Origin of the sequence: Janthinobacterium sp. BJB426 (assembly GCF_002735705.1) — a bacterium.
In the GTDB taxonomy this organism is placed as follows: domain Bacteria; phylum Pseudomonadota; class Gammaproteobacteria; order Burkholderiales; family Burkholderiaceae_D; genus Janthinobacterium.
Map to the genome: position 1 here is coordinate 227,866 of NZ_PDZL01000005.1, position 115,343 is coordinate 343,208.

Annotated in this window: 88 protein-coding genes, 1 tRNA gene and 3 pseudogenes (2 of these 92 only partly in view); 50 read left to right on the forward strand and 42 right to left on the reverse strand. The window is 64.0% G+C overall.

The features are described from left to right. A protein-coding gene (locus CSQ93_RS10985) for a putative bifunctional diguanylate cyclase/phosphodiesterase (RefSeq protein ID WP_199534350.1) crosses the window boundary here: on the reverse strand, nt 1-202 show its beginning. The gene continues 1,613 nt to the left of window position 1, outside the view; only the first 202 of its 1,815 coding nucleotides appear in the window; the start codon lies at nt 200-202; its stop codon lies off the left edge, out of view. A gap of 406 nt (nt 203-608) precedes the next feature. Between CSQ93_RS10985 and CSQ93_RS10990 the strand changes: the two genes are divergently transcribed. After that, nucleotides 609-2,774, forward strand: a complete 2,166-nt coding sequence (locus tag CSQ93_RS10990; protein WP_099378065.1) for a TonB-dependent siderophore receptor — start codon at nt 609-611, stop codon at nt 2,772-2,774. On the opposite strand, the gene CSQ93_RS10995 is transcribed toward CSQ93_RS10990, so the two are convergent. From CSQ93_RS10995 to CSQ93_RS11045, 11 genes and pseudogenes are all read right to left on the reverse strand, one after another. Then, nucleotides 2,771-4,396 carry a methyl-accepting chemotaxis protein gene (locus CSQ93_RS10995; protein ID WP_099378066.1) on the reverse strand — a complete coding sequence of 542 codons (1,626 nt, stop codon included), beginning with the start codon at nt 4,394-4,396 and terminating at the stop codon, nt 2,771-2,773. The genes CSQ93_RS10990 and CSQ93_RS10995 overlap by 4 nt on opposite strands. A 170-nt stretch (nt 4,397-4,566) precedes the next feature. Further along, on the reverse strand, nt 4,567-6,045 hold the full coding sequence (gene xylB / locus CSQ93_RS11000) for a xylulokinase (RefSeq protein WP_099378067.1): 1,479 nt from the start codon (nt 6,043-6,045) through the stop codon (nt 4,567-4,569). A gap of 17 nt (nt 6,046-6,062) precedes the next feature. Then, entirely contained in the window at nt 6,063-6,953 is an 891-nt protein-coding gene (locus CSQ93_RS11005) for an AraC family transcriptional regulator (protein WP_099378068.1), read from the reverse strand. Between the two features lie 69 nt (nt 6,954-7,022). Beyond that, nucleotides 7,023-8,111, reverse strand: a pseudogene (locus tag CSQ93_RS11010) (ABC transporter ATP-binding protein); the annotation flags it as partial. A 2-nt stretch (nt 8,112-8,113) separates the two neighbouring features. After that, nucleotides 8,114-9,154: an NAD(P)-dependent alcohol dehydrogenase gene (locus tag CSQ93_RS11015; protein WP_099378070.1), complete on the reverse strand. Its 1,041-nt coding sequence runs from the start codon at nt 9,152-9,154 to the stop codon at nt 8,114-8,116. A gap of 12 nt (nt 9,155-9,166) precedes the next feature. Beyond that, nucleotides 9,167-9,985: a carbohydrate ABC transporter permease gene (locus tag CSQ93_RS11020; RefSeq protein WP_416208725.1), complete on the reverse strand. Its 819-nt coding sequence runs from the start codon at nt 9,983-9,985 to the stop codon at nt 9,167-9,169. Nucleotides 9,986-10,119: 134 nt separating this feature from the next. Continuing rightward, nucleotides 10,120-11,010, reverse strand: coding sequence for a carbohydrate ABC transporter permease (locus CSQ93_RS11025; protein ID WP_099378189.1), 891 nt, complete (start codon nt 11,008-11,010; stop codon nt 10,120-10,122). Between the two features lie 120 nt (nt 11,011-11,130). After that, the gene (locus tag CSQ93_RS11030) at nt 11,131-12,402 is read right to left on the reverse strand and encodes an ABC transporter substrate-binding protein (protein ID WP_099378072.1); all 1,272 of its coding nucleotides are present in this window, start codon (nt 12,400-12,402) and stop codon (nt 11,131-11,133) included. A 136-nt stretch (nt 12,403-12,538) separates the two neighbouring features. Beyond that, nucleotides 12,539-13,081: a GNAT family N-acetyltransferase gene (locus CSQ93_RS11035; RefSeq protein ID WP_099378073.1), complete on the reverse strand. Its 543-nt coding sequence runs from the start codon at nt 13,079-13,081 to the stop codon at nt 12,539-12,541. Beyond that, the gene (locus CSQ93_RS11040) at nt 13,078-13,596 is read right to left on the reverse strand and encodes a GNAT family N-acetyltransferase (protein WP_099378074.1); all 519 of its coding nucleotides are present in this window, start codon (nt 13,594-13,596) and stop codon (nt 13,078-13,080) included. Before CSQ93_RS11040 ends, CSQ93_RS11035 begins: the two co-directional genes overlap by 4 nt. A 36-nt stretch (nt 13,597-13,632) precedes the next feature. Beyond that, nucleotides 13,633-14,907, reverse strand: a complete 1,275-nt coding sequence (locus CSQ93_RS11045) for an amidohydrolase family protein (protein WP_099378075.1) — start codon at nt 14,905-14,907, stop codon at nt 13,633-13,635. A gap of 391 nt (nt 14,908-15,298) precedes the next feature. On the opposite strand from CSQ93_RS11045, the gene CSQ93_RS11050 reads away from it, so the two are divergent. The 4 genes from CSQ93_RS11050 (at nt 15,299) to CSQ93_RS11065 (ending at nt 22,094) form a co-directional block, all read left to right on the forward strand. Then, nucleotides 15,299-16,156 (forward strand): phasin family protein, encoded by an 858-nt coding sequence (locus CSQ93_RS11050; RefSeq protein ID WP_099378076.1) that lies wholly within the window; start codon nt 15,299-15,301, stop codon nt 16,154-16,156. A 165-nt stretch (nt 16,157-16,321) separates the two neighbouring features. Beyond that, the gene (locus tag CSQ93_RS11055) at nt 16,322-18,073 is read left to right on the forward strand and encodes an ABC transporter ATP-binding protein (RefSeq protein ID WP_099378077.1); all 1,752 of its coding nucleotides are present in this window, start codon (nt 16,322-16,324) and stop codon (nt 18,071-18,073) included. After that, entirely contained in the window at nt 18,063-19,868 is a 1,806-nt protein-coding gene (locus CSQ93_RS11060) for an ABC transporter ATP-binding protein (protein WP_099378078.1), read from the forward strand. Before CSQ93_RS11055 ends, CSQ93_RS11060 begins: the two co-directional genes overlap by 11 nt. Nucleotides 19,869-20,051: 183 nt before the next feature. Further along, nucleotides 20,052-22,094: a tetratricopeptide repeat-containing diguanylate cyclase gene (locus tag CSQ93_RS11065; protein ID WP_324847118.1), complete on the forward strand. Its 2,043-nt coding sequence runs from the start codon at nt 20,052-20,054 to the stop codon at nt 22,092-22,094. A 45-nt stretch (nt 22,095-22,139) separates the two neighbouring features. On the opposite strand, the gene CSQ93_RS11070 is transcribed toward CSQ93_RS11065, so the two are convergent. After that, the gene (locus tag CSQ93_RS11070; protein WP_035821678.1) at nt 22,140-22,469 is read right to left on the reverse strand and encodes a hypothetical protein; all 330 of its coding nucleotides are present in this window, start codon (nt 22,467-22,469) and stop codon (nt 22,140-22,142) included. Between the two features lie 137 nt (nt 22,470-22,606). Then, the gene (locus tag CSQ93_RS11075; protein WP_099378191.1) at nt 22,607-23,881 is read right to left on the reverse strand and encodes a cytochrome-c peroxidase; all 1,275 of its coding nucleotides are present in this window, start codon (nt 23,879-23,881) and stop codon (nt 22,607-22,609) included. 166 nt (nt 23,882-24,047) lie between these two features. Between CSQ93_RS11075 and acpA the strand changes: the two genes are divergently transcribed. Next, entirely contained in the window at nt 24,048-26,168 is a 2,121-nt protein-coding gene (gene acpA, locus CSQ93_RS11080; RefSeq protein ID WP_233516135.1) for an acid phosphatase, read from the forward strand. Nucleotides 26,169-26,225: 57 nt separating this feature from the next. On the opposite strand, the gene CSQ93_RS11085 is transcribed toward acpA, so the two are convergent. After that, complete coding sequence (locus CSQ93_RS11085) at nt 26,226-27,140, reverse strand: hypothetical protein (RefSeq protein WP_158301195.1); 915 nt, start codon at nt 27,138-27,140, stop codon at nt 26,226-26,228. A 168-nt stretch (nt 27,141-27,308) separates the two neighbouring features. On the opposite strand from CSQ93_RS11085, the gene CSQ93_RS11090 reads away from it, so the two are divergent. After that, the gene (locus tag CSQ93_RS11090; protein WP_099378081.1) at nt 27,309-28,196 is read left to right on the forward strand and encodes a hypothetical protein; all 888 of its coding nucleotides are present in this window, start codon (nt 27,309-27,311) and stop codon (nt 28,194-28,196) included. Then, nucleotides 28,193-29,695: a hypothetical protein gene (locus CSQ93_RS11095; RefSeq protein WP_099378082.1), complete on the forward strand. Its 1,503-nt coding sequence runs from the start codon at nt 28,193-28,195 to the stop codon at nt 29,693-29,695. Before CSQ93_RS11090 ends, CSQ93_RS11095 begins: the two co-directional genes overlap by 4 nt. Nucleotides 29,696-29,922: 227 nt before the next feature. On the opposite strand, the gene CSQ93_RS11100 is transcribed toward CSQ93_RS11095, so the two are convergent. Then, nucleotides 29,923-30,342, reverse strand: a complete 420-nt coding sequence (locus CSQ93_RS11100) for a hypothetical protein (protein ID WP_099378083.1) — start codon at nt 30,340-30,342, stop codon at nt 29,923-29,925. 306 nt (nt 30,343-30,648) lie between these two features. On the opposite strand from CSQ93_RS11100, the gene CSQ93_RS11105 reads away from it, so the two are divergent. Continuing rightward, on the forward strand, nt 30,649-31,719 hold the full coding sequence (locus CSQ93_RS11105) for a hypothetical protein (RefSeq protein ID WP_099378084.1): 1,071 nt from the start codon (nt 30,649-30,651) through the stop codon (nt 31,717-31,719). On the opposite strand, the gene CSQ93_RS11110 is transcribed toward CSQ93_RS11105, so the two are convergent. Next, a complete protein-coding gene (locus tag CSQ93_RS11110) occupies nt 31,712-32,671 on the reverse strand; it encodes a LysR family transcriptional regulator (protein WP_233516136.1) in 960 nt (319 codons plus the stop codon). The genes CSQ93_RS11105 and CSQ93_RS11110 overlap by 8 nt on opposite strands. A gap of 109 nt (nt 32,672-32,780) precedes the next feature. Between CSQ93_RS11110 and CSQ93_RS11115 the strand changes: the two genes are divergently transcribed. The 13 genes from CSQ93_RS11115 (at nt 32,781) to CSQ93_RS11175 (ending at nt 50,184) form a co-directional block, all read left to right on the forward strand. Next, nucleotides 32,781-33,620, forward strand: a complete 840-nt coding sequence (locus tag CSQ93_RS11115) for a phytanoyl-CoA dioxygenase family protein (RefSeq protein ID WP_099378086.1) — start codon at nt 32,781-32,783, stop codon at nt 33,618-33,620. Continuing rightward, complete coding sequence (locus CSQ93_RS11120) at nt 33,620-34,438, forward strand: sugar phosphate isomerase/epimerase family protein (protein ID WP_099378087.1); 819 nt, start codon at nt 33,620-33,622, stop codon at nt 34,436-34,438. Before CSQ93_RS11115 ends, CSQ93_RS11120 begins: the two co-directional genes overlap by 1 nt. A 48-nt stretch (nt 34,439-34,486) precedes the next feature. After that, nucleotides 34,487-34,948, forward strand: coding sequence for a MarR family winged helix-turn-helix transcriptional regulator (locus CSQ93_RS11125; protein ID WP_099378088.1), 462 nt, complete (start codon nt 34,487-34,489; stop codon nt 34,946-34,948). A gap of 165 nt (nt 34,949-35,113) precedes the next feature. Beyond that, nucleotides 35,114-37,489, forward strand: coding sequence for a M1 family metallopeptidase (locus CSQ93_RS11130; protein ID WP_099378089.1), 2,376 nt, complete (start codon nt 35,114-35,116; stop codon nt 37,487-37,489). After that, nucleotides 37,486-37,974, forward strand: a complete 489-nt coding sequence (locus tag CSQ93_RS11135) for a DUF6702 family protein (RefSeq protein ID WP_099378090.1) — start codon at nt 37,486-37,488, stop codon at nt 37,972-37,974. Before CSQ93_RS11130 ends, CSQ93_RS11135 begins: the two co-directional genes overlap by 4 nt. Before the next feature lie 22 nt (nt 37,975-37,996). Continuing rightward, nucleotides 37,997-40,033: a TonB-dependent receptor gene (locus tag CSQ93_RS11140; protein ID WP_099378091.1), complete on the forward strand. Its 2,037-nt coding sequence runs from the start codon at nt 37,997-37,999 to the stop codon at nt 40,031-40,033. 103 nt (nt 40,034-40,136) lie between these two features. After that, nucleotides 40,137-40,871: a 2OG-Fe dioxygenase family protein gene (locus CSQ93_RS11145; RefSeq protein WP_099378092.1), complete on the forward strand. Its 735-nt coding sequence runs from the start codon at nt 40,137-40,139 to the stop codon at nt 40,869-40,871. Between the two features lie 142 nt (nt 40,872-41,013). Further along, nucleotides 41,014-42,375, forward strand: a complete 1,362-nt coding sequence (locus CSQ93_RS11150; RefSeq protein ID WP_099378093.1) for a hybrid sensor histidine kinase/response regulator — start codon at nt 41,014-41,016, stop codon at nt 42,373-42,375. Between the two features lie 265 nt (nt 42,376-42,640). Continuing rightward, the gene (locus CSQ93_RS11155) at nt 42,641-43,369 is read left to right on the forward strand and encodes a CerR family C-terminal domain-containing protein (protein ID WP_099378094.1); all 729 of its coding nucleotides are present in this window, start codon (nt 42,641-42,643) and stop codon (nt 43,367-43,369) included. Next, nucleotides 43,366-44,778 (forward strand): efflux transporter outer membrane subunit, encoded by a 1,413-nt coding sequence (locus CSQ93_RS11160; protein ID WP_233516137.1) that lies wholly within the window; start codon nt 43,366-43,368, stop codon nt 44,776-44,778. Before CSQ93_RS11155 ends, CSQ93_RS11160 begins: the two co-directional genes overlap by 4 nt. A 13-nt stretch (nt 44,779-44,791) precedes the next feature. Continuing rightward, nucleotides 44,792-45,955 (forward strand): efflux RND transporter periplasmic adaptor subunit, encoded by a 1,164-nt coding sequence (locus CSQ93_RS11165; RefSeq protein WP_099378095.1) that lies wholly within the window; start codon nt 44,792-44,794, stop codon nt 45,953-45,955. Nucleotides 45,956-45,964: 9 nt separating this feature from the next. Continuing rightward, the gene (locus CSQ93_RS11170) at nt 45,965-49,081 is read left to right on the forward strand and encodes an efflux RND transporter permease subunit (RefSeq protein ID WP_099378096.1); all 3,117 of its coding nucleotides are present in this window, start codon (nt 45,965-45,967) and stop codon (nt 49,079-49,081) included. A gap of 131 nt (nt 49,082-49,212) precedes the next feature. Further along, the gene (locus CSQ93_RS11175) at nt 49,213-50,184 is read left to right on the forward strand and encodes a hypothetical protein (RefSeq protein WP_099378097.1); all 972 of its coding nucleotides are present in this window, start codon (nt 49,213-49,215) and stop codon (nt 50,182-50,184) included. Nucleotides 50,185-50,203: 19 nt separating this feature from the next. On the opposite strand, the gene CSQ93_RS11180 is transcribed toward CSQ93_RS11175, so the two are convergent. The 3 genes from CSQ93_RS11180 to CSQ93_RS11190 form a co-directional block, all read right to left on the reverse strand. Beyond that, the gene (locus CSQ93_RS11180) at nt 50,204-50,944 is read right to left on the reverse strand and encodes a tetratricopeptide repeat protein (RefSeq protein WP_199534352.1); all 741 of its coding nucleotides are present in this window, start codon (nt 50,942-50,944) and stop codon (nt 50,204-50,206) included. Between the two features lie 170 nt (nt 50,945-51,114). After that, nucleotides 51,115-55,563 (reverse strand): OmpA family protein, encoded by a 4,449-nt coding sequence (locus CSQ93_RS11185; protein ID WP_158301196.1) that lies wholly within the window; start codon nt 55,561-55,563, stop codon nt 51,115-51,117. 14 nt (nt 55,564-55,577) lie between these two features. Beyond that, on the reverse strand, nt 55,578-64,217 hold the full coding sequence (locus CSQ93_RS11190; RefSeq protein WP_158301197.1) for an SdrD B-like domain-containing protein: 8,640 nt from the start codon (nt 64,215-64,217) through the stop codon (nt 55,578-55,580). 580 nt (nt 64,218-64,797) lie between these two features. Between CSQ93_RS11190 and CSQ93_RS11195 the strand changes: the two genes are divergently transcribed. After that, the gene (locus CSQ93_RS11195; protein WP_099378101.1) at nt 64,798-65,046 is read left to right on the forward strand and encodes a hypothetical protein; all 249 of its coding nucleotides are present in this window, start codon (nt 64,798-64,800) and stop codon (nt 65,044-65,046) included. 33 nt (nt 65,047-65,079) lie between these two features. Here CSQ93_RS11195 and CSQ93_RS11200 read toward each other — a convergent pair whose 3' ends face one another. The 5 genes from CSQ93_RS11200 to CSQ93_RS11220 form a co-directional block, all read right to left on the reverse strand. Beyond that, nucleotides 65,080-66,477 carry an efflux transporter outer membrane subunit gene (locus CSQ93_RS11200; protein ID WP_099378102.1) on the reverse strand — a complete coding sequence of 466 codons (1,398 nt, stop codon included), beginning with the start codon at nt 66,475-66,477 and terminating at the stop codon, nt 65,080-65,082. Next, on the reverse strand, nt 66,474-67,643 hold the full coding sequence (locus tag CSQ93_RS11205) for an HlyD family secretion protein (RefSeq protein ID WP_233516138.1): 1,170 nt from the start codon (nt 67,641-67,643) through the stop codon (nt 66,474-66,476). Before CSQ93_RS11205 ends, CSQ93_RS11200 begins: the two co-directional genes overlap by 4 nt. Continuing rightward, nucleotides 67,630-69,324 carry an MFS transporter gene (locus CSQ93_RS11210; RefSeq protein ID WP_199534354.1) on the reverse strand — a complete coding sequence of 565 codons (1,695 nt, stop codon included), beginning with the start codon at nt 69,322-69,324 and terminating at the stop codon, nt 67,630-67,632. Before CSQ93_RS11210 ends, CSQ93_RS11205 begins: the two co-directional genes overlap by 14 nt. A gap of 197 nt (nt 69,325-69,521) precedes the next feature. Beyond that, nucleotides 69,522-71,933: a catalase gene (locus tag CSQ93_RS11215; protein ID WP_099378104.1), complete on the reverse strand. Its 2,412-nt coding sequence runs from the start codon at nt 71,931-71,933 to the stop codon at nt 69,522-69,524. 240 nt (nt 71,934-72,173) lie between these two features. Next, the gene (locus tag CSQ93_RS11220) at nt 72,174-72,527 is read right to left on the reverse strand and encodes a DUF883 family protein (RefSeq protein ID WP_099378105.1); all 354 of its coding nucleotides are present in this window, start codon (nt 72,525-72,527) and stop codon (nt 72,174-72,176) included. Nucleotides 72,528-72,904: 377 nt separating this feature from the next. On the opposite strand from CSQ93_RS11220, the gene CSQ93_RS11225 reads away from it, so the two are divergent. Next, on the forward strand, nt 72,905-74,305 hold the full coding sequence (locus tag CSQ93_RS11225) for an aminotransferase-like domain-containing protein (RefSeq protein WP_099378106.1): 1,401 nt from the start codon (nt 72,905-72,907) through the stop codon (nt 74,303-74,305). Here the strand turns inward: CSQ93_RS11225 and CSQ93_RS11230 are convergent. Then, nucleotides 74,302-74,715, reverse strand: a complete 414-nt coding sequence (locus CSQ93_RS11230) for a DoxX family protein (protein WP_199534355.1) — start codon at nt 74,713-74,715, stop codon at nt 74,302-74,304. The genes CSQ93_RS11225 and CSQ93_RS11230 overlap by 4 nt on opposite strands. A gap of 169 nt (nt 74,716-74,884) precedes the next feature. Here CSQ93_RS11230 and CSQ93_RS11235 point away from each other — a divergent pair, with 169 nt between their 5' ends. The 3 genes from CSQ93_RS11235 to CSQ93_RS11245 all read left to right on the forward strand — a co-directional run bounded on the left by CSQ93_RS11235 (nt 74,885) and on the right by CSQ93_RS11245 (nt 77,426). Then, nucleotides 74,885-75,862 (forward strand): alpha/beta fold hydrolase, encoded by a 978-nt coding sequence (locus CSQ93_RS11235; protein WP_099378107.1) that lies wholly within the window; start codon nt 74,885-74,887, stop codon nt 75,860-75,862. 173 nt (nt 75,863-76,035) lie between these two features. Next, nucleotides 76,036-76,770: a sensor histidine kinase gene (locus CSQ93_RS11240; RefSeq protein WP_158301198.1), complete on the forward strand. Its 735-nt coding sequence runs from the start codon at nt 76,036-76,038 to the stop codon at nt 76,768-76,770. An 8-nt stretch (nt 76,771-76,778) separates the two neighbouring features. Then, the gene (locus CSQ93_RS11245; protein ID WP_099378195.1) at nt 76,779-77,426 is read left to right on the forward strand and encodes a response regulator; all 648 of its coding nucleotides are present in this window, start codon (nt 76,779-76,781) and stop codon (nt 77,424-77,426) included. Nucleotides 77,427-77,436: 10 nt separating this feature from the next. On the opposite strand, the gene CSQ93_RS11250 is transcribed toward CSQ93_RS11245, so the two are convergent. After that, nucleotides 77,437-77,718 (reverse strand): XapX domain-containing protein, encoded by a 282-nt coding sequence (locus CSQ93_RS11250; RefSeq protein ID WP_099378109.1) that lies wholly within the window; start codon nt 77,716-77,718, stop codon nt 77,437-77,439. A gap of 72 nt (nt 77,719-77,790) precedes the next feature. Further along, complete coding sequence (locus CSQ93_RS11255; protein WP_099378196.1) at nt 77,791-78,477, reverse strand: hydrolase; 687 nt, start codon at nt 78,475-78,477, stop codon at nt 77,791-77,793. A 209-nt stretch (nt 78,478-78,686) separates the two neighbouring features. Between CSQ93_RS11255 and CSQ93_RS11260 the strand changes: the two genes are divergently transcribed. Beyond that, on the forward strand, nt 78,687-79,319 hold the full coding sequence (locus tag CSQ93_RS11260) for a response regulator (protein WP_099378110.1): 633 nt from the start codon (nt 78,687-78,689) through the stop codon (nt 79,317-79,319). 15 nt (nt 79,320-79,334) lie between these two features. Here the strand turns inward: CSQ93_RS11260 and CSQ93_RS11265 are convergent, their stop codons facing one another. After that, nucleotides 79,335-80,033, reverse strand: a complete 699-nt coding sequence (locus CSQ93_RS11265) for a YoaK family protein (RefSeq protein ID WP_099378111.1) — start codon at nt 80,031-80,033, stop codon at nt 79,335-79,337. Between the two features lie 239 nt (nt 80,034-80,272). Between CSQ93_RS11265 and CSQ93_RS11270 the strand changes: the two genes are divergently transcribed. From CSQ93_RS11270 to CSQ93_RS11285, 4 genes are all read left to right on the forward strand, one after another. Then, complete coding sequence (locus CSQ93_RS11270) at nt 80,273-82,147, forward strand: amidohydrolase (RefSeq protein ID WP_099378112.1); 1,875 nt, start codon at nt 80,273-80,275, stop codon at nt 82,145-82,147. 4 nt (nt 82,148-82,151) lie between these two features. Beyond that, nucleotides 82,152-83,246 (forward strand): porin, encoded by a 1,095-nt coding sequence (locus CSQ93_RS11275; RefSeq protein WP_099378113.1) that lies wholly within the window; start codon nt 82,152-82,154, stop codon nt 83,244-83,246. A gap of 83 nt (nt 83,247-83,329) precedes the next feature. After that, nucleotides 83,330-84,157: an AraC family transcriptional regulator gene (locus CSQ93_RS11280; RefSeq protein ID WP_099378114.1), complete on the forward strand. Its 828-nt coding sequence runs from the start codon at nt 83,330-83,332 to the stop codon at nt 84,155-84,157. A gap of 77 nt (nt 84,158-84,234) precedes the next feature. Next, on the forward strand, nt 84,235-84,645 hold the full coding sequence (locus tag CSQ93_RS11285; protein WP_099378115.1) for a cupin domain-containing protein: 411 nt from the start codon (nt 84,235-84,237) through the stop codon (nt 84,643-84,645). Nucleotides 84,646-84,715: 70 nt separating this feature from the next. On the opposite strand, the gene CSQ93_RS11290 is transcribed toward CSQ93_RS11285, so the two are convergent. From CSQ93_RS11290 to pepN, 3 genes are all read right to left on the reverse strand, one after another. Beyond that, a tRNA-Thr gene (locus tag CSQ93_RS11290) sits at nt 84,716-84,791 on the reverse strand. A 115-nt stretch (nt 84,792-84,906) separates the two neighbouring features. Continuing rightward, entirely contained in the window at nt 84,907-85,908 is a 1,002-nt protein-coding gene (locus CSQ93_RS11295; RefSeq protein ID WP_034747152.1) for a class 1 fructose-bisphosphatase, read from the reverse strand. A gap of 34 nt (nt 85,909-85,942) precedes the next feature. After that, nucleotides 85,943-88,597, reverse strand: a complete 2,655-nt coding sequence (pepN, locus tag CSQ93_RS11300; RefSeq protein ID WP_099378116.1) for an aminopeptidase N — start codon at nt 88,595-88,597, stop codon at nt 85,943-85,945. Between the two features lie 197 nt (nt 88,598-88,794). Here pepN and CSQ93_RS11305 point away from each other — a divergent pair, with 197 nt between their 5' ends. Next, nucleotides 88,795-89,424 carry a DUF4136 domain-containing protein gene (locus CSQ93_RS11305; RefSeq protein ID WP_099378117.1) on the forward strand — a complete coding sequence of 210 codons (630 nt, stop codon included), beginning with the start codon at nt 88,795-88,797 and terminating at the stop codon, nt 89,422-89,424. 170 nt (nt 89,425-89,594) lie between these two features. On the opposite strand, the gene CSQ93_RS11310 is transcribed toward CSQ93_RS11305, so the two are convergent. From CSQ93_RS11310 to CSQ93_RS11325, 4 genes are all read right to left on the reverse strand, one after another. Beyond that, a complete protein-coding gene (locus CSQ93_RS11310; RefSeq protein WP_099378118.1) occupies nt 89,595-90,584 on the reverse strand; it encodes a quinone oxidoreductase family protein in 990 nt (329 codons plus the stop codon). Nucleotides 90,585-90,607: 23 nt separating this feature from the next. Then, nucleotides 90,608-90,997, reverse strand: coding sequence for a methylglyoxal synthase (locus CSQ93_RS11315; RefSeq protein ID WP_099378119.1), 390 nt, complete (start codon nt 90,995-90,997; stop codon nt 90,608-90,610). Between the two features lie 29 nt (nt 90,998-91,026). Beyond that, nucleotides 91,027-91,947, reverse strand: a complete 921-nt coding sequence (locus CSQ93_RS11320) for a DMT family transporter (RefSeq protein WP_099378120.1) — start codon at nt 91,945-91,947, stop codon at nt 91,027-91,029. 83 nt (nt 91,948-92,030) lie between these two features. Then, a complete protein-coding gene (locus CSQ93_RS11325) occupies nt 92,031-94,502 on the reverse strand; it encodes an alkaline phosphatase D family protein (protein ID WP_099378121.1) in 2,472 nt (823 codons plus the stop codon). A gap of 155 nt (nt 94,503-94,657) precedes the next feature. Between CSQ93_RS11325 and CSQ93_RS11330 the strand changes: the two genes are divergently transcribed. From CSQ93_RS11330 to CSQ93_RS11385, 12 genes are all read left to right on the forward strand, one after another. Beyond that, nucleotides 94,658-95,383, forward strand: coding sequence for a YebC/PmpR family DNA-binding transcriptional regulator (locus CSQ93_RS11330; protein ID WP_099378122.1), 726 nt, complete (start codon nt 94,658-94,660; stop codon nt 95,381-95,383). 164 nt (nt 95,384-95,547) lie between these two features. Then, nucleotides 95,548-96,816, forward strand: a complete 1,269-nt coding sequence (gene purD / locus CSQ93_RS11335) for a phosphoribosylamine--glycine ligase (RefSeq protein ID WP_099378123.1) — start codon at nt 95,548-95,550, stop codon at nt 96,814-96,816. 127 nt (nt 96,817-96,943) lie between these two features. Beyond that, complete coding sequence (locus CSQ93_RS11340) at nt 96,944-97,738, forward strand: hypothetical protein (protein WP_099378124.1); 795 nt, start codon at nt 96,944-96,946, stop codon at nt 97,736-97,738. 103 nt (nt 97,739-97,841) lie between these two features. Further along, a complete protein-coding gene (gene hemF, locus CSQ93_RS11345) occupies nt 97,842-98,756 on the forward strand; it encodes an oxygen-dependent coproporphyrinogen oxidase (RefSeq protein WP_099378125.1) in 915 nt (304 codons plus the stop codon). Then, nucleotides 98,753-99,424, forward strand: a complete 672-nt coding sequence (gene nadD / locus CSQ93_RS11350) for a nicotinate (nicotinamide) nucleotide adenylyltransferase (RefSeq protein ID WP_267891647.1) — start codon at nt 98,753-98,755, stop codon at nt 99,422-99,424. The genes hemF and nadD overlap by 4 nt, the downstream gene beginning before the upstream one ends. Beyond that, nucleotides 99,425-100,114, forward strand: coding sequence for a ribosome silencing factor (rsfS, locus tag CSQ93_RS11355; RefSeq protein WP_099378127.1), 690 nt, complete (start codon nt 99,425-99,427; stop codon nt 100,112-100,114). 6 nt (nt 100,115-100,120) lie between these two features. Then, nucleotides 100,121-100,591, forward strand: a complete 471-nt coding sequence (gene rlmH / locus CSQ93_RS11360; protein ID WP_099378128.1) for a 23S rRNA (pseudouridine(1915)-N(3))-methyltransferase RlmH — start codon at nt 100,121-100,123, stop codon at nt 100,589-100,591. An 8-nt stretch (nt 100,592-100,599) separates the two neighbouring features. Then, nucleotides 100,600-101,220 carry a Maf family protein gene (locus CSQ93_RS11365; protein ID WP_099378129.1) on the forward strand — a complete coding sequence of 207 codons (621 nt, stop codon included), beginning with the start codon at nt 100,600-100,602 and terminating at the stop codon, nt 101,218-101,220. 43 nt (nt 101,221-101,263) lie between these two features. Then, nucleotides 101,264-102,727, forward strand: coding sequence for a ribonuclease G (rng, locus tag CSQ93_RS11370; protein ID WP_034747098.1), 1,464 nt, complete (start codon nt 101,264-101,266; stop codon nt 102,725-102,727). 19 nt (nt 102,728-102,746) lie between these two features. Next, nucleotides 102,747-103,598 (forward strand): retropepsin-like aspartic protease, encoded by an 852-nt coding sequence (locus CSQ93_RS11375; RefSeq protein WP_158301199.1) that lies wholly within the window; start codon nt 102,747-102,749, stop codon nt 103,596-103,598. A 5-nt stretch (nt 103,599-103,603) separates the two neighbouring features. After that, nucleotides 103,604-104,389 carry an AraC family transcriptional regulator gene (locus tag CSQ93_RS11380; protein ID WP_099378131.1) on the forward strand — a complete coding sequence of 262 codons (786 nt, stop codon included), beginning with the start codon at nt 103,604-103,606 and terminating at the stop codon, nt 104,387-104,389. 73 nt (nt 104,390-104,462) lie between these two features. Next, nucleotides 104,463-105,086 carry a LysE family translocator gene (locus CSQ93_RS11385; protein WP_099378132.1) on the forward strand — a complete coding sequence of 208 codons (624 nt, stop codon included), beginning with the start codon at nt 104,463-104,465 and terminating at the stop codon, nt 105,084-105,086. Nucleotides 105,087-105,107: 21 nt separating this feature from the next. On the opposite strand, the gene CSQ93_RS11390 is transcribed toward CSQ93_RS11385, so the two are convergent. Both CSQ93_RS11390 and CSQ93_RS29435 read right to left on the reverse strand, forming a co-directional pair. Continuing rightward, entirely contained in the window at nt 105,108-105,440 is a 333-nt protein-coding gene (locus tag CSQ93_RS11390; RefSeq protein ID WP_099378133.1) for a DMT family transporter, read from the reverse strand. Between the two features lie 188 nt (nt 105,441-105,628). Then, nucleotides 105,629-105,796, reverse strand: a pseudogene (locus CSQ93_RS29435) (SDR family oxidoreductase); the annotation flags it as partial. Between the two features lie 198 nt (nt 105,797-105,994). Here CSQ93_RS29435 and CSQ93_RS11400 point away from each other — a divergent pair. Continuing rightward, complete coding sequence (locus tag CSQ93_RS11400) at nt 105,995-106,588, forward strand: TetR/AcrR family transcriptional regulator (protein WP_233516139.1); 594 nt, start codon at nt 105,995-105,997, stop codon at nt 106,586-106,588. A 73-nt stretch (nt 106,589-106,661) separates the two neighbouring features. Here CSQ93_RS11400 and CSQ93_RS11405 read toward each other — a convergent pair whose 3' ends face one another. Continuing rightward, complete coding sequence (locus CSQ93_RS11405; protein WP_099378134.1) at nt 106,662-107,201, reverse strand: hypothetical protein; 540 nt, start codon at nt 107,199-107,201, stop codon at nt 106,662-106,664. 73 nt (nt 107,202-107,274) lie between these two features. Then, nucleotides 107,275-108,300: a LacI family DNA-binding transcriptional regulator gene (locus tag CSQ93_RS11410; protein ID WP_099378135.1), complete on the reverse strand. Its 1,026-nt coding sequence runs from the start codon at nt 108,298-108,300 to the stop codon at nt 107,275-107,277. A 206-nt stretch (nt 108,301-108,506) separates the two neighbouring features. Here CSQ93_RS11410 and CSQ93_RS11415 point away from each other — a divergent pair. The 4 genes and pseudogenes from CSQ93_RS11415 to CSQ93_RS11430 form a co-directional block, all read left to right on the forward strand. After that, a pseudogene (locus CSQ93_RS11415) lies at nt 108,507-109,745 on the forward strand (malic enzyme-like NAD(P)-binding protein); the annotation flags it as partial. Nucleotides 109,746-109,996: 251 nt separating this feature from the next. After that, complete coding sequence (locus tag CSQ93_RS11420) at nt 109,997-111,208, forward strand: O-antigen ligase family protein (protein ID WP_099378137.1); 1,212 nt, start codon at nt 109,997-109,999, stop codon at nt 111,206-111,208. Nucleotides 111,209-111,258: 50 nt separating this feature from the next. Then, nucleotides 111,259-112,992: a lipid A export permease/ATP-binding protein MsbA gene (gene msbA, locus CSQ93_RS11425; protein WP_099378138.1), complete on the forward strand. Its 1,734-nt coding sequence runs from the start codon at nt 111,259-111,261 to the stop codon at nt 112,990-112,992. A gap of 35 nt (nt 112,993-113,027) precedes the next feature. Continuing rightward, complete coding sequence (locus CSQ93_RS11430; RefSeq protein ID WP_099378139.1) at nt 113,028-114,128, forward strand: glycosyltransferase family 9 protein; 1,101 nt, start codon at nt 113,028-113,030, stop codon at nt 114,126-114,128. Nucleotides 114,129-114,143: 15 nt separating this feature from the next. On the opposite strand, the gene CSQ93_RS11435 is transcribed toward CSQ93_RS11430, so the two are convergent. Both CSQ93_RS11435 and CSQ93_RS11440 read right to left on the reverse strand, forming a co-directional pair. Further along, entirely contained in the window at nt 114,144-114,755 is a 612-nt protein-coding gene (locus CSQ93_RS11435; protein WP_099378140.1) for a response regulator transcription factor, read from the reverse strand. Beyond that, nucleotides 114,742-115,343 carry the end of an ATP-binding protein gene (locus CSQ93_RS11440; protein ID WP_099378198.1) on the reverse strand. The gene runs 994 nt beyond the window's last position, so only the last 602 of its 1,596 coding nucleotides appear in the window; its start codon lies beyond the right edge, outside the window; it ends in the stop codon at nt 114,742-114,744. Before CSQ93_RS11440 ends, CSQ93_RS11435 begins: the two co-directional genes overlap by 14 nt.

Here is a 115,343-nt window from a genome sequence, read left to right on the forward strand (position 1 = left end):
CGTGGTCGGTGCCGACGACGGCCGCCGGCAATGCGTGCAGCAGCGCCAGCGCCTCTGCCATGCGCTGCGCCTGCGCCGCCTGCAGCACCACGCCCGTCGTATGGCGCAAGCGCCACGTGCGCGCCGCCTGCCACTGGCAGGCCAGCAGCACGCTCAGCATCACGGCGAGGGTCAGGCACAGCGCCAGCAGCAGCGCCATCATGCGTCACCCGTCAGGCAAGAGATGGAAGACATGCTTTTCCTTTGCAACGCGCGCCATGCGGCCGGGCGCAGAACCATGCGGAAAGGAAATAGTATAAGAATTTCGGCGCGATATTTGCCTGATCGGGCGCCGCTTGACTGGTGTCAATCACGGCGAGGCGTGATCACTGTTGCAATCCTCCCACAGACAATCTCACCAATTATTGCAACAATTGCTGCGTCGCACTAAAATGAGAATGATTCTCATTATTGAGATTCACTCCATTCATCTGAGTCCCTGCGCCCAGGCCAGGACAGCAGCGGCATGGCCAGGCAAGCCAGGCGCAACACTCCCCCAGCGACGCATATTGTGAAACAGGCATCCGCCTGCTTCATCCACCACATCATCGCGACACCGGGAGCAGTCAATGACAAACCACAGCGCACAGCGAAAGGCCGCCGCATTGGCGCCGACCCTCACGGCCGCGGCCATTCTCGGCACCTTGGGTGCACCGGCCCACGGCCAGGCGCAGCAGCAGGAACAGAATCTGCCCGAGGTGCGCGTCAACGCGCAGGCCGCCTCCGCCACCACCGAAGGCAGCGGCTCCTACACCAGCGGCAGCATGACCGCGGCCACACGCCTGAACCTGTCCGTGCGCGAGACGCCGCAATCGGTCAGCGTCGTCACACGCCAGCAAATGGACGACATGAATATCCGCTCGGTCGAGGACATCGCCAATATCACGCCGGGTCTGAGCCTGAACAAGGGCGCCACCGAGCGCGCCAGCTTTTATTCGCGCGGTTTCTCGATCAGCAATTTCACGGAAGACGGTCTGACCATGTCGGCCGACGGCGACACCCTGGGTTTCGCCACCCTGGCCATGTACGACCGGGTCGAAATCCTGCGCGGCGCCGCCGGCATGATGAATGGCGTGGGCAACCCGTCGGGCACGATGAATTTCGTGCGCAAGCGCCCTACGGCGGAGAACGAAGTGTCGCTCACGGGCAGCATCGGCCGCTACCACGACTACCGCGGCGAAGTCGATGCGCGCGGCGCGCTGAACCAGGCGGGCAGCCTGCGCGGGCGCGCCGTGGCCGCCTACCAGGATACCGACACGTTCATCTCGAACTACCGCCACAAGCGCGCCCTGCTCTACGCCACCGCCGATGCCGACCTGTCGCGCGACACGACCCTGAGCGTGGGCTTCCACGTCAACGACGAGCGTAATCCCGGCTCCACGTGGTACGGTTTGCCGACGGCGCTCGATGGCAGTTTCCTGCCGCTCGACCGCTCGGCCAGCAACGCGCCCGACTGGACCTTCTGGAACAAGAAAAACACGCGCCTGTTCGCCGAACTCGAACACCGGTTGGGCAACGGCTGGAAGGTCAAACTGGCGGCGCAGGCACTGCAGGACGAACTCGACTCCGTCGTCACGGGCATCGCCCGCGTACCGAAAACAAATCTGTTCCGCCTCAGCGCGGCCAACGCCTTTGTCTACGACCGCCAGCAACGCATTGTCGATGCGCAGGCAGCCGGTCCTTTCAGCCTGCTGGGCCGCCGCCATGAAATCGTCTTCGGCGCCAGCTACCGCACGCGCGATACCGAGGACAAGGGCTACAAGTCGGTGCCCGACTACAGCTACACCTTCAACCCCGTGAACTGGGATACGGGCGCGCCTGTGAAACCGGCAATAGGTACCTTCTACTATGGCCAGGACAGCAAGACGAAACAGACGGGCGTCTACACGACGGCCCGCTTCAGCCTGGCCGATCCGCTGGCCCTGCTGGTGGGAGGCCGCGTCGACTGGTACGACTACCGCGCCATCAATACGTTTACGGGTGCACGCTCCGGCTACAAGGTGAGCCGGGAAGTCACGCCATATGCGGGCCTGGTGTACGACATCGACACCCGCCATTCGCTGTACGGCAGCTGGACCAGCATCTTCAATCCGCAGAGCGCCGTCGACAGGAATGGCGTGCTGCTCGACCCCGTCACGGGCATCAACATGGAAGCGGGCGTGAAGGGCGAATACTTCGGCGGCGCGCTGAACGCCTCGGCGGCCGTGTTCCGCATCGTGCAAAAGAACCTGGCGACAGCCCTGCCGCTGACGCAGTGCGGCCCCGGCCTGCTGTCGTGCTCCGAGGCGGCCGGTGAAGTACGCAGCGATGGATTCGAGCTGAGCGTGTCCGGCGCGTTGACGCCGCGCTGGCAGATGAGCGCGGGCTTTACCTACAACACGGCCGAGTACGCCAAGGCACAAGGCAGCAATGCCGCAGGCGCGCGTTATGCGGCCGAGCGCCCCAGCCGCCTGTTGCGCCTGTCCACCAGCTATCGCCTGTCCGATGCGTGGCGCATCGGCGGCGCACTGCGGGCGCAGAACCAGATCTACAAGACCAACAGCGCCATCCGCCAGGGCGGCTACGCGGTGGCCGACCTGAACGCGGGCTGGCAAGTGAACCGCCAGCTCGACGTGCGCCTGAGCGTAACCAACGTCTTCGACCGCAGCTACTACCAGGCCATCAGCAGCATCGACAGCGGCAATGCATTCGGCGATCCGCGCAGCGCCGTGCTGACGGCGAAGTACACGTTCTAAGCCAGCGCCAGCCGGCCCGGTTTCAGTTCCGCATGCGGCGCCAGTGCCGGCGCAGCATGCAGCTTGAAGATGCTGACGGCGTCGGCCAGGCTGGCCGCCTGCTGCTGCAGCGCGTCCGCGGCGGCGGCGGCCTGCTCCACCAGGGCCGCGTTCTGCTGCGTCACGCCATCCATCTGGCTGATGGCGATGCTGATCTGCTCGATGCCGTCGCGCTGCTCCACGCTAGCCACGGCGATTTCGCCGATGATGGCGTTCACGCGCTGCACGCTGCTCACCACGTCGTCCATCGTGCGCCCCGCCTGGCCAGCCAGCACGCTGCCCTCTTCCACCGTGCGCACGGATGCGCCGATCAACTGCTTGATTTCCATGGCCGCCGCGCTTGACCTCTGCGCCAGGTTGCGCACTTCCGTCGCCACGACGGCAAAGCCGCGTCCCTGCTCGCCCGCGCGCGCCGCTTCCACGGCCGCATTCAGGGCCAGGATATTCGTCTGGAAGGCGATGCCGTCGATGACGGCGATGATGTCGACGATGCGCTTTGACGAGGCATTGATATGGCTCATGGTCTGCACCACCTGCGCCACGGCCTCGCCACCGCGCTGCGCCACGTCGGCCGCGCCGCCGGCCACCTGGCGCGCCTGGTCCGCGTTGTCGTTATTCTGCCGCACGGTGGACGTCAGCTCGATCATCGAGGCGGCCGTCTCTTCCAGCGAGCTGGCTTGCTCCTCCGTGCGCGACGACAGGTCCATATTGCCGCTGGCGATTTCAGCGGACGCCGTGGCGATGGCATCCGTGCCGGCGCGCACCCGTCCCACGATGGCGGCCAGGTTGCCGCTCATCGCTTTCAAGGCGCGCAGCAGGTCGCCGATTTCATCGCGGCTGCCATCGGCCACCACGGCGCGCAAGTCGCCGGCCGCCACTTGCTGGGCAATGCCGACGGCCGCGCCCAGCGGCACCGTGATACTGCGGATCAGCCACCACACGGTGACAGTACCGACGACCAGGGTCACCAGCACGGTGGCCAGCATGGCGATGCTGGCGCTGCGGTGCGCGGCCGCGTCCTGCTCCTTCATCTGCGTCATCAGGGCGTGCGACTGCTTGCCGATGGCCGCGACGATGGCGTCGATCTGGCGCGTCGGTTCACGGTCCATGCCCTTGACCAGCGCATCGACAGTGTGGGCACTGTCGGCGCGCGCGCCATCAAACTTTTGCAGCGCCGCCAGGTAGCTCACGCCCAACGCGCCGTGCGCCTGCAGCGCATGCTCCACGGGTGTCGTGTCGAGCTGCAGCGCGGCCATCATCGCCTGCAGGCTTTTCAATTCCTTGCGCGTCTGCGCGCCGCTGGCGACAAACGCATCGCGGTAACGCTGGAAGGCGGCCGCATCGCCGCCGCGCAGCAGGATGTTTTTCCATTCCTGCACCTGGATCTTGAATTCCACTTGCGCGCTGCGCGCCGCGTCGACCGCCTCCGTCAGGGCGACGGAACGCTGCATGGCGTCCGCGCTGCGCGCACTGGCCGCGTCGAGCGCGCTCCAGCCACGCGCGCCAACGAACACCAGCGCAAGAAAAAAGAAGGCGCCCAACAGACCCAGGCGGATGGAGATTTTCAGATTCGCAAGTTGCATGTATTTCTCCCGGCAGCAAGAACAGGATGGCAACAAAGGCGCCACCAAAACTATCCAATTCTCACCAAATGGGGAAATCATGGGGCGCGCCCCGCGAAAAACCAAGCAGCGCTTTCGCTAGAGAAACACTTTCAACATAGAAACAACAAATTACAAGTAAAAGTTAACTGTCAAGCCACGCCTTCGCCTGGCGCGCCGGCAAACTCCGCGCGCAGCAGCGGATACAGCCGCCGGTAGCGCCCCAGGCGGTCGTCCAGCACGGCAGACGCTTGCGGCGCGATTGTCTCCTGCACGGGCGGGCGCGTGCACACCTGCGCGGGCGGCAAGCCCGTCACCGCCATCTGCGCCAGGCGTGCGGCGCCCATGGTGCCGCCAGCCACGCCGTGGTCGTGGCGCAGCACGTTCAAGCCCGAGGCATTCGCGCACAGCTGCGCCCAGAAGCGGCTGCGCGAACCGCCGCCCACGAACGACGCTTCTTCCAGATGCGTGCCGGCGCTGCGCAGGGCCGCATTGCCGTCGGCCATGGCAAAGGCCACGCCTTCCATCACGCTGTAGGCGAGTTCCGCGCGCCCGTGTTCCGTCGACAAACCGAAGAACACCCCGCGCGCGCAGGCATCGTTATGCGGCGTGCGTTCGCCGCTCAAATACGGCAGGAAGATGGGCGCCGTGCGCGCCTCGACGCTTTCCGCCAGCTTTACCAATTCGCCGATATCGGACGACTGCGTCAGCCGCGCCACCCAGCTGAGGCTGGACGCGGCGCTGAGAATCACGCTCATCTGGTGCCAGCGCTCGGGCAGGCAATGGCAGAACGCGTGCACGCCCTGGCCTGGATTCGGCGCAAAACCGTCGCTGCCGGCGAACAGCACGCCGGACGTGCCCAGCGACAGCAGGCCGGCGCCCGGCTCCACCACACCCAGGCCCACGGCGGCGGCAGCATTATCTCCCGCGCCGCCGGCCAGCAGCACCGTGTGCGCGATGCCCCACTCCTGGCACAGCGACGGGCGCACCTGCGCGGCGGCGGCGCTGCCTTCGACCAGGCGCGGCATGTGCTCGCGCGACAGGCCGGTGGCCGCCAGCATGCGCTCGGACCAGTCGCGTTTGGCCACGTCCAGCCACAGGGTGCCGGAAGCGTCGGACATGTCGGACACATACTCGCCCGTCAGGCGCAGCGCCACGTAATCCTTGGGCAGCAAGACCTTGGCCGTGGCACGGAACAGCGAAGGCTCGTACTTTTGCAGCCACAGCAGCTTGGGCGCCGTGAAACCCGGCATGGCCTGGTTGCCCGTGATGGCGCGCGACTCTGGCACCAGCGCCTCGAGTTCCACGCATTCGGCAAAGGCGCGCGTGTCATTCCACAGGATGGCCGCGCGCAGCACGTGCTGCTGCTTGTCGAGCAGGGTCGCGCCATGCATCTGGCCCGACAGGGCGATGCCGCGCAAGCCGGAAAACGCCACCGGCTGGGCGGCGCGGATGGCCGCGATGACGTCCAGGGTGGCGTGCCACCAGTCCTCGGGATTCTGTTCCGACCAGCCGGGATGGGGACTGGACACGCGCAAGGCCACGCCGGCGCTGGCAAGGATGGCCTGGGCGTCATCGGTGAGGATGGCCTTGACTTCGGAAGTGCCGATATCGATACCGAGATATGTCATTTGATTCCAGAATAAAGTTAAGAATGGCCGTCGCCTGACGGCTCGGGCATGTTCATCAGCAGGCAGGAGCGGAATTTCGACGGCGACATCTGCTTGTGGGCCAAAAACTGGCGGTTGAAATTGGAGAGGTTGTTGAAGCCCGTGCGGTAGCAGATATCGGTGACCTTCATGTCCGTGTTCATCAGCAGCTCGCAGGCCAGCGCGATGCGCTCCTGGTTGACGTATTGAATGAACGAGGTGCCCGTATGCTTGCGGAAGAAGCGCGTGAATTTCAAGGTATTCATTTCCGCCACGTCGGCCACGTCCTGCTCGCAAAAATCGAGCGTGATGTTCTGCTTGATATAAGCCAGCACCAGGTTGATGGTCGACGACATGTAGCGGCCCGCCTGCGCCAGGTAGGTGACGCTGGCCAGCGGGCGCCGCTCGCGGCAGTCGCACAGCTCGCCGAACAGGCGCGTAAACAGTTCGACGCGGCGCAAGCCCTGCGCCGTCGTCAATTCCTTCATCAGCGGCACCAGGCGCAGGCCCAGCGCATCGGGAAATTGCAGACCCCTGCCTGCCTCGCCCAGCAGGGCTTTCAGGGGCGCCATTTCCGGGAACAGCAGCGCGCAGCGTTCGATGAAGTCGCTGGAAAACTGCAGCACCAGGTCGCGCTCGGGCAGGACCACGCCTTCCGGCAGTTCGCTGACCCAGTTATGCGGCAGGTTCGGCCCCGTCAGGATCAGATTGCCCGCCCCGTAACTGCCGATATGGTCGCCGATAAAAAATTTGCCATTCGATGTAATGATGAAGTGCAGTTCATACTCGGGATGAAAATGCCATTTCGCCACGGTGTGCGGAAAGCCGTGCGCCCACGCGCGAAACGATTCGTGGATCGGTTTGTGGATCAGTTCCAGGTCAGGCGTCACGGCAGTTCCCTTGCACGGTCTTGGTCACCCTATTCTAACCACTTACTGACCACCGGGCGCCACGGCCAGCCCGCTGTCGGCGTCGAACAGATGCATGTGCTCTTCGTCGAAGGCCAGCGCCAGGGTCTGCCCTACCTGCGCCGCGCTGTTGGCCGCATTTGCCGGCAGCAGGGCCGACAAGGTCAGGGCGCCGCACTGAAAGCTGATCAGCGCCTCCGCCCCCAGCAGCTCGACCAGGTCGATCGCGCACGCCAGGCCATGCGTGCCCGCTTGCTCCTGCGGCAGCGCCGCGCGCAAATGATTCGGGCGCAGGCCGAAGACCACGCGCGCACCCGCCTGCAACGCGGCGAAGCGGGGCGATATCAATGGCCAGCGGTAGCCGGCGCAGACGAGCACCGTCTGGCCGCCGTCTTTTTCGACGACGCCATCGATGAAGTTCATGGCCGGCGTGCCGATGAAGCCGGCCGCGAACAGGGTGCGCGGATGGTTGTACAGTTCCGCCGGCGTGCCGATCTGCTCGATATGTCCGCCCTTCATCAGCACCACCCTGTCGGCCAGGGTCATCGCCTCGAGCTGGTCGTGCGTGACGTACAAGGTGGTGGTGCGCAGGCGGCGGTGCAAGCGCTTGATGTCGGCGCGCAGCTGCGCGCGCAGCTTGGCGTCCAGGTTCGACAGCGGTTCATCGAACAGGAACACTTGCGGCGTCTTGATCATGGCGCGCGCAATGGCCGTGCGCTGCTGCTGGCCGCCCGACATGGCGCGCGGCTTGCGTTCCAGCAGGCTGTCCAGGCTGAGGATGGCCGCCACCTCGCGCACGCGGCGCTCGATCTCGTCGTGCGGCACCTTCAGGCGGCGCAGGCCGAAGGCGATATTATCATACACCGTCATGTGCGGGTACAGCGCGTAGTTCTGGAATACCATCGCCACGTTGCGCGCGCGCGGCGGCAAGTCGTTGACGACGGCGCCGCCGATCAGCAGCTCGCCGCCGCTGATGTCTTCCAGACCCGCGATCATGCGCAGCAGGGTCGACTTGCCGCAGCCCGATGGCCCCAGCAGGACGATGAACTCGCCGTCATCGATTTCCAGGTCGAACGGCTGCAGCACGGCCGTCTTCTCGTCATACGTCTTGTGCAGCTGCCTGCAAGTGATGTTTGCCATGATCAGTCTCCTGCCAGTTCAATCTGGATCTTGACGTCGCGCGGATGGCCCTTGGCCGCTTCTTCGAACGCCTGCACGCCATCGGCAAAGCCGAAGGTGCGCGAAATGAAAGGCTTGACGTCGATCTTGCCCGAGGCCAGCAAGGCGATGGCGCGCGGGAAGATGTTCGCGTAGCGGAACACCGATTCGATGCGCACTTCCTTGGCCTGGATGGCGACGATATCGAAAGGCACGTTCTCGGGCGGCATGCCGACCAGCACCAGGCAGCCGTTCGGGCACAGCAGCTCGACGATGTTGTCGTAGGCGCGCATGCTGCCGCTGGCCTCGAAAACGATGTCGGCGCCCCAGCCGTCCGTCAAGTCGCGCACCGTGTCCGCCAGACTGGCCCGGCGCACATCGACCGTGGTCACTGCCGGATTTCCGGCGAACAGGGCCAGTTTTTCCGGCACCAGGTCGGCCAGGATCACGCGCGAGCAGCCGCCCGCCAGCGCCGCCAGCGTGTTCATGGCGCCGATGGTGCCGGCGCCGATCACCACGGCCACGTCACCGGGCTTGATGGCCGCCTTTTTCGCCGCCTGCAAGCCAATGGCCAGCGGTTCGACGATGGCGCCTTCGCCGAAGCTGACGTTGTCGGGCAGCTTGAATGTGAACGAGGCCGGATGCACGACATATGGCGTGAGGCAACCGTGGATGGGCGGCGTGGCCCAAAAGCGCACGGCGGGATCGAGGTTGTACAGGCCGCGCATGGTGGCGGGAGAATCGAACTGCGGCACGCCCGGCTCCATGCAGACACGGTCGCCCACTTTCAGGTGCGTCACCTCCTCTCCCACTTCGGCCACGACGCCGGACGCCTCATGACCGAGCACCATCGGTGCTTCGACGGCGAAGGGACCGATCTTGCCATGCTTGAAGTAATGCACGTCGCTGCCGCAGATGCCCACGGTATGAATCTTGATTTTCACATCGCGCGGACCGACGGCGAGCGGCATGTCGATGTCGCGCAAGGTGATGGAATGCGCTTGTTCCAGTACGAGTGCTTGCATGATGAATTCCTTTTATTTGTGTTTGAGCATGGAGTTGAGCAGCCGTCCCAGGATGCCGACGAACAGCAGCGGCGGCAGCGCCAGCAGCACGGTGGAAGCGTTCACCACGCCCCACGGCACTTCCTGGCCCATCGACGTGAAGGCCGACGCCACCACGGGCAAGGTCATGCTTTTCGACGAGGTGAGCGCCAGCGCGATCATCAGTTCATTCCAGACCAGCACGAAGCTGAAGACGATGCCACCCATCAGGGTCTTCGACGCCACCGGCAGGGCCACGTGCCAGAACACCTGGTACGGGCCATAGCCGTCCAGCGCGGCCGCTTCCTCGATCTCTTTCGGGATGCGCGCAAACGCGGGAATCGACAGCCAGATGATGGTCGACAGGGTCACCAGCAGATACGTCACCACCATCGACAGGCGCGAGTCGTACAGACCCAGGTCGATCCAGATCGAGATCAGGGGAATGGCGACGGCGACGGGTGGCAAAAAACGCAGGGACAGCAGGAAGAACTGGATATCCTTCTTGGCCGGGACCGGATAGCGGGCGATCGCATACGCGGCCGGCACGCCCAGCACGGCGCCCAGCAACACGGCCACGCCGACGATGGCCACGCTGTTGCCCAGTCCCGTCAGCACTTCGGGGCTGGCCAGCACCTGTTTGTAGTTGGCCAGGGTCGGGCTGAAGAAAAAGCGCGGCACAGGCGTGACGATATCCATCAGCTCCTTGAAGGAATTGAGCACGGCCCACAGGATGGGGAACAGCGCCACCAGAATAATCACGGTGGTGATGGCGGTGGTGGTGATGGCGCTGGCACCGCCCGGGGTGCGCAGCACCCTAAGACACCTGACAAAACCGTTGCGAGCAGATGTGAGTTGTGGCTGAGAAGCGGAGCTGTGCGCATGCACAGTGAGCATCGGAGGCCGCAAATCGCGCTGCGCAGTAGGTTTGGTTAGGGTGTTCTTAGTCAGTTTTCCCATTTGGCGACCCGCTTCCAGAGTAAGGTGAAAATAACAGTCGTGGCCAGCATCATCAGCACGGCCATGCTGGACGCATACGACACCTTGCCCATCAGGCCGATGCCTTGCGCATACGCGTACATGTCCAGGGTTTCGGTGGAGATGCCGGGGCCGCCCTTGGTCATCACGTAGATCAGGTCGAACGAGCGCAGCGACTCGACCATCTTGATGAACACGAGGCTCATGATGGGCACCTTCAGCATCGGCAGCGCGATGTACGCATACACCTGGAGCGTGCTGGCGTAATCGAGGCGCGCCGCTTCCAGCGGTTCGCCGGGCAGGGTTTCCAGCAGCTTCAGGATCACGGCGCCGAAGAACAGGCCCCACTGCCAGATGTCGACCAGCGCCACCGCGTACAGGGCCGTGGCGGGATCGGACAGCAAGGCCGTGCCGCCCAGGCCCACGCATTCGAGCATCCAGTTGAGGATGCCCATCAGCGGTGAATACATGAACTTCCAGATGAAGGCGGCCGAGACGCGCGGCAGCAGCACGGGCACGATCAGCAGCAACGCGATGACGTCACGCGTGCGTCCCTTCACCTTCTCGAACAGGAACACGGCCAGCAGCACGCCGACGATCAGCGAGCCGGCCACGGTGACCACTTCCCAGATGGCCGACACCTGCACGGCATTGACGAATCGGCGGTCGCCGAACAGGCGGATAAAATTGGCAAAACCGACATACTCGCTGTCGCTGTAGCGCAGCACGCGGTTTTGCAGGGCCAGGTTGATGGCGGCGATGCTGGGCACCAGGCCCAGTATCAGCAGGACCAGCAGCGGCAGTGTCAGAAAGACTGCGGGCAGCCAGGTGTGGCGTTTTTTACGGATGGGGTGCGGCATGGCAATGGCTTTCAAACGTGAACAGGCGAGCGCTGGCTTTACCCCAAAAGCAAGAGCTGGGGTCAGACCCGCCGGGTCTGACCCCTGATTTAAGCTAACGGAGTCGTCGGCGATACGGGCTTACTGACGTTTCTTAGCCCGCTGCATCACTTCCGTCGCATACTCATTCGCTTCATCGAGCGCGCTTTGCACGTCGCCGCGCGTGCCCGTAAACACTTCCTCCAGCACCACGCCCAGGTTGTCGCCGATATCCGGCCACTCGGGACTAGGCCAGATGGTGACGCGCGAGACAGGCGTGGTGTCCGTCAGGCCCGCCTGGATCTGCGGCTTGACGTGCTTGCGGAAGTAGTCGCTGTTGATGGTGCTGGTGCGGTTGTAGTCGCTGAAGACGTTGTCCTTCAGGCGCGCCTGCTCCTGCTCCTTGCCCGTGGCGAAAGCGATGAACTTGCCGGCCGCCTGGCGCGTGCATTCATCCCTGGCGCCCGCGGCGGAGATGGCCAGGCCATGGCCGTAGGCGGCAGATGCCAGCGGCGCGGGCGGGCGCACATAGCCCACCTTGTCGACCACCGAGGATTTTTTCGGGTCTTCCATCCAGTCGGCGAAGGGTGTCGACTCGATCATGAAGGCCACCTTGCCCGACCTGAACGCTTCGAGCGCATTGCTCCAGTCGTAGGTGGCGCCGCCAGGCGGAGAATACTTGAACAGGTCGCGGTACAGGGTCGTCGCTTTGACTGCCTGCGGCGAATTGAAGGTGGGCACGCCATCCTTTTCCCACTTGCCGCCGGCGGCCAGCATGAACGGCGACCAGCGCCACACATTCATGCCCGAGCCGCGCTGGCCCCGCGCCGCCCAGCCGTACACATTCGGCGGGCTGTTCATTTTCTTGACGGCGGCGACCAGTTCGTCGAGCGTCTTCGGCACGGCGATGCCGGCCTTTTCCAGCAGGTCACGGCGGTAGAACAGGAAGTCGCTGCCGCCGATCAGGGGCGCGAAGTACGCCACGCCCCTGTACGAGGCGACGGCGCGGCGGCCCGGCAGGAAGTCGTCGTAGTCGGCCTCCTTGGGCAGGTATTTGAGCAGCGGGACGACCCAGCCTGCCGTGGCAAATTCGGCCACGTTGGCTTCATCGATGTAGTAGATCTGGTAGGAGCCGGCCTTGGTGGAGGCGTCGAGGCGGGCTTTCGAGCGGCGGTCGTTTTCGCCGAAATAGCTGATTTGTACCTTGGTGCCGCTTTTCTTTTCATACTCGGCAAGGGTCTTTTCCATCACCGTCAGACCCAGGCTTTTTTGCGCCAGCACCTTGAGCACGGGCACCGAGCAGCTTTGCGCCGAGGCGTCTGCGAACCCGGCGGACATGAGGGCGCCCCATGCAACAGCAGTCATGATTTTCATAACACGTCTCCATTTTTATAGTCCGGCGGTTTTCCACCGGTATGCCAACTATAAAAACAAAGACCGCGCGCCACCACTACAAAAGGCGCGGGTTTCTAAATACTTTTTTTCACTTCACTGATACGCATTTTCCGCCTCAATCCAGGCGAAAATCCTTGCGGTAGACATTCGTGTCCTTGCCATCGGGCGGCAGGCGCGAAAAACGCTCGAAGCGCAGGCCCAGCTTGTTGAGCAGATTGATCGACGTCTGGTTCTGCTGCGAAGTGATGCCGTACACGGTGGGCAGGCGCAGCACGTGCTGCGCATGGTGCATGATGGCGGCAGCCGCCTCCCAGGCATAGCCCTGGCCCCAATATGCGGGCAGCAGGGCGTAGCCGATATCGGGACCGGGCAGGCTGGCGCGCAGGATCAGGCCGCAGATGCCCATGGCGACGCCGTCGCCGCGCCGTTCGACGATGCAGAAGGCATAGCCATGCTGCCGAAACTGCGCTATCGCTCCCGTCTCCAGCGCCGCGCGGGCCGCCTCCACGGTGTGCAGGTTGCGCTGGCCGATATGGGCGATCCATGACGGCTCGTTGACCAGCGCCAGATAGAACGCCGCATCGTCGGGCGTGACGGTGCGCAGGCGCAAGCGGGGCGTATCGATGACGGTCATCGACTCTGTCGCGGCGCCGCTCATGCCGGCCACTGCATCGGATCGGTCAGCAGCTGGTACATCACGTAGGCGTCCACATAGCCCAGTTGCGCGTGGCGGTAAGCCAGCGGCAGGGTGGCGACGACCGTAAAGCCCAGCTTTTTCCACAGGGTGACGGCGGCAAGGTTGGTGCTGACGACAAAGTTGAACTGCATCGCCAGGTAGCCCGCGCGGCGCGCTTCTTCCATGCAGTGCACGCCCAGCAGGCGGCCCACGCCCACGCCCTGCGCGGCCGGATCGACCATGAACGAGGCATTGGCCACGTGCGATCCATGGCCCGGCTGGTTCGCCACCAGCTTGTACATGCCAAGCAGCCGCTCGCTGCCCATCACGGCGACAAAGCTTTGCACACCGGGGCCGAACCAGTAGGCATGGCATGCTTCGCGCGTCGTGTCGGCGGGGAAGGTATAGGTGTCGCCGGCGGCCACCAGGGTGTGGAAGATTTCCCACATGGCGTCGAAGTCGGCTTCGCTGGCCGGGCGGATGTCAATTTCTTTCAAGGCGGTGCTCCCGATAACAAGTGATGGCTGATTGTATCAGCGCCCCAGGCGGAAATTCACGCTATCGGGCCGCCCCGGCAGGTGCAGGCGCGATTGCGCACGGGGCGCCTCGCTGACGACTTTCCCGCGGCGCAGCACCAGGCGCCGCGCCGCGCGCAGGCGCAACGCTTCCACCGTGGAGCTGCTATCGAGGATTACCAGATCCGCATGGCAGCCGGGAGCGATGCCGTAGCCATCGAGGCCCAGGATGGTCGCCGGCGTCTGCGTCACGGCCAGGAAGCACTCGTGCATCGCTTGCTGGCCCGTCATCTGCGCCACGTGCAGCCCCATGTGCGCCACTTCCAGCATGTCGCCCGAACCGAGGCTGTACCACGGATCCATCACGCAGTCGTGGCCAAAGGCGACGGGAATGCCGACAGCCAGCATCTCGGGCACGCGCGTCATGCCGCGCCGCTTCGGATACGTATCGTGGCGCGCCTGCAGGGTGATGTTGATGAGGGGGTTGGCGATGGCCGCCACGCCCGCCTCGCGGATCAGCGGCAGGAGCTTGCTCACATAATAGTTGTCCATCGAATGCATCGATGTCAGGTGCGAACCCGTCACCCTGCCCTGCATGCCCAGGCGCTGGCTGTGGAAGGCCAGTGTTTCGATGTGGCGCGACAGCGGGTCGTCCGACTCGTCGCAATGCATGTCGACCATCAAGCCACGCTCGCAGGCAAATTCGCACAGCAGGCGCACGGATTCCGCGCCGTCGGCCATGGTGCGCTCGAAATGCGGGATGCCGCCCACCACGTCGACGCCCATGGCAATCGCGCGCTTCAGATTATCGAAGGCGCCGGGACTGCGCAGGATGCCATCCTGCGGAAAGGCCACCAGTTGCAGGTCAAGATACGGCGCCACCTGGCGTTTCACGTCGAGCAGCGCTTCGACGGCCAGCAGGCGCGGGTCGCAGATATCCACGTGCGAGCGGATGGCCAGCAAGCCGCGCGCCACGGCCCAGTCGCAATACTGCAGGGCGCGTTGCACCAGCGCGTCCTGCGTCAGTTGCGGTTTCAGCTCGCCCCACAGGGCGATGCCTTCGAGCAGGGTGCCAGACGCGTTCACGCGCGGCAAGCCGTAGCTGAGCGTGGCGTCCATGTGGAAGTGGGCGTCGACGAACGGCGGCGTGACCAGGTCGCCGGCGGCGTCGATCTCTTGCGCGCCCTGCACGGGCAAGACGGGGCCGACGGCGGCGATGCGACCACCCTCGATGGCGATATCGATGGCGCGGCGCCCGTCGGGCAGGCTGGCATTGCGGATGACAAGGTCCATGCGGACACTCCTTCGGTTGACTACGGTACCTGATGCTTCCAGTGCATTGTCCTCTTATCTTCCTCAAGGATGCTGCAGTGCAAGAATATAGTCACTGGCAAAAGCGTAGCCATAGATTTCATGACAACGCTTTGCGCGCGCGCAAACTTCCCGCAAATGCTGCCGGGCGCATGAATACAGCGAGCATGCAGAAAACACGCGGCGCACGCCCTTGAGAAAATAGCTTTCAACTAACTCGAATCACCGCTAGAATATTCATATTGCGTTGCATCATAAAAAGTCCATGATCAGCTTTTAGCGCGCTACCTACTTTACAAAACGCGGCCAACTCTGGTTTTCGGGATTTTGCAGAGCGTTTTGCCAGCATTTTAATCCGTACAAAGGAGTAAATATGTTCCCGCTTCCTGAACAAATTTCCAGTGCCGCCAAGTCGCAACTGGAAAACCAGCTGCAAATCTTCAGCACCCTCACCAGCAAAGTCTTTGAAAGCGCCGAGAAAATCATCGCGCTGAACCTGAACGCCGGCAAGGCCGCCATCTCGCACACGGCGGAAACGGCGCAGCACCTGCTGGAAACGCAGGACCCGCGCGACTTCTTCAGCTACAGCAGCAGCCAGGCGCAGCCGAATATCGAAAGCGTGCTGGCTTACAGCCGCCAGCTGTTCGGCATCGCCTCGAGCACCCAGGCTGAATTGCTAGCCTCGGCCAAGGCCCGCCTCGATGCGGCCGCCCCTGTTGCCGCCCCAGCTCCTGTCGCTGCCGCAGCCAAGCCAGCGCTGACCGCTGCGCCTGCTGTTGCACCAGCGCCTGCGCCAGCACCTGCCCCCGTTGCCGCCAAGCCTGCCGAAGTGGCCAAGCCTGTCGCCAAGGCAGCGCCCGCCCCCGCCCCTGTTGCAACGCCTGCCAAGGTTGCCGAGAAGGTTGCCGACAAGTCTGCAGTGAAAACGGCCGAAGCCAAGCCAGCCGCCAAGCCGGAAGCGGCCAAGTCCGCACCTGCCGCCGCACCTGCACCTGCGCCAGCGAAAGCCGCCGCGCCAGCACCGGCCAAGCCGGCAGCGAAACCATTTCCTGTCAGCAAACCGGTCGCCAAGCCGGCCAGCGCCGCCGGCAAGACCGTGGCCAAGGTTGCCGTAAAGCCGGCCCCTGCGCCAGCCGCCAAGCCGGCAGCCAAGGTTGCGCCCAAGAGCACGCCATCGAAACAGCTCGACATGCTGGGCGGAGGCAAAGGCAGCGGCAGCGGCCGCAAGTAAGCCTCGCGCACGCCACTGACGCAGCAAAACAACGGGCTACGGCCCGTTTTTTGCTTGCCCGTCCACAGCGCGATTTTCTACCTTGTTGTATCCTACGCGTACTTTCCGTCCGCGTGCCCGTCCTTCCGCCCCGCGACACCCCATTACTAAAAACAAAAGGTAACCATGAGTTTATCGAGGCTCATCGCCGGCTTCGTGCGTCAGCATTGGCCGGCGTATGCCGCCGCTGCCGTCATGCTGACAGGCGTGGCAACACTGACCGTCTGGATCCCGCGCCGCGTGGGCGCCATCATCGACGCACTGGCCGCGCACCGCATGACGGCGGCCGAACTGTGGCTTGAGCTGCTGACCCTGCTCGCCGTCGGCGTCGTCATCTACTTCCTGCGCGTGGGCTGGCGCATCACCCTGTTCAAGGCCGCCTACCAGCTGGGCGTGATGCTGCGCACGCGCTTCTACACGCGCATGTCGCAGCAGGGTGCGTCGTTCTACCAGAACCAGCGCACGGGCGACCTGATGGCGCTGGCGACGAACGACATCGACGCCATCGAAATGGCCGCCGGCGAAGCCATGCTGGCCGGCTTCGACGGCACTTTGACCTTGCTGATGGTGCTCGGCATCATGCTGCTGGGCGTGGACTGGCGCCTGGCCTGCATCGCCCTGCTGCCCTTCCCGCTGATGGGACTGGCCTTCTGGCGCATTTCCAGCCATATCCACACGGCGTCGACGGATTCGCTGAAACGCTTTTCCGCGCTGAACGACCATGTGCAGGAATCGCTGTCGGGCGTGCGCACCCTGCGCGCCCTGGGCCTGGAAGAGCGCAGCAGCAAGCAGTTCTCCACCCTGGCCGGCCACGCGGCCAACGCCAGCCTGACGGCGCAGCGCTGGGAGGCGGCGTACGAACCGGCCGTCGGCCTGACCCTGACGGCCGCCACGGCGCTGACCCTGGGCCTGGGCGGCTACCTCGTGTGGCAAGACCAGCTGACCATCGGCGCGTTGACGAGCTTTTCCATGTACCTGGGCCAGCTGATCTGGCCCATGTTCGCCGCCGGCTGGGTACTCTCCCTGATCGAACGGGGGCGCGCCGCCTGGCAGCGGCTGCAACCCATGTTAGATGCGCCACTGGCCATCGACGACCACGGCACGATCGATACGCTCACGCCCGGCCCCCTGCAATTGCAGGACATCGGCTTTGCCTACGCGGGCCAGACGGCGCCCGCGCTGTCGGGCATCTCGCTGCGCCTGCAGCCGGGCCAGACCCTGGGTCTGGTCGGTCCGACGGGCAGCGGCAAGTCGACCCTGCTGCGCGTGCTGCTGCGCCAGGTCACGCCGCAATCGGGCACGGCCACGTGGAATGGCGAGGCGCTCGACGCTTACACCCTGCACGCGCTGCGCGCTGCCATCAGCTGGGTGCCGCAGGAATCGTTCCTGTTTTCCGCCACCATCGCCGACAATATCGCGCTGGCCCGTCCCGGCGCCACGCGCGAGGAAGTGGAGCGGGCGGCGCAGCTGGCCGACATCCATGCGGACATCCTGCAATTCCCGGACGGTTATCAGACGCACGTGGGCGAAAAGGGCATCACCCTGTCCGGCGGCCAGCGCCAGCGCGTGGCCATCGCGCGCGCACTGCTGGCCGACAACGGCTTGCTGCTGCTCGATGATGCGCTGTCCGCCGTCGACACCGGCACGGAAACGCGCATCCTGCAACACCTGGAAGAACTGCGCGCGCGCCGTCCCGAGCGCAGCGCCATCATCGCCAGCCACCGCCTGAGCGCCGTCGTCAACGCCGACCTGATTTTGGTCCTGCGCGACGGTCACGTCACGGAAACGGGCAACCACGACGCGCTGATGCAGCGCGACGGCTGGTATGCCAGCCAGTGGCGCTATCAACAACTGGAAGCCAGCCTCGATGCCATCTAAGACCGACCAAGCCAACGCCACGCAATCCGTGCGCCGCCAGGCCGCGCAAGCCATCGGCCTGCTGCGCCGCGCCGCCGCGCCCGACCTGCGCCATTTATACTGGGCCACGTTCTGGCTGATTCTCGCCGCTGCCCTGGAAGTGACGGGCCCCATCCTGGGCAAGGCCCTGATCGACCAGCATCTGCTGCCGCGCAATCTGGACTGGACGCGCATGTCATTGCTGCTGGGCGGCTGCCTGCTGACAGGCTGGGTCGCTTCCGGCCTGCGCTATTTGCAGCTGGTGCGCCTGTCCGGCCTGGCCATGCGCTCGGTGCAGCGCCTGCGCGAAACCGTCTACCAGCACGTGCTGCGCCTGCCCATGGCCTTCTTTGACCGCGCCATCACGGGGCAACTGGTCAGCCGCGTCACCAACGACACGGAAGCGGTCAAGTCCCTGTACGTGCAGGTGCTGTTCGTCATCCTCGACAGCTCCATCGTCCTGGTCGGCACCATGGCCGCCATGGCCTTTCTCGACTGGCGGCTGATGCTGATCGTGCTGGCCCTGCTGCCGGCCGTGCTGGTCATCGTCTTCCTGTACCAGCGCTGGAGCGCGCCGGCCGTCACGCGCGCGCGCGCCCTGCGCAGCGAGATCAATGGCCAGATCGCCGAATCGATCGGCGGCATGAGCGTGCTGCAGGCGAATAACGCGGAAAAGCGCTTCGGCGCGCGCTTCACGGGCATCAACCAGGATCACTACACGGCGCGCATGCAGGAATTGCGCGCCAACGCCTGGCTGCTGCGCCCCGCGCTCGACATGCTCAATATCGTGCTGCTGGCTGTCGTCATCTTCAGCTTCGGCCGGCGCGAGATGGGCGCAGTGGAAGTGGGCGTGCTGTACGCGTTCATCAGCTACATCGCCCGCGTGATCGAACCCTTGATCCAGATCACCATGCAGTTCAGCCAGCTGCAGCAGTCGGTGGTGGCGACGGCGCGCGTCTCGGCCCTGCTCGACGAAGCGCAGGCGCTCGAACATGCACAGGGCAGGGAAACACCTGCCCTGCGGCAGGCGAAAGCGGGCAGCGACCTGCCCGCCGTCGACATCCAGAACCTGACCTTCGCCTACGTGGAAAACCAGCCCGTGCTGCACGACCTGTCGCTGACGATTCCGCAAGGCGCCTTCTTTGGCATCGTCGGCCATACGGGCAGCGGCAAGTCGACCTTGCTGTCCTTGCTGCTGCGCTTTTACCCCGTCACGCAAGGCAGCATCGCCATCAATGGCGTGGCCCTCGACAGCATCGACAACGAGCACTTCCGCGCCGACGTGGGCCTGGTGCCGCAAGACCCCTTCCTGCTGGCCGCCTCGGCGCGCGAAAATATCGACATGGGCCGCGGCTACACGCAGGCGCAGATCGAGACGGCCGCGCGCGCCGCGCATGCGCACGACTTCATCGCCGCGCTGGAGCATGGCTACGACACGCCGCTGGGCGAAGGCGGCTCGCGCCTGTCGTCAGGGCAAAAGCAGCTGATCGCGATTGCCCGCGCGCTGGCCGGCCAGCCGCGCATTTTGCTGCTGGACGAAGCGACGTCGCGCATCGATAGCCAGACGGAGCAGATCGTGCAGCTGGCCCTCAACGAGTTGCGCGGCAAGGTGACCATCATCGCCATCGCCCACCGCCTGTCGACCATCCGCGAAGCCGACCGTATCATCGTGCTGAACCACGGCCGCATCACGGAAGCGGGGCCGCACGATGCCCTGATGCAGATCGAAGGCGGCTTGTACCAGCGCCTGTACCTGCTGCAGCAACTGGCGCAGTAAGCGCGCCTTGTCAATGCCCGCAGTGTGCACTTTCGCAAATTTCTGCGCCCCGCATGATATTTCTTGATTGCAACAGAATATAATCTGTTACAGACAGGTAGTCATTGCGGGAGCGGGACGTTGGCAGGCAGACAGAGACGGGCATCATGGCGAAAGGCGCATTGGCTGCTGGTACTGGCCTGCTTGCTGCCGCCCGCCACCCATGCCCAGGTCAGTAAGCTGGAACAACACATCGCCGCCGTGCGCGAGGATGGCCGCTTCGTGCCCGCGCGCGCCCTGCAGCGCCTGCAGGAGGTGGAAACGCAGGCGCGCAGCGCGCCCCTGCTGGTGCGCGCGGAATTCCTGACACAGCTGAGTACGGTGCGCATGCGCCTGGGGCAGAACGACCTCGCCATGCAGCTGGCCGAGGAGCTGATCGCCTACGCCCGCCTGAACAAGAGCGACGTGGCGCTGGCGAAAGGCATCCTCTGCAAGGCCTATGTCACGTTCGCCATGAACGAGCGCCGCGCCTCGCACCTGCTGGCCTTCGAGGCGGAACGCATCGCCAACCGCACGGACGACTTGCCCGTGCGCGTGCAGGCCACCATCAGCGCGGGCCAGTCGTGGGCCGAGGAAGGCAATTTCCCGTTTGCGCTGGCCAAGCTGCAGGCGGCAGTCGACCTGGCGCGCCAGAGCCATTCCCCTTCCAGCCTGGCCGCCGCCCTGAATGCCCTCACCCTGCTGTACACGCAGATGCGCGAATACGACAAGGGCTTCGAGGTACTCGATGAATTGCTGGCCGTCTCCGGCACGCTGGAATCGCCGGGCCGCATGGCGCAGGCGAAGAATACGGAATACGGGCTGGCGCTCGACGCGCAACAGCCACAGCGGGGCCAGCGCGCCCTGCTGGCGGCCCTGGCGCTGGAACGCCAGCTGGGCGCGCGCGGCATGGTGGCCGTTACCCTCGTCAATCTGTCGGACAGTTACCTGAAGGAAGGCGATTACGTGCGCGCCCTGCGCTTTGCGAATGAAGCCATCACGGCGGGGCGCCTGGTCAACAATGAACAGGTGGAGGCGACGGCGCGCCTGAACATCGGCCAGGCGCTGATCGGCCAGGGACGGCTGCAGGAAGGCAAGCAAAGCGTGGCCACGGGCCTGGCCTACTACGAACGCACGGCCAACCAGCCAGAAATGCAGGCCGTGCTGCTGGAATACGGCATGGCGCTGGAAAAGGCGGGCGACCTGCGCGGCGCCGTGACGGCGTATCACCGCGAGCGGGGCATCTCGAACCAGCTGTTCGAGAAACAGCGGCAAAAAGCCGTGTATGAGTTGCAAGAAAAGTATGAGGCGGAAAAGAAGCAGCGCCAGATCGAGCTGCTGAGCCGAGAAAATCAGCTGAAGAGCACGGAAATCGACAACCGCCGCCTGCAGCAGCGCGTATGGTGGCTGCTGGCGCTGGTACTGGCCATGGCGTCCGCCATCGTTGGCTTGCTGTACCGCAAGGTACGCCACGCGAACGTGCAGCTGAAGGTGAAAAACCAGGAACTCAAGCGCCAGAGCTCGCGCGACCCGCTGACGGCCCTGTACAACCGCCGCCATTTCCAGGAATTCATGCGCAGCCATGCAGGCAAGCCGCAGCCGGCCTACGGCGGCGCCAATGTCGTCGGTGCGCTGTTCCTGCTCGACGTCGACCATTTCAAGCATATCAACGACCGTTACGGCCATGCGGCGGGCGACCTCGTGCTGACGACGATCGCCGAAACCTTGCACGAGGTGTTGCGCGAAACGGACATGATCGTGCGCTGGGGCGGTGAGGAATTCCTCGCCTTCCTGCCGGCTGTCGCGCGCGACGGACTCGACGATATTGCGCGGCGCATCCTCAACGGCATGGCGGCGCAAAGCATCCACTACCAGGGACAGGCCATTCAGGTACACGTGTCCGTCGGCTTTGCACCCTATCCGCTGGCGCCGCTGGGACGCCCGCTCACGTGGGAACGCAGCGTCAACCTGATCGACATGGCGCTCTACCTGGCCAAGGCGCACGGGCGCAACCGGGCGTATGGCTTGCGCGGTTTTCAGCAGGTGGAAAGAACGACCCTGGAAGCGGTGGAGCAAGACCTGGAACGCGCGTGGCGCGACGGCTTTGTCGATTTGAGCGTGGTGCTGGGGGGAACGGACGGGGTGGAAAAGACGGTGACGCAAGGAGGCCAAGCCAGCGATGGCGTCGCCGCAGCTGCCATCACCTGACGGCAGCTGCGGGAACCGGGCCGGCGCTGGCCGGCCCTGGCAAGATTACTTGTGCGCGGCGTCCTGCATCTTTTCGCCGGCTTTTTCCACTTTCTTGCCGACGGCATCGGCCGCTTCGCTCATTTTCTTGTCGGCGTCAGCGGCGACCTGATCCATCTTGGCGCCCGTATCGGCAGCGGCCTGGCTCACGGCAGCATCGGCTTTGGTAGCGGCGGCCTTGATGTCGGCTTCAGCCTTGGCAGCGGCCGCATCGATTTTCTGGCCAGCTTGTTCCGCAGGACCGGCAGCGACATCATCCTTCTTCTGGCACGCAGCCAGTGCCACGACCATCATCCCGGCGGCGCACACGGTCATCCAATTTTTGCTTACTTTCATGATATTCCCTTTCATTGTTATCAAAAGACACAGATCAGTTCGCAATATACACCTGCCTAAAATTTTCTAGCGTGCGCTAACGCACATAAAAACAGGCTTTTGTGGCGTAGTTGTAAGCAATGGTATCTTGATATCTTTTAGCCATGTTTTCGCTCTGGCGGGCGGGGTGCCTGATAGCCATCCGTCAGGGTGTGCAGGAAGGCGATCACGTCGGCGATCTCCGCGTCGTTCAGGGCGGGCGCCTGGCCCGGCTGGCGGTCGAACGGCGCTTCCACATTCACGTTCGCCGCCAGGCCCGGCGGCAAGTCGTCGTATTTGCGCACCTTGCCGTGTTTATCTATCGGATACCACTTTTGCGGCGCCGTATCGCGCTGCACGTAAAAACGCAGCACCTGCTCAAGGCTGTCAAAACTGCCATTGTGGAAAAACACCTTGCGCAGGGCGACATTGCGCAGGGACGGCGTCTTGAAGCTGCCGCAGTACTCCTTGTGCTCCCTCAAGTCGGTGCGGTCCGGGCCGCACAGTCCCATGTCAAAGAACGCCGGGTCCGCATTGACGGGCAGCTTGCCATTGCGCGGCACACCGATATTGATCAAGCCATAGTCCGTAAATTGCGGGAAGGCGCCGCCGGAAGTGACCTGGCTGATATGGCAGGAGGCGCAATTGCCCTTGCGCTCATCGTTGAACAGGGCCAGGCCGCGCGCTTCCTGCGGGCTCAAAACGGCCTGCTTGCGCAGCACGGCGTCGTACTTGCTCGTGTACGGATAGAAGTCCAACGGGCTTTCCTGGAACACTTCCAGCGACATCAGCGCCCAGCGCAGCGCCTGACCCGGCTGCTCGAAGATATCCGCGCCATACGTCTGGCGAAACTGCGCCGCCAGGGGGCCAGCCTGCAGCTTGGCAACGACGGCGGCCGCATCGCGGTTGCCCATCTCGCGCGGCGACAACAACGGCGCCAGGGCCTGTTCGTGGCCGGACTGGGCGCGCCCATCCCAGTTGCGTCCGCCCGTGGGACCCGCGTCGACGCTGTCGTCGCCATCATCGTCATGAAAATGTTCGGTAAAGGCGGGCGCCGTCTGCAGGTAGCGCAGCGAAGGGGCGGCCCGCGTGCCCGCATCCTTCAGCTCCGGGCCGCCCAGCTGCACTGCCAGGCCATTCGGCGGGCCATACGCATGTTCGGGACTGTGACAGCTGGCGCAGGACATTTTTCCTGAGACAGACAGGCCGGGCTCGAAAAACATGGCGCGGCCCATGGCCGTCATTGCCGCCACCGAAGGCTGGCGTTGCAGGGTGGGCGCGTAGGCTCCGGCCAGATAGGCGGCCGCAGGAGCGGTCTGGACTTCTTTCTGCGGCGCGGGCTGGCAGGCGGACAGCGCGCAAATGGCAAGCAGCACGGCGGGTATCGTTTTCATCATGGGCTGGCAGCGTAGCAACGGCATGTGACAGCTGCGTGACAAAACCCTGCAAAACCTAATGTATCAAGTCCGTACATTACGTCATGTAACAGGCGCTGACATGTCACGCAGCTGACATATTGCCTGCCTAGCATGCGACGTTTTCCACCCAGAAGGCATGAAAATGAACTTGCACGCAAAAACTTCGTTACGGCCCCTGCCGTTGTTACTGACGCTGGGCCTGGCCGCCTGCGGCAGCGACTATGCAATCACGCCCAGCACCACGGGCCAGGTGATCGGCAGCTACTATGAAAACGCCCAGGTGTGCCTGGAAAGCGCCACCGCCAAACTGACGTGCGACAGCGCCTCCGCCGTCGTGCGCACGGCGGCCGACGGCAGCTACACCTTGGACGGCCAGGGCGCCGTGCTGGTGACCATCGGCACGGATGCCATCCGCCATGAAGCCATCGGCGACACGGGTAGCAAGGTGACGCAAAAACTGCTGCTGCGCGCTCCCGCCGGGCACAGCGCCTTCGTCAGCGCCCTGTCGACGGAGCTGGCGCTAGTCATGGATGGCAACGGCGGCGACTTTGCCGCCGCCAGCGGCAAGCTGGCCGCGCGCCTGGGCGTATCCGAAGCGGGCCTGGCATCGGACTTCAACAAGGCCAGCGGCGACGAGCTGGCGAAACTGAAGGCGGAAAACGCCAGCGTGACGAGCTTGATCGCCAGCGCCAGCACGCAGGCGGCTCCCGCCGACGCGCTGGCCGCGCTGAACGGCGCGCTGGCGCTGAACAATATCCAGACCATCGTCGTCATCTACGCGGAAAACCGCGGCTTTGACAATCTGTACGGCCTGTTCCCGGGCGCCAACGGCGTGCCGGGCGTGAACCCCACGTCGACATCCGCCTACGTGGCGCAGAAAGACATCGACGGCAGTACCCTGCCCGTGCTGCCGCCCACCTGGGGCGGCATGACGGCGGCCGGCCAGAGCACCGTCATCACCCAGGCGCAATCGGCCAACCTGCCCAACAAGCCGTTCCAGATCGACGACGCCAGCAGTCCCCTGTACCTGCCGCAATCGGTGATCACGCGCGACCTCGTGCACCGCTTCTACAACAACCAGATGCAGATCAACGGCGGCGCCAACGACAAGTTCGCCGCGTATTCCGACGCGGGCGGTTTGAGCATGGGCTATTACGACGGCAGCAAGATGCAGCTGTGGGACATCGCCAGACAATATGCGCTGGCCGACAACCTGTTCATCGGCGCCTTCGGCGGCTCTTTCCTCACGCACCAGTACCTGATCTGCGCCTGCGCGCCCACGTATCCGAACGCGGACACCTCGGTGGCCAAGGGTTCGATCGCGAAGATCGACGTCGACGCCAAGGGCAACTTTGTGCGCCTGACGCCGTCCGCCACGGCGCCAGCCACGGTGCTGAACGGTGCGCCCGCGTATGCCAACGATGGCGCGTTGACGCCGGCCGACAGCACGGGCATGTTCTACGCCGTCAACACCATGCAGCCGCCATTCCAACCCAGCAGCAACGCGCCGGCGTCGGGCGACAGCGGCAAGCTGTATGCGGACACGGGCAAGGCCAACACCCTGCCGCCGCAAACGCAGACGAATATCGGCGATTTACTCTCTGGCAAGAACATCGACTGGGCCTGGTATGCGGGCGCCTGGAAGGACACGACGGCCCTGGCCACGGCCAGCGCGCGCGGCGGCAGTTTCCCGAATCCGCCCAACTTCCAGTTCCACCACCAGCCCTTCAACTACTTTGCCAACATGGACCCGGTGAAGGCGCCCGCCTACCGCGCCGCCCACCTGCGCGACTTCGACAGCCAGTTCCTGGCCGACGCGGGCGCCGGCAAGCTGCCGCCCGTCGCCTTCTACAAGCCGCAGGGCAATTTGAACCAGCACGCGGGCTACGCCAGCGTGGCCGATGGCGACGCGCACATCGCCAGCGTCATCGCCCAGCTGAAGAAAAGTCCGCAGTGGAAGAACATGCTGGTCATCGTCACCTACGATGAAAACGGCGGCTTCTACGATCACGCGGCGCCGCCGAAGGGCGACCGCTGGGGTCCGGGCACGCGCGTGCCGGCCATCCTCGTTTCGCCCTATGTGAAAAAGGGATTAGTTGATCATACGCAATACGATTCGGCGTCCATCCTGCGCGCCATCACGCACCGCTTTGCCCTGCCAGTGCTCGACGGCTTGAGCACGCGCGACAAGGCGCTGGTGGCCAACGGCGGCAAGCCCATGGGCGACTTCAGCGCGGCGCTGGCGCTGGTACCGCAAGAGTAAGGCTGCGTCGAATGCGCCCGCCCGGTATGACCGCGGCGGGCGTTTGAGCGGTTGGCGCTACTGGCCCGGTGCCGTATCCAACAGCGAACGTTCGAGCAATTGCGACAGCGCCGTGCGCAGCGTCTGCGTGCGCGCCGCCAGTTCCGGCCGCTTGTAGCGTTCGGCAGCGATCAAGCTGCTTTCCAGGCAAACCCTGTCGCCCTTGGCCAGACAGGCGTCGGCAGCATCGAGCTGGACGCTCGCCTGCGCCACCTTCACCTTGGCATCGAGTTCCAGCGTGTCGGGATCGTCGCCCCAGCGTTTCACGTAGATGGCCAGGCGCGTGGCGGCCAGCTCCGGCTTGCCCCCGTCGAGGGCCTGGTTGACGCTGTCCTGCAGCGCCGTCCACGCCTGTGCCCGCTGCTGTTGCTTGTCGCAGGCAGTGGTGGACTTGGTGATGTTCGTCTGCAAGCGTTTGATCTGCGCAGCGGGCGCCTTGGCGCTTTTCAGCACGGCCAGCGCGCTGCGCGCACCGTCCAGGTCGCACTGCGCCGCCAAAGCCGTGGCGGCCTCGACCTGCTCTGCCACGCTGGCCGGCTTGTCAGCCGGCTTGTTATAGAACCAGATACCCGTCAGCACCACTGCCGCCGCGATCCACGTGCGCAAGCGCACGGGCGGGCGCGGCGGCGGTACCGAACCCTTGACGGCCGGTTTCGCGGGCGGCGCCTTGGACGGCGCAGCAACCGGTGCGGCAGGTGCTGGCGGGACGGGCTTGGGAGTGACAACTGGCTTGAGCGCGGGCTGCGGCGCCGGAGTGGGCACAGGAATAGGCGGAGCGACGGGCACGGGCACGGGCGGCGGCGCCACGGCTTTCTCCAGAACAGGTGCTTGCGCTATCTGGCGCGCTCCGCAAAACGGGCAATGCGCCACGCGCAGCGGCAAGGTCCGGCCGCAAGCGGCGTTGATGCAAACGTCATTCACTGTTTCAAGCACATTCCAACCTTTTCCTGGAGTCATTCCACTGCGTTCTGCCGCAATATTACCTTACGCAAGCATGGCAACGGCGCACCGGCGCCGAGTTCCGTGGCCTTGATACCGATCAAAAAGCATCCGCCGCCGCGTCCTAAGCTATAGGCACCGGCCAAGGACAAGGAGAACGCCATGCCAGCCCACCTGATCATCGAAGACGGCCAGCCCTCGTGGTGGGACAGCGCCGATATCTGGGTCGTGCCGGGCAATGATCCGAATGGCCCGCCCGGCGCGCCCATCGCCGGCACCAGCAACTACCTGTGGGGCCGCGTGCACAACACGGGCAACAGCGCCTCGAACGGCGTGCGCGTGGATTTTTACTGGGCCGACCCCTCCGGCCAGATCGCCGTCGGCGCCGCCACGCAGATCGGCTCCGCGTTTGCCGACTTGCCACCGGGCGCCACGCAGGAAGTGCTGTGCCTGGTGCCCTGGGTCCCCGTCATCGTCAATGGAGGGCACGAATGCCTGCTGGCCGTGGCCCACGGCCCGGGCGACATCAACCCGCTGCCCGATCCCCTGCCCAACGGCTTTCCCTTCCTGCCCAAGCAGCACGAGCAGATCGCCCAGCGCAACGTCACCGTGGTGCTGGCGGCACGGCGCGCACAATTGCTGTCCATCGCGGTGGCGGCCCTGCCCCGCGCAACGAAAAAAGTGGAACTGCACATTGAGCAGGGCGGCGAGCTGCCCGAGCGCCTGCTGGCCACCCTGGGGCTTGAGCGATGGCAGCCGGCCAAGGAAGCGCGCCTGGTAGCGGGCCTGGAGCGCACGCCCCATTGCAATGGCGATGCCCCCGGCGAGCAAAAACTGGCGCTGGAGGTGCCGCGCGGCCAGGCGCAGGCGGTATACCTGAGCGTGCGCGCCGAAGCCTTGCCGCCACGCCAGTATGCGCTGCTGCGCGTGCTGGAAAGCCAGGAGGGCAAGGTCATGGGCGGCATCACGTATATCGTCACCGATCTCGAGAAAGAGCAAACTCAAGAGCAGGAGCAAGAGCAGCACAGCCCCGAGGAGCAAGCATCATGAGCGATACCCCCCTGCAGGTGCTGACGCGGCCGTTCGCGATCGAGCCCGTCACCAATATCATGCTGCCTGATGGCATCTTCGACAATGCCATCTATGGCTTGCGCATCGCCGCCCACGTCACCAACATGTCCGGCAGCGCTCTGAATAATGTCACTGTGTACCTGGAAAGCGTGGGCGATCCCGGCATCGTGCCCGTGGCACGCACCTTCTTTTTTGCCAGCATTCCCGCCGGCGCGGCCATGCTGGTGATGTGGGATGCCGACTTCCAGCATGCTACGCCCGGCAAGCGCCTGGTCAGCTTTGTCGCCAAGGCGGACGGCTACACGCCGCACCGCTCGATCCAGCAGATCTTCGTCTCGCAAACGCGCTTCGACAGCGTCACCAATACCTACACGTGCACGGTCGAAGAAGGCACCCTGGAACTGTCCAAGCCGCAAGGCCACTTGCCGGGCAAGCGCTGGGGCAGCACGGGGAAGGATGGAAAAGAGTGCCGCTGCCCGCCCGGCCTGGGGCCGATCGTGCCGACCGGCATGACCCTCGTCTGGACGCCGAATCCCGCCTACGCGGGCACGCATGGGGAGCTGCCGTTTTCCGACCCGTGGTGGAAGGTTCTCGCCATCATCATTGCCATCATCGCCGCGCTGGTCGCCATCATTTCAGCCGCGCTCGGTTCCGGCAAGGCCAGCTTCAGCGTGGGCGGCACGTTCGAGGAGACCGATCCCAGCGTCGATTGCTGCTCGCTGGAAGGGGCCGGCTCGGGCCAGCCCGAATTCACAGTGGCGGGCGTGGCCTCGGCCATCGCCTCGGGCGCCATCGCCGTCGCCTGCTCCGATATCGCGGACCCGTTCTGGCGTGGCCAGGAAGCAACACCACCGGCCGCCGGCGAACTGACCCTGGCCGAGCGCGTGGTGGCGAAATGGGTGTTACCCGAAGCGCCGAACGCGGGCCTGCCCTACACGGCCGACATCAGCTGGCAGTACGAACGCTTCACCACGGGCGCCACCTACCAGCATGCAGTCACCGAAACGCAAGTCAACATCCACGTGGCGGGGCCCGTGGAAACGGATACGCCCGCCGTCGTGCAAGCCTACGAACCGCTGTGGATACGCGCCAGCTTCAAGCGCGACAATGGCAATGTCTTCCGCGGCACGGAGCTGTATGCGTTCGTGCTGTTCCAGGCGCCGCAGGGACTGTATTTCGTGGAATCGCTGACCGACAACGGCCTGGGCTTCGACCCGGGCGCCAATGATGGCGTCTACGCAGGCAGCCTGGACTTGAAGCGGGCTTACCGCACCCTGCTGCAATACGACCAGAAGGTCTACGGCACCTGGAGAGTCTTCGTCTTCGCCCAGGACGTCAATCTGACCAAGCCCGGCACGCCGCCGGAAATCGCCGCCCAGCACATCGGCGGCATGTTCGTCGCCAGCGCCATCGAAATCACCTTCGACGACACCCTGCCCTGCCCGCTCAAGGCGCAGGCGAATATCGTCGTGGTGTGAGGGGAGGCGTGAGCGAGGTCAGGCGTAGGTCGCACAGGTCGGATTAGCGGGGCCGCCGAGGCGGGGCAAAGCCCTGCGTAATCCGACAACATCGTTGGCTCCCGTATGCACACCAGGAGCGGCTGAGAAAATGCTCAGGGCTAGGCGCCGCCCCGAAGACAGTACTTCAGTACAGTGAGGTAAATGCAGGGCAGGCAACAACGCCATGGGCGTTTTATCACCCGCCCTTAAACTTTAACGCTTTCGGGCTTGGCGATAAGCGTGCGCGGAATGATATCCGTTACCGGACAAGTATCCATCGCCTCCGAATACGCAAGCCAGCGCTGCAGGCTCTCCATGCGGCGGATGGTGATGCCCTTGCCATTGATATAGCCGATCTGCTCGAAATTGGCGGGGCTGGTGGTCAGTTTCGATACGGTGGGCGCATTGTCGACCAGGCGGTCGTAGGCCTTGCGCGCCTTGTGTTCCCACTTGGCCAGCACGGGATCGTCAAAGCGATTGCTTTCAAAATACACGGTGATGGTACGGTCGTGGTTGGCAAAGCCGACGATGGCCGCACCCTTACGTATGGTCAACAGGACATCTTCCTTGACGCCCGTGACGGGAACGAAGACGGCGGCGCGCCCATCCGTATCCGGCCGCTCCATGGGAATATCTTGTCCGATTATGCTCATCACTTCACACTCTTAATCATCGCCTGTTGGCTTGTTGTCCCTGCATCACTGAAAGCGTGCCGCCGTGCGCATGCGTGCGTTTGCCGCTGCGCCGGGCCACTCCCAGGCTCGCTGCCATGCCCTGCAATACCATTTATCAAATAATACATTGCCGGAAAGCACTACACAAGATAATCAGGGGCGCGGCTGCCGCCTGCCCTCCGCCGGATGGGGAATGGTGTGGCCAGCAGCAATCACCTTATAATGCTGCGATTACTTCACGTCCCCCACCTTCGCACCATGACGCTTCCCGAGAATGACACCAGCCGGCTCGACGCCATCAGCGCCGCCGCCACCGAAGTGGCCGCGCAAAACGTGGCCGACCTGCTGGCCATGGCCATATGCCACCGCCCCGACGAACCGGCCCTGATCGTCTGCGACAAGCGCAGCTGGCTCAATGTCGTGCTGACGGAAGCGTATCGCCAGGCCTTGCCGGACGCCACCTTCATCGATTTCGACGAGGTCACGCCCGATGCCGTGCTGGCCGCGTTTGCCGAACTGCCGGCCGGCAGCCTCGTCGTGCTGATCCAGTCGACCAGCTTCCGCCTGGAAGCGTTCCGCATCCGCATCGAGCTGTTCAAGCGGGGCCTGAAAGTGATCGAACACGTGCACCTGTCGCGCATGCCCGGCGTGCAGGGACTGCACTACATCGCCTCGCTGGCCTACGACCCCGCCTACTACCGGGGCGTCGGCCATGCGCTGAAGGCGCGCATCAACAAAGCCCGCCACGGCATGGTCGACAGCGGCGGCGAGCAGCTGGTCTTCGCCTCGCCGTTCGAATCGGCCAAGCTCAATATCGGCGACTACAGCGGCATGAACAATATCGGCGGCCAGTTCCCGCTGGGCGAAGTGTTTACGGAAGCGCAGAACCTGGAAGCGGTGAACGGCCGCGTGCGCATCTTCGTTTTTGGCGATACGCACTTCATGGTCAACCGCCCCGACACGCCGATCACCCTGATCATCGAAAAGGGCAGAGTCACCGGCACGGAAAACGCCACGCCGGAATTTACCGCCATGCTGGAGATCATCCGCGCGCATGAAGGCGAAGTGTGGGTGCGCGAACTGGGCTTCGGCATGAACCGCGCCTTTTCGCGCGAACAGCTGGTCAACGACATCGGCACGTATGAACGCATGTGCGGCATCCACCTGTCGCTGGGCGCCAAGCACGGCGTCTACACCAAGCCGCAATTCAAGCGCAAGGATGCGCGCTACCACGTCGACATCTTCGCCGTCACCGAAGCCGTCTACCTCGACGACGAGCGCGTGTACGCGGATGGCGCGTGGACCGTGGAAGCCGTCGCTTTCAGCTGAAAAACCCCGCCGCTTCCAGTTCCCTGTCCCACGGCGGCACAGGCTGGTATTCGGCCACCAGGAAATCGATCAGCGCGCGCACCTTGGGCGACGGCTGGCGGCTGGCCGGGTACAGGGCGCTCAAGTGATTCAGCGGCAGGTCCCAGCCGGACAGCACGGGCACCAGGCTGCCATCGAGCAGGTTGCGCCAGGCGAGAAACGTGGTGCTGTAGACGATGCCGAGACCCCGCTGCGCCGCCTGGTGCAGCACCAGCCCATTATTCGCCGTGAAGCCCGCCTGCACGCGCACGCTCACTTCTTCCCTCTGCTCCCCTGCTCCACGCTGAAAATGCCAGTTCGTGCCATCGGTCAGGTGGCTGAAATGCAGGCACTGGTGCTGTAACAAATCCTGTGGCGTGCGCGGCACGCCCCATTGCGCCAGGTAGGCGGGGCTGGCGCACAGCACGGCGCGGCACGGCGCCAGCGGGCGCATGGCCAGCGCGCTGCTGTCCGGAATGCCGCCCACGCGGATGGTCAAGTCAAAACCATGGCGTATCGGGTCGAGCAGCGCGTCGTCGACAAACAACTCGGCTTGCACCTGCGGGTGCAGCAGGCTGAAACGCGCAACGGCGTCGGCCAGCCACGCGCTGCCGAAGCTCGATGGCGCCTGGATGCGCAGCGGCCCGGCCAGCTCCGCCCCCGCTCCCGCCTGCGCCACGTGCGCCACCATGCGCGCCGCTTCCTGCGCCTGGCTGACGGTGGCCATGCACGGCGCCAGATAGGCGCGGCCCGCGTCCGTCAGACTCACTTCGCGCGTGGAGCGGTGCAGCAGCCGCGCATGCAGGCGCTCTTCCAGCTGCATGATGGTCTTGCTGACCATGGCCCGCGTCAGGCCCAGGCGCTGTCCCGCCACCGTAAAGCTGCGCTGGCGCGCCACTTCGACAAAGATTTCCATCGCTTTTAGTTGATCCATGTCAAAGATTGTCTTCGCTTTGGCGACAATCTGTCAACCGCGGGGCGATTGTTTGCCGCACTCGCCCATCCTACAATGGCGTTTTCCATTGACCTCCGGAGCCGCCGCCATGCTGACAATCTCACAACAAGAACAATACCAACGCGACGGCTACCTCATCCTGCCCGATTTCAAGGGTGCGGACGAAATCGCCGCCCTGCGCGCGCGCGCCGAGCAGATTGTCAACGAATTCGATCCCAGCGTCAGCCAGTCGATCTTCACCACGCGCGACCAGGCGAAGAACACCAACGATTATTTTCTCGCGTCCGACAACACCATCCGCTGCTTCTTCGAGGAAGAAGCGTTCGGTCCGGATGGCCAGTTGAAGCAGGCCAAATCCCTGTCGATCAACAAGATCGGCCACGCCATGCATGACCTGGACCCCGTCTTCCGCAGCTTTTCGGCCGATCCGAAACTGGCCGCAGTGGCGCGCGACCTGGGCCTGGCGGATGCACAGGTCTGGCAATCGATGTACATCTTCAAGCAACCCGGCATCGGCGGCGAAGTGCGCTGGCACCAGGACGCCACGTATTTCGAGACCACGCCGGTAAGCGTGACCACCTTCTGGTTCGCGCTGGAAGACGCCACCCTGGACAACGGCTGCCTGTGGGCCGAACCGGGCGGCCACCGCGGCCCGCTGCGCGAACGCTTCATCCGCAACGGCGACGCCGTGCGCGTGGAAAAACTCGATAGCACACCGTGGCCCGACGACAGCACGGCCGTGCCACTGGAAGTCAAGGCGGGCGCCCTCGTCTGCTTCCACGGCTTGCTGCCCCATTACAGCGCGCCGAACCGCTCGCCCGTCTCGCGCCACGCCTACACCTTGCACGCCACGGACGGCCAGACGCAATACGCGGCCCACAACTGGATCCAGCGCGACGACTCCTTCCCCGTGCGGGGCTTCGTCTGATGCGCATCGAGGTTTTCGCCGCCCACTGGGGCAATAACGAGCTGCCGCCCGACGTCTTCATCGACAAAGTGCTGGCGGCCGGTTTCGACGGCATCGAAATGTCGCTGCCGCTGGACGCGGCACTGCGCAAGGAATGGACAGACCGCATCGCCAGGGCGGGACTGCAACTGATCGCCGCGCAGTGGGAAACCGTGTTCCACAGCGACTTCGAACAGCACCGCGCCGCCCTGGCGGAACTGCTGGAAAACGCCTGCCTGGCGCGCCCCGTGCTGGTCAACACGCACACGGGCAAGGATTACTACAGCCAGGCGCAGAACGCGCAGCTGCTCGACCTGGCCGCCGCTATCTCCGCAAAACACGGCGTGCCCATCGTGCATGAAATCCACCGCAGCCGCTTTTCCGGCCACCCGATGTTGCTGCTGCCGTATCTGCAGCAGTATCCCGAGCTGCCCTTGACGGCCGACCTGTCGCACTGGTGCTGCGCCTGCGAATCCCTGCTGGAAGACCAGCCGCAGACCCTGGCTCAAGTACTGCCGCTGGTGCGCCACGTGCACGCGCGCGTCGGCCATGCGCAAGGACCGCAGGTAGCCGACTTCCGCGCGCCGGAAGCGAAACAGGCGCTCGACGCTCACCTGGCGTGGTGGGACGCCATCGTCGCCCTGCGCCGCGCGACCGGCGCCGAGCGCATGACGTTCACGCCGGAATTCGGCCCCGCCCCATACACGCAAACCTTGCCATACACGCAGCAGCCCGTGAGCGACGCGTGGGAACAGAACGTCGCGATGCTCGAACTGCTGCGCGCGCGTTACGCCGGGTAGGCGCCCGCGCTCATTGCAATTAGGTAGTGCGCTATATATACTGTCTCCATGGATACCACTACCGCCCCCAACCCCTTGCACCAGGTGCCGCGCCTGGACGGCCAGCTGTGCTTTGCGCTGTACTCGACCTCGCTTGCCATGAACAAGCTGTACCGCAAGCTGCTGCGCAAGCTCGGCCTCACCTATTCGCAATATCTGGTGATGATGGTGTTGTGGGAGCGCGATGGCCTGACAGTGTCGGAAGTGGGCGAGCGCCTGTTCCTCGACTCGGCCACACTGACGCCCCTGCTCAAGCGCATGGAGCAATCGGGCCTGTTGACGCGCACGCGCGCCGCCAGCGACGAGCGGCAAGTCATCATTTCCCTCACGGAACAGGGCGACCAGTTGCGCCACGAGGCGGCCCTGCTGCCAGAAGCCATCCTGACGGCCAGCCACTGCAGCGTGGAGCAGGTTGTGGACATGAAACAACAACTGAACCAGTTACGCGACAGCCTGATGAAAAGTGAGTAAAAGCGCTTCTTTTCCGAGCAAAATCAGGTAAAGCATTGCCCTGACAGCGCCAGGCAAAAGCTGGCGCGAAATCAGCCTTTCTTTATTACAAATCGATACAAGGATGGCCCCACCCTGCGTATAGAATAGTTGCCACTATTTCCTTACAACAACATCAGGGTGAATATGCGCATACCTTTCGGCTCCGTAGCCTCGCTGGCTCTCTGCTTTACCGTGTCGGCCTTCGCTGCCGAGCCCTTCGACGACAAGTTCCGCCAGCTCGAAGAAGTGCTGCCCACCCCGAATACCTACCGCACCGCCTCCGGCGCACCGGGCCACGCCTACTGGCAGCAGCGCGCCGACTACACGATCCGCGCCACCCTCGATGAAGCCAAACGAGAAATCGCTGGCAGCGGCACCGTCACCTACCATAACCAGTCGCCCGACACCCTCGGCTACCTGTGGGTGCAGCTGGACCAGAATATCTACAAGCCCGATTCCGACGCGCGCCGCATGGCCACGGCGCCATCGCGCCAGGCGTGGGCCAAGACGGCGGGCGAAGACACGATGAAGTTCGAAGGCTTGCGCGGCATCCTGGCACGCGGCGACTTCCAGGGCGGCTTCAATATCCGCGCCTTGAAAGGGGGCGATGGCCAGCCTTTGAAATATGTTGTGAACCGCACGATGATGCGCATCGACCTGCCGCAGCCTCTGAAACCGGGCCAGGATTTCGTCTTCCAGATCGACTGGGATTACCGCATCAATGAACAGAAGGTACTGGGCGGGCGCGCCGGCTATGAAGTCTTCGACGACAAGAACGCCCTGTTCGAAGTGGCGCAGTGGTTCCCGCGCATGGCGGCCTACTACGACGCAGCCGGCTGGCAGCACAAGCAATTCCTCGGCTCCGGCGAATTCACCCTGGAATTTGGCGACTACGACGTGCAGTTGACGGTGCCAGCCGACCATATCGTCGCCTCCACGGGCGAGCTGCAAAACCCGCAGGAGGTGCTGTCCGCCGCGCAGCGCGAGCGCCTGGCAAAGGCCCGCGGCAGCGACAAGCCCGTCGTCATCGTCACGCAAAAGGAAGCGGAAGCGGCCGAGAAATCCGTGAGCCGCGCGCAAAAAACGTGGCACTTCAAGGCGGCCAACGTGCGCGACTTCGCCTGGGCCTCTAGCCGCAAGTTCATCTGGGATGCACAAGGCTACAAGAAGGGCGGCAGCGATGTGATGGCCATGTCCTACTATCCGAAAGAGGGCAATCCGCTGTGGGAAAAGTACAGCACGCAAGCCATCGTGCACACGATCGAACAGTACAACAAGTACAGCATCAACTACCCGTATCCGACGGCCATTTCCGTCAACGGCCCCGTGGGCGGCATGGAGTATCCGATGATCTCGTTCAACGGTCCCCGTCCCGTGAAAGACAAGAAGACGGGCGAGCTGACCTACTCGAAGCGCACCAAATATGGTTTGATCGGCGTGATCATCCACGAGGTAGGCCACAACTACTACCCGATGATCATCAACTCGGACGAGCGCCAGTGGACGTGGATGGATGAAGGCCTCAACACCTTCGTGCAATACCTGGCGCAGCAGGCGTGGGAAGAAAACTATCCGGCCTCGCGCGGCGAACCGCGCGAGATCGTCGACTACATGCGTAGCCGCGACCAGGTGCCGATCATGACCAATTCCGAATCCTTGCTGCAGTTCGGCAACAACGCCTACGCCAAGCCGGCGGCGGGCCTGAACATCCTGCGCGAGACCATCCTCGGGCGCGAACTGTTCGACTACGCGTTCAAGGAATATGCGCAGCGCTGGAAGTTCAAGCGCCCCACTCCGGCCGACTTTTTCCGCACCATGGAAGACGCTTCCGGCACGGACCTCGACTGGTTCTGGCGCGGCTGGTTTTATACGACCGACCCGGTCGACATCAGCATCGACGGCATCAGCGAGTACGGCGTGAGTTCGAAGAATCCCGAAACGGAAAAGGCCTGGAAAAAAGCGCAAAAGGAGGCCCAGCCGGAATCCGTCACGAACCGCGCCAACAAGGGCATGCCGCGCCGGGTCGATGCACATCCGGAGCTGAAGGATTTCTACAATCAGCACGACGATTTCACGGTGACCAACAAGGACCGCAACGCCTATGCCGAAGCGCTGGCCGCCCTGGAACCGTGGGAAAAGGACTTGCTGAAACAGGGCAAGCACCTGTACCTGGTCGATCTGTCGAACGTGGGCGGCATGGTCATGCCCCTGATCCTCGAAATCGAACTAAAAAGCGGCAAGAAGTACGTCGAGCGCGTGCCGGCCGAAGTGTGGCGCTACTCGCCGAAGAAAATCACCAAGGTCGTCATCACGGATGAACCGATGGTGGGCCTGGTGCAGGACCCGTACTGGGAAACGGCCGACATCGACACCAGCAACAATAGCTGGCCGAGAAAAATCACGCCATCGCGCCTGGAACTGTTCAAGAGCGAGAAGTCGCCAAAGGACAACCTGATGCGCGATTTTCATACGCCGCTGAAAGACAAGAACGGCGGCTCGGCCAAGGGCGACGAGGCGTGAAGCGCTGGCGCGCGCTGGCTTGCGCCACGCTGGCCTGCGCCAGCATGGTGGCGAACGCCCATAATTTCCACATGGGTATCGCCGACATCAGCTATAACGCGACCAGCGGCAGCACGGAAGTGGTGCACACCTACACGGGCCACGACGTCGAGGCGCTCCTGACGAACCTGTACCAGCGCCAGTTCGACCTGGGTCAGGAAGACAGCGAAGCGGCCCTGCACCGCTATGTCGAGAAACAGTTCTACCTCGTGGGACCGGACGGCAAGCGCCTGCGCCTGAACTGGGTCGGCATGAAAGTCAATGCCGACAACGTGGTGATCTTCCAGGAGATCGAACGCACGCGCCTGGCCCCCGCCACGCGCATCCACAACCAGTTGCTGATCGATTTCCTGCCCAGCCAGCGCAACACCCTCAACGTGCAGGACAGCGGCAGCATCCAGACGCTGATTTTCGACCGCCAGAACACGGAACTGCCGATCCGCTAAGCCCTGCTACAACCAGACACCCATGACGCCACGCACTCTTTCCCTCCTCCTTGCCACCCTGTTTTCCGCCACCGCCGCCCATGCCGACGACATCTTCCAGCGCGTGCTGGTCGATGGTTCGCGCCTGAACCAGCTGGGCGTGGCCGATTCGGCCAACGCGGGCAGCGTCACGCAAAAGCAGCTCGACGCGCGCACCAGCTACCGTCCCGGCGAACTGCTCGAAGCCGTGCCGGGACTGATCGTCAGCCAGCATAGCGGCGAGGGCAAGGCCAACCAGTTCTACCTGCGCGGCTTCAACCTCGATCACGGCACGGACTTGCGCACCACCGTCGACGAGATGCCCGTCAACCAGCGCAGCCATGGCCACGGACAGGGCTGGACGGACCTGAACTTTTTGATCCCCGAACTGGCCATGCGCCTCGATTACAAAAAGGGGCCATATTCGGCGGCGCAAGGCGATTTTTCCTCGGCCGGCGCGGCGTCCGTCATCTACGCGAACCGCCTGACGCAGGGCATCGCCAGCCTGGGTATCGGACAAAACGGTTTTCGCCGCGCCCTGCTGGCCGATACGCTCGACGCGGGCGACGGCAGCCTGCTGTACGCGCTCGAAGCGCAGCATAACGATGGCCCGTTCACGCAGCCGGACCGCTACCGCAAGCTCAATGGCGTGCTGCGCTACAGCGAAGGCTATGCCAACAACGGCTTCAATGTCACGGCCATGGCGTATGACGCCAGCTGGAACGCCACCGATCAGATTCCGCTGCGGGCCGTGCAGGACGGCACCTTGGGCCGCTTCGACGCCATCGATGCCAGCGACGGCGGCAAGGCGCAGCGCTACAGCCTGTCGGGCGCCTGGCGCCAGACGACGGACGACATGTCGTCCAGGGTCAGCGCCTATGTGATCGCCAACCGCCTGGCCCTGTTCTCGAATTTTACGTATGCGATGGATGATCCCGATAACGGCGACCAGTTCGCCCAGCCCGACCGGCGCGTGACGTCCGGCCTCGACGCCAGCCATACCTGGCACCACCACACGGACAGGGGCAGCAGCGACACCACCATCGGCCTGCAGCTACAGAACGACAATATCCACAATGGCCTGTACAACACGCGGCAGCGGCAGATCCTATCGACCACGCGGCAAGACCATATCGTCGAATCGAGCATCGGCGTGTATGGCGAAAACAGCACGCGCTGGTCGCGCTGGCTGCGCACCGTGGCCGGCCTGCGCGCGGACGCCTACCGCTTCGATGTGCGCAGCGACCGCGCCGCCAATTCGGGCACGGCCAGCGACCATTTGTTCAGCCCCAGCCTGAGCGTGATCGCGGGGCCCTGGCGCGATACGGAAGCGTATTTCAACATCGGCAATGGCTTTCACAGCAACGATGCGCGCGGCACGACGATCACGCTCGACCCGAAGACGGGCGAAGCGGCGGACAAGGTCACACCCCTGGTGCGCTCGCGCGGACTGGAACTGGGCTTGCGCAGTGCCGCCATCGTCGGCCTGCAAACCTCGCTGTCGCTGTACCGCCTGGACTTCGATTCCGAGCTGCTGTTCATCGGCGACGCGGGCGCCACCGAGGCGGGCCGCCCCAGCCGCCGCTACGGCATCGAGTTTTCCAGCTACTACAAGGCGGCCAGCTGGCTGTCGCTGGACCTGGACCTCGCATATGCGCGGGCGCGCTCGCGCGGCAGCGACCCGGCGGGCGACCTCATCCCCGGCGCCATCGAAGGCGTGGCCCAGCTGGCCATGACGGTGACGCCATCGGGGCCGTGGTCAGGCTCCTTGCGCCTGCGCTACTTCGGTCCGCGCCCGCTGGTGGAAGACAACAGCGTGCGCTCCGCGGCCAGCGTGGGCTTGAACGGGCGCATCGCCTACCAGATCGACAAGACCTTGCGCGTGGAGCTGGAAGGCTACAACCTGGCCAACCGGCGCGACTCGGCCATCGACTATTACTATGCCTCGCGCCTGCCCGGCGAGGCGCAGCCCGTCGACGATATCCACTTCCATCCGGTGGAATCGCGCTCGCTGCGTCTGACCCTGGTAAAGAATTTTTAACGCAACAAGAATAATTCCTGTCTCAGTGCACAGGAAACGCCGCGAAGTCGTAGAATGCCAGGCTGGATAAACTGAGACAGGCCGCATTGCGGCCGGCACCGCCATGAGCACTTCCGCACCGATCTTTACCGACCCGTCCCACGTCAAGGAAGCCTTGCGCGATGACGGCTATGCCGTCCTGCGCCCGCAGGACGTGGCCGCGCTGGCCGGCTGCCCGCTGGCCGCATTGCGCGCGCTGGAACCAAGCTGGAATACCTTGCCGCTGGACAATTACCTGAAGGATGGCGGCCGCTATCGCCGCCGGCGCCACTCGTGCTTCGTGCAGGATGGCGAGCGCCTGACGCAGACGGCGCACCGTCCGCACTGGCAACCGGTGGAGTACAACGCCCTGCACGGCGGCATGCACCGCCTGTTCGAACCGGTCGAAGCGGCTATCGTCGCGCAAGCGGCCTGGCAACAGCTGCTCCGCGCGCTGGGCGACGCCTGCTCGCAGGTCAAGGGCAGCCAGCCGTGGTTCATCGAGGCGCACCAGTTCCGCATCGATACGACCGATGGCATCGGCCGCCCCACGCCGGAAGGCGCGCACCGCGACGGTGTCGATTTTGTCGCCGTGCTGCTGATCGGGCGCGAACAGGTCAAGGGCGGCGAGACGCGCATCTTCGAAGCAGACGGCCCCAACGGCAAGCGCTTTACCCTGACCGAGCCATGGTCGCTGCTGCTGCTCGACGATGCAGCCGTGATCCACGAATCGACGCCGATCCAGCCTATCGGCGAGCATGGACACCGCGATACGCTCGTGCTCACCTATCGCGCAGGCCAATTCCAGGGCGAAAACTGACAAGCGGCCACAGCATTCCCTGTGGCCAAAATAGTTACTTGGAAGTTACTTTTGCAGACCTAAATCCGATATAGTCATACGATGTCGATATTGTGCGCTCATCGCGCCCAGCATCACCACACTGAAATTCTAGGAGAGGTCTGTGGACTCCAACAACCAAATCAAGCCTGACGAAATCGAGATCCTGATCGTCGAGGACAGCCCGACTCAGGCGGAGCGCTTGCGCCGCCTGATCCAGTCGCTGCACTATAACGCCCGCGTGGCGGCGAATGGCCAGCTGGCCCTGGCCGCCATCCGCGAGCGCAAACCGCACCTGGTGCTGTCCGATATCGTCATGCCTGAAATGAATGGCTACGACCTGTGCCGCGCCATCAAGTCCGATCCGACCTTGCGCGACATCCCCGTGATCCTCGTCACCTCGCTCAACGATCCGAAGGACATCATCCGCGGCATCGAGTGCGGCGCCGACAATTTCATCCGCAAGCCTTACGCGGAAGACTACCTGCTCAACCGCATCAGCCACATGCTGATGAACCAGAAGTTGCGCAAGAACCAGAACGTGGAAATCGGCATCGCCCTGTACCTGGGCGACCAGAAGCATTTCATCAATGCGGAACGCCAGCAAATCCTCGACCTGCTGATCTCGACCTATGAACAGGCGGTGCAGGTGAACGGCGAACTGCAGGCGCGCGAACGCCAGGTGATCGAGCTGAACATGCGCCTGGCGCACCATGCGGCCGAACTGGAAACCATCAACCGCGAAATCGCCCTGAAAAACCTGGAACTGGCCGAAGCGAGCCGCATGAAGTCCGCCTTCATCGCCAACATGTCGCATGAACTGCGCACGCCGCTCAACGCCATCATCGGCTTCACGGGCGCGCTGCTGATGAAACTGCCCGGCCCCCTGACGTCCGACCAGGACAAGCAACTCAATACCATCCGCGCCAGCGCGCGCCATCTGCTCTCGCTGATCAACGACATCCTCGACGTGGCCAAGATCGAGGCGGGCAAGCTGACCCTGTCGATCGAGCCCGTGCACTGCCAGGAACTGATGGCCGACGTGGCCGACACCCTGCGCCCCCTGGCCCAGCAAAAAGGCCTGGCCCTGGAAATGGCGCTGGGAGAAGCGGGCCAGCCGCCCGCCATCATCGACACGGATCGCCGCGCACTGACGCAAATCCTCATCAACTTGCTCAACAACGCCATCAAGTTCACGGAACAGGGCACGGTGCGCATCAGCCTTGCCCAGCGCGACGAAGACGGCGTGCTGGTGACGGAAATGAGCATCGCCGACAGCGGCGCCGGCATCAAGGAAGAAGACCAGGCCAAGCTGTTCCAGGCCTTCTCGCAGCTCGATTCCACCTCCACGCGCCATGTGGAAGGGGCGGGACTGGGCCTGTACCTGTGCCAGAACCTGGCCAACGCCATCGGCGGCGCCCTGTTCTTCAACAGCGACTACGGTTCCGGCAGCACGTTTACCCTGGCCCTGCGCAGCAAGGCCTGAGCTGCTGTGCGCCGCAGCATGAAATGCTGGCTTTTTGCCATCCCAGACAGACCGATACAGTAGTTCTACGGTATTGCACCGCACCATTTTCGGCGCTATAGTAGAACTGTCTCCTCCAATTCGTTCTCCGAACATTGGATTCAGCCCGCGAATACAACCGCGGGCTTTTTTTTGCCTGCGTTTTCCACGCATCTTCATCCTTTCTTAACTAAATCAACCGGCTTAGTTATATCAATCGCTTGAGATATATGATTAAATCTCCGACATGATTGAAAAAACCGCCATCCCCACTTCCCACGCCGACGATGGGCGCAAGCCCCGCTCCGACGGCGAACAGTCGCGCGAGCGGCTGCTGCATAGCGCCATCCGCCTGTTCGCCGAACAGGGTTACGCCAAGACCTCCACGCGCGAACTGGCGCAGGCGGCCGGCACCAACGCAGCCGCCATCAGCTATTATTTTGGCGACAAGGCTGGCCTGTACCGCGCCGCCTTTGCGCAGCAGTCAGCCAGCCCGCAAGACAATATCGCCCTGTACGAACAACCGCATTTCACCTTGCGCGAAAGCCTGGAAGGCTTTTATGCGCAATTGCTCGCGCCCATGCAGCAGGGCGACATCGCACGCGACTGCATGCGCCTGTGGTGCCGCGAAATGCTCGAACCGACGGGCCTGTGGGCGCGCGAGATCGACCAGAATATCCGCCCCGAGCACGAGGCGCTCACGCGCGTGCTGGCGCGCCACCTGGGTGCGCCCGACAACAGCGACGACATGCACCGCCTGGCGTTTTCCATCGCTTCGCTGGCCTTGCAGCACATGGTGGGCACCGAAGTGCTGCAAACCCTGCGCCCGCAACTGCTGGAGTCGCCGCACGCGATCGACACCTGGCTGGCGCGCATGACCGACTACGCGCTGGCCATGGCCGAGGTGGAGCGCCGGCGCCTGGCCATTCCACCCTCCCACCGTACCGCTCAACGACAAGCAGAAGGACAAGCATGACGACTATTCGATGCACCGTTCAACGCGTCCTGGCTGTCAGCATCGTGCTGGCACTGGGCGGTTGCGCCCTGCAGGGGCCGCCCGCAGCGGTGGCCGCCAGTGCCCCCGCTCAGTGGCAGGCACCGCTGCCACATAACGGCAAACTGACGGACCTGGCCAGCTGGTGGCAGGGTCAGGGCGACAGCCTGCTGGTGGAACTGATCAACGACGCGCAGCAGGTCAGTCCGACCATCGCCGCCGCCGGCACGCGCATCGTGCAGGCGCGCGCGGACAGCATCGCCAGCGGCGCTGCGCTGGCGCCCAAGCTCGATGCAACGGGCAGCGTGGTGCGCACCAGCCAGCAATCGGCGCAGCCGAGCGGCACCACCTCGCAGGCTGCGCTTCAGGCGTCGTGGGAAATCGACGTGTTTGGCGCCAACCGCGCCACGCGCGATGCGGCGCAGGAGCGCTACGACAGCGCCCGCGCGCTCTGGCATGAAGCGCGCGTCTCGGTGGCCGCCGAAGTGGCGAACCAGTACTACGCCTTGCGCACCTGCCAGCAATTGCAGGCCGTGTCCGATCAGGATGCCGTCTCGCGCCGCGATTCGGCACGCCTGACGGAGCTGAGCGCCGGTGCCGGCTTCCAGCCGCCCGCCAACGCCGCCCTGGCCCGCGCCAGCGCCGCCGAAGGCGCCAGCCGAGCCATCGAACAGCGCGCCGCCTGCGACGTGAATGTCAAGGCGCTGGTGGCCCTGTCGGCGATGCCGGAAGCGTCGCTGCGCCAGAAGCTGGCGGCCAGTCCCTTTGTTGCGCCCTCGCCCGTGGCGATTGCGGAATTGCCTGCGCAAACCCTGGGCCAGCGTCCCGACATCTACAGCGCTGAACGCGAAGTGGCAGCCGCCAGCTTCGAAGTGCGCGGCGCGCAGGCGCAGCGCTACCCGCGCCTGAGCCTTGCCGGCTCCATCGGCAAGGGCAATATCCGCGCCGGCGGCACCAGCATCACGGCCAGCACCTGGAGCATCGGCCCGCTGGCCGTCAGCCTGCCCATCTTCGACGGCGGCACCCGCCGCGCCCAGGTCGATGCGGCCACGGCGCGCTACGACGAAGCCGTGGTGAAATATCGTGCCGGCGTGCGCCAGGCCGTGCGCGAAGTGGAAGAGGCGCTGGTCAACCTGGCCAGCACGGACGAGCGCAGCAGCTACGCCAAGACGGCCCTGGAAGGCTACCGCGTGTCGTTTGTCGCCACCGAGGACCGCTACAAGAATGGCCTGGCCAGCCTGATCGAACTGGAAGACGCGCGCCGCACGCGCCTGGCCGCCGAAAATACGGTGGTCAATCTCGAGCGCGAACGCAGCGCCGCCTGGGTGGCGCTGTACCGCGCCGCCGGCGGCGGCTGGACCAGCAGCGCCATCGCCAACAATGCCCTCTGACGGATACGACAACATGAAAAAAATGACCTTGAAACCGATGGCGCTCGCCCTTGCCGCCCTTTGCGTTGTGCTGGGTGCCGGCGTGGCCCTGTACTCCCCGTCCTCCACGGCGGCAGATGACGCCAAGGATAAGAACGCGGCGCAAAAGCCGGCGCTCACCGTCACCACGGCCAAGCCGCAAACGGCCAACCTGCCCATCAAGCTGCAGGCGAACGGCAACGTGGCCGCCTGGCAGGAAGCCGTCATCGGCAGCGAATCGAACGGCTTGCGCCTGACCGACGTGCGCGTGAATGTCGGCGACGTCGTGCGCGCCGGCCAGGTGCTGGCCGTGTTCTCGAACGACACGGTGAACGCCGACGTGGCGCAGGCGAAGGCCGCCGTGCTGGAGGCGGAAGCGAATGCCGCGGAAGCAGCCGCCAACGCACAGCGCGCCCGCTCGCTGCAAAGCACGGGCGCCATCAGCGCGCAGCAGATCAGCCAGTACCTGACGGCAGAGCAGACGGCCAACGCGCGCATCGCCTCGACCAAGGCGCAGTTGGCGTCACAGCAGCTGCGCCTGAAATACACGCAGGTGGTGGCGCCCGACAGCGGCATCATCTCCTCGCGCTCGGCTACCGTGGGGTCGGTGGTGGGCGCCGGCACGGAATTGTTCCGCATGATCCGCCAGGGCCGCCTCGAATGGCGCGCCGAAGTGACGGCCACTGAATTACTGAACCTGAAAGCGGGTACCCTGGCGCAGGTCAAGGCCGCCAACGGCAGCACTTTGACGGGAAAGGTGCGCATGATTGCCCCTACCGTCGACCCGCAGACGCGTTCCGCCCTCGTGTATGTCGACCTGCCGGCCAGCACCGGCAACAATGCACCGTTCAAGGCCGGCATGTACGCCAGCGGCGAATTTGAGCTGGGCACCTCGGGCGCGCTGACGGTGCCGCAGCAGGCGATTGCCGTGCGCGATGGCTTCAGTTATGTCTTCCGCCTCAATGCCGACCAGCGGGTCAGCCAGATCAAGGTGCAGGCCGGACGGCGCCTGAGCGACCGCATTGAAATCCTGGGCGGCATCACGGCCGACACGACGATTGTCGTCAGCGGCGCCGGCTTCCTCAATGACGGCGACCTGGTACGCAATGTGCAAAACCTGGTTGCAGCAGCTGCCAAGCCAGCCACGGCGAAAAAGTAAGGAGAGGCCATGAATTTTTCCTCCCTCTCGATCAAGAATCCGATCCCGGCCATCATGCTGTTCGTGCTGCTGACCCTGGCCGGTCTGCTGGCCTACAAGGCCAATCCGGTACAGGATTTCCCTGACATCGAACTGCCCATCGTCACCGTCAGCGCGGTGCTGCCCGGCGCCGCGCCGGCCCAGCTGGAAACGGAAGTGGCGCGCAAGATCGAAGACTCCGTCGCCACCCTGCAAGGCGTGAAAAACATCTACACCAAGGTGCTCGATGGCGTCGTCACGGTCACCGTGGAATTCATCCTGGAAAAGCAGATCGCCGAAGCCGTCAACGATGTGCGCGACGCCGTCGCGCGCGTGAAAGCGGACATGCCGGCCGAGCTGCGCGACCCCACCGTCACCAAGGCTTCCACGGCCGGGCGCGTGGTGCTGACCTTTATCGCCACGGCGAAAGGGGGCGTGGACAATCCGCTCGACGCGCCCGACCTGTCCTGGTTTGTCGACAATACGGTGGCCAAGCGCCTCTTGACCGTACCCGGCGTGGGCGCCGTCACCCGCGTGGGCGGCGTCTACCGCGAGATCCAGGTGGAACTCGATGAAGCGCGCATGGCCGCATTGAAAGTGTCGGCCCTCGACGTCTCGCGCCAGCTGCGCCTGGTGCAGCGCGAAGCGCCTGGCGGCCGGGGCGACATCAGCGGCGCCGAGCAATCAGTGCGCACCATCGCCACCGTCAAGACGGCCGATGAACTGTCGCGCGTGGAAGTACCGCTGCCGGACGGCCGCCATGTGCGCCTGGACCAGGTGGCCACCGTGCGCGACACGATCGCCGAACCGCGCGCGCTGGCCGAGCAGGATGGCAAGACGGTCGTCGCCTTTGAAGTGTTCCGCACCAAGGGCGCCAGTGAAGTGGCCGTCGCCAAGGGCGCACGCGACGCCATCGCCGACCTGCAGAAGGAAAACCCGAATGTGGTACTGCAGCAGTCGATCGACAATGCCTTCCCCGTCGAGGAAAACTTCGACGGCTCGATGGAGCTGCTGTACGAAGGCGCGCTGCTGGCCGTGCTGGTGGTGTGGTGGTTCCTGCGCGACTGGCGCGCCACCCTGGTGGCCGCCGCTGCCCTGCCCCTGTCCGTGATGCCGGCCTTCCTCGGCATCTACTGGTTCGGCTACACGCTCAATACCGTCACCCTGCTGTCGCTGGCCCTGGTCGTCGGCGTGCTGGTCGACGACGCCATCGTGGAAATCGAAAACATCGAGCGCCATCTGCGCATGGGCAAGTCGCCAATGGAAGCGGCCATGGAAGCGGCCGACGAAATCGGCATGGCGGTGATCGCCACCACCTTCGCGCTGGTCGCCGTGTTCCTGCCAACGGCCTTCATGAGCGGCATTCCCGGCCTGTTCTTCAAGCAGTTCGGCTGGACGGCCGTGCTGGCCGTGCTGGCGTCTCTGGTGGTGGCGCGCCTGCTCACGCCGATGATGGCCGCCTACATATTGAAACCGCTGCCGCACAAGGAAGAGCAGGATGGCTGGCTGATGACGCGCTACCTGACGGTCATGCGCTGGTGCCTGAACCACCGCGGCATCACGGCCATCGCCGCAGCCCTGTTCTTTGTCGGCGCCATCGCGCTCGTGCCGCTGCTGCCGACCGGTTTCGTGCCGGCCGCCGACCGCGCGCAGACGCAAATCAACCTGGAACTGCCGCCCGGCTCCACCTTGGGTGAAACGCAGGCCGTGGCAGCATTGGCGCGCGATGCGGCCATGCGCACGCCTGGCATCCAGGGCGTCTTCAGTTCGATAGGCGGCGGCTCCAGCGGCGACGCCTTCGCCCCCGGCGCGGCAGCCGAGGCGCGCCGCGCCGTGCTGACCCTGACCACCGTGCACCGCACGGAGCGCAAGGAATCGATGGCTGGCCTGGAAACGCAGTTGCGCAACAAGCTCGATACGATTCCCGGCGCCCGCTTCACGGTGGGACCGCCCGACACGGGCGTCAAGATGCAGCTGGTGCTGCGCTCGGAAGATCCGGTGGCTTTGACGGCGGCGGCGCAAAAAGTCGAGCGCGAACTGCGCGGCCTGAAAGGCATCGGCAACGTCAATTCCAGCGCCTCGCTGGTGCGACCGGAAATCATCGTGCGCCCCGATTTCGCCAAGGCGGCCGACCTGGGTGTGACGGCGGCGGCCATCGGCGAAACGGTGCGCGTGGCCACGGCCGGCGACTACGACACGGACCTGACGAAAATGAACCTGCCCGAGCGGCAAGTGCCGATCCGCGTCAAGTTGCCCAACAGCGTGCGCGCCGACCTGGCCGCCATCGAGCGCCTGACGGTGCCCGGCAAGAATGGTCCCGTGCGCCTTGCGAACGTGGCCACGGTGACGATGGAAAGCGGCCCGGCACAGATCGACCGCCTGAACCGCAGCCGCAACGTGACGCTGGACGTGGAACTCGGTTCGCGCACCCTCGGTGAACTGAACGAAGAAGCGCGCGCGCTGCCGTCGATGAAGAATCTGCCGCCATCCGTGAAGATCGCCGAACTGGGCGACGCGCAGGAGATGGCCTCGCTGTTCGCCAGCTTCGGCCTGGCCATGCTGATCGGCGTGCTGTGCATCTACTGCGTGCTGGTGCTGCTGTTCAAGGACTTCATGCAGCCGGTAACCATCCTGGCGGCGCTGCCGCTGTCGATCGGCGGCGCCTTCGTGGCGCTGCTGATCACTGGCAGCGCCCTGTCGATGCCGTCGATGATCGGTCTGATCATGCTGATGGGGATCGTCACCAAGAACTCGATCCTGCTGGTCGACTATGCGATCCTGGCGCGCCAGGCGGGCATGAACCGCTTCGATGCGCTGGTCGACGCCTGTCACAAGCGCAGCCGCCCCATCCTGATGACGACGATCGCCATGGGCGCCGGCATGATGCCGCTGGCACTGGGCTGGGGCGCCGACCCCAGCTTCCGTTCGCCGATGGCCATTACCGTGATCGGCGGCCTGATCACGTCGACCTTACTCAGCCTGCTGGTGGTGCCTGCCGTGTTCACCTACATCGACGATCTGGAGCACCTGCTCAAGCGCGGCATGGCGAAACTGCGCCGCCAGAAGGCGCCGCTGCGGCGCGATGACAAGGTGGCGCTGGAAAAATAAGCGCCGCCACTGTTTGCAAAATCGCCCCCTGCGGGCAAGGAAGCGAAGGACCGGCCGTCAGGCCGCGCTCCCTCGCTTCCATCTATCTGGCATACTGCGCCCATTCTCCATGAACGCAATCTGCCCTGCCTATGAATTACCGCACCCCGCTCGTCCTGCTACTGGTATCCGCACTGCTCGGCGCCTGCTCGGACAAGACCGCCCCCGCCAGCGCCGACGTGGCAGCTGACGTCGTAACCGAGGTCCCCGCGGCCGCTGACGATGCCGCATCGGCCGAACACGTGCCGCCGCCGGCCGCCACGGCGCCAAGAACGGAAGCGATGAACACGCCGCAGGCGCGCGAACTCGAAGTGGGCATGATGCGCGCCGTCTTCGGCAAGGACTATCGCAGCGACAGCGACGATGCGCTGGCCGACCTGTCCGATCCGGACAAGCACGTCGACAGACTCAGTTACGTGGTCAGCTCCGTCAGCCACAAGCTGCTGCCCGATGGCCGCGCCATCCTGGTGGCGAATGCGGAAACGGCCAACACGGAAGGCACGGCCGAATCGGCGCATGCCTCGTCGGGACTGTTGAATGTGTTTTTCCTCGCGCCCAAGGGCCAGCCGGAAGACGGCCAGTGGCAAGTCGTGAAACGGCTGGAAAACATTGCCGCCCTCGGTTCGTCGGGCCAACTCGGCGAAGTCCACTGGGTCATGCTGGGCGCGAACAAGCCGGGACTGGCGATCCGCCATGGCTATACGGGCCAGGGCTACACCATCACGCAACTGGCCCTGTTTGAAATCGGCGACGGCAAGGTGACCACGCTTGATGGCGGAATCGACCTGTACTCGGACAATATGGGCGCCTGCACGCCGGACATGGACGAGTGCTGGATGGTCAGCGGCAATTGGCGCTTCGCCACGGCGCGCAATGGCGGCGCCTACGACGACCTGCTGATCGATTTCAAGGGCGCCTCCGAGAAGATCAAGCCCGGCGTCACGGTCAAGCCGGATGAAGACCCGCCGCGCATTGCCACACCGTTGAACGGCCACGCGCGCTATGGCTTCGATGGCAAGGGATACAAACTGGTCGAGGGCAAGAACACGGTGCCTGGCGTCTGAGCCAGGCACCGGCAAAAAATCAGCGGCGCGCCTTCTCCAGGCGCACCAGCAGCGGCGCATACATGGCACGCGTATGGCTGCTCCAGCGGTCCATGGCGCTGTCGATATCGAGCAGCAGGCGGTCCGACAATACCTTGTCACCCTGCTGCAGCGCCCAGATCGCACACTCGGCGCGGCATTCGAAGCTGTTGTAGCGCGTCAGCGCGTCGTCGAATTCCGCCTTCGCTTCCACCTGGCGCCCGCTTTGCGCCAGCGCACGCGCCGTCAGCAGGGACACCATCTCGGGACGGAATTGGATATCCGTGCGGCGAATGAACTTCAGGTGCGTCAGCGCTTCGGCACCCCGCTCGCACTCCAGGTAGGCGCGTGCCGCACCCAGGCGAATTTCCAGGTCCGAGGAAAACGCGCCCCGCAGGCAGGCTTCATACGTCGATGCCGCTTCCTGCGCATCGCCCGCTTCCAGCTGCGCGCTGGCCAGGCGCATCTGGTTTTGCGCCGTCGGCGTGTACTCGAAGGCGGCCTTCGCCTCGCGCAATTCGCGGTTCGGATCAAGCACCTGCACGGCCACCGAAGCGACCTTGCGCGCGCCTTGCGGCAGGCGCGAATTGGGCAAATAGATGGCGAAGAAATACACCACGCTGCCCAACAGCGGGAACATGAATAAAATGAGCAGCCAGTACAGCTGCTGCCCGTTGCGCACCACATGGATCGCAAAAAACAATGCGATCAGAATGTGGATGCCTATGCCAAAAATCGTCATGCTGCAACCTCGTTCGTTCGTGACGGGAGCCGCTGGCACCATGCCGCAGCTTTCCCTGGCTCAATATTACACCGGCCACCGCGGCAAGCTCGCCAGGGAGACACGCGAACGGCGAAAAAAAAGCAGGGCAGCCGCGAGACTGCCCTGCTTTCCTGGCGCGTCAATCGGCGTCAGAACGTGCTGATGGCGTTCAGGAACCAGCCCCGGCTGCGATACGACAAATCCGTCAAATCGTCCGAGAAGGTCGTGAAGTTGTAGCCGATGCCGATCTTGGCGTGTTTCGCCACATGCCGGTAGACGCCGATCAGGGCGCCGGCGCGTGCGTCTCCCGCCTCGCGCGCCTTCAGCCTGCGCCCCTCGATCAGGGCGTCCCACTCCTTGACGATATGAATGTCGGCGCGCAGCACCAGCAATTCCGCGCGGCTGGAGAACCAGTCGCCTTGCGTCTTCGACGCCCGCAACTGGCCCGTGCGCACACCGAATTTCCCGCCCACCGACAGCCATGGCCTGACGTCATACGTCGTATCGACATTCAGGATATGGCTTTTCTGCGTGTAATCGAGCACCCCGCCCGTGACGCCGTCAACCTGGCCTGGCGATGGCAGGTTGTAAAAGTACGTGTACTTGAACAGGGTATTCCAGCGGTCGTTGTCGACCGGGCGATAGGCCGCTCCCGTCACGACTTCCGTGTAATCGCCATCGTAGAAGGCCCCCCGCGTGGAGCTGCTGCGCGACAGGTTGAATTTCCCCAGCAGGCGCCAATCGCGGTCCAGCTGGTAGCTCAGCGCATTACGTGTCAGCCACACCTTGCGGTGTTCGCTGTTCGCGTCCGTGGCGCAGCCGCCGTCAGCCGGCACGGTGGCGCAACTGCCATCGACCGTACCCAGCGACTTCGTGCGGTCGGTGCGGAACTCCAGCGCGCTGGAAAACTTCAGCCGCTCGTAGGCATACGCCGCCGTCAGGCCGATGGCGTCGCGCTTCAAGTCGCCCGACAAGGGGTTCGACAGCGTACCCGTCTCGAACTTGATGCCCGTGGTCCAGCGCTCGGTGGGCGCCAGGTCCACGCCGAACGCGTGCGTCAGGCTTTGCGGTCCCGCGCCATTGCCCCAGCGGCTTTCCGCAAACAGGCCGGCTTTGTCGTTCAGGCGGTAGCGGCTGCCCGCCGTCAGCGTGGACTGGCGGCCGCTGTAGTTCACATCCGGCGTTTCCGTCTCCATGCGGTAGTTCAGGTAAACGCTGCTGCGCTCATCCATCTGCATGTTGCCGAACAACTGGCCGCCCACGCCGCCGCTGCCGCCCGACGCTTCGGCCCCGAGGCGCAGGCGTTCGCTCACCTGGTAGGTGCCACCGAGTCCCGCGCGGTCATTCAGGGCGCGATTGCCGCTGCGCGACAAGGTATGCTGCACGAAACCGTACATGTCCCACGGCGCATACAGCAATCCTGCCACGCGCGCCGAGGCCACGCCGGAAGCGAGCGTGGTGTCGGGGCCATACTGCGGACCGCCAGCCATGCCCGCCTCGCGGCCCTGCGTCACCAATTGGCCCGTGATGCCGCCTTCCAATCCCTGCTGCTGCGGTACGACGCTCGACGCCGGCGTCCTTTCCAGCACGCCATCACGGGCTTGCTGGCCTTCCTGCAATGGCCGATAGTCGACGCGCAGCACGGCGTCGCTACGCCCGCCATCCTGGCTCAGGATGGCGCTGGCATTGTCCCCGCCAATCGCATTGTCGCGGCGGTCGTGCCGCAGGCCTGCCGACACGCCCCACTCCGCATCGAGCTTGTGGCGCAGTGCCGCTTCCACCGCGCGCGCATCCTGGCTGGTGGCCGTGCGGTCATCTGCCTTCAGCGACATTTCCGTGCGCTCGCCCAGTGGCAAGGTCGCAGCCAGGCCCGTTTGCCGCACGGCTTCGCCGTTCAGGGTCTGCATGCCCGGTCCCGCGTAGCCCGCTTCGCGGTCCTGCCAGTAGGCGGCGATACGGCCACGCGCCGCGCCGCCCAGGTCAGCAAGGTCCAGCGCACCGTCGAAACGCTTCGCGTTGGCCGGGCGTCCACCCGCCGTCGTCTGGTTGAAATCAAAACCGCCGCTCGATGAACTGAGCACGCTGCTGGCGTCGCCACTGGAACGGGCTGCCTCGGCCTTGATCCAGGTGCCCGGCTTGTAGCGCAAGGTCAGGTCCAGCTCCTTGAGCGTCTGATCCGAACCCTGTTCGCCCTGGTGATAATTGCTGGCCCCGATGCGTACATGGTCGTTGAACCAGTGGCTGGCGCGCACCCCCACCGAGGTGCCGGAAATGGCGCTCAGGCCCGGCACGTATTCATATGTCGCCACCAGGTACACGGGATTGCCGCTCAGGCTTGCGCTTTGCACCAGCGCACCGCCATCGGCCACGGAGGACAGCGGCGAGCGCAAGGTCAGGCGTCCCTGCAGGTAGTTGATTTCATAATCCTGCGACGGCGTCAGCTGGATGCGTTCGATCACCAGGCCCGAATCCTTGTCGCGCACTTCCACCCACAGGCGTTCCGAACCCTGCGTCAGATCCAGGTGGCGCAGATAGTATTGCGAACCGCCCGTGCCGCGAAATTCCTCGCGCGACTGCAAGGTCCCCGGCGAAGCGGCAAAGGCGTTGACCGTGCTGGCCTTTTCGCCATGGCTGGTGCTGGCGGCGCCATTCCACAACAGGTTCGCGCCATACAGGCCACGGCTGTACTGTGCCAGTTCCGAGCCGCTCCAGGTGGTCTGGAAATTCCCCCACATGACGGAAGAATCGCCTTTTTCCAGGCGCACGTAAAAACGCCCCTGGGTTGGCGCATCGTCGACGGTGGTGCTGTCGTCGCCGTACACGGGATAGTATTTGTCCGGATCGATGCGGCGCAGCAGGTAGTTCGGATCCTTGCTCTGGAAGTTGTGGAACAGGTCGCGCAGCGGCTGCTCGCGCGTGTCGGCGCTGGCCGTCAGCAAATAGTCGCCCTTGATCTTGCCCTTCAAATAAAACGCGCCACGGCCATCGGCCCAGGTCTCGTTCTTATAGTGCTGCGTGTCGCCCGTGACCAGTTCCGCCGGCCCCTTGGTGCGGTCGCGGCCAATGGTCAGGTCGGCCAGCGCCACATAGAACCAGTCGCTGTCGGCGATGTTCAGGTTGCGGCGGAAGGTCATGCCGGCTCCGCTGCCATCCTTCACGGCCACCTCCACCGTATGCGGTCCAGGACGCATGATCTGGCGCATGGCGAACTTGCCGTTGGCGTCGACCGGCACGACCATGCCCAGCGCCGTCACCTGCTGGCCAGGCTTGATCTTCTCGCCGCTGATGGTGACGCTGCCGCCTGATGCATCGATATTGCGCAGGATCAGGCTCGATTCGCCCCAGCCGGCCAACGCTTCGCCACCGGCCTTCTTGCCCGGCGCTTCGGCCGGCACCGCATCGAGCAGGCGCAGTGGCTGCAGGCGCGTCTCGTCGAACTTGCCGCTGGCGTCGTATACGCGCAGCAGGTAGCCGATCTGCTCCGGCGCATCCGCCGGCGCCTGCCAGGCCGTGGCTTCGCCCATCGTCGCGGGCACGATGGCAAATGGCTGCTCCTGCGTGCTCTGTCCCTTGGCGAAAATGCGGATCTCGGCGCGCTGCTGGAAAAAAGCGTAGTTGGTGTAGGTGCCAAAACGCACAGGCGCCTGGCGCTGCGCATGAGGCGCCGCCAGCCAGACATTCAAGGCCGGCGCAACGTTCAGGGGATCGTACTTGACCTGGATGTCGGAACGTTCCAGCGCCACGTCGACGCAGCGCTGGCGGTCCGCCTCCTGCTGCCGCGTATCGGTTTCCTGCACCACGCCATCGATGCTGATGGAGAAGGCCGCATCGCGGTTGGCCACCTGGCTGGCGACGGCACAATCGTCGACCAGTACTTCCGTCTCGATGCGCTTCGGCGCTGCGGCGGCGACAGCCGGCAGTTCGACGGCTTCCTCGTACCAGGCACGGATTTCCGTGCGGCGGTTCTGCGCCATGCCTTGCGGCGTGGCGTTCGACGCGATTGCTTCGCTCTCGCCCTTGCCGCTGGCGGCAAAGGCCGCTGCCGGCAAGTCCAGTGCACGCATCAGATAGGCCGTGACGGCCAGCGCGCGCGCCTCCGACAGATGCTGGTTGGTCGGAAAAGTCGGCTTCAGCCAGGCAGCGATGCGCTGGTTGTCCGTATGCCCGATCACCTGCACGCGCACCTTCTGCTTGCCGCGCAAACGTGCGGCAAGCGCGTCAAGCCGGGCCATCGCGGCCGGCAGCAGCACATCGCGGCCGGACTCGAAGTTGGTGCCCGACAGCAGGTCGTCGAAGGTCACGCTCTGCTGCGCCGGCACGGCCGGCGGCACCGCTTCCAGGATCACGCGGCGCTCGGCGCGGCTCAGGCCGGACGGCGCCAGACCGCTGAAAGCCGACGACTCCTGCTCGCCGCTCGAGGGCTGCTGCGCCCCCATGCTGTGGCCCCGGTCCAGCATTTTTCCCCGCAGCGCGTGCTCATTTGCCTGTTGCGCGTGCGCGCCCAGACACACAAAGCCTATGCTGCCAAGCAAATACACGAGCCGCTTGGGGGCCGGGCTGGCCGCCGCTTTGAGGGTGCCTTGATTGCTAACGTTCATGGTCATTTTCGGTTTCATTGTGCGCCCTCGATCTCGATGACGAGGGGATATTCGTTTTGCAGTGCCTGCCAGCGCGCCTGCATCTCGCTTTCGATCGCCTTGCTGCGGCGCGCCGCAAGCGCGGCATCGCCGCCAGCGGCATACGCGATGCGCAGTACCGACGGCTTGGCGCGCAACTGGCTCACCAGTCCTTCGATGCGCCCGGCCCATTCCGCCTGCAAGGCCGTTTCGCCCGCAACGAATGCAGCGTCGCTCAACTCAAGACGTACTACCCGATGGATCGTGGCGCCGAAGTTCAGCTTGACCACCTTGCCTCGGGTCAGGCGCACATCGCGCGGATTTTCCGTGGTGACGCGGTAGCCGCTCGGCAGGGTGCGGTCGTCAAGCTTCATGACGAAGTTCGAGCCGCGGTCCGCATTCGGAATCGCCGGACAAGCCACGTGGAAACGTCCTTCCGCATCCGTCGTCACCAGCAAGCCGCGCGCCGTTGCCATGCGCACGCCGGCAATGCCCGCTTCGCCTTCATCCTGGTAGCCATTCGCGTTCTGGTCGTCGAACACCTTGCCGATGATGTCGGGACAATCGAAGGTGGCATCCGGCACCACGCGCACCGTGGCAGTAGCCAGGTTGGAAATACGCGTCTCGCCCGTCGCTGCCCAGGCCTGGTTGACGTATTCGCCATCGCCAACGCCGCTGCCCACCATCAGCATCAGCTTGTAGGTCTTCTTCTCCTTCGGTGCGAAACCGCTTTCTTTCCAGCGCAGGCTGCGGCCATCGACGACAGGTTCCGCCGGCACGCCATTGCGGGTAGCACTGCCGACGCGGTACTTGAAGCCGGCCGGTATCAAATCGCGCACCTCCATCGCCCCCAGCGTCGCCGCCTGGGGATTGCTGGCCGTGATCGTGTACGGCACCAGGTCGCCGCGCGTGACGTTCAGCATCGGTGTCGTCTTCGTCACCATGATGCTGTCGCTGCCCAGCGGATCGAGCGGAATATGGTTGTTCAGGATCGGTGCCGAACCGCCATTCGTGATGACAAAGCTCAGGTAATACTGCGTGGTCCTGGCGCCTCCGGCGATCAGTCCCGTGCAGTTATTCGGATCGAGTTCCATCTTCGTCGACAATGCCGGCGCCAGCTCGCTGGCCTGGATAAAGGCCGGATCGGGCACCAGGCCCACTGTCAATGGTCCCTTGCAGGCCGGCAGGCTGCCGGATGGCGCCAGCAGGTAGTTCGCCGGAGCTAACACGCTCAGCGTATACACGCCGCTGGGGAAGCCGTTCTGCAACAGGAACTGGTACATGCCGTCGCTGCCTACGGTTTGCGTCTGCTCGGCTACCCCACCGACCAGGTGCGCGGCGCTGTCGAAACCGGCAGGGCCGCTGATCGACACCACGGCGCCAGCCACCGGCTTGCGCGTCACGGAGTCGTACACCACGCCGGCAGGATCAAGCGGCAGATTCTGCTCGACGACACGGTCGCCGTCGCGCAAGGTCAGGTTGCTGATGCGGCTGCCACCTGGCACCACCTCGCCTTCGCCCCCCGTCGAAACGGGCACATTCGGCATGTTGTTGCCATCCTTGAGGAAGGTGATCGCATAGCCGGAACCCGTCGGCAAGCCACTTGCCTCGTAGCCGGGGCAATGCAGGTTGTCGAACTGGTAGAAGCCTTTCTCGTCCGTGATGGCGCGGCAGATCAATTTGCCTTCCTGGTGCAATTCGGCCGTCCAGCCAGCCACGCCAGCCTGGCTGCCGTCGAGCGGACGCACACGGCTGCCGTCGTGGTTCAGCCATACGTAGCCGTTGATGATGGGCGGCTTCAATTGCGGTATGCCCTTCTCGCCGAACAAATAGCCGCGCATGTCGTCGCCCGCCGCCAGCTTGATGCCGGTGATCGTATCCTTGTTGCCCACGCCGACAGGCTTGCTGGCGTTGGCCGTACCAACCGACCCTGGCAGCACTACCGTCTTGCCGTCCACATAGCCGGCCGGCTGCGTTTCCGTCAGGGTGTAGCCGGCGGCGTCGCTGACTGGCACCGTATCGAACAGATAGCTGCCGTCGGCACCGGTCACCACGCTCAGTTTGACCAGCTTGCCATCGACGGAAGTGCCGCTCAGGACCACCGTCACGCCGGCAATGCCTTGCTCGCCTTCGTTGCGAACGCCGTCGTTATTCAGGTCCGCATACACCACGCCACCGAGCTTGCCCAGCATATGGCGTTCGCCAAACAGATAGCCGCTCGCCTGCGTCGCCACTGGCAGCACGATGTCGCCGATCGTGTTGTATTCTGGCGCCGCGCCGAAGCTGGCGTTATTCACCTTGCCGCCGGCGCTACCGGCCGTTTCGCGGCCGTCGAGATACACGGCAGGCTGGCTTTCCAGCAGGCTGTAGGTACCGGCAGGCAGGCCGTCGAAGCGGTAGCTGCCATCGGTTCCCGTCACCACCGTACGGCTAAAACCATTCGCGCCGCGCAAGGTGATTTCAATCTCGGCGATGCCTGCTTCACCCGCGTCCATGGCGCCGTTGTCGTTCAGGTCGCGATACACGAAACCCCGCAACGACGACACCTGTTCGCGGAAATCATAGCCGCTGCCATTGCCCTGTGGCGGCAGGATGATGCCGCTGATGACATCGACCACGCCGGTGCCGACCGGCTTGCCGTTGACGCTGCCGACAGAAGTACCCGTCGCACCCGGATAATTCCCCAGGCCGGCCGGTTGCGTTTCAGTGACCGTGTAGCCGCCCGGACCCGATGGATACAGGCCAGGGAAAGTGTAACTGCCATCGGCGGCCGTGACGACGCTGACATTGACCGGCTTGCCGTGGCCGTCGATGCCGCTCAGCGTCAGGCTCACGCCCTGCAAGCCTTCGCCCTTCTCGTAGCTGCCGTTGTCGTTCGCATCGCCGTACACGCGGCCGGAAATACTCGCCGCCAGCAGTTCGCCGAAGTCAAAACGCGTATGGCTCTTCGCCGCATCGAATGGAATGCGCGCGATGGCGTTGGCCGTGCCGATGTCACAGGCAGGATTGGCGCAGGATGCGGCGCCGTCGATCAGGCCTTTGCGCTGGCGTCCGTCCAGATAGGCAGTAGGCTGCGTTTCCACCAGCGTATAGCCGGCCGCATTCGCGTTCGGCAGATCGCGGAAGCTGTAGCTGCCGTCGGCCGCCGTGATGGCCGTGCGCTTGACCGGCGTGACGCCATCGCGGGCGATGCCGGACAGGCTGATGGTAACGCCGGCGATGCCTGCGGTTTCACCCGCATCGCGTACGCCATTATCGTTGGCGTCGACGTAGACGGCGCCGCTGATGGCGCCTGTCTTCTCGCCGAAATCGTAGCCCGTCAACTGTGCGCCCGGTACGAGCGCGATGGCGCTGACCACGTTGGCCACGCTGGCATTGCCGCCGCCATTGCCGGCAGCCTGGCCCGCATCGGCGTAATTGACCGGCTGCGTTTGTGTCACGGTATAGCTGCCGGCAAGCAGGCCGTCGAACTGGTAGGCGCCGTTGGCATCGGTGAGCACCGTCACCGGACCGCCTGTACCGCCGGTCAGTGTCAGTGTCACGCCCGTCAATGGCGTGTCGCCGCTGCTGGCCGCGCCATTGCCATCCACATCGAGGTAGACCCTGCCGGCGATGCTGCCCGTCAGTTCGCCAAAATTGTAATCGCGCGCGCTGCCGCCGTTCGGCAGCACGACGCCGCTGAACTGGTCGAAGCGGGGTGCGCTGCCGCCGATGCGTCCTGTCGCGACACCATTCACAGTGCCCACGCTTTCCGCGCCATCGAGGTAGGCGGAAGGCTGGACTTCCACAACGGCATAGCCGTTGCTGTCGCTTTGCGGCAGGCCCGTGAAGCGGTAGCCGCCGTCGGCCGCCGTTTGCAGCGTGCACAAGGCAGGCACGATCACGCTGCAGACATCGAAGCCGTCAGCCGTGGTGCCCGACAACGTGACCGTCACGCCGGCGATGCCCGTTTCGCCCGAATCCTTGCGGCCATTGCGGTTCGCATCGATATACACGTAACCGGACAGCGACTGCGCCACGCCGCCCGCCGCGCCTGGCGCCTGGCCGAAATGGTAGCCCGTCGCCGTGGCACCGGGCAGCAGCACGATGGCGCCGGCAGTGCGGATCGCCGCACCCGGCACACCGGTACCAGGCACGCGCACGGCGCCGTCGATCAGGCCACCCAGGCTGCCAGCCTGCGCACCCGTGTGATACAGGCTGGCCGGCGGCGTGACCGTCACGGCATAGCCGGCGGCGTCGCTCGGCGCCAGGCCGGCAATCAGGTAACTGCCATCCGCGCCCGTCTGGAAGGTACAGCTCGGCACTGCACTGCCTGGACAGACTGGATGACCGAGATGGTCGTTGCCGCTCAAGGTCAGCGTGACGCCGGCCACGCCCGTGCTTTCGCCACCCTGGCGCACCGCATCGCGGTTGTTGTCCATGTAGACGCTGCCGGCAATCGACGCCAACGCCAGTTCGCCGAAATTGCGCTCGGTGTAGCTGAGGCCCGGTTCGATGCTGCCGACGACGATGCCTTCCGGCGCCGCGCGGCCCGCGCTGTTCGCCACGACATTGCCGGCACCGTTCTGCTCCTTGCCATCCGCATAGCCGGCAGGCTGGGACAGTTCGGTGACCGTGTAGGATTCTCCCAGCCGGCTTGGCGGGACATTGGTGAAACTGTATTTGCCATTGGCGTCGGTGGTGGCCGTGCAGGCACTGCCCATCGCGGCGCACACGTCGGCGCCCCAGAAGGTCAGGCCGGAGAGCTTCACCTGCACGCCGGCGATGCCATTTTCGCCCGCCTCGCGCACGCCGTTATTGTTCTTGTCGGCGTACACGTAGCCGCTGATGGCCGCATGCGCGTATTCCTGGAACAGGTAGCCGGTCGCCGCCGTATTCGGCGCCAGCACGATCTGGCCGATGGTGTTGTGCGCCGCGCTGGCGGAACAGTTGGCGCCGCCGTCGCAGCTGGCCGGTGGCGGCGTGCCACCGGCCGTGCCGGCGACTTCAAACAGGTCGGCGTAGCTGGCCGGCTGTGTCTCGACGAGGGTGTAGCCGCCGGCCGCGGAGCGCGGCAGGCGGTCAAACAGGAAGTCGCCGCTGCTGGTACCGAGGGTCAGCGGTGCGCCCGCCGTGCCGATATCGTTGCCCCAGAAATCCTGGCCGTACAGCGAGAACGTCACGCTGGTGGTGATTTTTTCACCGGCATCCATGCTGTTGCTGCGGTTTGCATCGTTATAGACGGAGCCGGCGATGCTCGACTTGACGATCTGCACATCGACGCTGGAACTGTTGTTGCCTGCATTCGGATCGCGCGAGGTGCCCGGCGTCGGCACGATGCTGGCCGTATTCGTGATATTGCTGGCGAACGGTCCCGCATAGGCCGGGTATGGCGCCTTCACGGGGATGGTGATGCTGACCAGATTGGCCGTGTCGGCTGCGCCCGATGCAATCGGCAGCACGCCCAGCGTGCAGGTCACGGTGACCGGCGAACCGCCGCTGACGCAATTGTTCAAGGTCAGCGGAGCGCCCGAGCCGAGGCGTGCCGTCGGCGCGCCCGTCAGCACGAAACCGGCCGGCAGCACGTCGGTGACGACCGTGCTGGCCGCGAGGGCGGGACCCAGATTCCCCACCACCAGGGTGTAGGTGAAGGGCTGGTTGATGCTGAACGGCGAGGCGGGCGAAACGGTTTTCGACACCAGCATCAGATCGGTCTTCGGCAGCACGGTGGTGGTTTCTTCCACCACGTTGTTCGTCGCCAGCTTGTCGCCGGCAAACGGCGCCGCCCCCGTTTCCAGGGATTCGACGCTGGCATTGATCTTGTAGGTGATCGATCCCAGCGGCGCATTGCTGACGGGACCCGTATCGAATTTCAGGCCGAACACGCGGCTGGCGCCACTGGCCAAGGTGCTGCCAGCGGATGAGCTAGCCAGGTAGCACACCAGGTTCGAGCCCGCGCCGCCTGGCTGGCTGCACGAGGCGCCGGCCGGCAAGGTGCTGCCGGCGGCATTCCACAGCATGGTATACGGCACGGCCGCGCCGTTTTGCGGCGGTGGCACGGGAGCCACGACCAGCTTCAGGCCGGTGGCCAGCGAAGGGCCATTGTTTTGCACGCTGACCTGGTACACCAGCGCATCGCCGAACGGGCTCTGTTCGTAGCCCGTATCGACGGCCGACACGCTCAGGTCCAGCTCCTTGCTGATCACGGTGACCGTGGTGCTGCTGCTGTCGTTGGCCGCATTGCTGTCGTCGGTCGTGGTGCTGATGGTGGCGCTGCTGACATAGGTCGCGTCGAGCGCATCGGGGTACGGGAACACGGGAATGGCCGAGAAAATCAGCTGGCGCGTCTCGCCATCGCCGAGCCCAAAGGTCCGGCATTCGATGCCGGACTGTCCCGCATAGGGCGCGCCGCTGAAGGCAGGCACCAGCGTGCATTGCGCAGCGCTGCCCGCGATGCTGGCCGAGCCGGCCACAAAGCTCATGCGCGCCGGATCGATGACCTGACGCAGTACCACATTGGCGGCGCTGCTGGGTCCATTGTTGCGGATCGAGGTGGTGTACACCAGCGGCACGCCGACGCGCACGGGGTTCGGCGCACCGGACATCGCCGTGACGCCGACATCGGCCCGCGGCACGACGGTGACGGTGGCGCCGGAGCTGTTATTGGCCGCATTGGTGTCGATGGCATCGGGACTCGATACCGTGGCGGTATTGAGCAAGGCACCGTCCTTCAATGGGCGGTTGAGCGTGATGGTGATGGTGCGCGATGCACCACTGCCCAGGTTCAGCAGCGTGCAAGTGACGGTTGAAGCAAAGCTGCAGCTTTCGCCCGCGCCGCTGCCGGCCAGCGCGACGCTGCCACCCGTGGTGCCGCTGCTGCCGTTGTACCAATGCGGCAAGGCGTCGACCACCTTGACGGTCGGAGCGCTGTCCGGGCCGGCATTGCTGACCACCAGGGTATAGCTGAAAGTACTCGACGCGGCCGGCAAGCTGGCCAGGGACGCCGTCTTGACGATGGCCAGGTCAACGTTCAGCGGCGTCGATGTGACGCTGGCGGTGGCGCAATTGCCCGTGCTCGCATTGTCCGGCGGCTGGTGCGCCGACCCGGCGACCATGCCGGTACAGGCAGTATTGCTCAAGGTGCCAGCAAAACCGGCTTGCGCGCGCGTGGTCAGAACCAGGGCAGGCAGTTTTGCGCCGCGCGCCAGGCTGCCGCTGATCGTGTAGTGACAGGTGACCAGCTGTCCGGCCACGCTGCAGGTCCAGCCGGTGCCGCTGGCACTGACATAGCTTTCTTGCGGCGACAAGGTATCGGTCACGGTCACGGTGCCGCTGGCGGCACTGGTGGAGGTGTTCGCATTGGTGACCGTGATGGTATTGGTGATCAGGCCATTGGCCGCGACCAGCCCCGGCGACTTGCTCTTGGTCAGGGTCAGGTGGGCGAATGGCGCGACGATGGTGTAGGTGGCCGAGGCGGGATTGTTCAAGCCATCGAGCGGGGCGCTGCGCGCCACGTCCACCACATTCGCGCCGCCCGTCGCACCTGCGGCGACGGTCAGCGGAATCAGGAACTTGGAGGAGGTGACGCCATGCGCCAGCGCGCCGATACTGCAGGTGATCGTCTGGCCCGCCTTGGCGCAGCCAGCCGGCAAGGTGCCGATGGTGAAATCGCTGGACACCGTCGTCTTCACGGTGACGCCGCTGGCATCCTGCGTGCCGCTATTGACAGCCCACAGGTTCAGGCTGACCGCCTCGCCCGCCGTCAACGAGCTCAGGCCGCTGGTGTTCGACACCAGGGTTTCCTTGGCATCGAGGTCGGTGCCCGGCTTGACCGTGACGATGACCTGGCTGGGTCCATTATTGCCGTCTTCCGGATCACCGGTCTGCAAGTCGCTGGAGGCCACCGACGCACCGTTGGTGATGGTGCCGGCGATGCTCTTCACGATGCGTCCGCCGATCGTGATTGGGGGAGCCTGCTGTCCGACGCCGATGGCCGCGCCGCTGTAAGTACAGGTCAGCACGGTGCCCGAACGGGCGCATGCCCAGCCGGTGCCTGATGCCGACGCGTAGGTAAAATCCGCGCTGGCCGGCAAGTTGTACGTGACCTTGAATTGCGATGCGCTATCCGGACCGGCATTCGCCACGTCCACTTGGTAGCCCACCGTTGCGCCAGCCGCTGCCGTACAGGCTGCGGGGCAGCCGCTCAAGCCGGTCGTGCCGCTGGCGGCCACGCTCAGGTCCGCGCCCTTGATGACGGTGACCGTTTTGATCGAATCGTTGTTGAAGCTGTTGCCGTCCGTGTCCACGTTGGCAAAAGACACGCTGGCCTTCGTGACCACGGCGGAAGCCGCCGAGCCGGTGCCGCTGAAGTTTACGGTCCAGTTCGCTGTTTTGCCCAGTCCGCTGCGCGTGCAATTGAGCAATTGCGGACTGCCCGCCAGATTGAAGGCGCAACCGGCCGGCGCCGTGCTCGATGCAAAACTCACATTGGCAGGCAGTTCCACCGCCAGGCGCACGGTGCCCGTCGCATCGACCAGGTCTTCATTGTTCGTCACGACCACCGAAAAGCTGGCCTTGCCGCCGCGCGGCACGGGATCCGGCGTTTGCAGATAGGCGGAAACGGATAAGTCGATGGTCGCCGCCGATGCCGTTCCCACCCCGCCAAGGGTACAGAAACAGACGATCAGCCATAGCAAGCGCTGCAGGAGAGCGCGCGGCCCTCCCCGCTTGCAAGAGATCAGACAGGAGAAGATAGTTCGCAAAAAGGAGGACATAGGCATGGCAGTCATCAGGGGGTTGTGCGGTGTACTGCAACGGCACTTCCGGCCCAGAAAAAATAGCGAACAGCCTGTTTTTTCACCCTGCTGGCATGGCAAGGCGGCACGAAAGTCAACAAGTATTCAATGTGTAATTTTTAGCAACATTGATGATTTGCGACATTCTGGTGCATTTTTTAATGCTTTACAATCAATAAAAATATTAAAAAGTTAATTAATTGAGATTGGACAAGGAAATCAAAAAATTCCTCAAAGGCACTTGTGCCCATGCTAACAAGTGTGTCTATTTTGTTATTTATTGAAATTGGTACTAAGACAGTTTTTTTGGCATCACGCCCTTGGAATGGCAGAAAATGACGGTAAAGATGCCAATTTCAGCCAATGTGTCACTATGTATCCTACCGTACATATCAAAATATAAAGTGTTTCCCATGTGATACTAAAAATAATTGAAATGACAATGTTTATTGGTATCACAGAAGATGCGCGGCGAAAATCGCAAAAGAATTCCCAGTGGAAATTCTTTGTGCAAAATACCGTGAAAATATCGTTGTTAAAATACAACAACAAAAATTGGCAGCGCGCCGTCGCGGACAGGGGAAAAGCAGGGATTTTTGGGAAAGGGCAGCAGGAGGACGCCGCCGTCAGCATCCAGGCAAACAGCCTGGATGTTGCAGCAAGAAAGACCAGCGCTTGTCCCGGCAGATGAATCCGTCGCCTGCCGGACAGACTGGAACAAGCTTTAAGGGCGGGCCGCTGCCGACCAGCCGCCGCCCATGGCCCGGTACAGGTCGACCGAGGCGACGAGGATGCGCGTCTTCAGCTGCAGCAGTCCCACGTCGGCGCTGTACAGGGTGCGCTGGGCGTCGAGTTCTTCCAGGTACGAGGCATAGCCATTGCGGTAGCGGTTATGCGCGATGCGCAGGGTGTCCGCCGCCGTGGCGCGGCGCGCATCGTTTTCCACGGCTTGCTGCCGCAGCCGGTAGATGGCGCCCAGGCTGTTCTCCGTTTCGGCGAAAGCATTGCGCACCACGTTTTCATATGCGTACACAAGCTGGTCGCGCTGCGCGCCGGCCGCATCCGTCTGCGCCTGCACCCGGCCACCATCGAACAGGGGGCCGGCCGCCAGCGCCGTCAGGCGCCACAGGGCCGTCGGCGCATGCAGGAAATCGGTGAGGGTCGTCGCTTGCCCGCCGCCGACGGCCGTCAGCTTGAACGAGGGCAGCAGCTGGTCTCGCGTGGCCGCCAGGCTGGCGTTGGCGGCCGCCAGGTTGTGTTCCGCGCGCGCGATGTCGGGCCGCCGGCGCAGCAATTCGGATGGCAGGCCGGCCGGCACGCCAGGCGCCGCCAGCTCGGCCAGCGGCAAGCCGCGCGCGATGGGGCCGGGATTGCCGCCGACGAGGATGGCCAGCGCGTTTTCCTGTTCGAAGATTTGCCGCTGCAGCTGCGGCACCTGCTCGGCCGCCGCATGGTATTCCGATTGCGCCTGCAGCCATTCCAGGCGCGAGCTGTAGCCCACCTCGAACTGCTTGCGCGCCAGCTCGCGCGACTGTTCGCGCAGCTGCAAGGTCGATTGCGTCAGCGCCAGCTGCGCGTCGAGTCCCCGCAGATTCAGGTAACTCGTCGCCACGCTGGCGGCGATCGACAGGGCCGCCGCATCGAGGCTGGCCTGCTCGGCGCGGTAGCTTTCGCCGGCCGCATCGCTCAGACTGGCCAGCCGGCCCCACACATCGATTTCATAACTGGCCTGCAGTTCCGCCTGGAAGACATTCGTCACATACGGCTTGCCGCTGGAGGCCAGGGTGCGCGTGCGCGTGGGCGAGCCGTCGAAGGCCAGGTTGGGCGCGCGGTTTGCATCGGCCTGCGCCAGGCGCGCGCGGTATTCCTGCACGCGGGCGCGCGCCACGCGCAAGTCGCCGTTGCGCGCCAGCGCCTCGCCCACCAGGTCGCTCAAGACCGGATCACCGAAGGCTTGCCACCACAGCTGCTCGACATGGGCGTCAGTCGCCGCCGGTGCACCTGCCGCCTGCGCGCGCCAGCCGGATGGCAACTGCAGTGCCGATGCGGGCTGCGGTGGCGCGTTGGCGGCGCAGCCGGCCAGCGCCAGCGCACCGGCCATCAGCAGGAAATGGCGCTTCATGGCTTGGCCTTCTTCGCTGCAGGCGGCGGCGCCGGATTCTCCGCCGAGTCGTTCAGCACGGCCGACGTGTCGACGCTGACCACCACCGACATGCCGGGCACGAGGCGGCGTGCGTTCGCCTGGCCCGCATCGATGCGGATGCGCACGGGAATGCGCTGGGCGATTTTGAGGTAATTACCCGTCGCGTTATCGGCCGGCAGCACGGAAAACTCGGAACCCGTGGCCGGCGAGATGCGCTCCACTTGCCCCGTCAGCACGGCGCCGTCGAGCGCATCGACGTGGAAGGTGGCACTCTGCCCCTCCTGCACGCCGTTCATCTGCGTTTCCTTGAAATTGGCGATCACCCACATCTGGCGCGGCACCAGCGCCATCAGCTGCGCGCCCGAATTCACGTACGCGCCCTGGCGCACCGTCACCTGGCCCAATTGTCCATCGGAAGGCGCCACGATGCGCGTGTTATCGAGGTCGATCTTCGCTGCCTTGACGGCCGCCTGCGCGTTCGCCACGGCCGCTTCCAGGGCCTGCTTGTTGACCACCACGCTATGCACGCTTTGCTGGGCGATGTCGAGATTGGCCCTGGCCTGCGCCAGCGCTGCCGCCATCTGCGCCTGCGTGGCGCGCGACTGGTCGTGTTCGCGCTGCGACAAAGAACCGTCGGCCACCAGCTGCTCCACGCGATTGAGGTCGGCGCTGGCCTTGCGCGCCTGCGCTTCCGCGTTAGCCATCACGGCCTCGCTGACGGAAATGCCCGCCTGCGCGCTGGCCTTTTGCTGCGCCCAGTTCGACAGCGCCGCCTGCTGCGCGGCCAGCTGGGCCTGCGCCTGCTCGTAGCGCTGCTGATAGATGCGATCGTCGATGCGCACCAGCAGCTGGCCCTCCTTGACGTCCATGAAGTCCTGCACCGTCACCTCCACCACATAACCGGACAGCTGCGTGCCGATGATGGTCACCTGCCCCCGCACGGTGGCGTTTTCCGTCGTCACGATGGGACTGGTGAACGGCGGCAGCCGCCACGCGTACAGCACGATCAGCACGCCCACCAGGGCCACGGCCGCAAAGGCCAGCGCGGACAGCCATTGGTGGCGCCGGTCCGGCTGCGCCGTGGAAGGGGCGACGGGTGCGGGTGCGATGGGCGGCACTGGCGGCGTGGTGTTATTTTCTGTCATTGCTCGGTTCCGAATTGGTAATGGGGACGATGGCCATGGCCGTCTGCGCATCGCGCACGGGGCCGACCAGACGGCGCGCGCCGATGGTGATGCGGGTCCAGGACTGGCTGACCAGCATCCAGATCAAGGTGGCGATGGCGACGCCGGCGATCATCAAAAAAACGTCGTTATAGGCCAGCACATTGGCTTCGCGCGTGGCGATGGCGCCCAGGCGCGCCACGCCCTGGGCGCTGCGCAAGGTGGGATCCGTCAGCACGCCGCCATAGCTTGCGGCGCCCGACTGCACGCGCGCGGCCACCTGCGGGTCAAGCATGGTGAGATGCTCGACCAGGTAGCTGGAATGGTATTTTTCGCGCGCCGTCTGGATGGTGCCGACGATGGCCGCCCCGAGCAGGCCGCCCAGGTTCTGCGTCATGGTAAACATCACGGAAAAACTCACCAGGTTGCGCGGTTCGGCGATCACGGCGCCCATGCCCGCCACCATGGTGGGACCGAGGAAATAAGTGCCGCCAAAGGCCAGCAGAAACTGGCTGACATACATGTTGACGGGGCGCGTCTGGCTGGTGGCGTGCGCGTCGATCAGGGCGCCAGCGGCGATCAGCAACAGCGCGAACATCAGCGAACGGTTCAGGGTCGCGGGGTTGATCGTCAGCGCGCTGACCACCAAACCTGCCACGCTGCCCAGCAGGACCACGATGAACAGATTCTGCATCTGGTCCGTGTTCAAGCCCAGCGCCTGCAGAAAGCCCACGGCACCCGTCGATTCGGACAGCACGATACGAAACAGCAGCACGGATAAAAACAGCTTGGCGATCTTGCCTGTGGTGAGCCAGCGCGTGTTGAGCAGCGGGCGCGCGCGGTTATGTTCGATGGCCAGCGAGGCGGCGATCAGCACGATGGAACATGCCAGGCACACGCCCACCCACTCGGACTCCATCCACCACGCCGTGCGCCCCTGCGCCAGCACGGCGCACAGCAGGGCCACACCGGGCGCGAACAGGATGAAAGTGAGGAAATCGAGCGGCTCGAACGTCTGCACGCGGTCACCGGGCGGCAGTTTCAGGGCCAGCACGCAGCCCAGCGCCAGCAGGGCCAGCCCCAGTTCGAACAGGTACAGGCCATGCCATTCGCCGATCTGCAGCAGCTCGGAAGTGAAGATGCGCGCCAGCGGCAGCGCCAGCTGAGCAAAACCCAGGCCCAGCACCACGCCCTTCAGGCGGTGCCGCGCGGGAAACGCCTGCAAGGTGTAGTACAGCCCCAGCACGCCCAGCGCGCCGCCCACCATGCCATGCGCGGCGCGCACGGCGATCGCCGACGGCAAGGTATTCGCATACAGGTGGGCGAACGTCACCAGCGCATACAGCACCAGGAACGCTTCCGTGAACAGGCGCAGGCCGAACTGCTGGCGGAACTTCACCAGCAGCAGATTCATGGACACGATGGTCATCACGTAGGCGGCCGGCAGCCACTGCATCTGGTAGGCATAGGCAGCCAGCGAACCTTGCAGGTTCAGCAAATTGGCCGTCACCAGGCCGTTGCCCAGTCCCCCCGTCAGCGCGACGATCAGGCCGACGATGAAATACGCGACACGCTTGGGCGTCGAATGTTCGGGCATCGATGGCGACCCGGGCAAGGTCGGGCGTTCGCCCGGCCCCCAGGTGCGAGGTGTGTACTTGTCCATGCAGTAATCGCGATCCGGTTTGCTGAAGCCGTTCCTTGCCGCTGCTATCCAGATAGTGGCAAATGAACAGTTCTAGTCAGCAGCATATCACCGCAGGACGTTTTTATTGTTTACATTGTTACATGGCGTTGCGCATGCAGCTCAAACAGCGTATGCAACGGGGCCGGCGGTTCCGGCCCCTGTGCCGATGCAGCCTCTCACACCCGCGGCGGGTCCGTCTCGCGCGCAAACACCCGGTGCGCGACCAGCGCCTTTTTAAAGGCCGGCACGGCTTTCACCACGTCGCCGGAAGGCGCGACGATGATGGCGGGATCCGGCTTGCCATCGGGCAGGGTCACCGGCACGCCAGCCTTGTCCAGCAAGTCCTTGCCGGCGCCGATGGCCAGCATCGGCTTGCAGTGGCGGTATTGCAGGCGCAGGAAGTCGAGCGCATTGGCATCGTCGCCCAGCTGCTGCACGGCGCCCTGACCGTCCGGCACCACGACGGCGTCGAACAGCACGGACGGTCCCGCCTCGAGCGAGATTTCCACGTCGAGCGGCGCGCCGCCGCTGGTGTCGACTTTCCCCAGGTGGCTGCCCGCCAGGCGCGGCACGGCGCCATCGGCCAGCAGCGCGGCATAGATATTGCGCACCTGCGCGCCATCGCTGCCCGGCCCCACCAGGATGGCCACGCGCAGGGTATGGATGCCCGTCTTGCCGGGGCGGAAAAAGAGCGACAGCGCCGGCGATGGCGGATATGCCGGCAGCGGCTGCAGCGAGGCACGCGGCATGACAGGTGGCAGCGCCAGCCCCAGGCCATCGGCCAGGCGCTGCGCCAGGGTTTCGTCGACGTTGCGCAGCATGGCGACGATGCGCTGGCGGATAGCCACCGTCTGCACCTTGCTCAATTCAAAGCGGAATGCATGCACAATGTGCTCTTGTTCGATAGGCGTCTGGCTGATCCAGAACAGGCGCGCCTGGCCATAGTGCTCAGCGAATTTCTCGGGCTTGCCGCGCACCTTGTCGCCTTCGGCGGAGGCGGGAAAACTGTTGAAGCCCTTCGCGCCCGCCTGGAATGGACAGCCGCCCGCCAGCGAATTGGGTTCATACGCGACCCGGCCCCGGTTGATGGCCTGGCGGTGGATGCCGTCGCGCTGGTTGTTGTGCACGGGCGCCAGCGGCGCATTGATGGGGATTTCATGGAAGTTGGCGCCGCCCAGCCGCGTGATCTGCGTGTCGACATACGAGTGGATGCGTCCCTGCAGCAGCGGGTCGTTACTGAAATCGATGCCTGGCACGATGTGCGCCGTGCAGAATGCCACCTGCTCCGTCTCGGCGAAAAAATTGTCCGGGTTGCGGTTCAAGACCATTTTCCCGACGGGGACGAGAGGGACAAGTTCTTCGGGAATCAGCTTGGTCGGGTCGAGCACGTCGAAGGGAAACGCATCCGCCTGCGCTTCCGTGAAGACCTGAAAGGACAGCTCGTACTCGGGATACGCGCCGCACTCGATGGCTTCCCACAGATCGCGCCGGTGGAAATCGGAATCGGCGCCGCTGATCTTGACGGCTTCGTCCCACACGAGCGAGTGCGTGCCGGCCATGGGCGACCAGTGGAATTTGCAGAACACGGACTGGCCCTTGGCATTGACGAGGCGGAAGGTGTGCACGCCGAAGCCCTGCATCATCCGGTAACTGCGGGGGATGGCGCGGTCCGACATGGCCCACATCAGCATGTGCGTGATTTCCGGCGACAGCGAGGCGAAATCCCAGAAGGTGTCGTGCGCGCTGGCCGCTTGCGGCATGCCATTGTGCGGTTCGGGCTTGACCGCATGCACGAGGTCGGGGAATTTCATCGCATCCTGGATGAAGAAGACGGGGATGTTATTGCCGACCAAATCCCAGTTGCCCTCGTCCGTATAAAACTTCACGGCAAAGCCGCGCACGTCGCGCGCCGTATCGGTGGAACCGCGTTCGCCAGCCACCGTGGAAAAACGCACGAAGACGGGCGTGCGCTTGCCCGCCTTGGCGAACAGCTTGGCACGCGTATGCTTGCTTTGTTCCTTGTAGCATTCGAAGTAACCGTGGGCCGCCGAACCGCGCGCATGCACGACGCGCTCGGGGATGCGCTCATGGTCGAAATGCGTGAGCTTTTCACGCAGGATGAAATCTTCCATCAGGGTCGGGCCGCGCAAGCCCGCCTTCAGCGAATTCTGATTGTCACCCACGGGCACGCCCTGATTGGTCGTCAGCACGCAGCCGCTATCGTCGGCACGGGCGCCGTCCAGCGAGCTATTCAGCGCATTCTCGCCCAGCGCGGGCTGGCCATCGCCCGTCTTTGGAGAGGGTATCGTTTCGCCCGTGGTGCTGGCCGTGGCCAGCGGCTCGCCAGCTGCCACATGCACGCCTTCGGCCGGCGTGCGCGCCGCCTCGCCGTACTGGCCTTCCTCTTTCGGATTGACGGCCATGGCGGCGGCCAGCTGCTGGCCGGCGGCCGTCTTTTGCAGCAGCGCGCGGGTCACGTCATTGTCCGCCCCCAGGCTGTGCGGCGCATTGCTGTCAGATGGACCGGACATGCTGCTCAAAACGGAACCCGCACCGTCCGTGGACGGCGATTTCTTGTTGGTAGCCATTACGTCTCCTGTGAGTAGTTTGCCCCGGGAGAACGCTACAACTCCCTCATTCAGCGCACGAACAGGGCAATCAAAATAATGATGGGTATAGGTATGCCGATCAACCACAACAAAATGGAGCGCATCATCACTCTCCTTTACTGCTTGCTACTACCTTGTGCGCGTGGGCGCCGGCCCGCCCTGCCATGACGGCGAGGGGAATAGCGCCCACGACAACTACCTTCCAGGAAGGCGCAAAACTTATTTACGCGAGCCCAGCAATTTCGACAGGCCGTACCCGGCCGCTGCCGCGATCAGCAAGGACACTGCCGGGCGCTCGCGCACATAATCGCGGCCCGTCTCGCCGGCGCGCTGGCAGGCGGCGCCCAATTGCTTGCCGCGCGCCATCAGGGTTTCGGATGCCTTGTTGACGCTGTCGCTGACCTGGTCCAGGCGGTCGCCCACCTGGTCCACGCCGTCATGGGCGCGCGTGGCCACCTTGTCGGCCAGGGGTTGTGCCTGGCTTGCCACCTTGTCGATGGTGCGGTGCAATTCCTGGCGGGTATCCTGGGGGGTACCGTTCATATCGGAGCTGGTTTTTTCAATCGCGTTCATGATGGTTTCCTTTAACAGTGAATAATTTCAACCATGCTCGATGCCGTGACCGAATCATGATTCTCCTCGCTTCGGGGAAAAAGAAGCGGCTAAACGCTGCCGGGCTGAGCCATATCAAACAGTGGATCAGCAGCAAGCTGTTAGCACTACCTTACCCGCGCCAGCCGCGCGCCACCGTGCGCTGCCACACCTTGAAGGCCAGACTTAAATTCCTGTTGGAAATAGCAATCCCAGCCAGTCCGATTTGGATGCAGGGAAACGATCCATTATGCATAGTCCTTGCCGCAAGATAAAACCTGCTCCACTCACAAATGCATGGATTTTTTCAAGGTATTTCCTCATAATTGCATGAATAAATACCCATACATATAGATAAAATGTCCAAGTCAAAATCCATACAAGAAGAAAGCCAGGCCGGCGCATGGATCACGCCGTTCGTGCAGCACGGCGGTCCGCGCTACCTGCAGATCGCCGACATGCTCGAGCGCGCGCTATCCGATGGCAGCCTGCGCCCGGGCGACCGCTTGCCGCCGCAGCGCAGCCTGGCCGCGCTGTTCCAGATCGACCTGACGACCGTGACGCGCGCCTATGACGAAGCCAAGCGCCGCAACCTGCTGGAAGGGCATGGCGCGCGCGGCACCTATGTGGCGGCGCCAAAAGTGGAATTGACGCAGATGCTGGACCTGAGCATGAACATCCCGCCGCCGCCCGTAGGCGTGGATTTCGACGACCTGCTGAAACAGGGCGTGGCGCAGGTGCTGATGCGCACGGACAGCGATCTGTTGATGAGCTATCACCTGGGCGGCGGCAGCCAGGCCGACCGCGCGGCGGGCGCCGCCTGGCTCGCGCCCATGTTCGGCGATGTCGACGCGGAACACGTGGTGGCCTGCCCCGGCGCGCAGGCGGCGCTGGCGGCGCTGATTTTGACCCTGAGCCGGCCCGGCGACGCCATCCTGACGGAAGCGGCCGTGTATCCGGGCTTGCGCCTGGCCGCAGGCCAGTTGAACCGCAAGACCATCGCCGTGGAAACGGATGCCGACGGCATGCTGCCCGAGGCGCTGGAAAAGGCTGGCCGCAAGCACCACGCGCGCCTCGTGTATTTGAACCCTACCCTGCAAAACCCCACGGCGCACACCATGCCGGCCGCGCGCCGCCTGGCCATCACGGAGGTGGCCCAGCGCTGCGGCATGCACATCATCGAGGATGACCCGTACTGGCTGCTGGCATCCGATGCGCCGCCGCCCCTGGCGCATTACGCTCCCGCCCACGTGTCGCATATCGCCACCCTGTCAAAATGCCTGGCGCCGGGCCTGCGCATGGCCTATACACTGATCGCCGACACGCAGCTGCGCGAACGCTTCCTGCAGGCGCTGCGCACGTTCAGTCTGATGGCCACGCCCGTGACGACGGCGCTGACGACGCAATGGATACACGACGGCTCCGCGCACGCGCTGCTGGCCGGCATACGCAGCGAAGCGGATGCGCGCCAGGACATTATCCGCACCCTCCTGACGGGCACCACTCACCCGCGCAGCGATGGCATTCACGTGTGGTTTTCGCTGCCCAGTTACTGGAGCTCGCGCGAACTGGCCGACACGGCCCGCGCCCAGGGCGTGGCCGTCACGGCGTCCGACGCCTTCTACGACAGCCGTGCGCCGAACGCCATCCGCATCTCGCTGGGCAGCCTCCGCGACCGCGCGCGCCTGGCCAGCGCATTGAAGAAATTATCACTGCTGCTGGCGCACAAACCTGCCGTGCGGCGGGAATTCGTCATTTAACGGCGCAACCGCGCATCCACCGAATACTTGCCCGCGCCGCTGATGGCAATCGTGCCGAAGACGATGATCAGCAGCCAGCCAAACTGGCCGTCGGCGATGCTCCAGTCAGGGTGCACGAGCAGCATCGACACGCCCAGCAGGAACAGCAAGGGCAGGCAGGCCAGGCGCGTCAGCAAGCCGGCGGCGACCAGCAGCGGGCAGACGATTTCCGCGAACAGGGCGCAGTACAGGGTGACGGCACGGCCCAGGTGCAGCGGGTCGTCGATGTGCGCCAGTTCCTCGGAGAAATGCAGCAGCTTCGGCAAGCCATGCACGTGCAGCACCAGCAGCGCGCCCGCCACGCGCGCAAACAGCAAGCCCGCGTCGGGTAAAAAGGGGCCGGCCAGCGCCGCCATCGAGTTTTTCTTCATGATTACTCCAGTGGGAAAGCCAGGCGGCGCGGGGCGCCGCTGCCAGCCATCATAGGCAGGCGGGAGACTCGGCGCGACTGGTCTTTTGGCAGAGGCGCCAGCGCGCGCGAAGGCCTAGACTCGCTGTTGCCATCATTGGCCCCTCCCCCATCCCCGAAGGAAATGCATCATGCCGAAGAAAATCGAAGCCGAAGAAGTCAACTCCCGCCGCAAGCTGCTCGTCAGCGTCGCCGGCGTGGCCGCCGGCGCGGGCCTGCTGGCCGCCGGTGGCGCCAGCGCTGCCGCCAAGCCAGCCGCCGCCGCTGCAGCGCCGGGCAAGCTCACCGTCAATAGCGTCACCGTCAAGGACGGCACCGTCATCCACTTCAAGGACTGGGGCACGGGCACGCCGGTCGTCTTCAGCCACGGCTGGCCATTGCAGGGCGACGCCTGGGAAGACCAGATGATGTTCCTGGCCAGCCACGGCTACCGCGTGATCGCGCACGACCGCCGCGGCCACGGCCTGTCCAGCCAGCCATGGCAGGGCAATGACATGGATACCTACGCCGACGACCTGGCCACCTTGCTCGACGCGCTCGACATCAAGGGCGCGACCCTGGTCGGTCATTCGACGGGCGGCGGCGAAGTGGCGCGCTATATCGGCCGCCATGGCGAAAAACGCGTGGCCAAGGCCGTGCTGGTGGGCGCCGTGCCGCCGCAGATGGTCAAGTCGGAGACGAATCCGGGCGGCTTGCCGATGTCCGTCTTCGATGGCATCCGCGCCGGCGTGCTGGCCGACCGCTCGCAATTCTTCAAGGATCTGACCGTGCCGTTCTTCGGCGCCAACCGTCCCGGCAACAAGGTATCGCAAGGCATGCGCGACACCTTCTGGCTGCAGGGCATGCAGTGCGGCATCAAGAACGCCTACGATTGCATCAAACAATTTTCCGAGACGGACTTCACGGCCGACCTGAAGAAAATCTCCGTGCCGACCCTGGTAGTGCACGGCGGCGACGACCAGATCGTGCCGATCGACGCTTCCGGCAAGGCCGCAGCCAAGCTCATCAAGAACGCCAGGCTGGTCATCTATGAAGGCGCGCCGCACGGCTTGCCGGCCACTCACAAGGACCGACTGAACGACGACTTGCTGGCCTTTATCAAATCCTGACCGTTCTGCGCTCCCCGCACCGCCGGCCCGCCCGGCGGTGTTTCACTCTCCCCAGCGCGCAAAAAAACCGCCCGCCTCCCCCATTCGTATAACTGCCTTGCCTGCCAGGCCATGCATACTTGTTGCAGCGCGGCATACGCTGCGACAGCGACAGGAGCACGGCGATGGCCAGCATGCATTATCCCCTTCAAAAAAACGACGCCGGCCTGGCGCAGGCCCAGCATCTAGGCGGCATGGGCGGCATGGGCGAATTTGCTGCATCGGTCGCGCACGAGGTGCGCCAGCCGCTGGCGGCCATCACGCTCAATGCCGATGCCGCCCTGCGCTGGCTCGATCACGATCCGCCCCGCCTCGACGAGGCGCGCGCGGCGCTGGCCCTGGTCGCCAGCGCCGGCAGCCATGCCAGCGCCGTGCTGCGCAGCGTGCAGGACCTGGCCTGCAACACGCCGGGCAGCCACGGCCATTTTGTGGCCGACGACGCCGTGCAAGACCTGCTGCCGCTGCTGTGCGCGCCACTGCAACGCCACGCCATCCGCCTGGAAACGCAGCTGGCGCCGGGCCGCCCGCTGCTGCACGCCGACCCGGTGCAATTTCGGCAAGTCATCCTGAACCTGCTGATGAACGCCATCGAGGCCCTGCAGGGCACCAGCGGCCGGCCGCGCACGGTGCTGCTGTCCTCGCGCCTGGATGGGGAAGTGCAGCATTTCAGCATCGCCGACAATGGCGCCGGCATCGCGCCGCAGGCAGCTGGCCGCCTGTACCACGCCCTGTATTCCAGCAAGCCGGACGGCATGGGCATGGGCCTGGCCATCTGCCGCCGCATCGTCGACGCGCATGGGGGGCGCCTGTGGCATGCCCCCGGCGCCCCCCATGGCAGCGTTTTCCACTTCACCCTGCCAGCGCCATGAGCACAGCCATGCACACAACCCTGCCCCCGGCCGATCCGCCGATTACCCTGTTGATCGCCGACGACCACCCGCTGATCCTGGCGGGACTGGCCTCGCTGATCGCGTCACTGCCAGGTTTCCTCCTGCTGGGCCAGGCCGGCACGGGCTACGCCGCCGTAGAACTGTACCGGGAGCTACGGCCCGACGTGGTGCTGATGGATTTGAACATGCCGGAAATGCATGGCGTCGAGGCGATCGAACGCATCTGCGCAGACGACGCGCAAGCGAAGATCATCATCCTCACCACCTACCAGGGCGAAGACAATGTGCACCGCGCCCTGCACGCCGGCGCGCGCGGCTACCTGCTGAAGGATTCCGGCTTCCTACAACTGACGCAGTGCATCCGCCAGGTGGCCGCCGGCAGGCACTACCTGCCGCCGGAACTGGCGGCGCAGCAAGCCAGTCGCATCGAGGCGAATCGCCTGTCGAAACGCGAGCACGACATCCTGCTGCACCTGTCCGCAGGCAAGAGCAACAAGATGATCGCGCGCAACGCCGGCATCGAGGTAGGCACCGTCAAATTTCATGTAAATAACATTTTGACCAAGCTCAACGTATCAAGCCGCACCGAAGCGGCCACGGTGGCCGCCCGGCGCGGCTTGCTGGGCGCGTTCTGACGCCACGGTATCAAGCGGCGCTGTCGTCCTTCTGCTGCGGTTCGGCCTTGGCCAGCGTTGGTTTCGCCTCCACGCCGCTGATCTTCGGCACACACTCGCTGCGCAGCCACGACACCGTGATGGCTTCTCCCGCCATCAGGCGCTTGACGCCGGGGACGATCTGTTCGCCGATCAGCATGCCCAGCAGGCCGATCAGGGCAATGGCGGGCGGCGCCGGCGAGCGCACCTGCAGGACGGCGTAAATGACGCCAACCAGCAAGCCCACCGCCAGCGAAATCACATATAACTTCATGGCGCATTCCTTTCGATGAAAAAAACGCCGCGCACGCTCAGGCGCGCGGCGCATGGCACTGCCGCGTGGCGCTTACCTGGCCGGCACCGGCGCCAGGGTGGCGTGTTCGCCATGGGTGCGCTGCGGTGCCTTGTGCACCATCGTGTAGGCGTAGTCGACGCCCATGCCGTAGGCGCCCGAATGTTCGCGCACGATGGCCATGACGGCGTCATAGCTTGCCTTGTGCGCCCAGTCGCGCTGCCATTCCAGCAGCACCTGCTGCCATGTCACGGGCACCACGCCGGCCTGGATCATGCGCTGCATGGCGTAGTCGTGCGCTTCCTTCGACGTGCCGCCGGATGCGTCGGCCACCATGTAGATTTCGTAGTCGCCTTCGAGCATCGCGCACAGGGCGAAGCTGTTGTTGCACACTTCCGTCCACAGGCCAGAGACGACGACTTTCTTCTTGCCGTTGGCGGCCAGCGCATCGCGCACCTTCTGGTCATCCCAGGAATTCATCGAGCTGCGCTCGAGGATATCCTTGCCGGGGAAGACGTCCAGCAGCTCGGGATAGGTGTGGCCGGAGAAGCTTTCCGTTTCGACGGTCGTAATGATGGTGGGGATGTTGAACACCTTGGCGGCCTTGGCCAGGCCCACGGTATTGTTTTTCAGCGCTTGCCGGTCCATCGATTGCACGCCGAACGCCATTTGCGGCTGCTGGTCGATGAAAATGATCTGGCAATTGTCGGGGGTAAGGACTTCCAGTTTCGGATTGGTCATGATGTCATCCATGAAGACAGGGTTGAGTGGGTACTGCCGTGCATCGTATGCCTGGCGGCGTGCCCGCACCACTATCTAAATGTAGGCTGGCATGGAGCTTTCCTCTGGGGAATCCCCCCTGCAGCCCGGTGAGCGCTGCGGTAAAATACCTTTTGCTCACCATGTTCCGACGACTCTTGATCGATAACTCCTCTTTGCCAGGCAACATCATGCGCAGCGATATGGCGCCGATACGCATCCTCATCGCCGACGACCACCAGTTGCTGCTAGACGGCATCGCGGCCCTGCTGCGCGCCTTTCCCGGCGTGGCGCTGGTGGGCCAGGCCACCGATGGCCAGCAGGCGGTGCAGCAATTTGACGCGCTGCAGCCCGATGTCACGCTGATGGATTTGCAGATGCCAGTCATGAGCGGCCTTGACGCCATCGGCACCATCCGCGCGCGCCATCCGCAGGCGCGCATCATCGTGCTGACCACCTACAAGGGCGACACGCAAGTGCTGCGCGCCATCCGCGCGGGCGCATGTGGTTATGTGCTGAAAAGCGCGCTGCGCCACGAATTGCTGGCGGCGATACAGAACGTGCATGCGGGACGGCGCCACATCACGCCCGAGATCGAGGCGGAACTGGCGCTGTACGCCTGCAGCGACGTGCTGTCGAACCGCGAACTGGACGTGCTCAAGCAGGTTGCGCAAGGCAATTCCAACCGCGAAACGGGCGCACTGCTGCAGATCAAGGAAGAAACCGTCAAGGCGCACATGAGCACCATCCTGGCCAAGCTGGGCGCCCGTGACCGCACCCACGCCGTCACGATCGCGCTACGGCGCGGCATCCTCGACGCCTGAGCCGCGCCAGTACGCTCAGGCCGCCGGCACGCCCGGCTGGCCGCTACGCTGCTGCACGACGATCAATCCCCCCAGCAGCATCAACGGCAAGGCCAGCGCCACGAAACCGAAGGCCAGGTAGGCAAAGGCGGCGGCGATGGCGCCCAGGGCAAAGGCCAGCAACGGCCAGAAGAACTTCCCGCAGCGCGCATGGGTGGCAGCATCGGCCGCGCCGCGCAGCACGTCGACGGTGTCGATGACGATCTGCGTCACATTCCCCGTCATCATGGAAGTGGGCGCCAAGTGCGCCAGCAGCAGCCGGCTGGTGGCACTGTGCACGCCCATGGCGGCCGTGCCCAGCAAGCCTGCCGCCATGGCCATGGAACTGACATCCTTGCCGATCGGCTCGGCCAGGATGCCAAACACCATGAAGCCGGCCAGCAAGGCCCACTGCAGCAGCATCGCCAGGGTCAGCGACGGGCCGGCGCGGCGCTCGACGGCCAGCACCATCAGGCGTGTGATGGCGACGCCGGCGATAAAGGCGGGAAAAGCGAGAAACTTCAGCAGGATGGAAGCGCGTGATGCATCCGCCAGGGCGGCGCCGATCAGCACGAAGTTGCCCGTGACATGGGCCGTAAACAGGCCAAAGAGGGCAATAAAACCCAGGGTATCGACATACCCGGCTAAAAATCCCAGGCTGGTGCCGAACAAGCGGCTGTGTGGTGGCTGATCCATCGAATGACTCCTGATACCGTGCAATGCACTAAAAAAACAAAAAACGCGCCAGCTCCCCGGCGCCGCTACCTGCATGGTAAGCCATGCGGCAGGCCGCCGCCCCCGTCCTTCGGCCAGTGCGCTCCGCCTCACCTGATCTTTTGGCCCGTGTTCACGCGCGGGACGTCCGCTACACTGGCCGACGTGACTTTCGCGCCGCGCACGCCGGCCCTCCCGCACTGCAACCATGGAGCTGCACCATGCCAGAACACACCCTCCCCGCCACCGCACCCTTGATCCTGCTCAACGGCTGTTTTCATACCGTCGATAAAAGCTGCCCGCAAGCGAGCGCGGTGGCCATCGCCGACGGCAAATTCCTTGCCGTCGGTGACGCCGATGACGTCATGCGCCACCGCGCGCCCGACAGCCGTGTGATCGACCTCGGTGGCCGCACCGTGATCCCCGGTCTGAACGACTCGCACTTGCACCTGATCCGCGGCGGCTTGAACTACAACCTGGAATTGCGCTGGGAAGGCGTGCCGTCGCTGGCAGACGCCCTGCGCATGCTGAAGGAACAGGCGTTGCGCACGCCGAACCCGCAGTGGGTACGCGTCGTCGGCGGCTGGAATGAATTCCAGTTCGCGGAAAAGCGCATGCCGACCCTCGATGAAATCAACGCGGCCGCGCCCGACACCCCCGTCTTCATCCTGCACCTGTACGACCGCGCCCTGCTGAACCGCGCCGCCCTGCGCGTGGTCGGCTACGACAAGAACACGCCGAATCCGCCGGGCGGCGAAATCGTGCGCGACGCTGCCGGTAACCCCACGGGCATGCTGATCGCGCGTCCGAACGCCATGATTTTATATGCGACCCTGGCCAAGGGTCCGACCCTGCCGCGCGAACTGCAAGTCAATTCCACACGCCAGTTCATGCGCGAACTCAATCGCCTCGGCCTGACCAGCGCCATCGACGCGGGCGGCGGCTTCCAGAATTATCCGGAAGACTACGCGGTGGTCGAGGAGCTGGCGCAAAAGGAGCAGCTGACCATCCGCATCGCCTACAACCTGTTCACGCAAAACAAGGGCCGCGAACTGGAGGATTTTGAAAAATGGACGGAGATGGTCACGCCGGGCCAGGGCGACGATTACTACCGCCATAACGGCGCTGGCGAAATGCTGGTGTTTTCGGCCGCCGACTTCGAAGATTTCCTCGAGCCGCGCCCGGACCTGGCTCCCGGCATGGACGACGAACTGGAAAAGGTCGTGCGCCACCTGGTGTCGAAACGCTGGCCCTTCCGCCTGCACGCCACCTATGACGAATCGATAGCCCGCATGCTGACGGTCTTTGAAAAGGTCAACCGCGATATCCCGTTCGACGGCCTGCACTGGATGTTCGACCATTGCGAAACCATCACGCCGAAAAACATCGACCGGGTCAAGGCGCTGGGCGGCGGCATCGCCATCCAGCACCGCATGGCCTTCCAGGGCGAATACTTTGTCGACCGCTACGGCGCGGAAGCGGCCAAGGCCACGCCGCCGATCGCGCGCATGCTTGCCTCGGGCGTGCCCGTGGGCGGCGGCACCGATGCCACCCGGGTCGCCAGCTACAACCCGTGGACGGCGCTGTACTGGCTCGTATCGGGCCGCACCGTGGGCGGCTTGCGCCTGTACGACGCGGGCAGCCGTTTGTCGCGTGACACGGCGCTGGAACTGTGGACGGCGGGCAGCGCCTGGTTTTCCAGCGAGCAAGGCAAGAAGGGGCGCATCCAGGAAGGCATGCTGGCCGACCTGGCGGTCCTGAGCGCGGATTTCTTCAGCATCGATGAAGAAGCGATCAAGTCGATCGAGTCCGTGCTCACCATCGTCGGCGGCAAGATCGTCTACGGCCAGGCGGAATTTACCAAGCTGGCGCCACCTCCTATCCCCGTATTGCCGGACTGGTCGCCCGTGAAAAACGTGGCCGGTCACTACCGCGCCGCGCCGCCGCAAAAGACCAGCGTCATGCAACAGCACCAGTGCCAGGGCGCCTGCGGCGTGCACGCCCACGCGCACGACGTGGCGCGCAAGAGTTCCGTGCCCGTCTCCAGCCACTCCGGCTTCTGGGGCGCGCTGGGGTGCAGCTGCTTTGCGTTCTGAGGCCATGCTGACGCGCTTGCCCCTGCTGGCTGCCGGCGCGCTCGCGCTGGCCGCTAATCTGCCCGCCGCGGCACAGGAAAATGTGCAGCTGTACGGCCGCCTGAACGTGGCGCTCGAAGCGCTGCACTCGTCCGGCAGCGGCGACAAGGTGCAGCGCGTCACCAACAACCGCTCGGTACTGGGTTTTCGCGGCAGCGAAGACCTGGGCGGCGGCTGGCAGGCGCTGTTCCAGGTCGAGGGCACCTTGGCTCCCGACACGGGCGCGGGATCCATCGCCGCGCGCGACACGCGTGCCGGCATAGCCGGCCCGTGGGGCACCCTGTTTGCCGGCAACTGGACCCTGCCCTACAACAGCGCCACTTCCGCGCTCGACCCGTTCTACCCCACCACGGCCGGCTACATGAGCCTGATGGGCAACGGCGCGGGCGCCACCGAAAGCAATACCAGCAATGCGTACTCGTTCGACCGACGCCAGCAAAACAGCGTGCATTACTGGACGCCGCAGTGGCGGGGCTGGTCGCTGCGCGTGGCGCGCGGCATGGCGGAAGAACGGCCGGCCAACGGCGCGCATCCCGCACTGATGTCGGCCGCCCTGCTCTACGACGGCGGCTCCCTGTATGCCAGCCTGGCGCAGGAAGAACACCACGACTACCAGGGAAGGGGACTCTCCGACCGTGGCAGCAAGCTGGCCCTGGCATGGAGGATAGACAGCGCCACGCAACTGGCCGTGGCGCTGGAAAGCCTGCGTTACGCCACGGCCACGGGCGAGCTGCGCCGACGCACGGTGTATGTCTCCGCCACGCGCCAGTTCGGCCGCCATGGCCTGCGCTTCGGCCTGGCCCACGCGCAAAGCGCCACCGGCAGCGCGCTGGAAACCATCGGCACCGTGCGCGCCGGCAGCGGTACGGGCGCCACCCACGCCACCGCCGGGTACGACTACCAGTTGTCGAAACGCAGCAGCCTGTATGCCTACTACACGCTCCTGGCCAACGGCCGCAACGGCATCGCCGACTTTGCCATCAACAGTCTGGGACGCGATGCAGAAACGAAGGGCGCCACCTTGTCGGGCGTGGCGCTGGGGATCAAGCACAACTTCTGAACCGCGGTTTTCGTGGACAGCCCTATGCGCGGCGAGTACAGTCTGAATTCGTCAACCAGGGCAGGCATCTGCGAACAGACACCATGAAGCGAGCATCAACGCCAGCACTCAGCGACTGGGTCAGGTGCGCCGAACCGGTACAAGGAATCGAACGCATCGAGGCGTGGTTCAAGGGCAAGGCCTATGCCATGCACCGCCACGACACCTACGCCATCGGCCGCACGCTGGCGGGCGTGCAGCGTTTCAGCTACCGCCGCGGGCAGCGCAACAGCCTGCCCGGCAATACCATGATCCTGCATCCCGACGAGGCCCACGATGGCCAGGCGGGCACCGACGCCGGCTTCCGTTACCGCATGCTGTATATCGAGCCGGCGCTGTTCCAGGACGTGCTGGGCGGAAGCGCGCTGCCCTTCATCGAAGGCGGCGTGTCGACCGATCCCCGCCTGGCGGCGGCCACCTGCGCCTTGCTGCCGCACGACGGCCACCCGCTCGAAGCGCTGGAACAAAGCGAGGCGCTGGCAGAACTGGCGCATGCGCTGGCGGCGGCGGCCGGCACGCCGGCGCAGCGTCCAAAAGGCGATTTCCTGGCGGCGCGGCACGCGCGCGACTACTTGCAGGCGCACTGCACGCGCGCCGTCACCCTGGCGGAACTTGAAGCGGCAACGGGACGCGATCGCTGGAGCCTGTCGCACGACTTTCGCGTCTTCTATGGCACCAGCCCGTACCGCTATCTGACGATGCGGCGCCTGGAAATGGTGCGGCGCCTGCTGCTGGCAGGCAGCACGCTCGCATCGGCTGCCATGGCCGCGGGCTTTGCCGACCAGAGCCACATGACGCGGCACTTCCTGAAAACCCATGGAATCACGCCTGGCCGCTGGCTGCGTTACGCCGGTGGCGCCAGCACACGCTGAAAACACCCACGATCGTTCAATACGGCCGGCAAGCAGCTGCGTATTCTGGCTGCATCGCCACTTGAACGGAGCACAGCATGTCAGTCACCACCACCAAGCGCGGCCAGGGCCAGTCCATCGACCTGGCAGGCAAGATAGCCCTGATCGACGGGCACTGGCAGCCGCGCGTCATCGCCGAAATGAATGACTACCAATTCAAGGTCGTCAAGGTACTCGGTCAATTCCAGTGGCACCGGCATGCCAACACGGACGAAACCTTCATCGTGCTGGAAGGCGAATTGCACATCGCCCTGCGCGGCCCTGGCTACGCGGAAGGACATGCCATCGTGCTGCGTGCCGGCCAGATGGCGGTGGTACCCCGTGGCGTCGAGCACAAACCGTGCGCCCTTGCCGAAGCCCGGCTGCTGCTGATCGAGCCGCGCGGCGTGGTCAATACGGGCGATGGCGACGCGGATGAGCGCACTGTGCAGAACGATCAGTGGATATGAAGCCGGAAGGATGACAAAAAACAAAAAACCCGCTGACTTTTGCAAGTCAAGCGGGTTTTCTGATGAAACTTGGTGCCGTTGGCCGGAATCGAACTGGCGACCTTCACATTACGAATGTGCTGCTCTACCAACTGAGCTACAACGGCGAAGACCCACATTCTACAAACAATGCACAAAATTTGCTAGTGTCAACGCGAACTTTTTTGCATTTTTTTGGCGGTCCGGCTGCGGGCCGCTAAAAATCGTGGAAAAGTGCGGCTTTTACTCCGCGTGGTAAGCCGTGACGCGGGCCACTTCGTCTTTCGAGCCGAGGAAGACGGGCACGCGCTGGTGCAGCTTGTGCGGGGCGATGTCCATGATGCGCTGCTGACCATCGGTGGCGGCGCCGCCCGCTTGCTCGACGATGAAGGCCATCGGGTTCGCTTCGTACATCAGGCGCAGCTTGCCCGGCATTGAGGTGTCGCGCAGGTCGGCCGGGTACATGAAGATGCCGCCGCGGTTCAGGATGCGGTGCACGTCGGCCACCATCGAGGCGATCCAGCGCATGTTGAAGTTGGTGCCACGCGGGCCCGTGTCGCCGGCCAACAGTTCGTCGACATAGCGTTTCACAGGCGGATGCCAGTGGCGCGCGTTCGACATGTTGATGGCGAATTCCTTCGTCGTCGGCGGGATCTGCATATTGCTTTGCGTGAGCACCCACGAACCCATTTCACGGTCCAGGGTGAAACAGTTCACGCCATTGCCGAAGGTCAGCACCAGCATGGTTTGCGGGCCGTACACGGCGTAGCCGGCCGCCACTTGCTTGCTGCCTGCCTGCATGAAGTCCTGCTCGGTCGGCTGCCCCATGCCGTCCGGCGCCTTCAGTACCGAGAAGATGGTACCGATCGAGACGTTGACGTCGATGTTCGACGAGCCATCCAATGGGTCGAACAGCAGCATGTATTCGCCCTTCGGATAGCGGTTCGGGATCGGGTGGATCGATTCCATCTCTTCCGACGCCATGGCAGCCAGGTGGCCGCCCCATTCGTTCGCTTCCAGCAGGATCTCGTTGGAGATGATGTCGAGTTTTTTCTGTACTTCGCCCTGCACGTTTTCCGTGTCCGCCGTGCCCAGCACTTCGCCCAGCGCGCCCTTGCCGACGGCGTGGCTGATGGTTTTGCAGGCGCGCGCGACGACTTCGATCAGCAGGCGCAGTTCGGCCGGAATGCTGTTGTTCGAGCGCTGCTCTTCAACCAGGTATTGCGTAAGACTGATGCGTTTCATGAAATCCCTTTTGTTTTGATGAGTTATTGCGGTGTTAATTGGCCAATGCCTTGCTGACGACTTCCATCACGTCATTCGACAGGCTGGCCTGGCCGGCGACTTTTTCCAGCGCCTCGCGCATGTGGCTTTGCAGCGCAGGCACGTACCGGCGCCAGCGGTCCATGGAGCGCGCCAGGCGGGCCGCCACTTGCGGGTTCAGGGCGTCGAGCGCAATCACTTGCTCGGCCCAGAAGGCGTAGCCGCTGCCATCTGCCGCATGGAATTGCGATGGATTGCCGTTGGTGAAATTGAAGATCAGGCTGCGCGCGCGGTTCGGATTTTTCAAGGTGAAGGCCGGATGCGTCATCAACTGGCGCACGGCTTGCACATCGGTCGTTGGCGCGGCCGCCTGCATGGCGAACCACTTGTCGATCACCAGCGCTTCGTTCTCGAAGTCGGTATAGAAGCTGGTCAAGGCCGCCTGCGCATGCGGCTGCGAGCCGGAATGAATCAGCGCCGCCAGCGCCGCGGCGCGGTCCGTCATGTTGCCGGCATTGTCGAACTGCAGCCGCGCCAGGTCCAGCTCCGCCGCTTCGGGCGCGATCAGCAGATACGACAGCGCCAGGTTTTTCAGCGCGCGCTTGCCGGCCGACAGGGCGTCAGGGCTGTATTCGCCCGGCGTCTGGTTGGCGTGGTATTGCGCCAGCAGTTCAGGCTTCAGGGCGGTGGCGATGGTGCGGCGCATGAACTGGCGCGCCGCATGGATCGCTTGCGGGTCGACTTGCGCCATGCGCTCGGCGATGATGGTTTCCGACGGCAGGATCAGCGCCAGCTCGCGGAAGGCGGGATCGAGCGCTTCGTCGGCCAGCAAGGCGCGCTGCGCTGCGATGAAGGTGTCGTCCAGCACCAGGGTCTCGCCAGCAGCCACGGCACCGGTCAGTTTCAGCAGGCGCTCCATGGCTAGGCGCTGGCCAGCTTCCCAGCGGTTGACGGGATCGCTGTCGTGGCGGAACAGGTGCAGCAGTTCGGCGTCGGTATAGCCATACTCCAGCACCACGGGCGCGGAAAAGTCGCGCAGCAGCGAAGGCACGGGGGCTTGCGCCACCTGCGTGAAGCGGAAAGTCTGCGACGCTTGCGTCAGTTCCAGCACGACGCTGGTGGCGCCGTTCGACGCCACACCATCCACGTACAACGGCAGGTCGCTGCCATCGGCAGCCAGCAAGCCGACGGTGACGGGAATGTGGAACGGCAGTTTCTTCGGCTGACCCGGCGTGGCGGGGCAGCTTTGCGCCAGGGTCAGCTCGAACGTCCGGCTGTCCGCGTCATAGCGCGTGGAGGCCTTGACGATGGGCGTGCCGGCCTGGCTGTACCAGCGCTCGAACTGGCTAAAATCGCGGCCATTCGCGTCCGCCATGGCGGCGCGGAAGTCGTCACACTGGACGGCCTGGCCATCGTGGCGTTCAAAATACAGGTCCATCCCCTTGCGGAAACCGTCACGGCCTACGAGGGTCTGGTACATGCGCACCACTTCGGCGCCTTTTTCGTAGATCGTGACCGTATAAAAGTTATTGATCTCGACAAAGGAGTCGGGACGCACGGGATGCGCCATCGGACCCGCGTCTTCCGGGAACTGCGCCTGGCGCAGGGTGCGCACCTGGTCGATGCGCGTGACGGCGCGGCCCGTGTCCGTGCCGATCATGTCGGCCGAAAACTCCTGGTCGCGGAACACCGTCAAGCCTTCCTTCAGCGACAGCTGGAACCAGTCGCGGCACGTCACGCGGTTGCCGGTCCAGTTGTGAAAGTATTCGTGGCCCACCACCGCTTCGATGCCTGCGTAATCGACGTCGGTCGCCACGCGCGAGTTGGCCAGCACATACTTGGTATTGAAGATGTTCAAACCCTTGTTTTCCATGGCGCCCATGTTGAAGTCGCCGACGGCGACGATCATGAAGCGGTCCAGGTCCAGTTCCAGGCCAAAACGTTCCTCGTCCCAGCGAATCGAATTTTTCAGCGACTGCATGGCGTAGTCGGTTTTATCGAGGTTGCCGTCTTCCACCCACACCTGCAGCAGCACTTCGCGGCCCGATTTCAAGGTGTAGCGCTCTTCCTGGCACACCAGGCGCGCGGCGACCAGGGCAAACAGGTAGGAAGGTTTCTTGAACGGGTCTTCCCACTTGGCGTAATGGCGACCATCACCGAGGTCGCCTTCTTCGATCAGGTTGCCGTTCGACAACAGCACCGGATACTTGTCCTTGTCGGCGCGCAGCATGACCGTATACCTGGCCATCACGTCGGGGCGGTCCGGGAAGAAGGTGATGCGGCGGAAGCCTTCCGCTTCGCACTGCGTGAAGAAATTATGGTTCGACACGTACAGGCCGGACAGCGAGGTATTGTCCTGCGGCGCCAGCACGGTTTCGATATCGAGCGTAACATCGTCCGGAGCCTTGGGGATGCTCAGCATGCTGGCCGTCAGCTTGTACTGCGACGGTTTCAGCAGCTTGCCGTTCAGGCGTACTTGCACCAGTTCGATGTGTTCGCCGTGCAATTCGATGCTGCGGCTGGTGCTGGCCGGGTTATGGCGCATGTGAATCCGGCTCGCCACCACTGTGCGGGCGGGATCGAGATCGAAACCAAGTTCGACGCTGTCAACCAGGAAGCTGGGCGGCGTGTAATCTTTGCGGTAAATCGTCTGAGGGCTGTCTGTGCGCATAGGGATTTGGGTGGGAGCGGAGGCAAAAGCCTATTTTACCAACACCAGCCCCCGATAGTCGCGATTCAGGCCAGGAATGTTGGATTCCCTTACACGCCGACATGCTCGGTAACATTCTGTAATAATAAATAGAAACAAATAGAACTATTCTTATAATACTAAGCGATGAATTGTGTCTACTATCAGGAGGTCATGCAATGAAACGTTATCTCACCATCATGATGGCCGCATTGACCGTGTTGCTGACCGGATGCGCCACCACCATACGCAGCGATGTGACCGTCTTCCACGAGTGGCCTGCGCAATTGCAGGACAAATCGTATGCGTTTGAAGCGCCAGCGGCGGAAAACGACACGCTGGAATACCGCAACTACCAGAACCTGGTGCGCGCGGAACTGGCCAAGCACGGCTTCGGCGAAGCGTCCGGCCCGGCGGCAGCCAATTTGCGCGTGGCGATGCAGTTTTCCACCGTCGACTATCCTGAGCGCGTGCTGCAGGCGTCCGATCCATTCTGGTATGGCCCTGGCTACTGGCCTGGCCGCTACGGCTACCGCTACGGCGCATGGCCAGGCTATGGCCGCTTTGGCTACAACCCCTACTGGTATGGCCCGATGGACGTGGAAGAAAGCGTGCGCCATAAATATGAACGCGAATTGCGCGTGACGATCAATGACCGCAACGGCAAGAAACTGTACGACGTGACCGTGCAATCGACGAGCAACAAGCGCGCCACGTCGCAAGTGATGCCGGCCATGGTGGCCAGCGCCTTTGCCGATTTCCCCGGCCAGAGCGGCGTACCCCGGAAAGTCGAAGTCAAAATCGAATAATCAGGTGGCAATACAAAAAAACCGGCTGGTGCAGCAATGCACCAGCCGGTTTTTTTTCACCTACGAATAATACGCCTCGGCGGCAAAGGTCAGTGCGCCGATCAGGGCCACGGCCAATAACAGCACGATCAGCAGGCGGCCGAACTTCGGCGTGCCGTCATCGCTGCCGCTCATGGCACGATGATGGTCGAGCCGGTCGTCTTGCGCCCTTCCAGGTCCGCATGCGCCTGGGCGATATGGGCCAGACTGTAGCGCTGGTTGATCTCGATCTGCACTTCGCCGCTGCTGACGACGCCGAACAGCGAGGCTGCCATCTCTTCCAGGTTGGCGCGGTTCGACGCATAGCTGAACAGGGCCGGGCGCGTGATGAACAGGGAACCGCGCGAGGCCAGTTCGCTGAGGGTGAAGGCCGGCACGGGACCGGAGGCGTTGCCGAAGCTGACCATCATGCCCAGCGGCGCCAGGCAGTCGAGCGAACCCGTAAACGTGTCCTTGCCGATGGAATCGTAGACGACGGAGACGCCCTTGCCGCCCGTGATCTCGCGCACGCGCTCGACGAAGTTTTCCGTGTTGTAGTTGATGACGTGGGCGGCGCCATGCGCCTTGGCCAGCGCCGCCTTTTCATCGGAGCCGGCCGTACCGATCAGATTCACACCCAGCACCTTCGCCCACTGGCAGGCGATCAGGCCCACGCCGCCCGCGGCCGCGTGGAACAGGATGGTATCGCCCGCCTTCAGCGCCACCGTGCGGTGGAACAGGTATTGCACCGTCAAGCCTTGCAGCATCATGGCGGCGGCCGTGTCGAAAGCTATGCGCTCGGGCAACACCAGCAGCAGGGCCGCTGGCAGGTTGCGCTGCTGCGCATACGCGCCATTGATGCGCGCCGCATACGCCACCCGGTCACCGATTTTCACTTCCGTGACGCCCTCGCCCACCGCCTCGACGATGCCCGCCCCCTCGACACCGAGGCCACTGGGCAGCGGCTGCGGATACAAGCCCGTGCGAAAATACACGTCGATGAAATTGAGGCCGATGGCCTCGTGCTTGACGCGCGCCTCGCCGGGGCCGGGCGGCGGCAGTTCCACGTCCACATACTCCATCACTTCCGGGCCGCCCACGCGCTGTACGCGGATGGCCTTGGTGGTAATCGTTGCGCTCATGCTCATCTCCTTGTCTCGGTGAATCAGGCGGCAGCGTTGGCCTGCGCCTGCAGTTGCGACAGCACCAGGTGCGCCGATGACAGATTTGTCGCGCACGCCACGTTGTGCACGTCGCAGGCGCGCACCAGGGCATTGATGTCCGGCTCGTGCGGCTGCGGCGTCATCGGGTCGCGCAGGAAGATCACGCAATCGATCAAGCCTTCCACCAGCAGCGAGCCGATCTGCAAGTCGCCGCCGAACGGACCGGAATGCTTGCGTTCCACCTGCAAGCCCAGCTCATTGATCAGGCGGCCGCCCGTGGTGCCCGTGGCCGACAGTTCGCAACCCTTCAAAAAGTCCAGGTATTCGCCCGCCAGGGTAATCATGTCATCTTTTTTCTTGTCGTGGGCAATCAGGGCGATGCGTGTTTTCATGGTGAGGACGTTTTCAGTGGGTGGAGGAATTATTTCTTTTTCGACAGCAAGTAAATCCCGGCCAATACCAGGCTGGTGCCAGCCAGTTGCCAGTTGGTGATCGGTTCATCGAGAATCATGGCGCCCAGGAACAGGGTCGACACGGGGCCGATCATGCCAGCCTGCGAAGCGACGGGCGCGCCGATGCGCTCGACGGCGATCATCGTCATGAAGACGGGCATCACCGTGCAAAAGATACCATTGAGCAAGGACAAGCCATACACGGGCATGGGCTGGATCAGCAACTCGACGGGGCGCAGGATGAAGAATTGGGCGATACAGGCAAAGCTGGCCACGCACATCGCGTAGGAAACGAGCCGCATCGAACCGATGCGTTTCACCAATTCGCCCGAACCCAGCAGATACACGGCATACGCACAGGCCGAGCCCAGCACGAGCGTCGACCCCAGCGCCACATTGCTGGCGCCGCCCTGCAAGTCGTGCACGAACACCAGTACGATGCCGCAATACGAGGTGAGCAAGGCCAGCCACTGCAAGCGGCTGATGCTCTGCTTGAAGTACACGGTGGTAATCAGGAGCACGAAGGTGGGCGTGAGGAACAGGATCAAGCGCTCCAGCCCCACGGAAATGTATTGCAGCCCAAGAAAGTCCAGATAGCTGGACAGATAGTAGCCGACGAGCCCCAGCCCGACGAGGCGCCAGCGGTCGCGGTTTGATAGCGGCGGCTCCGTGCGCATCTTCCACCAGGCGATGACGGCGAACACGGGCAGCGAAAAGATCATCCTGAAGGCGATCAGAGTGACGGCGTCGATCTGGTAGCGGTACAGCAGCTTGGCGACGATGGCCTTGGTGGAAAACAGCACCGCCCCGCCCACGGCGATGGCCAGGCCACCGAGGTAGACGGAACGGGGAATAGATGGAGGGGTGGCTTGCGGGGAACTGGAGCTCATGCCCAGATTGTAAGGCAAAAGCCGGGGTCAGACCCGGCGGGACCCGGCGTCCCCGTCCGACCCCACATAAAACCGACGGCGGATTACGAGACCGCCACCGCCGCCGCACCCGCCGTCACTGTCGCCGTCGTCACCCGCGCAATCACGTTCGCCGGCGCGGCCGTGCCGACCAGTTTATTCACCTGCTTGAACTGCGCCACCAGCTTGCCCGGCGTCAAGGTGACCACTGTGTAGCCCTGCGCATCCGTATTCAAATGCTTGATCCAAGGGTTGTTGCCCAGGCCGGACAATTGCTGCGCCAAGCCCAGCAGGGTCACGCTGAAGTCGGTGCTCGCTTTCAAGCCAGCCTGCACGGCTGCTACCGTCGCATCGAGTTGCGCTTCCGGCACGCCCTTGGCGGCCAGGGCGCCGCGCAACTGCACGCGCAATTGCTCCAGCAGGCTGTCGACGGTGGGCGCCGCCTTACCCATGGTGTAGTCGAGCAAGTTGACGTCGAGATTGACCGTGCCCAGGCCCGTGACGGGGATGGCCAGCGGATAGCTGACGAGGGTGCCGATATCGCCCATGGCGCCGGCAGCCGACTTCAGGTAGCTGAAGAAGGAATCGGAGCTGACGCCAGCCGACACCAGGTCGACCATGACGGGCGTGCCGCCGCCCGCCGCGTCGAAGTCGTCGCTGACGGTGCCCGCAAAAAACGAGTGGATATCGCCGGTCAGCGCCACCACGTTGCCGATGGCATTGGTTTTCAGGTGCTCCATCAGGTTCTTGCGCTCGCTGTTGTAGCCATCCCACTGGTCGCAATTGAGCAGGAAACGTGTAAAGAATGGCGCCAGCGCCGCCTGCTGGCCGGAAGCGGCGACAAAACTCGATGCGGCGCCCTTGGCCTGCACGTCGGGCTTGATCCAGCCGAAGGCGATCACTTGCGCGGCGGCGGCCGGCGAGCTGCTGTTGTAGGCAGCCACCGTGATGCCGGCCTGGGCCGCGCTCAAGCCGGCGCCCACGGCAGCGGCGCCCTGCGCGCCGGCATTGGCTGCGGCGCCGGCAATGGCCATCGCCGCCGCTTGCGCCACGGTCGTCGATGCGCCCGCCGTCGAAGCGGCCACGATGCCTGCGGCCAGCGGCACGCTGCCGCCCACCAACGGCAAGGTGCTGGCGATGGCCTTGCCCACGTTGGCCATGGCGCTCAGCGCCAGCAAGGTGGCGATCGCATCCGTGCCATTGAGACCCATGCGCAGCAGGGACACTTCATTGCCCCATAGCTTCCAGGTGGAGGTCGCCGCCTTCATCTTGCTTTTCCACCAGTCGCGCTGGGTCGTTCCCAGCATGCCGACGGCAGCCAGCGGATCGGCGCCGGCCTTGGTGGCGGCCGCCATTTTCTGTCCTTCCACGCTGTCGAACAGCGCTTGCGGCACCAGGTAGCGGCTGCCGATGCTGCCCAGCGGCTTGCCCGTGGCCGGATTGATGGTCGACTCGGCGATCGCATGGTCGGCGCGGTACAGGCGCTCGTCCGTCATCACCAGCTGCATCAGTTTGCCGAACTGGAAATCGCGGTAAATCTGGATGTTCTGGAACGTCGTCGCGGCGCTATCGAACGTGACGTCGGCCGGCATGTATTCGAACCACGCCTGGTTGGCGCTGCGGCGGCGCGTCGGTTGGTGCAAATCGCTGCCGTCCGCCGCCACGATGCCTTCATAGGTGGAGGCGTCCTGCCATGCATCGTCCGTGAATTCGTGGTCATCCCAGACGGCGATGAAGGCAAAGCGCTCGTGCACGGCTTGCAGGCGCGCATCGGTGCGGTATTTCTTGTACAGGTAGCGGTAGTCGGCCACGGTGGTCGCGTATTTCGCGCCGGATGTGCCGCTTTTGAACGTGCCGTCGGGCAATTTCAGCTGGTCGTGGCGGCTTTCCACGGCGCCGCTCTGGAAGGCCTCGCCCACCGTTTCATAGATGTAATCGCCCAGGTGGACGATGAAATCGAGCGATTCGTTGGCGGCGATGTGCGACAGCGCACCCCAGTGGTTGATGCTCCAGTCCTGGCACGTCAGGTAGGCAAACTGCAGCTGCGCCACGTCGGCGGTGGCGGCGGGCGCCGTCTTGAAGCGGCCCACGTTCGAGCGCACGTCGCCGGCGATGAACTGGTAAAAATACACCTGGCCCGGCTGCAGGCCCGTCACCTTGTGGCGCAGGGTGTTGTCGAAATCGGCTTTCAGGGGCAGCTTGGCGTCGACGATGGGCGTGCCGGCCAGAGCCGTGTTGCCGCCCAGGGCCGCCGTATTGTCGCTGGCGCTGACGATCAGGCGCACGGCCACGTCGGACTTGCCCGCAACGGCGGGCGCGACGGCGTCGAAACTGGCGGGCACGACGCGCGTCCACAGCATGGCGCTGTCGGCGCGCGGATCGCCCGAGGCCACGCTTTGCGGGAATTTCCAGTCGCTGCCCGAGGCCAGCGGCACGCCAGGATCGCTGTAGTCGGTGCTGCCGCAGGCGGCCAGGCCGACGGTGGCCACGGAGACGGTAATAAAGCCGCCCAATTTCAGAAATTGCCGCCTGTCCATTTGACTTGCCATAATGTCGCGCCCTCGATATGGTGAAAGCGCGTCACTTTAGCAACAGATTGTGTCATCCTGATGACGGGGCCATGCCGCTTCGCAAGGGGCCGATATGCTAAAATGTCGGCCACAATTGAACACCCGTCTAAGGAAGATTCGACATGGCAGGACATAGCAAATGGGCCAATATCAAGCATAAAAAGGCTGCCACCGATGCCAAGCGCGGCAAAATCTGGACGCGCCTGATCAAGGAAATCACGGTCGCGGCCCGCATGGGCGGCGCCGACGCCATCACCAATCCGCGCCTGCGCCTGGCGGTTGACAAGGCGGCCGATGCGAACATGCCAAAAGACAACGTCCAGCGCGCGATCAACCGCGGCAGCGGCGGCGTCGACGGCGCCAACTACGAGGAAGTGCGCTACGAAGGCTACGGCGTGGGCGGCGCGGCCGTCATCGTTGAATGCATGACGGACAACAAGGTGCGCACGGTGGCTGAAGTGCGCAACGCCTTCAACAAGAATGGCGGCAACATGGGCAACGAAGGCTCGGTCGCCTTCATGTTCCAGCACTGCGGCCAGCTGCTGTTCGCGCCGGGCACCGACGAAGACAAGCTGATGGAAGCGGCCCTGGAAGCGGGCGCCGACGACGTCATCGCCGATGAAGAAGGCGGCTTCGAAGTGCTCACTCCCGTGCACGATTTCGCCACCGTCAAGGAAGCGCTGGAAGCGGCAGGATTCAAGGCCGAAGTGGCCGAAGTCATCATGAAGCCGGCGACGGAAACGGTGTACTCGGGCGACGACGCCATCAAGATGCAAAAGCTGATCGATGCGCTGGAACTGCTGGACGATGTCCAGGAAGTATTTACCAACGCCCTGATCGAGAACTAGGCACGGGGTAAAAAAGTCCATGGCGGCGTTGCATGGCCTCGCCGTACTAGCCGTACTGTCTTCGGCCATGCGCCTTGCCCTGAACATTTTTACCGCGTGCCAGGCAATATGTTAAACAAGGGCGGCACCGCCGCCCTGCAACCCACATTGAACGAACGGTCCCTATGAAAATTCTGGTAGTCGGCTCTGGCGGCCGCGAACACGCCTTGGCCTGGAAACTGGCCCAGTCCGAACGCATACAGATGGTGTATGTCGCGCCGGGCAACGGCGGCACCGCGCGCGATGCGCGCCTGGTCAATCTCGACATCAGCGACCCGCAATTGCTGGCCGACTTCGTTCAACAGGAACACATCGGCCTGACCGTCGTCGGCCCGGAAGTGCCACTGGCAGCGGGCATCGTCAACCTGTTCCGCTCGCGCGGCCTGAAAATCTTCGGCCCGACGAAAGAAGCGGCGCAGCTGGAATCGTCGAAGGACTTCGCCAAGGCCTTCATGCAGCGCCACGGCATCCCGACGGCCGCCTACCAGACGTTTTCCGACGTCGCTCCCGCGCACGCCTATGTCGACGCCATGGGCGCGCCGATCGTCATCAAGGCCGACGGCCTGGCCGCCGGCAAGGGTGTCGTCGTCGCCATGACCCTGGAAGAAGCGCACCAGGCGGTCGACAATATGCTGGCCGATAACCAGTTTGGCGACGCTGGCGCGCGCATCGTCATCGAGGAATTCCTCGCCGGCGAAGAAGCGAGCTTCATCGTCATGTGCGACGGCAAGAACATCCTGCCGCTGGCCACCAGCCAGGATCATAAGCGCCTGAAGGATCACGACCAGGGCCCGAACACGGGCGGCATGGGCGCGTATTCGCCGGCGCCGATCGTCACGCCGGCCATGCATGCGCGCGTCATGCGCGAAATCATCGTGCCGACCATCCAGGGCATGGCCAAGGATGGCATCACGTTCACGGGCTTCCTGTATGCGGGCCTGATGATCGACGACAAGGGCACGCCGAAGACGCTGGAATTCAACTGCCGCATGGGCGACCCGGAAACGCAGCCGATCATGGCGCGCCTGAAAACCGACCTGGTGACTGTCATGGAGCACGCCGTCAACGGCACCCTCGACGCCGTGGAACTGGAATGGGACCGCCGCACGGCCGTTGGCGTCGTCATGGCCGCCGCCGGCTACCCGGACGATCCCGTCAAGGGCACGTCCATCGGCGACATCCCGGCCGAAACGCCGGACTCCGTCACCTTCCATGCGGGCACCCGCATCGAGGGCGAGCGCCTGGTCACCAACGGCGGCCGCGTGCTGTGCGTGGTGGGCCTGGGCGACAGCATCAAGATGGCGCAGAAGCAGGCATATGAAACCGTGGAAAAAATCCATTTCGACGGCGCGCAGTACCGCCGCGACATCGGCTGGCGCGGCCTGAAGCACTAAGCACGCCCCTTGGTGGCAAACGGCAGGGCCGGCGCGGAATACATCCGCCCCGGCCCTGTTTTTGATTGGCGCGCCGGGAAAACGGACCTTGCGCTAAGATTTTGCCTTTCAGACAAAGTTTCAGCCCATGACCGGTCACCTCCATCCTGCCCTCGCCGAACTGCGCCGACTCAGCCTGATCACGGGCAATGAGCTCGACGACGCCACCGACGAACTGGAGATCCTCGCCTTGGACGAGGAAGACGACGTCGACATGCCGCGGCTGGCCGCCGGCGCAGGTCCCGCCGAGGCACTGGCATGGCTGCTGCGCACCGACCTTCTGCCACAGGACGACTTCCTGCGGCGCGTACAGGATCTGCCGCGCCGTCATGGCGGCGCGGCCCTGCTCGAGCGCCAGCAACTGGCCGCCGACGCGCTCAATATGGTCAATCGCCAGGCCATCGACACCCTGTACGACGAAGACCTGATCAACCAGTGGCAGCGCGACGCCGCCCACGCCAGCCTGCCCGTGGACCGCCTGCTTGCCTCGCCGATCGCCGCCCTGCGCGAGATGCTCCGGCAAGGCACCATGACGGCGCAGCAATTCGAAGTATTGCGCACGCGCCAGCACGGCTCGGAGCTGGGACGCATCATCGTCGATGGCGCCGCGCGCCAGGCGCGCCGGGAGCGCCCCGCCTATGCGCGTCCGGGAACGTGGGTGATGGCCGCGCTGCTGGTGCTGGTACTGGCCTTTGCCGGCCGCGCCATCGTGGCCAGGCAAGCGCCCTCTCCCGCCGCAGCCCCTGTCACCGGGCAAGGCGTAGAGCGGCCCGACTTGCAGCAGCGCGCCGCGCACGCAGTGGAAAGTGCGCGCTTGCCCGGCGCCAGCGCGGACCTGTCCATCACGGTGGTGCAGGACGACGCCACGCCGCCCGCGCGCTGAACCACAACACAAACGCACAGCGCAAGCGCCGCCCTATCACAAAAACGCGTAACAGGGTACAATCCGTCCTTACTTTTTTATTTCGGCCTCGTCGGCCCACGCGATGTCGTCAACTCCCTCTCCTTCGGCCGTCAAGGCCTATTTGCTCGATTTGCAAAGCCGTATCGTGCAGGCGCTCGAAGCGCAGGACGGCAAGCCCTTCCTGACCGATGCCTGGCAGCGCCCCGAGGGCGGCGGCGGCATTTCGCGGCTGATCGAGGAAGGCAATGTGTTCGAGCGGGGCGGCGTGAATTTTTCGCATGTCACCGGCGCCGCATTGCCGCCATCGGCAGCGGCCGCGCGCCCTGAACTGGGTGGCAAGGCGTGGGAAGCGATGGGCGTGTCGCTGGTGCTGCATCCGCGTAATCCGTATGCGCCCACGGTGCACATGAATGTACGGTTCTTCACCACCGTGAATGCCGATGGCGCACCCGTATGGTGGTTCGGTGGCGGCATGGACCTGACGCCGTATTATGGCGACGCGGACGACGTGAAGCACTTTCACCAGGTGTGCCATGATGCGCTGGCGCCATTTGGCGAGGAGCTGCATCCGAAGTTCAAGCAGTGGTGCGACGATTATTTCTACCTGAAGCACCGGCGCGAAGCGCGCGGCGCCGGTGGCATTTTCTTCGACGATTTCAATGCCCTGGGCTTTGACGACAGCTTTGCGATGATGCGCAGCGCCGGCGACGCCTTCATCGACGCGTATGTACCGATCCTGGCGCGCCGCAAGGATACGCCCTACGGCGAACGCGAACGCGATTTCCAGTGCTACCGGCGCGGACGTTATGTCGAGTTCAACCTGGTGTTCGACCGCGGCACCCTGTTCGGCCTGCAGTCGGGCGGACGCACCGAGGCGATCCTGATGTCGATGCCGCCCGTGGTCAAGTGGCGCTACGACTGGCACCCGGAAGCGGGCAGTCCCGAAGCGGCGTTGTATACTGACTTCCTCGTGCATCGCGACTGGCTTCAGGCGTGAACCCAGGCAGCAGGGCATGCGTGGCGCTGCTGGGCGGCAGCTACGATCCGGTGCATATGGGCCATGTCGCGCTGGGCACGCATTTTTCCAGCCTGCTGCACGCCGATGAACTGCGCGTGATTCCGGCCGGCGCGCCCTGGCAAAAGGGCAATCTGGGCGCCACCGGCCAGCAGCGCGCCGAGATGGCCGGCCTGGCGTTTACGGGCCTGCCCTTGCCGGTCGTGATCGACCGCCAGGAAATCGAGCGCAGCGAACTTGGCCAGGCCAGCTACACCATCGATACCTTGCGCCAGGTACGCGCCGAGCTGGGTGCGCGCGCTTCCATCGTTTTCCTGATGGGCGCCGACCAGCTGCAGCGGCTCGCGACATGGCGCGAATGGCAGCAATTATTTGAATACGCGCATATCTGCGTCGCGGCCCGCCCCGGCTTCGCGCTGAATGACACCGCAGTGCCGCAAGTGGTCGCCGAAGAATTTTCGCGCCGCCTGGGGTCACTGGACAGCATCCGCAACACGCCGCACGGTCTGACTTATCTGGCACAGGACTTCGCGGTGGATATCTCCGCCACCGAAATACGTGCGGCATTACAACGGGGGAATCGGGCAAACTCGCTTGTTTCCCCGCTAGTGCTAGACTATATTGAACAACATAATTTATACAAAAGCTAAATGGACATCAAAAAACTGCAAACCCTCGTCGTTGACGCCCTTGAAGACGTCAAAGGCCAAGACATCGCCGTCTTCGAAACGAGTCACCTGACCAGCCTGTTCGACCGCATCGCGATCGTCTCCGGTACCTCGAACCGTCAAACCAAGGCGCTGGCCGCCTCGGTGCGCAACAAGGTCAAGGACGCCGGCGGCGACATCATCGGCATGGAAGGCGAGGACACCGGTGAATGGGTGCTGGTCGATCTGGGCGACATGATCGTGCACATCATGCAAGCACCTATCCGCGCCTACTACCGCCTGGAAGAAATCTGGGGCGACACCCCGATCAAACTGGGCGCCGCCAAGCGCGCGCCGAAAAAAGCGGCCGGCGACGAGCCGAAAAAGGTCAGCGGCCATCTGGCAGCGAGCAAGGCCAATGTGGAAGCTTCGCCCGTGATCGAGAAAAAGACACCGGCCAAGAAAGCCACGGCAGCCACCGCCGCCAAGAAAGCCCCGGCGAAGAAAACCACCGCTTCCAAAGCTGTCGGCAAGACCGTGAAAGTCGCGCCAACCAAGACCGAAGCGGCTGCCGTCAAAGCCTTGAAAGCGCTGCCAGAGAAAAAAGTGCGCGCCCCACGCGCGGCCAAGCCGGCAGCCGATGCTGCACCGGCAAAAACCGTGATCAAGCGTATCAAAAAAGTCGAAGCGTAAGCCTCGATGCAGCTCATCATCGCTGCGGTCGGCCATAAAATGCCGGCCTGGATAGAGACGGGCTTCGCGGAATACGCGAAGCGCATGCCGCCGGAATTGCGCATCGTGCTGAAAGAAATCAAGCCGGTGGAGCGTTCCGGCAGCAAGACCGCCGCTACGGCGATGGTGCTGGAACGCGAACGCATCGAAGCCGTCCTGCCCAAGGGCGTGCGCATCATCGCCCTCGACGAACGCGGCAAGGACCTGACCAGTGTCGGCCTGTCGCAGCAGTTGATGACGTGGCAGCAGGATGGCCGCGACACCGCTTTTTTGATCGGCGGCGCCGACGGCCTCGATCCGCAACTCAAGGCACGTGCCGAAGGCATGCTGCGCATTTCCAGCATGACCCTGCCGCACGGCGTGGTGCGCGTGATCCTCGCCGAGCAGCTGTATCGTGCCTGGTCGATCACGCAAAACCACCCCTATCACCGCGTCTGAACTCCCCCATGAAAACGGCTGATCACAAGATCTACCTCGCCTCCAAAAGTCCGCGCCGGCGCGAACTGCTACGCCAGATCGGCGTCGATTTCGAATTGCTGCTGCTGCGCAGCGACGGCCCGCGCGGCGCCGACGTCACCGAGGAAGTCCTGCCCGGCGAATCGGCGCTCGACTATGTTGCCCGCGTATCGAATGAAAAGGCCGCTTTCGCCTGGGACCTGGTGCGCCGCCGCCACCTGACCCCGCGCCCCGTGCTGGCGGCCGACACCACCGTCACCATCGACGGCGTCATCCTCGGCAAACCGGCCGACCGGGCGGAGGCCGTGGCGATGCTGCAGCAGCTGTCGGGCCGCACGCACGAGGTGCTCACCTCGATCGCCGTCCACTACAAGGATTTCGCCGAGCAGCGCATGCAGGTGTCGCAAGTGCGCTTCGGCGTGCTCTCACCCGCCTCGATCGCCGCCTACTGCGCCACGCCGGAACCGTACGACAAAGCCGGCGCCTACGGCATCCAGGGCAGCGCCGCGCTGTTCGTCGAGCACATCGAAGGCAGCCATTCCGGCATCATGGGCCTGCCCCTGTACGAGACGGCGCAATTGCTGCGTGAAGCAGGTTTGCCCCTGCCCTGATCCCGAGTATGATGTCATTCGTTGCCTCCACTCCCGCGCCTCCATGAACGAAGACATCCTGATCAATATCACGCCGCAAGAAACGCGCGTCGCCCTCATCCTGCAGGGCGCCGTGCAGGAATTGCACATCGAGCGCACGCTCACGCGCGGCCTGGCCGGCAATGTGTATTCCGGCAAGGTGGTGCGCGTATTGCCGGGCATGCAGTCGGCCTTCATCGACATCGGCCTGGAGCGCGCGGCCTTCCTCCACGTGGCCGACATCTGGGAAGCGCGCGGTCACGACGGCCAGAACGCCACGCCGGCGCCGATCGAAAAAATCCTCTTCGATGGCCAGGTGCTGACGGTGCAGGTGATCAAGGACCCGATCGGGACGAAAGGCGCGCGCTTGTCGACGCAGATTTCCATCGCCGGGCGCATGCTGGTGTACCTGCCGCAGGACAAGCACATCGGCATCTCGCAGAAAATCGAAAAGGAAGCGGAGCGCGAGCAGTTGCGCGTGCGCCTGCAAAGCCTGCTGCCGCCCGACGAAAAGGGCGGCTACATCGTGCGCACCATGGCCGAGGATGCATCTGATGCGGACCTGAAGGCGGACGTCGACTACCTGCGCAAAACCTGGAGCACCATCACGCACGGCGCGCGCACGCGTCCCGCCACCAGCCTGCTGCACCAGGACTTGAGCCTGGCACAGCGCGTGCTGCGCGACTTCGTCGGCGATGAAACGGCCACCATCCAGGTCGACTCGCGCGAAAACTATGTGAAATTGCGCGAATTCGCGGAAATCTACACGCCCAGTGAGCTGACGCGCTTGCAGCACTACACGGGCGAGCGCCCGCTGTTCGACCTGTATGGCGTGGAAGAAGAGATCCTGCGCGCGCTGGGCCGCCGGGTCGACCTGAAATCGGGCGGTTACCTGATCGTCGACCAGACGGAAGCAATGACCACCATCGACGTCAACACGGGCGGCTTTGTGGGCGGGCGCAATTTCGCCGACACGATTTTCAAGACCAACCTGGAAGCGGCGCACGCCATCGCCCGCCAGCTGCGCCTGCGCAACCTGGGCGGCATCATCATCCTCGACTTCATCGACATGGACAATGCCGAGCACCGCAACGCCGTGTTGGCCGAACTGAAACGCACCCTATCGCGCGACCGCACCAAGGTTTCGGTGAGCAATTTCTCGCCGCTGGGCCTGGTGGAAATGACGCGCAAGCGCACGCGCGAGTCGCTGGCCCACATCCTGTGCGAACCTTGCCCCGCCTGCGCCGGCAAGGGACAAGTCAAGACGTCGCGCACGATCTGCTATGAAATCCTGCGCGAACTGCTGCGCGAGGCAAAACAGTTCAACCCGCGCGAATTCCGCATCCTCGCCTCGCAGGAAGTCGTGGATTTGTTCCTGGAAGAAGAATCGCAGCACCTGGCCATGCTCGGTGACTTCATCGGCAAGAAAATCTCGCTGCAGGTGGAGAATGCCTACCATCAGGAGCAGTACGACGTGATTTTGATGTAGTCCATTGCGCACGCTGACCATGAAAACAAACGCTGCCCTGTGCCTGTTGCTGCTGTGCGCATCGGCGGCCCTGGCCGCTGCCAACGCCACGCTCCCCGTCACCCTCGCCAAGGGTACGCCCGTGGTGCAACTGGAGCTGAACGGCAAGACGCTGCCGTTCGTGCTCGACACGGGTGCAAGCACCAGCCTGCACCTGACGCCGGAGGTCGCGCAATCGCTGCCGGGGCTGGCCTACACGGGCCGGCAACGCAAAAGCATCGACCTGGCTGGCAAGGTTCATGCATCGGACGAATTTCTCGTCCCCGCGCTCACCGTCAACGGCTTGCCATTCGCTGCCATGCAAGGCGTCATTCTGACGCCATGGGGCTTGTCGCTGGGCGAGCAAAAGGGCTTGCCGGCAAATATGTCCGTGCTGGGATTGAACTTTTTTGCTGGCAAGCGGGTCGTGTTCGACCTGCCAGCAGGCACCCTGCAGATCAGCGCCGGCGATGGCGCCGCGCCACCTGCCGGATGGCTGGCAGTGCCATATGAGCGCATCGATGAAGGTTTGCTGCTGCATCTGGCCGACGGCAAGAAAACCTATCGCCTGGTGCTCGACACGGCCGCCTCCATTTCCATTATAAAAAGTTCGGCAGCCGAAGCGTTTTCTCGCGTGGAAAAATGCGCTTTCAAGCTGGGGCCCGGGCTTCCCTGCCGCACGATCACACTGCCGCTGCCGGGAGGAAAAAGCATCTCGCCCCTGTTGATGGCGTTGCCGGATGAATTCAAGGCAGATGGCATATTGGGCACGGATTTCTTCAGGCAAATGCCTGTGCTGTTCGACCTGCAGCATCAAATGCTGTATTTGCGCCCGCCCGCGCCGGCTGCTTGACGCCTATGTACGCAAGCAATAACACCACTGCCTTCTGGCGCGATCCGGCTCTGCCCCACGTGGAAAGCCGGCGCGCCTGTAACAGCCGCGCGTGCTACAAGCCGCACAGTCATCCCACGTTTTCCATCGGCGCCGTCGACGCTGGCGGCAGCATTTTTACAGGCAGCCAGGATGGCCAGGCCGTGCTCGCCAATGGCAGTCTGGTGCTGGTGCCGGCCGGCTGCGTGCATGCCTGCAATCCCCTGCCTGACGCCCTGTGGAGCTACCAGATGCTGCATCTCGATGCGCAGTGGCTGCAAGCACACGCGCCGGGGCTCGATGGCGATACGGCGGCGGTGCTGCACTGCCCGCTGCTGTACGCGCAGTTTTGCGCGATGAATGCGCTGCTGTTTTCAAGGGCCGGCGCGGAGGAGAAAAATGCGGCGCTGCTGGCGTTTCTGCGCGCTTGCGTCAGCGCCTGTGCAGACCCGCTGCCGTCGGAACGCAAGCCGGTGCCGCAGCAACTGGCGCCCGTGCTCGAAACGCTGCAGGAGCAGCCCTCGGCCAGCCTGCGACAACTGGCGCAAGCGGCAGGCCTGAGTCCTTATCAATTGATCCGCGCCTTTCGCGCCGCCACCGGCATGACGCCGCACGCCTACCAGTTGAATGCCCACGTCAACCGCGCGCGCAGCCGCTTGCAGGCAGGGACGGCGCTGGCGCAGCTGGCGCATGAGCTGGGCTTTGCCGACCAGAGCCATTTGCAACGCGTCTTCAAGGCGCATGCTGGCATCACGCCGGGGCGCTATCGCTAGCCTGCAATTTTCTTCAATACGCGCCAGCAACACGATTGCATACTCGCCTCCTTATCATTAAGGAGCGCAAGCCATGCAGGACTTTTTATTGATCGTCGCTGCCCACTTTCTGTCCCTGCTGTCGCCCGGCCCCGATTTTTTCCTGATCGCGCGCACCTCGCTGGCCCACGGCTGGCGCGGTGCCGCCGGCACGTGCATGGGCATTACCGTGGCCAATGCCGTGTTCATCGTGGCGGCGTTTGGCGGACTGTCGGTGCTGCGGGCGGGCAGTACGGCATTCATGGTGGTGCGGTTGGCGGGATGCGCGTATCTGCTGTACCTGGGCTGGCTGTTCCTGCGCCACGCGGGCAAGAGCAGCCTGGAAGCCGCGTCCGCCACCGGCAAGGCGCGCTGGCGCGGCGGTGTCGCGATGGGGTTTGTCTCGGCCATCCTGAACCCGAAGAATGCGCTGTTCTACGTCAGCCTGGCCACCGTGCTGGCTGGCAGGCAAACGAGTCCCGCCGCGATGGCGGCGTATGGCGCGTGGATGGTGTTTGCCGTGCTGGCGTGGGATATGGCGGTGGCGCTGGCCATCGGCAGCAGCGCCCTGCGGCAGCGCTTTGCGCGCGCGCTGCCGTCACTGGAACGGCTATCGGGCGTGATGCTGATCGTGCTGGCGGCAGCGCTGCTGGTTGATCTGGGCAGAAGCGCAGCCTGAGCGCCGCGCCCCCGCAGACCGCTAGTGCGATCCGGCGCCGGAAAACAGCTGAATCGTCAGCACGCCCGCGACGATCAGCGCGATACCCAGCATGGCCGCCACATCGAGTTTCTGGCCAAAGACAACATAACCGATGGCGGCAGTCAGTACGATGCCCACGCCGGCCCAGATGGCATAGGCGATGCCTATCGGCAGGGTCTTCAAGGTCAGTGATAGAAAATAGAATGAGATGCCATAACCGAGCACACAGGCAAGCGATGGCCACGGTTTGCTGAAGCCATGCGATGCCTTCAGGGCGCTGGTGGCGCCCACCTCGCCCAGGATGGCCAGGATCAGATACACATAGCTGTTCATGCATCCCCCTTTCCGCCCGCCAACGCTGCCGCCACCAGGGACTGCAGCGAGGTGCTAGGCCTGCCGATCAATGCGCTCAAATCGCGGCTGTCGCCAAGGATATCGCCGTGCGCCACGCCCGCATCGGCACTGGCCAGAGTGGCCGCGACTGCCGGCGGAAATCCATGGCGCGCCAGCGGCCAATGGCCCGGCTGGGCATAATCGGCTTGGTGCACGACGATGCCCAGTTCCCGCAGGTTCCGGGCCGCCGCGGGACGCCGTACGGCGGCCACGATTTGGCCTGCAGGCACACTTTTGAGCAACTCCCCTATTACCAGCCGGCCCAGTTGCCCTGTCGCTCCCGTCACACAGATCATTGTTTTCTCCCAAAAGATTCAAGCCCGCATCGCGCGTCTTTGCGCGTGCACAGGAAATGAATGATCCTATAAAAATCAAAATGAGTCAATATCGATTCATTTTGATTGCATTGGATTCTCCGGCGCATTGCGACTTCGTCTGTCTTGGGCGACAATGGCTATTTGAGCGGAGGACGGTAGGATGAATCAAGCTTGTCCATGGAAAGCCTGCCCATGCAGGGCGTGATCGACGACAAACTGGCCAACGCCCTGGCGCTGGCGGTGGCACGGCACCCCCGAGCCAATCTGCAACAACTCGCCGCGCTGGCGGGCATCAGCAAGGCCACCTTGTACCGCATCGCTCCCACGCGCGAAGCTGTCGTCGCACTGCTGGCGACGCGTGCCAGCGACCATATGCGCAGCGCGCTGGAAAAAGCCAGGCTGGACGAAGCCCCTTTCGCGGCGGCGCTGCAGAGGCTGACCGAAGGCGTCATGCAAGGCAAGGAGTTGTATCTGTTCTGGAGCGCGTCGCTATGGAGCGATTTGCACGATGCGAAAAACGATGAAGTGACGGGCTACACGCCGTCGTTCTACAGTGCGGCGCTGGAAGCGTACTTCCTGAATGGCCAGAAGGTGGGGGTGTTTCGCGTCGACATGTCGGCCAAATGGCTGGCGAAAGCGTATGACTTCCTGCTGTATGCGGCGGCCGAGTCGGCGCAAAAAGGCGAGATTGCCACGGTCGGCATCCCGGCCATGGTAGACCAGCTATTCCTGTCGGGCGCCAGCACCGCGGACGCCCCGCGCATGGGCTGACGAAGGTGCTGCGCCCCTGCGCGGCAAATCAGACCAGGAACATGGCCGGATTGGCAGCACGGGGACTGGAAGTTCAGGCTGGCAGCGGGTCCAGGTAAAACACGGCATACACTTTCAGGGGCGTCGTTTCCGTCGCCTTTTCCGAGCGCACCACGGAGCAGTCGTCGGCAGCCAGGCTGCGCCAGTTCTGGATGCCCGCCTTGGCGAACATCGCGTGCGCTGGGGCATTCGCGGCCAGGTCCAGCACCAGGCAGGCGTTGCGCGGACCGGCTCCGTAGTTGACGGCGCGGATCTCGATGCCGAAGGTCGTCATCCACGGCTCCCACAAGCCTTTTTCCTTGCCGGCGGCCATGCGGTCTAGCATGTCACCGAAGGTCAAGCCTTTCTTGACGGTGCTGCGCAGGGCCTCCAGCGACGGCGCCAGGCGGGGATCGGGCTGCTTGTTACCGGCGCGAATTTCAGCGATCGCTTTCAATTCCTTGATGATGGCCGCATCGCGTTCCGTGTAGTCGCGCATGCGCGCGTAAAACTCGGCGTCGAGGAAGGGATTGACGGTCAGCTTGGCGACGCCCTCTTCGCGGCGTTTTGGGGAAGGCGTGTTGGTTTTGGTCATGGCGATAGAGGGGCAAAATACGTTGAGGGGCGCCAGTGTACCACCTTGCAGCGGCGCGGCCCCAGGCGCGGCCTCAGCCCCGGGGAGCGGCCGTCGATTCGCGCACCACCAGTTCGGGCTTCAGGCGCACGTCGAGCACGGGAGAATCGGGCGAATCGATGGTTTGCAGGATCAGCCGGGCCGCTTCCGTGCCGATGCCGTGGTGGCGGATGCGGATGGTGGTCAGGGGCGGACGGATCATGTCCATGTAGGGCATGTCGTTGTGGCCCACCACGGAAATATCTTCGGGACAACTCAAGCCCAGTTCGCGAATGGCGTCGTAGCAGCCGAGGGCCACCAGGTCGCTGCCCGTCACCACGGCCGTCGTCCGCGGCGACTGGCGCAGCAGTTCCAGCAGGGCCGCCTTGCCGCATTCGCGCGAATAGCCGCTGCTTTCAAACACGAACGCTTGCGAGGGATCGAGTTCGCTGGCCTGGATGGCGGCCAGGAAGCCGAGGCGGCGCACGTGGCCCGTGGACAGGTTTTCCGGGCCGGCGATGTGCGCGATATGGCGGTGGCCCAGCGCCAGCAAGTGTTCCACGGCCAAACGCATGCCGACCACGTCGTCGCTGACGACGCAGGAAGCGACGCCCGTCTCGTCGCTGCGGTTGACGGTGACGACGGGCACGTTCTGGTCGATGCACATCTTGATGACGGGATCGTCGCGGCGCGCCGTAGCCAGGATCAGGCCGTCAACCTGCTGCCCCAGCAGGCGGTTGATGACGAACAGCTGCTCTTCCTCGTCGGCGCCCACATTGGCGACGATGGCCAGGTAGCCATGCTTGCGCAAGCCTTCCTCGATGCCCAGCAGGATAGGCGGGAACACCGCGTTGGTAATATCGGGCAAGACCACGCCGATGATGCGCGACTTGCGCGTGACGAGGGTGGAGGCGGCGCGATTCGGCCGGTAGCCGAGCCGACCCGCTTCGGCCAGCACGCGCGCGGCCACCTCGACGCTGACCATTTGCCGCGTTGCCGGGTTCATCACGCGCGAGACGGTGGAAAAGTGCACGCCGCTGGCCCGCGCGACGTCGCTTAAGGTGGGGTTCTTGTTTGTCATGGGCTTCCCGGATCGCAATGTGGTGATTTTATCGTAAAAATTCCTCTTCCCGTCAAAAACCGAGCAAACGCTTGCATTGAAATAATACCGTCGCCCAAAGCGGTTTTGAGACTCTTAAGTACAATCCAGCCTTGACAGCGTGCAAACGCTTGCATAACATGGCCCGGATTGACCACTCGGGCCTGGTTGCCCTTCCCAGAATTCTTATGTCTACTTCGCACAGCAAGCACGCCGAACAGAACGGCGAAACTTTCAACCTGAAAGAAGCCGCCCTCGCCTATCACGCCGAACCTCGTGCAGGCAAGATTTCCGTCACGCCAACCAAACCGCTGGGCGACGCGCGCGCGCTGACCCTCGCGTACTCGCCAGGCGTGGCCTTCGCCTGCGAAGCGATCGTGGAAGATCCGCGCACAGCCGGCATCTACACGTCGCGCAGCAACCTGGTGGCCGTGATCACCAATGGCACCGCCGTGCTGGGCCTGGGCGATATCGGTCCGCTTGCCAGCAAACCGGTAATGGAAGGCAAGGCTTGCCTGTTCAAGCAATTTGCCGATGTCGATGTGTTCGACATCGAACTGGCCGAGAACGATCCCGACCTGTTTATCGACACCGTGGTGCGCATGGAGCCGACCTTCGGCGGCATCAACCTGGAAGACATCAAGGCGCCGGACTGCTTCTACATCGAACAGCAATTGCGCAAGCGCATGAACATTCCCGTCTTCCACGACGACCAGCACGGCACGGCCATTATCGTCGCGGCCGGCATCCTGAACGGCCTGGAACTGGTGGGCAAAGATATCGGTAACGTCAAAGTAGCCGTATCGGGCGCCGGCGCGGCGTCGATCGCCTGCCTGGACTTGCTCGTCTCACTGGGCCTGAACAAGTCGCTGCTGAAAGTATGCGACAGCCAGGGCGTGATCTACCCGGGCCGCGATGCCAGCATGGAAGAGAACAAGGCACGCTACGCGAATGACACGAGCGACCGCGACCTGGCCGACGCGATGGTTGGCGCCGACATCTTCATCGGTGTCTCGAAGGGCGGCGTGGTCAGCGCGCAGATGGTCGAATCGATGGCCGCCAAGCCTTTGATCTTCGCCCTGGCCAATCCGCATCCGGAAATCGCCCCGGAAAAAGTGCATGCCGTGCGCGACGACGCCATCGTGGCCACGGGCCGCTCGGACTATCCGAACCAGATCAACAACGTGCTGTGCTTCCCGTACATCTTCCGCGGCGCGCTCGACGTGGGCGCCACCACCATCAACGAGGAGATGAAGCTGGCCTGCGTGCGCGCCATCGCCGCGCTGGCAAAGGAACCATTGCCGGGCCATACCACCAGCGCGCTGACGCCGCTGCAACTGATTCCATCGCCATTCGACGAGCGCCTGCGCAGCTGGGTCGCGCCAGCCGTGTCGCAAGCGGCCATCGCCACCGGCGTCGCCACCCGCGTGCCAGCCAACGCCTGAGACGCATGACCGGCCTGCGGGTCTTGGCAAAACAACAGCAAGTTACCATTGCTTACAAAAAAACCATGACTAAAAACCATGGTTTTTTTCATTTCCCCCTTGAGATCGCCCATAGCGTTATCAAAGAGTAAATTTCCTGGAGCGTTTTTGTTGCCACCTTCGATTACAATGACGTCTACTTTATGTTGCTACAGTTGCCATAATGGCGACGACATGCGTTACCAAGGATATACATGCTCGGCTTGACCACTGTTTGTGTTTTTCTCTTTTCGGCATTGGCGCTGGCTGTCACCAGCGGATACTCCCTCGGCGCGCTGGTGCTGTTGCTGGCCAGCAGCTGGCTGCTCTGGAAACGTCCCCGTCTGAACCTGCAACGCCGCGATTACCTGATGCTCGGCACGCTGCTGCTGTACTTCTTCATTTTTACGGCCAATATGTTGTACCACGGCGATCCGGCGCGCGAACTCGACATCCCCCTGCGAGCGCTGCTGGCTGCGCCGGTCATGCTGCTGCTGATTGCCTATCCGCCGCGGCCTGCTGCATGGTGGAGTGGATTGGCAATTGGTGCCACAACTGGCGCTGCGCTGGCCTTCTCGCAGTTTCTCGCCACCAACGCCACACGCCCACAAGCGGCGACCAGCAATCCTATCCATTACGGGAACGTCAGCATGCTATTTGGCATGCTGGCGTTGTCAGGACTCGGATGGGCCCGTGAGCAACGCCACTCGACCGCCTGGACATGCCTATTGCTTGCGGGCGGCCTGGCCGGCGTTTTTGGCTCCGTTATCAGTAGCAGCCGGGGCGGTTGGGTGGTACTGCCTATCTGTCTCGTGATTATCGCGGTACATCACGCCAAACAGCATGGAAAACGCTACCGGATCGCCATGTTTACCTTGTTGCTTGCAATAATCACAGCGGCCTATGCAATGCCAAGCTCGCTTGTCTACCAGCGCGCGATCATTGCAGTTTCTGAACTGGAAAAATTCGAAAGCGCCGGCGATGCGGCGACATCTGTGGGGCAACGACTGGAGATGTGGCATACCGCGCTGGAGATGTCCAAGCAGAATCTCTGGCTGGGTATGGGGCGCACAGGCTATCTCGCACAAAAGCAAGAGCTCGTGGCCGAAGGAAAGATGAGTACCTCTATCAGCGCTTATACCAACGCCCACAATGACTATCTCGACGCCTTGGTCAAGCGCGGCATCCTCGGCCTGCTGGCATTGCTGGCACTATTTATTGTTCCGCTCACCCTGTTTGGGTATGCTCTGCGCCACAACCTTCCAAGTGCACGGCCATATGCCCTCGCCGGCGTAATATTGTGTACCTGCTATCCTGTTTTTGGCCTGACGACCAGCTCGCTTACCCTGAATATCGGCATCATCATGCTGGTCTTCCCGATGGTGATACTGTGGGCCATGCTGCGTCAGCAGGAACGCATTGCCTGAACTCGTTTTTCGCCTGACCGTTTTTGCTGTCCCTGCAAGGAACCATACCGATGCTCACGCCCGACCTGAAGCGCCTCACCGCACTGCACGCGCCCTACAAGAAACACCTGGCCCTGGCCCTGCTGGCGATGGTCGTCACGGCGGCCACGGAACCGCTGCTGCCGTATGCGCTCAAGCTACTGCTCGACAATGGTTTTGGCGGCAAGGTGAATTTTTCCTTCTGGCTGGTGCCACTGATCGTCATCGGCATCTTTGCCATGCGCGGCGTGTCCACCTTTGCCAGCAGCTACCTGATGAGCTATGTCTCCACGCGCATTCTCAACGAGTTGCGGCGCAGGATGTTCACCAGCATGCTGAACCTGCCCATCGACTTCTACAACACGCACACGGTGGGCAAAGTCATCAACTCCATCATGTTTGAAGTGCAGCAGATCATCGAAATGGTGACCAAGGTGTTTACCTCGATCGTGCGCTCCTCGCTGACCGTGCTGGGCCTGCTGGCATGGCTGCTGTATCTGAACTGGGCGCTGACCCTGGTCACCCTGGTGCTGCTGCCCGTGCTGACCATCGTCGTGCGCACCACGGGCAAGCGCCTGAAAAAACTCAACCGCGACTCGCTGGCCGTCAATGCCGAGCTGACCCAGGTCATCGAGGAAACCACGCGCGCCCAGCAAGTGATCAAGATCTTCGGCGGCCAGGACTACGAGAAATCGCGCTTCGAAGAACGTGCCGAGCAATTGCGCCGCTACAGCATGCGCATGACCACGACCTTTTCCGCCACCGTGCCCATCACCCAGGTGATCACGGCCGCCGCCGTGGCCCTGGTCATCGTGATGGCCCTGTTCCAGTCGGAGCAGGGACAAATCACGGTCGGCGGCTTCGTCTCCTTCATCACGGCCATGCTCATGCTGCTGACACCATTAAAACAGCTGGCCGAAGTCAACGGCCCCCTGCAACGCGGCATGGCCGCCGCAGAGGAAGTCTTCCAGCTGATCGACAAGACGCCGGAACGCACGGGCGGCAAGCCGCTCGCTGGCCGCAGCAGCGGCCGCATCGAGTTCAAGGACGTGAGCTTTGCCTACCCAGGACATCAGGAGCCGGCCCTGCGGCATATCGATCTGAGCATCGCGCCTGGACAAACGGTCGCCTTTGTCGGCATGTCCGGCGGCGGCAAATCGACCCTGGTCAGCCTGCTGCCCGGATTTTACTCCGCCAGCAGTGGCGAAATCTTGCTCGATGGGCAGAATATCGACGCCATCAACCTGACCAGCCTGCGCAGCCAGATCGCCATGGTCAGCCAGCAGGTGGTGCTGTTCGACGATACCCTGGCCGCGAATATCGCATATGGCGATGCGGCGCCGGATCGGCAGCGCATCGAAGCGGCTGCCGCGGCCGCCTTCCTGTCGGACGTCATCGACGGCTTGCCCGATGGCCTGGAAACGCGCTTGGGCGACAACGGCTCGCGCCTGTCCGGCGGCCAGCGCCAGCGCGTGGCCATCGCCCGCGCGATCTACAAGGATGCGCCCATCCTGATCCTCGATGAAGCGACCTCGGCACTGGATACGGAAGCGGAACGGGCCGTGCAAGCGGCGCTGGAACATCTGATGCAAGGTAAAACCACCCTCGTTATTGCGCATCGGCTATCAACAATTGAACGTGCGGACCGTATCGTGGTATTGTCACATGGGAAAATAATGGAAACCGGCAGTCACCAGCAATTATTGGATGCCAACGGCGCCTATGCCAATCTGCATCGCCTGCAATTTTCCCAGCAAGTGGCTTGACACCATCGAATGAATACCTGAAATCGTACTGATACATGACGCCTTTGATTCCCGCCGAACTTCTACAAAAGTCGGACAAAATTCTTTTCATCGCCCATCTGGCGCTGGGAGACTTTACCTACCTGCAAAACGGTTTCCGCGCCTTTGCCGCGGCCTATCCCCATATTCAGATCCACCTGTGGGTCGACGAAGTGCGCCGCACGTCCGACGCGAAACAATGGGAAAGCCTGCGCACCTATTCGCTGTATGACTGGGTAGAGCAGTCTGGCCTGTTCGCCAAGGTGTACCGCAAGACCTACAGCCCGGCGCTATACGAAGAGTCACTGCGCGAAGCCAAGGCGGAACACTATCCCATCGTCGTGTCACTGGCCCACGTACGGCCACAGCAGTACGCGGATCTTGCCCGCGCGATCAGCCCGAACGGGCTGGTGATCGGCACGCGCAAGCCGTTCAGCCCACTGCGCCCCTGGCATTACCTGGCCTATCGCAAAATCGATGCCGTGCTGGCCTCGTATGCGGGACAGGATGCCGGCGAGCACCATATCAGCAGCGTGTACGCGGACTGGTTCCATCAATTGACGGGACTCGACATTCCCGTGGCCGAACGCTATCCCTTCGTGCACATTCCCGAACAGGCGCTGCATCAAGCGCAGGCGCAGCTGGCCACCTGGGGCTTTGCCCCGCGCCAGGGTCCGCTCGTACTCCTGAACCCGTTTGCAAAGTCGCACAAGCGCGGCTGGCCGCTGGAACGCATCGCCGAGCTGATCGCGCGCATGCAGGCGATGCCGAAGTGGAAAAATGCCTGCTTCCTGATCAATGCCATGCCGCAGGAACTGGCCAAGGTCGATGCCGTCGTGCAGGCGCGTGGCTTGCCGCGCACGCAAGCCTTCAGCGCTGTCGACAACTTTTTCCAGCTGCCCGCCATGCTGGCGCAATGCGACCTGATCATTTCGGTGGAAACATCGATCATGCACCTGGCGAACGCCGTGCATGTGCCGGTGGTGGCATTGATGCGCAAGAAGAATCCGGAATGGGCGCCGTTCGACAGCGCCAACAGCACCGTCATCACGGTGGCGCGGCGCAGCGACTGGGTCAAGGCGATTTCAAGCGATCAGGTATTGCAGACCATCGCCTAGACAACGCTGCAGTGGCTAACCGGTGCCCAGCATGCTGATGCGCACCAGGTCGGCCACATTGTCGACGCCCAGCTTGTCCATCAGGCGCGCCTTGTGCACTTCCACCGTGCGCACGGAAATGCCCAGTGCCGGGGCGATATCCCGGTTGTGCTGGCCTGTCACCACCAGATGCATCACTTCCCGCTCGCGCGGCGTCAAGGCGCGCAGCAAGGCTAACCCCTCCACCTGGCGCAGCAATTGGCCGCGCGCATGCGCCTCGCGCGAAAACGCTTCCTCAATGGCGGCCAGCAGCTTGTCGTGGTCAAACGGTTTTTCCAGGAAATCGCTGGCCTGCGCCTTGAAGGCCTGGCGCGCCAGAGTGACGTCGCCATGTCCCGTGATAATAATGACGGGCAGCATGCATTTAAGCTCCAGCAAGCGGCGCTGCAGGCTCAGGCCATCCATGCCCGACATGCGGATATCGACCAGCAGGCAGCCGGCCCACTCTGGCCGCCAGCTGTGCAGGAAATCCTCGCCGCAGGAAAACAGGGCCGTGCGGTAACCGCGTATGCCCAGCAGCAAACCCAGCGCATCGCGCACGGCGGGATCGTCATCCACGATAAACACCGTCAAATTACTTGTCACCATACTCTCCTGTAGCGGCCGCACTGGCGCGCGCCAGGGGCAGGACAAAACGAAAAATGCCATGCTTGCCCACTTCGGCCCATAGCTGGCCGCCATGCGCTTCGACGATGCTGCGGCTGAGCACCAGCCCCAACCCCAGGCCGCTGGCCTTGGTCGAGACAAACGGTTCGAACAGGCGTGCCGCCAGGCTGTTGGAAATGCCGGGCCCGCTATCCTCCACGGACAGGCGCAGCCGCCCGCCTTCGAGCCGCTCGGCCGAGACCGTGATGCGGCGCCGGCCGCGCGGCTGGCCCATCACCGCATCCTGCGCATTGGCCAGTAAATTACGCAACACCAGCTCGATTTGCAGGCGGTCGGCATTGACGGCCAGCGGCGACGGCGGCGCCAGCACCAGCTCGATGCCATGCTCATGGAACAGCGGCGTGAACTGGCGCGCCATGCCCTCGATCAAGGCGCCCGCCTCTACCGCTTCGAGCTGCATCGCGCCCGTGCGGAAAAAGTCGCGCAGGCGGCGCACCACGTCCGCGGCGCGTCCCGATTCCACGATCATGTGCCCCACTGCGCCCTGCAGCAAGGCGCCCGTCTCTCCCC

Excerpts from the sequence above, each read along its gene's own strand:
- CSQ93_RS11220 (WP_099378105.1), bottom strand. The coding sequence starts at position 72,527 with ATGAACGCGATTGAAAAAACCAGCTCCGATATGAACGGTACCCCCCAG.
- CSQ93_RS11245 (WP_099378195.1), top strand. The coding sequence starts at position 76,779 with ATGCACACAACCCTGCCCCCGGCCGATCCGCCGATTACCCTGTTGATC.
- CSQ93_RS11310 (WP_099378118.1), bottom strand. The coding sequence starts at position 90,584 with ATGAGCGCAACGATTACCACCAAGGCCATCCGCGTACAGCGCGTGGGC.
- CSQ93_RS11070 (WP_035821678.1), bottom strand. The coding sequence starts at position 22,469 with ATGAAAGTAAGCAAAAATTGGATGACCGTGTGCGCCGCCGGGATGATG.
- CSQ93_RS11235 (WP_099378107.1), top strand. The coding sequence starts at position 74,885 with ATGCCGAAGAAAATCGAAGCCGAAGAAGTCAACTCCCGCCGCAAGCTG.
- CSQ93_RS11380 (WP_099378131.1), top strand. The coding sequence starts at position 103,604 with ATGTACGCAAGCAATAACACCACTGCCTTCTGGCGCGATCCGGCTCTG.
- CSQ93_RS11265 (WP_099378111.1), bottom strand. The coding sequence starts at position 80,033 with ATGGATCAGCCACCACACAGCCGCTTGTTCGGCACCAGCCTGGGATTT.
- CSQ93_RS11400 (WP_233516139.1), top strand. The coding sequence starts at position 105,995 with ATGGAAAGCCTGCCCATGCAGGGCGTGATCGACGACAAACTGGCCAAC.
- CSQ93_RS11405 (WP_099378134.1), bottom strand. The coding sequence starts at position 107,201 with ATGACCAAAACCAACACGCCTTCCCCAAAACGCCGCGAAGAGGGCGTC.
- CSQ93_RS11075 (WP_099378191.1), bottom strand. The coding sequence starts at position 23,881 with ATGAAAACGATACCCGCCGTGCTGCTTGCCATTTGCGCGCTGTCCGCC.
- CSQ93_RS11320 (WP_099378120.1), bottom strand. The coding sequence starts at position 91,947 with ATGAGCTCCAGTTCCCCGCAAGCCACCCCTCCATCTATTCCCCGTTCC.
- xylB (WP_099378067.1), bottom strand. The coding sequence starts at position 6,045 with ATGACATATCTCGGTATCGATATCGGCACTTCCGAAGTCAAGGCCATC.
- CSQ93_RS11120 (WP_099378087.1), top strand. The coding sequence starts at position 33,620 with ATGCGCATCGAGGTTTTCGCCGCCCACTGGGGCAATAACGAGCTGCCG.
- CSQ93_RS11090 (WP_099378081.1), top strand. The coding sequence starts at position 27,309 with ATGCCAGCCCACCTGATCATCGAAGACGGCCAGCCCTCGTGGTGGGAC.
- CSQ93_RS11035 (WP_099378073.1), bottom strand. The coding sequence starts at position 13,081 with ATGAGCGGCGCCGCGACAGAGTCGATGACCGTCATCGATACGCCCCGC.
- CSQ93_RS11250 (WP_099378109.1), bottom strand. The coding sequence starts at position 77,718 with ATGAAGTTATATGTGATTTCGCTGGCGGTGGGCTTGCTGGTTGGCGTC.
- CSQ93_RS11215 (WP_099378104.1), bottom strand. The coding sequence starts at position 71,933 with ATGGCTACCAACAAGAAATCGCCGTCCACGGACGGTGCGGGTTCCGTT.
- CSQ93_RS11130 (WP_099378089.1), top strand. The coding sequence starts at position 35,114 with ATGCGCATACCTTTCGGCTCCGTAGCCTCGCTGGCTCTCTGCTTTACC.
- CSQ93_RS11295 (WP_034747152.1), bottom strand. The coding sequence starts at position 85,908 with ATGAAACGCATCAGTCTTACGCAATACCTGGTTGAAGAGCAGCGCTCG.
- CSQ93_RS11285 (WP_099378115.1), top strand. The coding sequence starts at position 84,235 with ATGTCAGTCACCACCACCAAGCGCGGCCAGGGCCAGTCCATCGACCTG.
- CSQ93_RS11255 (WP_099378196.1), bottom strand. The coding sequence starts at position 78,477 with ATGACCAATCCGAAACTGGAAGTCCTTACCCCCGACAATTGCCAGATC.
- hemF (WP_099378125.1), top strand. The coding sequence starts at position 97,842 with ATGTCGTCAACTCCCTCTCCTTCGGCCGTCAAGGCCTATTTGCTCGAT.
- CSQ93_RS11155 (WP_099378094.1), top strand. The coding sequence starts at position 42,641 with ATGATTGAAAAAACCGCCATCCCCACTTCCCACGCCGACGATGGGCGC.
- CSQ93_RS11015 (WP_099378070.1), bottom strand. The coding sequence starts at position 9,154 with ATGCAAGCACTCGTACTGGAACAAGCGCATTCCATCACCTTGCGCGAC.
- CSQ93_RS11280 (WP_099378114.1), top strand. The coding sequence starts at position 83,330 with ATGAAGCGAGCATCAACGCCAGCACTCAGCGACTGGGTCAGGTGCGCC.
- CSQ93_RS11140 (WP_099378091.1), top strand. The coding sequence starts at position 37,997 with ATGACGCCACGCACTCTTTCCCTCCTCCTTGCCACCCTGTTTTCCGCC.
- CSQ93_RS11385 (WP_099378132.1), top strand. The coding sequence starts at position 104,463 with ATGCAGGACTTTTTATTGATCGTCGCTGCCCACTTTCTGTCCCTGCTG.
- CSQ93_RS11305 (WP_099378117.1), top strand. The coding sequence starts at position 88,795 with ATGAAACGTTATCTCACCATCATGATGGCCGCATTGACCGTGTTGCTG.
- CSQ93_RS11200 (WP_099378102.1), bottom strand. The coding sequence starts at position 66,477 with ATGAAGCGCCATTTCCTGCTGATGGCCGGTGCGCTGGCGCTGGCCGGC.
- CSQ93_RS11165 (WP_099378095.1), top strand. The coding sequence starts at position 44,792 with ATGAAAAAAATGACCTTGAAACCGATGGCGCTCGCCCTTGCCGCCCTT.
- CSQ93_RS11365 (WP_099378129.1), top strand. The coding sequence starts at position 100,600 with ATGAAAACGGCTGATCACAAGATCTACCTCGCCTCCAAAAGTCCGCGC.
- CSQ93_RS11025 (WP_099378189.1), bottom strand. The coding sequence starts at position 11,010 with ATGCCGCACCCCATCCGTAAAAAACGCCACACCTGGCTGCCCGCAGTC.
- CSQ93_RS11050 (WP_099378076.1), top strand. The coding sequence starts at position 15,299 with ATGTTCCCGCTTCCTGAACAAATTTCCAGTGCCGCCAAGTCGCAACTG.
- CSQ93_RS11410 (WP_099378135.1), bottom strand. The coding sequence starts at position 108,300 with ATGACAAACAAGAACCCCACCTTAAGCGACGTCGCGCGGGCCAGCGGC.
- rlmH (WP_099378128.1), top strand. The coding sequence starts at position 100,121 with ATGCAGCTCATCATCGCTGCGGTCGGCCATAAAATGCCGGCCTGGATA.
- pepN (WP_099378116.1), bottom strand. The coding sequence starts at position 88,597 with ATGCGCACAGACAGCCCTCAGACGATTTACCGCAAAGATTACACGCCG.
- CSQ93_RS11210 (WP_199534354.1), bottom strand. The coding sequence starts at position 69,324 with ATGGACAAGTACACACCTCGCACCTGGGGGCCGGGCGAACGCCCGACC.
- rng (WP_034747098.1), top strand. The coding sequence starts at position 101,264 with ATGAACGAAGACATCCTGATCAATATCACGCCGCAAGAAACGCGCGTC.
- CSQ93_RS11100 (WP_099378083.1), bottom strand. The coding sequence starts at position 30,342 with ATGGAGCGGCCGGATACGGATGGGCGCGCCGCCGTCTTCGTTCCCGTC.
- CSQ93_RS11110 (WP_233516136.1), bottom strand. The coding sequence starts at position 32,671 with ATGGATCAACTAAAAGCGATGGAAATCTTTGTCGAAGTGGCGCGCCAG.
- CSQ93_RS11060 (WP_099378078.1), top strand. The coding sequence starts at position 18,063 with ATGCCATCTAAGACCGACCAAGCCAACGCCACGCAATCCGTGCGCCGC.
- CSQ93_RS11240 (WP_158301198.1), top strand. The coding sequence starts at position 76,036 with ATGCATTATCCCCTTCAAAAAAACGACGCCGGCCTGGCGCAGGCCCAG.
- CSQ93_RS11330 (WP_099378122.1), top strand. The coding sequence starts at position 94,658 with ATGGCAGGACATAGCAAATGGGCCAATATCAAGCATAAAAAGGCTGCC.
- CSQ93_RS11325 (WP_099378121.1), bottom strand. The coding sequence starts at position 94,502 with ATGGACAGGCGGCAATTTCTGAAATTGGGCGGCTTTATTACCGTCTCC.
- CSQ93_RS11125 (WP_099378088.1), top strand. The coding sequence starts at position 34,487 with ATGGATACCACTACCGCCCCCAACCCCTTGCACCAGGTGCCGCGCCTG.
- CSQ93_RS11315 (WP_099378119.1), bottom strand. The coding sequence starts at position 90,997 with ATGAAAACACGCATCGCCCTGATTGCCCACGACAAGAAAAAAGATGAC.
- CSQ93_RS11430 (WP_099378139.1), top strand. The coding sequence starts at position 113,028 with ATGACGCCTTTGATTCCCGCCGAACTTCTACAAAAGTCGGACAAAATT.
- CSQ93_RS11045 (WP_099378075.1), bottom strand. The coding sequence starts at position 14,907 with ATGGACCTTGTCATCCGCAATGCCAGCCTGCCCGACGGGCGCCGCGCC.
- CSQ93_RS11195 (WP_099378101.1), top strand. The coding sequence starts at position 64,798 with ATGTTTATTGGTATCACAGAAGATGCGCGGCGAAAATCGCAAAAGAAT.
- CSQ93_RS11175 (WP_099378097.1), top strand. The coding sequence starts at position 49,213 with ATGAATTACCGCACCCCGCTCGTCCTGCTACTGGTATCCGCACTGCTC.
- CSQ93_RS11145 (WP_099378092.1), top strand. The coding sequence starts at position 40,137 with ATGAGCACTTCCGCACCGATCTTTACCGACCCGTCCCACGTCAAGGAA.
- CSQ93_RS11390 (WP_099378133.1), bottom strand. The coding sequence starts at position 105,440 with ATGAACAGCTATGTGTATCTGATCCTGGCCATCCTGGGCGAGGTGGGC.
- CSQ93_RS11275 (WP_099378113.1), top strand. The coding sequence starts at position 82,152 with ATGCTGACGCGCTTGCCCCTGCTGGCTGCCGGCGCGCTCGCGCTGGCC.
- CSQ93_RS11340 (WP_099378124.1), top strand. The coding sequence starts at position 96,944 with ATGACCGGTCACCTCCATCCTGCCCTCGCCGAACTGCGCCGACTCAGC.
- CSQ93_RS11260 (WP_099378110.1), top strand. The coding sequence starts at position 78,687 with ATGCGCAGCGATATGGCGCCGATACGCATCCTCATCGCCGACGACCAC.
- CSQ93_RS10995 (WP_099378066.1), bottom strand. The coding sequence starts at position 4,396 with ATGCAACTTGCGAATCTGAAAATCTCCATCCGCCTGGGTCTGTTGGGC.
- CSQ93_RS11435 (WP_099378140.1), bottom strand. The coding sequence starts at position 114,755 with ATGGTGACAAGTAATTTGACGGTGTTTATCGTGGATGACGATCCCGCC.
- msbA (WP_099378138.1), top strand. The coding sequence starts at position 111,259 with ATGCTCACGCCCGACCTGAAGCGCCTCACCGCACTGCACGCGCCCTAC.
- CSQ93_RS11105 (WP_099378084.1), top strand. The coding sequence starts at position 30,649 with ATGACGCTTCCCGAGAATGACACCAGCCGGCTCGACGCCATCAGCGCC.
- CSQ93_RS11375 (WP_158301199.1), top strand. The coding sequence starts at position 102,747 with ATGAAAACAAACGCTGCCCTGTGCCTGTTGCTGCTGTGCGCATCGGCG.
- CSQ93_RS11170 (WP_099378096.1), top strand. The coding sequence starts at position 45,965 with ATGAATTTTTCCTCCCTCTCGATCAAGAATCCGATCCCGGCCATCATG.
- CSQ93_RS11095 (WP_099378082.1), top strand. The coding sequence starts at position 28,193 with ATGAGCGATACCCCCCTGCAGGTGCTGACGCGGCCGTTCGCGATCGAG.
- CSQ93_RS11030 (WP_099378072.1), bottom strand. The coding sequence starts at position 12,402 with ATGAAAATCATGACTGCTGTTGCATGGGGCGCCCTCATGTCCGCCGGG.
- CSQ93_RS11225 (WP_099378106.1), top strand. The coding sequence starts at position 72,905 with ATGTCCAAGTCAAAATCCATACAAGAAGAAAGCCAGGCCGGCGCATGG.
- CSQ93_RS11055 (WP_099378077.1), top strand. The coding sequence starts at position 16,322 with ATGAGTTTATCGAGGCTCATCGCCGGCTTCGTGCGTCAGCATTGGCCG.
- purD (WP_099378123.1), top strand. The coding sequence starts at position 95,548 with ATGAAAATTCTGGTAGTCGGCTCTGGCGGCCGCGAACACGCCTTGGCC.
- CSQ93_RS10990 (WP_099378065.1), top strand. The coding sequence starts at position 609 with ATGACAAACCACAGCGCACAGCGAAAGGCCGCCGCATTGGCGCCGACC.
- acpA (WP_233516135.1), top strand. The coding sequence starts at position 24,048 with ATGAACTTGCACGCAAAAACTTCGTTACGGCCCCTGCCGTTGTTACTG.
- CSQ93_RS11230 (WP_199534355.1), bottom strand. The coding sequence starts at position 74,715 with ATGAAGAAAAACTCGATGGCGGCGCTGGCCGGCCCCTTTTTACCCGAC.
- CSQ93_RS11115 (WP_099378086.1), top strand. The coding sequence starts at position 32,781 with ATGCTGACAATCTCACAACAAGAACAATACCAACGCGACGGCTACCTC.
- CSQ93_RS11160 (WP_233516137.1), top strand. The coding sequence starts at position 43,366 with ATGACGACTATTCGATGCACCGTTCAACGCGTCCTGGCTGTCAGCATC.
- CSQ93_RS11205 (WP_233516138.1), bottom strand. The coding sequence starts at position 67,643 with ATGACAGAAAATAACACCACGCCGCCAGTGCCGCCCATCGCACCCGCA.
- CSQ93_RS11185 (WP_158301196.1), bottom strand. The coding sequence starts at position 55,563 with ATGAACGTTAGCAATCAAGGCACCCTCAAAGCGGCGGCCAGCCCGGCC.
- CSQ93_RS11270 (WP_099378112.1), top strand. The coding sequence starts at position 80,273 with ATGCCAGAACACACCCTCCCCGCCACCGCACCCTTGATCCTGCTCAAC.
- CSQ93_RS11420 (WP_099378137.1), top strand. The coding sequence starts at position 109,997 with ATGCTCGGCTTGACCACTGTTTGTGTTTTTCTCTTTTCGGCATTGGCG.
- rsfS (WP_099378127.1), top strand. The coding sequence starts at position 99,425 with ATGGACATCAAAAAACTGCAAACCCTCGTCGTTGACGCCCTTGAAGAC.
- CSQ93_RS11180 (WP_199534352.1), bottom strand. The coding sequence starts at position 50,944 with ATGACGATTTTTGGCATAGGCATCCACATTCTGATCGCATTGTTTTTT.